A 111581-nucleotide genomic window follows, 5' to 3' on the forward strand; every position below is an offset into this window, starting at 1 on the left:
CGGGGCGGGCAGGCCGGGGCGGGGCGGGCGGGCGGCCCGGACGCAGACGACGGATGCCCCGTGCCGAACGAATCGGCACGGGGCATCCGTGTACTGCAGCGACGTTCGTCGCCTCAAGCCGGGTGCACTCGCAGGGAGTGCGCCGGATTACTTGAGGGTGACGGTGGCGCCGGCCTCCTCGAGGGCGGCCTTGGCCTTGTCGGCGGTCTCCTTGTTGGCGCCCTCGAGGACGGCCTTCGGAGCACCGTCGACGACGGCCTTCGCCTCACCGAGGCCGAGCGAGGTGAGCTCGCGGACGACCTTGATGACCTGGATCTTCTTGTCGCCGGCGGCCTCGAGGACGACGTCGAACGAGTCCTTCTCCTCCTCGGCGGCGGCGTCGCCACCACCGGCGGCGGGCGCACCGGCAGCCGCGACGGCGACCGGGGCGGCAGCGGTGACCTCGAAGGTCTCCTCGAACGCCTTGACGAACTCCGAGAGCTCGATGAGGGTGAGCTCCTTGAACGCCTCGAGCAGCTCTTCAGTCGAAAGCTTTGCCATTTTTCTCTCCTTGTTGTGTACTCACCGCAGCGTGGCTCGCGCCTTACGCAGCGGACTCCTGCTTCTCGCGCAGCGCGTCGACCGTGCGGACGGCCTTCGACAGCGGCGCGTTGAACAGATATGCGGCTCCGAACAGCGAGGCCTTGAAGGCACCGGCGAGCTTCGCCAGCAGCACTTCGCGGGACTCGAGGTCGGCGAGCTTGCCTACCTCTTCGGCGGTCAGGGGCTTGCCATCGAAATAGCCGCCCTTGACCACGAGGAGGGGGTTCGCCTTGGCGAAGTCACGCAGCGACTTCGCGACGGCGACGGGGTCGCCGTGCACGAACGCGATCGCCGACGGGCCCGCGAGGGCGTCGTCGAACGCCGAGATGCCGGCGTTGTTCGCGGCGATCTTGGTCAGCGTGTTCTTCACCACGGCGTAGCTCGCGTCCCCACTGATGGACTTGCGCAGCTCCTTGAGCTGGGCAACAGTGAGGCCGCGGTATTCGGTCAGCAGAACGGCGGTCGAGCTCTGGAACATCTCCTGGAGCTCGGCAACCGCGGCTTCCTTGTTCGCCATGGCCACTCCTTGTGTCTTCATCGCGCATCGCGGTGACGATGCACGGCCTGGGAGCGCCGGCATGAAAAAAGCTCCGGCGCAGACGCGCGGAGCTTCGGCCCGGAGAATTCCGGAAGAGACTTCGTCACACCTGCGCGGGCCCCTTGCTCTCGCAAGAACTTCGGTCGAACCCCTTCGGGCACGACAACCAGCGGTCTTTGGCTCGGATCAGCGTACCCGACGCCCGGGCATCCGCCAAATCGCCCCCGCGCAACTCAGGAACATGTGGCGGTTATGCACGGCGAGGCATCCAGCGGGCCCAGGGATGACGCGGATGCCGATTCGATTCTTCCTGAGTTGCGACAGGGGAAGGGAAGAAGAGGGGGGTCGGGAATAGTTGACCCAGGTCGATAGTTGACGTACATCAACGACAGAGTTATCGTTGACGCACATCAACTTTCTACGAAGGCTACTTCTTTGACGTCTCAGCTCACCGCCTCGACCACCGAGGCCCCCCGCTCCGCCCGCGAGGTGTTCACCGCACTCTCCGGGCTCATCATGGGCATGTTCGTGGCCGTGCTCTCCGGCACGGTCGTCTCGACCTCGATGCCCGTCATCATCGCCGACCTCGGCGGCGACCAGTCGGCCTACACCTGGGTCATCACCGCGAGCCTCCTCGCGACCGCCGTCTCCACCCCGATCTGGGGCAAGCTCGCCGACCTCGTCGACCGCAAGATGCTGCTCCAGCTCTCGCTCGGCCTCTTCGTCGTGGGCACGGCGATCGCCGGCTTCGCGCAGGACACCGGCATGCTCATCGCCGTCCGCGTCGTGCAGGGCCTCGGCGCCGGCGGTCTCATGTCGCTCGTCATGATCGCGGTCGCGCTCATCATCTCCCCGCGCGAGCGCGGCAAGTACATGGGCGTCGTCGGCGGCATCATGGCGCTCGCCACGATCGGCGGCCCGCTCCTCGGCGGCGTCATCACCGACGCCTTCGGCTGGCGCGCGAACTTCTTCATCGGCATCCCGTTCGCAGTCGCCGCGATCATCATGATCCAGCGCACCCTGCACCTGCCGAAGCCGAACCGCGACCGCGTCCGCATCGACTACCTCGGCGCGGTGCTCCTCACCGTCGGCGTCTCCGTGCTCCTCATCTGGGTGTCCATGGGCGGCAGCCAGTTCGAGTGGGACTCGATGCAGAGCTACCTGATGATCGGCGGCGCGGTGCTCGCGCTCATCGCCTTCATCGTGACCGAGTTCCTCGTGCCCGAGCCGATCGTGCCGATGTCGCTCTTCCGCAACCGCACCTTCACCCTCGCCGTGCTCGCCTCGATCTCGGTGGGCGTGGCGATGTTCGCGACGAGCGTCTTCCTCGCGCAGTACTTCCAGCTCGCGCGCGGCGCGACCCCGACCGAGTCGGGCCTCATGACGATCCCGATGATCATCGGCCAGATGGGCGCCTCGATCGGCATCGGCCAGCTCGTCTCCCGCTTCGGCAAGTGGAAGGGCTGGATGCTGCTCGGCTCCGCGCTCATCGTCGCCGGCGTGAGCCTCATGTCGACCCTCCGCTACGACACCGACTTCTTCTGGGTCTCCGTGTTCATGGTGGTGCTCGGCGCCGGCCTCGGCATGGTCATGCAGAACCTGACGCTCATCGTGCAGAACGACACCCCGGCCTCGCAGCTCGGTGCCGCGAGCTCGAACGTGAACTTCTTCCGCTCGATCGCCGGCACCATCGGCGTGACGGTCATGGGCTCGGTGCTCGCGAGCCAGGTCACGACGCACATCACCGACGGGCTCGCGAAGTTCACGCCGTCGTCGGCCGACGAGGTCGCAGCCCTCAAGGGGCTCGCCTCGGGCAACGTGCCGAAGGTCGGCGAGCTCCCCGACGCGATCCGCGTGATCGTCGAGGGCGCCTACGGCCACGGCATCGCCGACGTGTTCATCATCGCCATCCCGCTGGCCGTGCTGAGCCTCATCGCGATCGCGTTCCTGCCGAACAAGCCGCTGTCGACGAAGAACGCCGCCCAGTCGCTCGCCGAGGAGGCCGAGGAGGTCGCGATCGACCTCGCCGAGGCCGAGATCGGCTCGCCGGTGACCGCGTCGATCGCGATCGGCGAGGCGGACGCCTCCCGCGGCCGGGCGGATGCCGAGGCGTCCGCTGCCGCCTCCGAGGACGAGCCGGCACCGGCCCGCAAGTAGCATGAGTGCCATGACCGAGTCCCCCGTCGACGAGGCGATCGCGCGCGTGGAAGACCAGCTCTCCGTCGTGTTCGGCCGCGCCCGCACCGTGTGGAAGGAGGCGGCGCAGCAGATCCATCCGGAGCTCAATCCGGCCGGCTACAAGCTGCTGTCGACCGTCGTGCGACTCGGTTCCACGAACGCCCACGTGCTCGCGGAGCTCTTCGACATGGACAAGAGCGTCGTCAGCCGCCAGCTGCGGATGCTCGAGGAGGCGGGGCTCGTCGAGAGCCGCCCCGACGAGCGCGACGGGCGGGTGCGCGTGCTCGTGCCCACGGCCGAGGCGCTCGAGCGGGTCACCGCCGTGCGGGCGCGCAACCAGTCGCGCCTGCACGCCGCGCTCCGCGAGCGGACGCCCGAGGAGCTGCTGCTCTTCGCGGAGATGCTCGGCGTCCTCGCCGACGCGTAGACCCGGTCGGCACTCGACCCGAACGGCCCGCCCCCTCCCGGGGCGGGCCGTTCGTCGTGCTGCGCACGCCACAACTCAGGACGAATCGAACCGGCATCCGCGTCATCCTCGGCCTCGCCGGATACCTCGCCACGCAGAACTGCCGGATGTTCCTGAGTTGTGTGAGGGGGGTCAGGGGGCGGGGGCGAGCGGGAGCTCGACGGTGAAGACGGTGCGCCCGGGCTCGGACTCGACGGAGACCGTGCCGTGCTGCGCCTCGACCACGGCCCGCACGATCGCGAGACCGAGACCGGTCGAGCCGGCGCGGCGGGAGCGCGAGGCGTCCCCGCGGGCGAAGCGCTCGAACATCGTGGCGCGCACCGTCTCCTCGATGCCGGGGCCGTCGTCGGCGACCTCCACCCGGACGCGGCCGGGATCGTCGCCGTCGCCGGGTTCCGGTTTCACCGCGACGTGCACCGCGGTGCCGGCGGGCGTGTGCACCCGCGCGTTCGCGAGGAGGTTCGCGAGCACCTGCCGGAGCCGCGCGTCGTCGCCCGTGACCTCGACCGGTCCGTCGGGCACGTCGACCGACCACTCGTGGTCGGGGCCGGCCACCTGGGCATCGCCGACGGCGTCGACGACGACGGTGCGCAGGTCGAGCCGGCTGTGCACGAGCTCGCGGCCCTCGTCGAGCCGGGCGAGGAGGAGCAGGTCCTCCACGAGCTCGGTCATCCGGAGCGACTCGGACTCGATGCGGGAGATCGCGTGGGTGACGTCGTCGGGCAGCGTGCCGCCGTGCAGGCGGGTGAGCTCGGCGTAGCCGCGGATCGAGGCGAGCGGGGTGCGCAGCTCGTGCGAGGCATCCGCCACGAAGCGGCGCACCTTCCGCTCCGACTGCTCGCGCGCCGACAGCGAGCCCGCGACGTGCCCGAGCATCCGGTTGAACGCGGTGCCGAGCCGGCCCACCTCGGTGCGCGGGTCGTCGACCGGGACGCGTTCCTCGAGGTCGACGTCGCCGCGGTCGAGCGGGCGCTCGGACACGGCGAGCGCGGTGTCGGTCATCCTTGCGAGCGGCACGAGCGCGCGCCGCACGATGAGCGTGCCGAAGGCGATCGCGAAGAAGAGGCCGGCGAGCGCGACGAGGGCGATCGTGAGCGCGAGCTGCCCGGTCGCGCGGTTCACGCCGGCGAGCGGCAGGGCGACGACCACGTTCAGCTGCGGCAGCACGCTCGTCGACATCGCCCGGTACTCCCCCAGCTGCCCGTCGAAGGCGATGGTGTGCGGGCGTCCGTCGACCGGCACCTGCCCGAGCTCGGCGACGGCGTCGCTCTGGAACGCGAGCACCTGCCCGCCCTCGGCGATGTACCTGGCGTTCGAGACGACCCCGTCGGGGGTCGCGAACGCGGCGATCGTGCCGGCCGACTGGCCGGGCACGTCGAGCGCGAGCCCGACGTCGCCGCCGGGCGTCGGCACGGCGGCGATGCCCGTCGCGGCGCGCTGCAGCGAGGTGCGCAGATCGTCGTCGACGCTCTGCACCGAGGAGCCGTGGAAGACGGTGACGCTGACGACCCCGACGATGACGCTCACGGCGGCGAGGAGGGCCGCCATCGCGACGACGAGGCGGCGCTCGAGGGTCCAGCGGCGGCGCCCGGATGCCTCGGCGCCGGCGTGCGCCTCGGCATCCGCCGCCCCGTCCCGTGACGAGTCGGCGCCGCGCTCGGCCCGCGCCCGCGCCTCCGCCGCGTAGCCGGGGTCACCGGGCCTCGTCACTCCGCGGCCTTCAGCAGGTAGCCGGCACCGCGGACGGTGTGGATCATCGGGGTGCGGCCGGCGTCGATCTTCTTCCGCAGGTAGGAGATGTAGAGCTCGACGACGGACTCCTTGCCGCCGAAGTCGTACGACCAGACGCGGTCGAGGATCTGCGCCTTCGAGAGCACCCGGCGCGGGTTCCGCATCAGGTAGCGGAGGAGCTCGAACTCGGTCGCGGTGAGCTCGATCGGCTCACCCCCGCGGTGCACCTCGTAGGAGTCCTCGTCGAGGGTGAGGTCGCCGACGCGGAGCACCGGGTCCTTCGCCTGGGCGAGCGTCAGCGTGGAGCGGCGGATCAGCCCGCGGAGCCGGGCGACGACCTCCTCGAGGCTGAACGGCTTCGTGACGTAGTCGTCGCCGCCGGCGGTGAGCCCGGCGATGCGGTCGTCGAGGGCGTCCTTCGCGGTGAGGAAGAGCACGGGCGTCTCGGCACCGTCGGCGCGCACCCGCTGCAGCACCTCGAGCCCGTCGATGTCGGGGAGCATGATGTCGAGCACGATCGCGTCGGGCCGGAATTCGCGGGCGACCTTCACGGCGGTGAGCCCGTCGCCGGCGGTGCGCACGTCCCAGCCCTCGTACTTCAGGGCCATCTTCAGCAGCTCGGTGAGCGAGTGCTCGTCGTCGACGACGAGGACGCGCACCATCGAGCCGTCGGGCTTCGCGAGCTGCGGGGCGCGGGCGGGTGCGGGGGTGCTCATGGTTCCAGTATCCGCACGGGGCTATGCGTTGCCTATGACTCGGCTGTGCGGATCCGCCACTCCTGGCTCCCTGAGCTCGTCGAAGGGGAGGCGCGTCGCTTCGACAGGCTCAGCGAACCAGGCCCACCTCTTGCGAGTTAGGTTAGGCATACCTAAGCTTGGATCATGTTGTGCTTCCTCCCGAACCGCCGGCCGGATCTCGTCGACGAGGGGCCGCCGCCCCGCCGGCACCTCCTCATCATCGCGGGCGCCGCCGAGCTGCTCGAGGTGAGCCGGGTGCTCGCCGTCGCCCCGGTCGACGTCCGCGGCTTCGTGGCCCTCGAGAGCGACGGGCCCATCCCGGCGCAGCCGATGACCGCCCCGGAGGGGGTCGCCATCCGCTGGTTCCGCCGGACGGGCGCCGCGGGTGCGGCGTGCGTCCGCGCCGCCGACGCCTGGCTCGACGAGTGGATGCGCGCCGACGAGGACCCTCGGGCGGAGTACGCGATCTGGATCGGCTGCGAGGGCAGCGACCTCGTCAGCGGCTTCGTGCACGCCATCGGGCTCGAACTCGCCGCGAACCGCGCCGGCGAGGCCTGAGCGCCGGTGGTGGTGGTTCGCTGAGCCCGTCGAAGCGGGGCTCCCTTCGACACGCTCAGGGAACCACGGGATGGTTCGCTGAGCCCGTCGAAGCGGCGCTCCCTTCGACACGCTCAGGGAACCACAGGATGGTTCGCTGAGCCCGTCGAAGCGGGGCTCCCTTCGACAGGCCCAGGGAACCAGGGGGATGGTGCGGTGAGCCCGTCGAAGCGGCGCCCTTCGACACGCTCAGGGAACCAGGGGAACCGCGCTCCCTTCGACAGGCTCAGGGAACCACGGGCGCCAGGGGGAACGCATAGCCGGGCCAAAGCCGCGCCACAGTGCCGATCCCTAGCGTCTCGTCGACCCCATCGACGAGAGGATCCCCATGTTCTTCACCTACCTCCGGCGCGAGCTCGCCGGCAGGCGGAGGCAGACGGCGATCGTCGCGATCGGGATGGCCCTCGCCATCGCGCTCGTGATGATCGTGAACGCCGTCTCCACCGGCATGCGCGACGCCCAGGACGAGGTGCTGCAGTCCGTGTACGGCGTCGGCACCGACCTCACCGTCACCGCCGCCCCGGCCGCGCCCGGCGAGGGCGGCGGCCAGCGCTTCGAGTTCGGCACCGGCGACGGGCAGACGAGCGACGGCACGACGGAGATCAGCCAGTCGCGCCTCACCTCGGGGCCCGGCTCCCAGACCTTCGACGACACGGCGCTCGAGACGGTGCTGGGAGTCGACGGCGTCGACGCCGCGGCGGCCACCCTCTCGCTCGAGAACGTGACGTTCTCCGGCGAGGTCCCCTCGATGAGCCAGGACCAGGGCGGCACCGATGCCGGCGACACGCAGGTCGGCCCCGGCGACGGCCAGCAGCCACCCCAGGGCGGCTTCGACGGCGCGGGCGGCAGCGCGTTCGACATCGACCGGCTGACCGTCCTCGGGCTCGACCCCGCGGGGTCCGCCGTCGGGCCGCTCTCCGCGGCGGTACTCGCCGACGGGCGCGGGCTCGAGGCATCCGACTCCGGCCAGGCGGTCGCCGTGCTCGACGAGAGCTACGCGGAGAGCGCCGGGCTCGCCGTCGGCGACGCGATCGAGCTCGGCGGGACCTCGTTCGAGATCGTCGGCACCGTGGCGTCCGCCTCCGCCGACGCGACCACCGCGGCGAACGCCTACGTCCCGCTCGACCTCGCGCAGTCGCTCTCCGGGCAGGAGGGGAAGATCAGCGACGTGTACGTGCAGGCCGCCTCCGCCGACCGCATCGACGCCGTGCAGCGGGACCTCGAGGCGGCGCTGCCCGACGCCACCGTGTCGACGCAGTCCGAGCTCGCCGCGCAGGTCTCCGGCTCCCTCGGCAGCGCCTCGACGCTCATCTCCAACCTCGGCCTCTGGGTCTCGCTCGCGGTGCTCGTCGCCGCCTTCCTCATCGCCATCCTCTTCACGATCCAGGGCGTCACCCGCCGGACCCGCGAGTTCGGCACGCTGAAGGCGATCGGCTGGCGCAACGGCCGCATCGTCGGCCAGGTCGCCGGGGAGTCGCTCGTGCAGGGGCTCATCGGGGGCGCGGCCGGCCTCGCGCTCGGCCTCGCCGGCATCTGGGTCGTGAACCTCCTCGGACTCACTCTCGGCGGGAGCGCCGGCGGCGGCTTCACGGCGGGCGGGCCGGGTGCGCTCCAGGGGGCGGATGCCTCGGCCGGTGCGCCGCCGGGCGGCATGAGCGGAGGACCCTTCGGCGCCGACGCGGCGAGCCAGGCCACCACGGAGGTCGTGCTGAACGCCCCGGTGACGATCGGCGTCGTCGCGGTCGCGATCGGCCTCGCCCTCCTCGGCGGCCTCCTCGCCGGCGCGATCGGCGGCTGGCGCGCCGCCCGGCTCCGCCCCGCCGAGGCCCTGCGGAGCGTCGCATGAGCGCCGTCCCGACCGCGGCCTCGCCCGCCGCATCCGAGATCACCGCCGCACCCCCGACGAGAGGACCCGCCATGTACCGGCTCGAACATGTCACGAAGCAGTACCCCGGCGCGCGCACCGTCACCGCGCTGCGGGACGTCACCCTCGACATCCCGGCCGGACAGCACGTCGCGATCCAGGGACCGACCGGCGGCGGCAAGTCGACGCTGCTGCAGATGCTCGGCGCGCTCGACCGGCCGACGTCCGGCCGAGTGACGCTCGGCGAGGCCGAGCTGTCCCACCTGCCCGACGCGAAGCTCGCCGGGGTGCGGGCCGCCCAGATCGGCTTCGTGTTCCAGGGCTTCAACCTCATCCCGACCCTCACCGCCCAGGAGAACGTCGAGACCGCGCTCGCGCCGCTCGGCGCCTCCTCGGCCGAGCGCACCCGCCGGGCCGCCGAGGCGCTCGCCGCCGTCGGCCTCGCCGACCGGGCGTCGCACGTGCCCGGCGAGCTGTCGGGCGGGCAGCAGCAGCGCGTCGCGATCGCCCGGGCGCTCGTGAAGGAGCCCGAGGTGCTCCTCGCCGACGAGCCCACGGGTGCGCTCGACGAGGACACGCGCGACGAGATCCTGGCGCTCCTCGAGGGGATCCGGCGGGACCGGGGCCTCACCCTCGTGATCGTGACGCACGACTCGGCGGTCGCGCGGCGCGCGGAGCGGCGGCTGCACCTCAAGGACGGGGTCGTGACGGAGCGCTAGCCTCCGCCCCGCGCACACAACTCAGGAACATCTGGCAGTTATGCGTGATGAGCCGCTGGCCGATCCCCGAGTTCGCGGGGATCGGCCAGCGGGGTTCCTGAGTTGTCGAGGGGACGGGTGGGGGCTTCCTTCGACATACTCAGGGAACCAGGGGAACCGGGCTCCCTTCGACAAGCTCAGGGAACCAGGGGAACCGGGCTCCCTTCGACAAGCTCAGGGAACCAGGGGAACCGGGCTCCCTTCGACAGGCTCAGGGAACCAGCGCTACTGGTTCGAGAAGGCGGCGTCGAACGAGGTCGTGGGGCGCGGGAAGAGCTGCCGGCGGATGAACGCGAGCGCCTCCGGTGCGCCGTGCAGGCGGTCCATCCCGGCGTCCTCCCACTCGATCGAGATCGGCCCGGTGTAGCCGATCCGGTCGAGGGCGCGGAACGCGTCCTCCCACGGCACGTCGCCCCGCCCCGTCGAGACGAAGTCCCAGCCGCGGCGCGGGTCGCCCCAGGCGAGGTGCGAGCCGAGGATGCCCGAGCGGCCGGTCGGCGGACGGAGCCGGGTGTCCTTGCAGTCGACGTGGTAGATGCGGTCGGCGAAGTCGACGATGAAGCCGATCGGGTCGATCCCCTGCCACATCATGTGCGAGGGGTCCCAGTTGAAGCCGAAGGCCTCCCGGCGGCCGACCGCCTCGAGGGTGCGCACGCTCGTCCAGTAGTCGTAGGCGATCTCGGAGGGGTGCACCTCGTGCGCGAAGCGCACCCCCTCCGCGTCGAACACGTCGAGGATCGGGTTCCACCGCGTCGCGAAGTCCTCGTAGCCGGCGTCGATCACCGACTCCGGCACCGGCGGGAACATCGCCACGTACGGCCAGATCGCCGAGCCGGTGAAGCCGACGACGGTGTCGACGCCGAGCCGCCGGGCGACCCGCGCGGCCCGCTTCATGTCCTCGGCGGCCCGCTGCCGCACGCCCTCGGCGTCGCCGTCGCCCCAGGTGTACGGGCGCACGATCGCGCGGTGCCGGAAGTCGATGGGGTCGTCGCAGACGGCCTGCCCCGTCAGGTGGTTCGAGATGGCGTGCACCTCGAGGCCGTGCCGCTTCAGCAGTTCGACCCGCTCGGCGAGGTAGCCGGGCTCCTCCTCGGCGAGCTTCAGGTCGAGGTGGTCGCCGGAGCAGGCGAGCTCGAGCCCGTCGTAGCCCCAGCCGGCGGCGAGCCGGGCCACCTCCTCGAGCGGGAGGTCGGCCCACTGGCCGGTGAAGAGGGTGACGGGGTGGCCCCCGTCCGCCTCGCGCGCGGAAGCGGTCGTGCCGGTCATGCCGATGCCCTTTCGTCCTGGAGCGCCTGGAGGTAGCGGATGCTGCGGGCGGCGAGCTCGTCCTGCGAGGCCGCGAGCGGGCGCCACACCGAGGCGGCGACCGCGATGGTGGCGTTCTCGCCGGTGAAGCTCTCGAGCCCGAGCGGGCCGGCGTAGCCCGCGTCGTCGAGCGCGTCGAGGAACGCGGGCCAGTCGAGGTGGTCGTCCCCCACCGGCCCGCGGTCGTTGCCGCAGACCTGCACGTGGGCGAGGTGCTCGCCGGCCGCGCGGATGGCGTCGCCGATCGAGCGCTCCTCGATGTTCAGGTGGTAGCTGTCGAGCGCGAGGCCGAGCCCCGGTCCGAGCAGCGGGCCGAGCGCGTCGAGCGCCTGCTCGACGGTGTTCACGAGGCTCGTCTCGTAGCGGTTCAGCGGCTCGACGGCGAGGCGGAGGCCCCGGGCCTCCGCCTGGCGCACGAGCGGAGCGAGGTTTCGGCGGAGCTCCTCGATCCGCTCGCGGCGCTCCGCGGCATCCATCCGCCAGGCCCGGCCGGTGGCCGAGGTGAAGGGACCTGCGACGACCCGGGCGCCGAGCTGCTCCGCCACACCGAGGCAGTGCACCAGGTAGTTCTGCGTCGCGACGATCTCCGAGCCGGGCGCCGCGAGGAGGTTGCGGCCGGGGCCCATCGCCCCGACGACGATCGGCGCGAGGCCGTGCTCGGCGAGCACGTCGGCCGCCCGCTCGGGCGCCCAGTCCCCCGGCTGCTCGACGGGCAGTTCGATCGCGCCGAAGCCGAGCCCGGCCGCCTTCGCGGCGAGTTCGGGCAGGTTGTCGTCGGTGAGCGGCGACGCCCACACCCAGGTGTTCACGCCGATGATGCGGCGCATGCTGCCTCCTCGCGGCGCCGCGTCGTCGCGGTCGTCCGTGTCGATGGTGAGCGTATCGGGCCCCCGGCGCGCGCCCCGGCCCCGATCCGCGATCGGCGTGTTCCCCCAGCGCCGGTTTACGGGATGACCCGGTCCTCCCAGACCTGCGGGTAGCCGGGCAGGTCCTCGCCGCCGAACTTCGCGTAGTGGCCGTCGGGCATGCCCTCGTTCAGCGCGAGGTACTCGTCGACCTCCTCCGCGGTGATCGGCGACTGCGGCAGCACCCACTCGGACGGCACCTGCTCGCCCGCGAAGATCTTCTGCGCGGCGAGCAGCGGCGTGCGCCACTGGAAGTTGGAGTACACGGGGGCGAGCCCGGTGAGGCCCGTCTCCTTCCACTTGCGGAGGAAGCTCATCTCGTCCTCGCCGGTCATCACCGGGTAGTCGGCGCCGGCGTCCTCGAACGCCTCGATGGCGGCGACGGCGCCGTCACCGGCATCCATCCAGATGCCCTTGACGTCGCCCTTCGCGAGCTCGTCCGAGATGATCTTCTTGATCTCGGCCGGGTCCGCGCCGGTGAAGTAGTCGACCGCGTCGATGCCGGCCTCGTCGAAGAGCTTCTCGGCCGCGGCCCAGCGCTGCTCGAGCACGTCGACGCCGGGCAGGATGCGGAGCGCGACCACCTTGTCGCCCTGCTCGAGGTTGTCGATCAGGAACTCGGCCGTGTCGATGCCCCAGGCGAAGCCGCCGATCGGGTGGATGAACGTCACCGGGCAGTCGGTCTGCACGCCGCGGTCGAACACCACGACGGGCTTGCCGGTGTCGCAGGCCCGCTCGACCGCGGGCGTCATCGCCGCCGTCGAGTTCGGCGAGATCAGGAAGATGTCGCAGTCGCCCTCGTTGATGAAGTAGTCGATGTCGGCGATCTGGGTGTCGTCGGAGTCCTGCGCGTCGCGGGTCTCCATCTGGCTGATGACCCCCGCGTCCTGCAGCACCTTCAGCTGCTGGTTCATGGTGATCCAGCCGGTCTGCCGCCAGGGGTTCGAGATCGAGGCGTTCGCGAAGCAGGCCTTCTTCGCGCCCGTGCTCGCGTACTGCGCGGTGTCGACGAGCTCCGCGTTGATGGTCTGCAGCCAGGGCTGACCGTCGGGGCCCTCGGGAACGACCGTGCGCTCCGCGTTCTGCTTGTCGAAGAGGGCCTGGTCGAACCACTCGACCGATGCCTCCTCGCTGGACTCGGGCTCTGCGCTCGAGTCGGTCACGCTCGGATCGGTCGTGCAACCGGCGAGCGTCATCAGCGCCACGGCGCCGACCATGGCGGATGCCACGGTGAACCTGCGTCGCATCACGAACCTCCCTTGGTTTCGTTGTCTGCCCTCTGCGTCGAGGGAATGGGTGCAGGGGTGGCGGGCGTCTCCGGGGAGTCGTCCGTCTTCGCTCCGGATGCGGGCGAAGTCTCGGGGGCCGCCGCGGGCGGCGGGGCGCCGGGCGGCTGCCCGGCCGGGGCCTCGAGGGCCCGGCCGCGGCGCCTGGCGCGGAACGTGGTCGCCGAGTAGGCGACGGCGAGGATGATGATGGCGCCCTGCACCGCGTCGCGGTACGTCGAGGGGACGCCGGCGAAGTTCAGCAGGGTGAACAGGGCCTCGAGGGCGAACGCGCCGGCCGCCGCCGCGACGACCCAGCCGCGGCCGCCGCCGAGCACCACGCCGCCGAGCACCACGGCCGTGATCGCCGTGAACTCGTAGCCGCGGCCGACCGAGGGGTGCACGCCCGCGTAGCCGACGAGGAGCACGCCCGCGACCGTCGCGGAGAGCGAGGAGATGATGAAGGTCGAGGTCTTCACCCACCAGCTGCGGGTGCCCGAGAAGCGGGCGGTCGTCGGGTTGTCGCCGAGGGCGATGATGGTGCGGCCGAAGGGGCGCTTCGCGAACCAGACGGCGAGCGCGAGCACCACGACGAGGATGACGACCGACCACGGCAGGATGTCGATGACGGGGATGCCGCGGATGCCGCCGCGGCCGATCTCGCGGAAGCCGTCGGCCGGGTTGCCGGTCGCGGCTCCGCCGGTCCAGTAGAGCACCGCGCCGAGCAGGGCGAGCATCATGCCGAGCGTCACGATGAAGCTCGGCACCTTCAGGAACGAGACGATGAGCCCGTTCACGAGGCCGATGAGCGCGCCGAAGCCGAGCATGAGCGCGAGCACGGGGAGCGCCTTCGCCTCGTCCTGGCCGATCAGGTTGCCGGCGATCACCACCTGCGCGGTGACGACCGAGCCCATCGACAGGTCGAACTCGCCGCCGACGATGACGAAGTACTGCCCGATCGCGACGATCGCGACGGGCGCGACGCGCTGGATGAAGCGGATGAACTGGCTCGGCTCGGCGAAGGACGGGTTCAGCACCGCGATCGCGACGAGGAGCACGACGAGGAGCAGGAACACCGCCCCGCGCGGGCTGATCAGGGTGCGGGCGAGGCCGGCGAGGCGCTGCCCGGCGCTCGGCCGGAGCTCGGTGGCGGCGGTCATCGCGCGGCTCCTTCCCGGGCGGCGGTCGGCGCATCGCTCGATTCGGCGGCGGCGTCCGCTGCTGCGGCGGACGCGGGCGGCGCCCCGCCGGCGTCGAAGCGCGGCCGGCGGCGCTCGACCGAGCGGCTCGCGTACACCGCGACGGCGGCGACGATGACGATGCCGCGCACGACGTCCTTCAGGAACGGGTTCACCTGCATGACGCTCATCACGTTGTCGACGACGGCGAAGATCGCGACGCCGCCGATGGTGCCCCAGACGGAGCCGCGACCGCCGAGCAGGAGGGTGCCGCCGAGCACGACCGCGGCGATCGAGAGGAGGTCGTAGCCGCCCTGGGCGCCGAAGGTCGGGTTGCCGACGCCGGAGCGGCTCGCGAGGAGGAGCCCGGCGAGGGCCGCGCTCATCGAGCACAGCACGTGCGCGGCGATCACCGGACGCGCGGTGCGGATGCCGGAGAGCCGGGCCACCTGCTCGTTGCCGCCGACGGCGTAGATGTGGTGGCCGGTGCGCGTGCGGCTGAGGAAGAGCCAGACGAGCACGGCGACCGCGAGCATGAGGATCGTCGAGACCGGCACCGGGCCGAGGCCGGTGGCGCCGATGAGCCGGAACTCCATCGGGACGTCGCCGCTCGTGCCCTTGTAGTTCGAGTCGAGGAAGCCCTTGATGATGAGCCCGGTGCCGAGGGTGGCGATGAAGCCGTTCACCTTCAGCTTCGTCACGATGAGGCCGTTCGCGAGCCCGATGAGGGCCGCGACGCCGAGCGAGGCGGCGAGCGCGAGCGGGATGTTCGCCGGGTTCCCCGCCATCAGGTCGGCCGCGATGAGGCTCGAGAGGCTGATGACGTAGAGCACCGAGAGGTCGAGCGAGGCGCAGAGCACGACGAGGGTCTGCCCGATCGCGACGAAGCCGAGCACGCTCATGCCGGTGAGGATGTCGCGGATGTTGCCCGGGCTGAAGAAGTTGCGGCCGACGGTGGCGACGAGCACGGCGCCGATCGCGATCACCACGACGAGCGCGATGCCGACGATGAGCGAGGAGTCGAGGCGGCCGCGACGGCGGCGGGCTGGACTCGTCACGGCGCTCATGCCGCCCCTCCCCCGAGCTCGACGGCGGAGAGGGTGCCGGTGGCGGCGGCGAGGATCGTCGCCTCGTCGCTCCGCGCGGGGAGCTCGGCGGAGGCGCGGCCGTCGTGCATCACGATGATGCGGTCGGACATGCCGATCACCTCTGGCAGCTCTGAGGAGATCATGAGGATGGCGACTCCTTCTCGGGTGAGCCGGCGCATGAGCCGGTAGACGGCGACCTTCGCGCCGACGTCGATGCCCCGGGTGGGCTCGTCCATGAGCACGACGCGGGGCTCGGTGGCGAGCCACTTCGCGAGGACGACCTTTTGCTGGTTGCCGCCGGAGAGGTACTGCACCTCCTGGTCGACGCCGCGGGAGGCGACCTCGAGGCTCGAGAGCACCCCCGGCAGCTCGCGCCGCACGGCGGCGGTGCGCCGGGAGAAGACGGAGCGGATGACGAGCAGCGCGTTGTCGAGCACCGACTGGTTCAGGGCGAGCCCCTGGGCCTTGCGGTCCTCGGTGACGAGGGCGAGGCCCTCGCGCACGGCCTGGCGGGCGCCGGTGACGCGGATGGCCCGGCCGTCGAGCTCCATCGTGCCGCGGGTGAACGGGGCGATGCCGAAGACGGCCTCGGCGAGCTCGGTGCGGCCCGAGCCCTGGAGCCCGGCGACGCCGACGATCTCGCCGGCGCGGAGTTCGAGCTCGATGCCGTCGACGTAGCCGTTGCCCGCGCCGCGCAGCACGAGCCGGGGCTCGCCGAGCACCGTTCCGGGTTCGGCCTCCGGGAAGTAGGTCTCGATGGGCCGGCCGACCATGCGCCGCACGAGCTCGTCGGTGTCGAGCTCGCCGGCGGGGCCGGTGGAGACGAGCGCCCCGTCCTTCAGCACGGTGATCGTGTCGCAGAGGTCGAAGATCTCCTTCAGCCGGTGCGAGACGTAGAGGATGGCGACGCCCCTGGCCTTCAGCCGGGCGATGATCGCGTAGAGCAGCTCGACCTCGTGGTCGGCGAGCGCGGCGGTCGGCTCGTCCATCTGGATGACGCGCGCGTCGACGGAGAGCGCCTTCACGATCTCGACGATCTGCTGCTCGGCGACGCTCAGGCGCCGCACCGGGGCATCCGCGTCGATGAAGTCGATGCCGAGCTCGGCGAGCAGCTGCTCGGTCTGCCGCACCATCCGCCGCCGGTCGACGAGCCCGAAGCGGCGCGGCTCGCGCCCGACGAAGACGTTCTCGGCGACGGTGCGCTCGGGCAGCAGGTTGAACTCCTGGAACACGGTGGCGAGCCCGGCCTCGGCCGCCTGCACGGGGTGCTGGAAGTCGACCTCCGCCCCGGCGATGCGGACCGTGCCGCCGTCGCGCTGGTAGACCCCGGCGAGGATCTTCATGAACGTCGACTTGCCGGCGCCGTTCTCGCCGATGAGGCCGTGCACCTCCCCCGGGTGCAGGGTGAGGCCGACGCCGCGGAGCACCTGCACGCCGAAGAAGGACTTCTCGAGGCCCTCGGCGACGAGGATCGGCTCGCTCATGCCGCCACCTCCGCCCAGTCGCCGCTCCGGGCGGACGCGAGCACGGCCTCGGTCACGCGCGCGGAGCGGAGGCCGTCGCCGAAGTCGGGCAGGCCGTCGGGCCGGGCGCCGCCGATGGCGGCGTAGGCGTCGGCCACGAAGGCGTTGAAGGCGTCCTGATAGCCCATCGGATGCCCCGCCGGCACGAGGGAGAGCCGGGCCGCGTCGCTCGAGAGGCGGGCGGGGTCGCGGTCGACGAGCACCGAGCCCTCGACCCGGCCGAGCCAGAGCCGCTCGGGGCGCTCCTGCTCGAAGCGCACCGTCTCGCGGGCGCCGGAGAGCTCGACCACGAGCGCGTTCTTCCGGCCGGGCGCGACCTGCGAGATGAGCAGCGTGCCGATCGCGCCGCCGGCGAGCTCGACGACGACGGCGACGAGGTCCTCCGTCGCGATGGCGTCCCGGCCCGCCCGGTTCGGGTAGACGGTGCGGGTGCGGGCGTTCAGCCGCACGATGCGCTCGCCCGAGACGAACTCGAGGAGGTCGACGAGGTGGGAGCCGATGTCGGCGAAGGCGCGCGAGGGGCCGCCGAGCGCGGTGTCGACGCGCCAGTCGTCGGACTGCGGGTCGGCGAGCCAGTCCTGCAGGTACTCGCCGTGCACGCTGAGGAGCGGTCCCGCCGCGCCGCCCGCGAGGCGTGCCCGCGCCTCGCGGGCCATGGGGTGGAAGCGGTAGATGAACGGCACGGCGGCGACGAGTCCGCGCTCGGCCGCGAGCTCGGCGAGCTCGGCCGCGTCGGCGGCGGTCGTGGCGAGCGGCTTCTCGCAGATGACGTGCTTGCCGGCGAGGAGGGCGGCCCGGGCGTACCCCGCGTGCGTCGTGTTCGGGGTGCAGACGTGGACGACGTCGATCGCGGGATCCGCGAGCAGCTCCTCGGCGGAGTCGTACGCGGCGGCGATGCCGAGCCGCTCGGCGGCCTCGGCCGCGCGGCCGGCGGAGGAGGAGGCCGAGCCGGCGAGCGCGGCGTTCGCGGCGCGAGCCGCCCGCGAGTGCACTGCAGCCATGAAGCCGCCGCCGATGATGCCGGCGTGGACCGCACGGGCTGGAGCAATGACGTCCGTTGTCATGCTGCACATCGTGACACGCTTTCCCAACTTTTGCTAGTCAAAAATCAAAAGTTGATTTCTTCGTTGCTGATTTGTGTCGAGCGGATGCATCAAGGCGGTGTGCTTTACTCGATACATGGTCGACACGAGTCGGGTGTCCGCGCCCGGCACCTCCGGGGCGAGCGAGCTCTTCCAGCTGCTGCGCGACGGCGCGCCGCGCACCCGCGCCGCCCTCGCGCAGGCGACCGGCCTCGCCCGTTCCACGGTCGCCGCCCGGGTCGACGAGCTCATGCGCCTCGGCCTCGTGGCGCCCGTCGCCGACGCCGCCTCCACCGGCGGCCGACCGCCCTCCCAGTTCGCGCTGAACCCGAGCGCCCGGGTCGTGCTCGCCGCCGATCTCGGCGCTTCGCACGCCACCCTCGCGATCACCGACCTCACCGGCGCCGTGCTGCTCGAGCGCAGCGAGCCCATCGACATCGCCGAGGGCCCAGAGCCGGTCCTCGGCTGGCTCGTCGACACCGCCCTCGCCATGCTCCGCGAGCTCGGCCGCGAGCGCACCGAGCTCGTCGCGATCGGCATCGGCATCCCCGGCCCCGTCGAGCACTCCACGGGTCGCCCCGTGAACCCGCCGATCATGCCGGGCTGGAACCGCTTCGACGTGCCGGGCTGGGTGCAGCAGCACCTCGAGGTGCCCGTGCTCGTCGACAACGACGTGAACATCATGGCCCTCGGCGAGCGCCAGGCCGCCTGGCCGCAGACCGACCACCTCATGTTCGTGAAGGTCGCGACGGGCATCGGCGCGGGCATCATCTCGGGCGGGCTGCTGCAGCGCGGGGCGCAGGGCATCGCCGGGGACATCGGCCACGTCCGCGTCTCGCGCGGCGCCGGGGTGCCGTGCAGCTGCGGCAATCAGGACTGCCTGGAGGCCCTGGCCTCGGGCCCCGCGATCGCCCGTTCCCTGCGCGAGCGCGGGCTCGACGCGGCGAGCGGCCGCGACGTCGTCGCGCTCGTGCAGCGCGGCGACCTCGACGCGATCCAGGCCGTGCGCCAGGCGGGCCGCGACATCGGCGAGGTGCTCACCGCCTCGGTGAGTCTCATCAACCCCTCGGTCATCGCGATCGGCGGATCGATGGCGCGCGCCGGGGAGCATCTCATCGCCGGGGTCCGCGAGGCGGTCTACACCCGCTCGATGCCGCTCGCCACGGAGCACCTGCAGATCGTGCAGTCCGCGGCCGCGGAGAACGCCGCCGTGCTCGGCGCGAGCATGCTCGCCATCCAGCACGTGCTCTCGCCCGAGGGCGTCGACGAGCTCGCCGCGCGGTAGGCGACCCGCCTAGCGGCCGGGGACGAACGACTCGCGCACGACGAGCTCCGCCTCGAGCACCGGCGGCGGGCCCTCGCGTCCGGCGAGGGCGTCGACGAGGAGCCGCATGATGGCGCTGCCGTTGCGGTCGGCCCCCGCCGAGAGGGTCGTGATCGCCGGGCGCACCTGGGCGGCGAGCGGCACCTCCTCGCCGCTCATCACCACGAGGTCGCCGGGCACCCGGAGCCCGCGGGCCTCCGCCGCCCGGATCGCGCCGATCGCCATCGGCACCGTGGCCGCGAGGATGCCGCCGACGCTCGCCCGCTCGAGGAGCGCCGCCGCGGTGGCCTCGGCGCCGTCGAAGTCGTAGGGCGTCTCGACGACGAGCTCCGGCGCCCCCGGCGAGAGCGCCCGCAGGTAGCCCTCGACGAGCTGCCGTCCGAGCGGGCCGACGCCCTCGCCGACGAGCAGCGCGACGGGCCCGTGCCCCGAGCCCGCCATCGCGCTCGTCGCGGCGCGGGCGGGCTCCCGGTAGTCGAACCCGAGGGTGCGCGCGTGCCGCGCGTCGTCGCGGTCGACGGTCGTCACGACCGGGATGCCGTGCTCGTGCAGCAGGTCGAGCGCGCGCAGCGTCTCCGGCTCGACGAGGGCGTCGGCCGTCGCGAGGACGACGGCGTCGACGCCCTGCTTCGGCAGCTTCTCGAGCACGCGACGCAGGCGGGTCTCGCTGTGGGCGAGGTCGTAGAGCATCACGCTGTAGCCGAGGTCGTCGGCCTCGTGGGCGATCGTCTTCGCGAGGCCGCCGTGGAACGGCTGCGACACGTCGCCGACGAGGAGCGCGATCGTGCCGGTGCGACCGTTGCGGAGGCTCCGCGCGGCCGCGCTCGGCACGAAGCTCAACCGCTCGGCGGCGGCGCGCACCTTCGCGAGGGTATCGGGCGTCACCCGCTCCGGCTCGTTCAGCACCCGCGAGACCGTGGTCCGGGAGACGCCGGCGAGCCGCGCGACATCCAGGATGGTCGCCTGGCCGCGTTCGGGTGCCGTCACATCCGCGATCCTATCGAGCCGGCACCGCCGCACCCGGGTCGATCGCCGCGAGGAACAGCCCGGCGCAGCGCGCCCCGTCGAGGCCCGTGACGACCTCGACGTGACTGCCGGCATCCTTCGTCTCCGCCCCGCCCGCGCCGAGCCCGGTGCGGAGATCGACGACCGTGCAGCCGCGCGTGGGGCCCTCGGCGAGCGCGACCCGGACCGGCGCCCGGTGCAGCCGGAGCAGCGCGGGGTCGATCACCGCGGCGACGGTCCCGGCGTCGCCGATGGCCGCGGCGCCGGCGGAGCCGACCCGGTCCTCGTCCTCCGTCACGCCCGCGAGGTGCGCGAGGAGCGATCCCGCGGCCCGGGCGACGGGGTCCGCCGAGCGGCCGAGCTCCGCGATCCGATCGGCCCCCACGGTCGCCGTGTAGAACGGCTCGAGCCCGTACATGACGACGGGGACGCCGCTCGTCAGCACGATCTCGGCGGCCTCCGGGTCGTGCCAGACGTTGAACTCGGCCGCCGCCGTCGCGTTGCCCGCGCCGATCGCGCCGCCCATCATCACGATCCGCGCGATGCGCGGCGCCACCTCGGGGTGCATCCGGAGCAGCACCGCGACGTTCGTGAGCGGCGCGAGCGCGATCACGGTGACCGGCTCCGGCGCGGCGAGGAGCGTGCGCCGCAGCAGCTCGACGGCGTGCACCTCCTCGACCGGCCGCTCGCTCGGCGGCAGCTCCAGGGTGCCGAGCCCCGTGCGGCCGTGCACGTAGCTCGCGTCCTGCGGCGTCTCGACGAGCGGCCGGTGCATGCCCGCCGCGATCGGCACCGGCGGGGCGTCGGCGAGGTCGAGCACGCGCCGGGTGTTCTCGACGACCTGGGCGAGCGGCACGTTGCCGCCCGCGCAGCTGACGGCGAGGACGTCTAGGGCGGGATGCCGCACCGCGAGCAGCAGCGCGAGGGCGTCGTCGACCCCGGTGTCGACGTCGAGGACGACGGGGATCGGTCGACCGTTCGCGGCCGACGGCGTCGCGGCGCTCACTCGCTCGCCAGGATCAGCTCGGCGTACTCGGCGGCGTCGTCCGCCGCGGGGTGCACGTCGATCGCGACGAGTTCGAGCAGCGCGGGATCGATCGGCACCGCCTGCAACGGGCTGAACGCGCTCACCGGGGCGTGCCCGACGTCGAGGCCCCAGAACGAGAGGTGGGCACCGGTGCGCGGGAGTCGCGCCGCCGCGAGCTCGACGCCGTCGGCCTCGAGCACGAGCTCGCCCGTGAGGTCGGGCAGCGAGCGCAGGCGGAAGCCGGCCTCGCGCTCCCCCGCGGCGAGCCGTCGGGGGGCGCGCAGCTCGACCGTCTCGCCGAGCATCGAGTGGGCGAAGGCGAGCACGCCGTCCTGCAGCGCGAGCACGTAGCCGCCCTGGGCGTTGCCGCTCGAGAGGAGCACGCCGCTCGCGGCCGACGCGTCCGCGCGGAGCCGCGCCCGCACGTCGATGGAGCGGTTGGAGCCGGTGACCGCGCTCGGGAACGGCACGTGACTCTGCCCCGGCCGCAGCACGATGCGCCGCTCGGCGTAGAGGCCGATGGGCCCGCGCGCCTCGATCACCTCGTGCAGGGGCCGGTCGTCGAGCGGGAAGACGTCGTGGGCGCGGGCCTCCCGCCACCACAGCTCCTGCAGCTGCGCGAGCCGCTCGGGCTCGCTCGCCGCGACGTCGGTGGCCTCGGCGAAGTCGTTCCGGGTGTCGTAGAGCCGCCAGACGTCGTCGGCGTAGTCGGTGCCCGGCACGTGCGCGGTGACGGCGCGCCATCCCTCGTGCCAGATCGCCCGGTGGCCGAGCGTCTCCCAGTACTGGGTCGCGCGCCCCGCGCCGCTGCCGGCGTCGGCGAGGGTCGCGGCGATGCTGCGCCCGTCGAGCTCGGCGGGCGCGGCGATGCCGAGCAGCTCGTAGAGCGTCGGTGCGACGTCGATCGCGTGCACGAACTGGTGACGCACCCCGCCCGGGGTGCCCGGTCCGTTCGGCCAGGAGACGACGAGCGGCGAGCGCACGCCGCCGAGGTCGACGAACTGCTTGTACCGGCGGAACGGGGTGTTGCCCGCCATCGCCCAGCCCTCGGGGTAGTGCGAGCCGCCCGTGAGGGTGCCGATGCGGTCGAGCTCGCCGACGAGCTCGGCGGCGGGACGGCGGATGCCGCTGTACGGCGCGTTCGTGTCGACGTCGCCGCCGGGGCCGCCCTCGCGGCTCGCGCCGTTGTCGCTCGTGACGAGCACGATCGTGTCGTCGAGCTCGCCGAACTCGCGGAGGGCGGCGACGACGCGGCCGAGCTGGGCGTCGGCGTGCTCGAGGAAGCCGGCGAACGCGGCCTGGAGGGCGGCGTACACCCGGCGCTCGTCATCGTCAAGCTCGGCCCAGGGGCGCACCCCGTCGTTGCGCTCGGCGAGCGGCGTGCCCTCGGGCACGAGCCCGGCCTCGATCTGGCGGGCGAGGCGGGCGCGGCGGGTCTCGTCCCAGCCGACGGTGAAGGTGTCGAGGTACTGGGCGATGAACTCGCGCGGCGCCTGGAAGGGCGCGTGCGTGGCGCCGAAGGCGAGGTGCAGGTAGAACGGGTCGCCCGGGCGGAACGCGAGGTGGTCGCGCACGTAGCCGATGGCCCGGTCGGCGAGGTCCTCGCTCAGGTGGTACCCCTCGCGATCGGGCACCGGCACGGGGTGGTTGTCCTCGAAGAGCTCGGGCTCGTACTGGTCGGTGCAGCCGTCGAGGAACCCGTAGGAGCGGTCGAAGCCGCGGGCGAGCGGCCAGTTCCCGTAGGGCCCGGCCGGGGTGATCTCGTGGAGCGGCGCGAGGTGCCACTTGCCGACGAGGTAGGTGCCGTAGCCCTCGCCGCGGAGCACCTCGGGCAGCAGCGGCACGTCGCGGCGGATCGAACCGCGGGAGTTCGGGAACCCCGTGTCGGTGTCGGCGAGGAAGCGCATGCCGATGCTGTGGTGGTTGCGGCCGCTGAGGAGTGCCGCACGGGTCGGGGAGCAGAGCGGGGTGACGTGGAACCCGGTGTAGCGGAGACCGGCATCGGCCAGGGCGTCGATCGTGGGAGTCCGGACCTCGGAGCCGTAGCAGCCGAGGTCGCCCCAGCCCGTGTCGTCGAGGATGACGACGACGACGTTCGGCCGCTTCGGGCCGCCTCGTCGTTCGGGCCACCACGGGGTGGAGTCGGCGATCGTGGTGCCGATCCGTCCGGGGAAGTCGGGGTGCGCTGTCGACATGGTGGTGCCTTTCCGGGCCGGGGCGGTCGCCCCGGCCGATGCCTGGTCGCTGGTGGTGGGTCGGCGCTCAGCCGGCGCGGGCCGGGAGGGTGGCCTCCGGCAGCCGCGGCACGGCGTGGGAGCCGAAGCGCGGCTTCACGATCGCGGTGAAGACGAGCGCGACGAGCGCCACGAGCACGAGGTAGCTCGAGACGGTCCAGGTCGCCCCGCCGGCGGCGTTCGTGAGCGCCTGCGCGATGAGCGGCCCGAAGCCGCCGCCGAGCACGGTGCCGAGCTGGAAGCCGAGCGACATGCCGGAGTAGCGGACGCGCGGCTCGAAGAGGTCGGCGAAGAGCGTCGCCTGCTGGCTGAACAGGAGGCCGACGAGGATGCCGCTCACGCCGGTCGCGGCGAAGAGGCCGACGACGGTCTCCGTGCCGATGAGCCAGAACATCGGGAACGCCCAGATCACGAGGAGCACGAGTCCGACGGAGAGCACGCGGCGCTGGCCGAAGCGGTCGCCGAGGTGGCCGGCGATCGGGGTCGTGACGAGGTTCGTGAGCGAGGAGAACACGTTCGCGAGCAGCACGATCGTGGGGTCCATGCCGAGCGCGCCGGAGGCGTAGCCGAGCACGAAGACGCCCTGGATGAGCCCGAGCGTGGTGTCGCTCGTGTGGATGAAGATGGCGGCCGCGATCTCCTTCGGGTAGCGCCGGATGGCCTCCCAGACGGGCAGCTTCGCCTCCTCCTTCTTCTCCTGCACGGCGACGAACTCGGGGCTCTCGTCGACCTTCAGGCGGAGGAAGACGCCGACGACGAGGAGCAGCGCGCTCGCGAGGAAGGGGATCCGCCAGCCCCAGGCGACGAGCTCCTCGAGCCCGATCGTCGCGGTGAGCAGGGCGACGACGCCGCTCGAGAGGATGACGCCGATCGGCGCGCCGGCCTGCACGAGGCTGCCGAAGAAGCCGCGCCGGGCGGTCGGGGCGTGCTCGACGGCGAGCAGCGCCGCGCCGCCCCACTCGCCGCCGATGCCGATGCCCTGGAGCACCCGCAGCACGACGAGGAGCACCGGCGCCGCGACGCCGATCTGCGCGTACGTCGGCAGCACGCCGATGAGCACGGTGACGATGCCGGTGAGCATGAAGGTGAACAGCAGCACGCGCTTGCGGCCGATGCGGTCGCCGAAGTGGCCGAGGATGATGCCGCCGAGCGGCCGCGCGACGAAGCCGACGGCGAAGGTGGCGAGGGAGAGCAGGGTGGCGACGCCGGCGTCCCCGGTCGGGAAGAAGACCTGCCCGAAGACGAGGGCGGACAGGGTGCCGAAGACGAAGAAGTCGTAGTACTCGAGCACGGATCCGATGGTGCTCGCGGTGACGGCGCGCCAGGAGGCCGCTGGGGCCTTCGTGGGCGAGGGGGCGGTCGTGTCCATGTCACTCCTCATTGAACGTGCGGACTCGGGTGGATGCGGGATGGAATCGATTCCGGAATCGATTCCACAGCGTACGGCGCGAGCTCGCGGGCGTCAATCCCCAGCTTCGGCCGGGCTACCGGGATGCCCCGCAGCGGCCCCGTCCCGGCATCCGGATTCGGCATCTCGACCCGGCAACCCGACCCGGCATCCCGCCGCCGTCGCCCGCCGGAGGTACCCTCGGAGGGTGACCGAGCCCTTCGCCCTCTTCGACCTCGACGAGGTCGCCCCCAGGGTGTCGCAGGCGCTCCGCACCGAGCCCCACCCCCACGAGCGGCGCATCGTCGCCGATTCGGGCGACCGCGTCGCCTGGCTCCGCGCGCGCAGCCAGGGCATCACCGCGACGGATGCCGCGAAGCTCGCCACCCGGGAGTCGGTCCGCTCCGCGGCCTACGAGAAGCTCCACGGTTCGCGCCGGAGCTTCGGCGGCAGCCGCTTCACCGACCACGGCCGCGAGCGCGAGCCCGTCATCGCCGCCTGGGTGCGGCAGACCCACGGCATCCTGCCCTCGAGCCTGCTGTTCCACGCCGAGACCGAACGCCGCCACCTCGCCACCCCCGACGGCCTCGTCGCCGACGACGCCGGCCGGCTGACGCTCTGCGAGATCAAGACCACCTCGAAGCCCTGGCGCTCGATCCCCCGCTCCTACCTCCGGCAGGTCTGGTGGCAGCAGTACGTGCTCGGCGCCGAGCGCACCCTCGTGGTCTGGGAGCAGCACGACGACTTCGTCCCCGTCGACCCCGAGCCCCGCTGCCGCTGGGTCGACCGCGACGACGACGAGATCCAGCGCCTCGTCACCCTCGCCGGCGAGCTGCTCGAGGCGCTCGGACCGCGCCCGGCCGCTCCGCCGCCGCCGCGCTCGCACGACCGCTCCTTCTACCGGCCGGGCGCTCTCGCGTGACCGCGCTGCTCCTGCACGGGCTCGGCGCAGACCGTCGACAGCCGCTGGAGCTGCTCGCCCCGCCGCTCCTCGGCGTCGAGGGCCCGGGGCTTCGGATGGTCGCCACCGACGTCCGCGCGCACGGCGACTCGCCGCTCCTCGGCGAGGCGGCCGACTTCGCGCTCGACCGGCTCGCCGAGGAGGCCGTCGCCGACGCGCTCGCCGCCGAGCCGGGACTCGCCGACGCCCCGGTCACGATCCTCGGCATCTCGATGGGCGCCGCGCTCGCCCTCCGCATCGCGCTCCGCGGCCTGCTGCCGGTCGATCGCGCGGTCTTCGTGCGCCCGGCCTTCGACGACACGCCCTACCCGGAGCACCTCCGCCCCTTCCCGGTGATCGGGCAGCTGCTGCACGACCGCGGCCCGGCGGCCGTCGAGGACTTCCGGGAGAGCTGGCACTACCGCACGGTGCAGCACCGCTCCCCCGCCGGGGCGCGGGCGCTCCTCAGCCAGTTCGGTTCGCCGCGGGCCGCCGAACGCGCCGTCCGCCTCGTCGAGGTGCCGCGCAACCGCGCCTTCGCGGGCGACGCCGAGCTCGCGCGACTCCCCGAGGCCGGCATCCGCTCCCTCGTCGTCGCCGCCGAGCGCGACCCGGTGCACCCGATCGAGCTCGGCGAGCGCTGGGCCGCCGGGCTCGGCGCCGAACTCGTCGTGGCGCCGCCGCGGGAGGACGGCATCCCCGCCCTCAGCGCGCGGATTCGCGAGGGCGTGGCGCGCTGGCTCGAGGCGAATCCGGGCCGGAGGTGACCGCGGCGCCCGCCCGGTAGGGCCAGCTCGTCCGGCTGAGCGCGACGATGCCGGCCCCGACGAGCAGGATGAACGCGGCGATTGCGACGACGTAGACGAGCACGCCGTCGTAGCCGACCCCGGGGGCCACGTTCGGGTTCAGGAACGGATAGGGGTACCAGTCCGCGATCGGCCCGCGCACCATCGTGTAGGCGGCCCAGACGAGCGGGTACACGGCGACGAGCCAGAGCCGGTTCCAGCCGATCGGACGGCGCCCCGGCGCGAGCACCCAGTCGACGAGCACGTAGAGCGGCGCCCAGACGTGCAGGATCTCGTTCGACCACGGCACCGTCGCCGCCTGGTCGAGCGCCAGGTCGCGCAGCAGCAGGTTGAACACGACGAGGGTGGTCGCGAGATACGTCGTCGCGCACGCGCGCACGAGGGCGAACGTCGGCGAGTCGCCCCGGCCGCGGAACGCGAGCACCGCGCCGATCACGAGCACGACGGCGCCGATGAGGTTCGACTGGATGGTGAAGAAGCTGAAGAAGTTCACCAGGAACACGCCGGGTTCGGGCACGAGCGAGAGGCTCTTCACGAACTGGCCGACGACGGCGGCGACGATGGCCGCCGCGGCGAGGAGCCGCAGGACCGCGAAGGCGATGCGCATGGGCCAGAGCCTACTGGCTGGCGGGGCTACGCGCCGCGTCCGGCGAGGAGCGCCGTGCCGAGCTCGCTGCGCAGGTACAGCACGCTCCGGCCGGAGCGCGTGCCGACGAGGAGCCCGGCGTCGCGGAGCGCCCGGAGGTGCTGGTTCACGGCGCTCGTCGTGACGCCGAAGCGCACGCCCAGCTCGGTGGAGGAGGCGGGGTCGCCGAGAGCGGCGAGGAGCTTCGCCCGGGTCTCGCCGAGGATGCCGGCCACGGCGCCCGGGTTCGCCACCGGCTCGGTCTCCCAGAGCGCCCCCTGGCCGCGCGCCGGGTACATCAGCATGGGCGGGCCGTCGCCGACCGGCGCGGACGCGCGGCGGGTGAACATCGTGGGCACGAGGGTGAGGCCGTTGCCGTCGATCGGCTGCAGCCGGTCGGCGGGGTCGCGGAGCCGCACGGCGACGATCCCGTCGGCGTAGTCGACCGTCGAGGAGATGCCGTTCAGCATGGTCGACAGCCCGCTCTGCGCGATCTGCCGGCCGCGGTAGACGACGTCGGCCTCCAGCACGGTGCGCATGCGCGGCCAGTACGGCTCGAAGGTCGCCGTCCAGAGCTCCCGGAGGGCGCGGATGACCCGGCGGATCGCCGCCCGCGGCGGCCCCGACAGCGCCTCGGGCACCCGGCCGTGCACGGCGACGAGGTCGGCGAGGAAGACCTCGCTCGGCAGCGCCTCGAGCGCGGCGAACTCCTCGTCGATCCGGGTGAGCGGCGACGCCGGCCGCGGGTTCAGGAAGTCCGGCGTCCAGAGCCGCTCGTCGATGAGCGCCTGCAGCACCTCGAGGTCGAGCTCGGCGCGCGCCGCCTCGGTGCGGCGCAGCCAGGGCAGCTGCAGCGGGAACCGCGCGGGCTCGCTGGCGGCGCGCAGCGAGAGCCCGAGCTCGCAGAGCGGCGAGATGCCGAAGCGCACGGCGGCGACGTCGGACTCGTTCAGCACGTACTGCAGCATGAAGCACTACGCTACATCGATTTCGCCCGGCGTCCTCCGTCTGCGAGAACTGGAGCGTGACCAGCACTCCCCCAGCCGACACCGCGACCGAGCCGCCCGTGCGCCCGTCGCTCCGCGACCGCCTCGCCGCCTCCGTGAGCGATCCGGTGCTGCGCATCCTCGTCGGCTCGACGCTCATCTCCCGGGTGGGCCGGGGCATCTTCCTCACCGTCACCGTGCTCTACTTCACCCTCATCGTGGGGCTCACCCCCGGCGAGGTCGCGATCGTGCTCGCCGCCTCGAGCGCCGCCGGCGTGGTCGCCTCCTTCGCGGGCGGCTGGCTCGCCGACCGGGTGAGCGCCAGGCGGCTGCTGTTCTGGGCGACGGCGATCGAGGGCGTCGCGCTCATCACGTACGTGTTCGCGGGCGACTTCCTCACCGCGCTCGTGATCGCGATCGTCTGCGGCCTGTTCGAGCAGGGCGCGAACTCGACCCGCTCGGCGATCATCGCCCGCGCCTTCGAGGGCGAGGCGCGGGTCGGCGCCCGCGCGGTGCTCCGCACGGTGACGAACGCCTCGATCGCCGTCGGCTCGGGTCTCGGCGCGCTCGCCCTCGCGATCGGCACCGCCGAGGCCTACCGGGCGCTCATCGTCGGCGCCGGCGTGCTCTACCTGCTCGGGCTCATCCAGCTCGCGAAGCTCCCCGCCCGCGTCGACGCGCCCGCGCGCCCGCCCGTCGCGGACGTCGTCACCGAGACGGGATCGGTGGATGCCTCGGCCACCGCCGCGGCCGCCCTGACCGCCCGCCGAGACTGGCGCAGTCACTCGCCGTGGCGGAACCCGCGCTACCTCCTGCTCACCGCGCTCAGCGCGATCTTCGGCATGCAGTTCGGCGTCGCCGAGCTCGGCGTGCCGCTCTGGATCACCCGCGAGACCGCCGCCCCGGAGGTGCTCATCTCGGTGCTCCTGATCCTCAACACCCTGATCGTCATCGTGTTCCAGGTGCCGGCCTCGCGCGGCACCCACGACCTCCGCGTCGCCGGTCGGGTGTCGGGCATCGCCGCGTGGCTGATGGCGGCGGCCTGCCTCGTCTACGCCGCGGCCGCCGGGCTGCCCGTCGGTTTCGCGATCGCCGTGCTCGTGATCGCGGCCGTCGCGCACGCCTTCGCCGAGGTGCTGTCGCAGGCCGGCGGCTGGGGGCTCAGCTTCGAGCTCGCCGACCCGGTGCGCGCGGGCGCCTACCAGGGCGTGTTCGGCATGGGCTACTCGGTCGGCGCGCTCGCGGCGCCGCTCGTCGTGAACGCGACGGCGATCTCGCACGGCGTCGCCGGCTGGGCGGTGCTCGGCGCGGTGTTCCTCGCGGCGGGCCTCGGCATCCGCTGGATCGCCCGCCGGGCCGCGCGCACCGCGGCCGCGACGACCGTCTCGACCTAGCCGGCCGGAGCGCCGACGGCGCGCTCGAGCACGAGATCGTGCTCGAGCCGGCCGCCGAGCCGGAAGCGCTTCGCGCCGACCCGCGCGAAGCCCTGCTTCTCGTAGAAGCGGATGGCGCGCGCGTTCTCCGCGTTGACGCCGAGCCAGACGCTCGCCGTCCCGCTCGCGGCGGCGACCTCGAGGCTCGCGGCCATCAGCTCCGCGGCGACCCCGCGGCCGTGGGCGTCGGCCCGGGTGTAGAACTTGCTGAGCTCGACCGTGGGCCGGGCGGCGACGGCGGCCGCCGCGTCGGCGTCGCCCGGCTCGCCGCCGACGAGCATCGACCAGCCGAGGAGCCGCCCCGTCTCGTCGGCGGCCAGGAGCACGGCGCGCGCCGGGTCGGCGAGGTGCGCGGCGAAGCGCTCGGTGCCGAGCTCGGCCGCGATGTAGGCGGCGATGTCCTCCCGGCTCGCCCCGGGCGGGCAGGCGAGCGGGAACGTCTCGGCGGCGAGCTCGGCCAGCTCATCGAGGTCGGCGGGCGCGGCGGCGCGGATCGTCAGCACGGTCACCCCCCGATTCTGCCAGCGGCGCAGGACGCGCAGGATGCCCCGGCGGGTTCGTGGCCCGCCGGGGCATCCGTCGTCCGACCCCGTTCAGAGGAAGCGGGCGTACGCGCCGAGGGTGAGGAAGGTCGGGAACTCCGGCTCGAGCGCGACCGTGCGGAACACCTGGATGGCGTCGTCGAAGCGGTCGCCCTCGAAGCGGGGCAGCCCGCGCACCGCCTCGCCCATCGCCTGCACGATGTAGGTCTGATCGATGCGGGTGCCCTCGGCCGTGACCGTGTTGTCGTGCAGCCACTGCCAGATCTGCGAGCGCGAGATCTCCGCGGTCGCGGCATCCTCCATCAGGTGCTCGATCGCCGCGGCGCCGACGCCCCGCAGCCACGACTCCACGTAGCGGATGGCGATCTGGATGTTGTCGATGACGCCCGCCTCGGTGACCGACCCGCCGACCGACGGGATGTCGAGCAGCTGCGCCGCCGTCACCTCGACGTCCTCGCGGAGCCGCTCGAGCTGGTTCGGCCGCTCGCCGAGCACGCGGTCGAACTCGGCGCGCGCCGTCGGGATGAGGTCGGGGTGCGCCACCCAGGTGCCGTCGAAGCCGTCGCCCGCCTCGCGGCGCTTGTCGGCGGCGACCGCGGCGAGCGCGCGCTCCGTGATCTCCGGGTCGCGGCGATCGGGGATGAACGCGCTCATGCCGCCGATGGCGTGCGCCCCGCGCTGGTGCGCGGTCTGCACGAGGAGCTCGGTGTAGGCGCGCATGAACGGGACGGTCATCGTGATCTGCGCCCGGTCGGGCAGCACCCAGCGGCGGCCGCGGCTGCGGAAGGTCTTCACGATCGAGAAGATGTAGTCCCAGCGGCCGGCGTTCAGCCCCGCGCAGTGCTCGCGCAGTTCGTAGAGGATCTCCTCCATCTGGAAGGCGGCCTGGATCGTCTCGATCAGCACCGTCGCCCGGATCGTGCCCTGCGGCAGGCCGAGGGCGTTCTGCACGAAGACGAAGACGTCGTTCCAGAGGCGCGCCTCGAGGTGCGACTCGAGCTTCGGCAGGTAGAAGTACGGCCCGCGGCCGAGCTCGATCAGCCGGTGCGCGTTGTGGAACACGTAGAGGCCGAAGTCGACGAGCGAGCCGGAGGCGTGCATGGCGCGCCCGGTGCGGTCGTGGAAGCGCAGGTGCTTCTCGGTGAGGTGCCAGCCGCGCGGACGGAACACGATCGTCGGCGTCTCGGCGAGCGGGCGCTCGACGCGGTACTGCTTGCCCTCGGGGCTCGTGAACTCGAGCCGCCCGCGCAGGGCGTCGGCGAGGTTCAGCTGCCCCTCGACGACGTTCCGCCAGGTGGGGCTCGTCGCGTCCTCGTGGTCGGCGAGCCAGACCTTCGCGTCGCTGTTCAACGCGTTGATCGTCATCTTGCGGTCGGTGGGGCCGGTGATCTCGACCCGGCGGTCCTCGAGGCCGGGCCCGGCGCCCGCGACCCGCCAGCTGCGGTCGGCGCGGATGTCGACCGTCTCGGGGAGGAAGCGGGGGTCCCGCCCGTTCGCGGCGTCGACGCGGGTCTGCAGCCGGGCGGCGAGGAGGTCGTGCCTCGTGTGCGCGAAGCGGTCGTGCAGCGCGGCGAGGAAGTCGAGGGCGGCCGGGGTGAGGATCTCCTCGTACCGCTCGCCGAGCGGGGCGGTCACCTCGATCCAGGGCGCGACGGTCGCGAAGCCGCCGGTGCTCTGGCGGGGTTCGGTGCGTTCGAGGGTGGGCGTGCTGGTCATGATGTCGTCTCCGTGTCTCGGCCCGCGTGCGGGCCGGTCGGTGGGGTCAGTGGGAGAACTGCTCTTCCTCGGTCGATCCGACGAGCGCGAGCGTGGCGCTCTGCGGGTTCAGCGCGGTGGCGATCTGGTCGAAGTAGCCGGTGCCGACCTCGCGCTGGTGGCGCGTGGCGGTGTATCCGGATGCCTCCGAGGCGAATTCCGCCTCCTGGAGCTCGACGTAGGCGCTCATGTGCCGCTCGTTGTAGTCCTTCGCGAGCGTGAACATGCCGTGGTTCAGGGAGTGGAAGCCGGCGAGCGTGATGAACTGGAACGCGTAGCCCATCGCGGCGAGCTCGCGCTGGAACTTCGCGATCTGCTCGTCGTCGAGGTGGCGCTTCCAGTTGAACGAGGGCGAGCAGTTGTAGCTCAGGCGCTTGCCGGGGAACTTCGCGTGCACGGCCTCGGCGAAACGGCGGGCGAGGTCGAGGTCGGGCTCGGCCGACTCGACCCAGAGCAGGTCGGCGTACTCGGCGTAGGCGAGGCCGCGGGCGATGACCGGCTCGATGCCGTTCTGCACGTGGTAGAAGCCCTCGGCGGTGCGCTCGCCGGTGACGAACGGCCGGTCGCGCTCGTCGTGGTCGCTCGTGAGCAGGGTCGCGGCGAGCGCGTCGGTGCGGGCGATGATGATGGACGGCACGCCCGCGACGTCGGCCGCGAGCCGGGCCGCGTTGATCGTGCGGATGTGCTGGCTCGTGGGGATCAGCACCTTGCCGCCCATGTGGCCGCACTTCTTCTCGCTGGCGAGCTGGTCCTCCCAGTGCACGCCGGCCGCGCCCGCCTCGATCATCTGGTGCATGAGCTCGTAGGCGTTCAGCGGACCGCCGAAGCCGGCCTCGGCGTCAGCGACGATCGGGGCCATCCAGTCGCGGTCGCCGTCGGGTCCGGGCGCGCCCTGCTCGATCTGGCCGGCGCGCAGCAGCGCGTTGTTGATGCGGCGGACGACGGCGGGCACCGAGTTCGCCGGGTAGAGCGACTGGTCGGGGTAGGTCTGGCCGGAGAGGTTCGCGTCGGCGGCGACCTGCCAGCCCGAGAGGTAGATGGCCTTCAGGCCCGCGCGCACCTGCTGCACGGCCTGGTTGCCGGTCAGCGCGCCGAGCGCGGCCGACCACTCGGGCTGCTCCATCGGGGCGAAGGCGGTGCCGGTGTTCCGCTGGAGGTCGTCCCAGAGGCGCTCGGCGCCGCGCTTGGCGAGCGTGCGCTCCTCGCGCACCGGACCGCGCAGGGCGACGACGTCCTCGGCGCTGTAGTCGCGCTTGACGCCCTCCCAGCGCGGGTTCGCGTCCCACTCGAGCTGCAGCTCGGCAGCGGTCTGGGTCTGGTCGCCGGGGCGGAAGGGGGTGCTCATCGTCGTGCTCCGTTCGAGTTCGCCGCGGGGTGCGGTTCGCTGTGGTGCCATCCATGCTGCGTCCGCCGCGAGGGGCCCGGACGACGAATCGGGGGGTGAACTTTCCGGGAAGTTCTGCGCCTCGGAATTCCGGGCCCGTGCACGGCGCTCGCGGGGCGGATGCCTCGCGCATAGCGCGTCCGAACACGGTTCGGGTTTCGGCGCGATGACGAAGCATCGGACGGACTGTCGCCCTTCGCTCCGGATCGGCGATGGATCGTCCGGTTCTGCACCCGACCATTGCCCCCACCCGCTCCCGGCGGTTGAATGGCGGCACGCGAGTGAACGGCGGCAGGCACGGTGGCCTGCCGCGGACCCGGGAGGTACCACGAGGTGACGACGGCGACCGAGGCGAGAACGGCCTCCCAATCCAGTGTTCGGGCGGGCTCCGTCGAGATCGATCGGGTCACGAAGCGGTACGGCGACCAGCTCGCCGTCGACGGCGTCTCGCTCACGATCGAGCCGGGCGAGTTCCTCTCGCTCCTCGGGCCGTCGGGCTGCGGCAAGACCACGACGCTGCGGATGATCGCGGGCTTCGAGCAGCCGAACGAGGGCGACATCCGCGTCTCCGGCCGCTCGGTGCTCGGCCTCCCGCCCTACCGGCGCGACGTGAACACCGTGTTCCAGGCGTACGCGCTGTTCCCGCACATGTCGGTGGCCGAGAACGTCGCCTACGGCCTGCAGCAGCGGCGGACGCCGAAGTCCGAGCTCCGCGAACGCGTCGGCGAGGCGCTCGAGCTCGTGCAGATGCGCCGCTTCGCCGACCGCAAGCCGACCCAGCTCTCCGGCGGCCAGCAGCAGCGCATCGCGCTCGCCCGCGCCCTCGTGAACCGCCCGGCGGTGCTGCTCCTCGACGAGCCGCTCGGCGCCCTCGACCGGCAGCTGCGCGAGGAGATGCAGCTCGAGCTGAAGCTCCTGCAGTCGCGGCTCGGCATCACCTTCGTCTTCGTCACGCACGACCAGGGCGAGGCGCTCTCGATGAGCGACCGCATCGCGATCATGCGCGACGGCCGCATCGAGCAGCTCGCCGACGCCGACACCATCTACGCGCGCCCCGTCTCCGCCTACGTCGCCGCCTTCGTCGGCCAGCAGAACTTCTTCCGCGGCCCCGTGGTCGAGAGCGGCACGGCCGTCGAGTCCCCGCACGCGGTCGTGCAGGGCACGGATGCGGCGCTCGCGGGCGTCGCGAACGGCCAGGCCGCCGTGCGACCCGAGTTCGTGCGCATCGGCGCCGACGACCCCGCAGCCCCCTCCGCGCCGAACTCGGTGCGCGGCACGCTCCTCGGGGTCTCCCACCTCGGCGAGACGATGCAGTACCTCGTGCGCCTCGGCGAGGAGCAGAGCCTCATCGCCCGGCGCCCGACCCCCGAGGCGCCGACGCTCGAGCTCGGTCAGGAGGTGCGCTGCTCCTGGGATGCCGGGAGCGTGCTGCTCTTCCCGGCCGACGAGGCCGCGCAGGCCGGGGGCTACGTGGCCCCGCCGACCGCGTGACCGCCCCGGCATCCGCTCCGCCCCGCTGTCCCGCAGAACCACCCAGGAGGACCCCATGACCGAATCGACCCCCACCGTGCGGATCCTCGCGAGCACCGACGCCGCGAAGGTCATCAGCCGCGGGCTCACCCGCCGCGGATTCATCAGCGCCGCGGTCGCCGCCGGCGCGACCGGCGTCCTGGCCGCCTGCACCCCCGGCGGCGGCGCGCAGAACGCCCCCGTCGCGACGGGCGGGCCGCTCGAGTCGAAGCTCTCGATCTACACCTGGGGCGATTACGACGCCCCTGACGTGCTCGAGTCGTTCACGAAGGAGCTGGGGCCGAAGATCACGCTCAGCTCCTTCAACTCGAACGAGGAACTCATCTCGAAGCTCGTCGCGGCGAAGGGCACGAGCGGCTTCGACATCGTCGTGCCGACCGGCACCTTCATCCCGCAGATGATCGAGAACGGGCTGCTGCAGAAGTTCAACAAGGAACTGATCCCGAACATCGAGCACATGGACCCGGCGTTCCTCGGCCGGGCCTGGGACCCCGACAACGAGTACTCCATCTGCAAGGCGTGGGGCACCACCGGCTTCGTCTACGACAAGAACATCATCACGCGCGAGCTGAAGGACTGGAACGACTTCATCGACGCCGCGCAGAACGAGGCAAGCGGCAAGACGAGCGTCCTCGACGACCCCGCCGAGCTCACCGGCATCTACTTCTGGGCGAACGGCATCGACTGGACGACGACCGACCCGGCCGATCTCGACGCCGCCGAGGACTTCCTCGTGAACACCCTCGCGCCGCACGTCGCGGCCTTCGACTCGTACCCGGGCGGCTCGGCGATCCCGCAGGGCACCCAGGTGCTCATGCAGGCCTGGAACGGCGACGCCCGCCTCGGCATCCTGGAGAGCCCCGACCCCAGCCGCTGGCAGTGGGTGCTCGGCTCCCCCGCGACGGAACTGTGGATGGACAACTGGGCCATCCCGACCGGTGCGCCGAACCCGGAGGCCGCGCACGCGTTCATCAACTACGTGCTCACCCCGGAGAACTCGCTCGCCGAGCTCGACTACATCGGCTACCACACGGGCGCGACGGGCATCGAGCAGGCGGCGGCCGACGCCGAGCTGCCGATGCTCGACCTCGTCTTCTTCACCCCCGAGCAGGTCGAGACGATGCACGAGGGCGAGGTGAACGAGGCGCAGGAGCGCATCGTCGAGATCTGGAACACGATGAAGGCGGCGGCCGGTGCGTAAGAGCGCCGGCGTCGCCCTCGCCTTCCCGGCGTGGGTGTGGCTGCTGGTCTTCTTCGTCGCCCCGGTGGGGATGGTGATCTGGTTCAGCTTCGGCTACAAGCCGGGCATCTTCGGCACCCACGCGAACGACGTGCTGTCGTTCGACCGCTACGCCGAGGCGATGTCGCCGACGTTCTTCGCGACGTTCCAGAACACGCTCTGGGTGGGCATCGCGGGCACGGTGATCTGCCTGCTGGTCGGCCTGCCGGTCGCGTACTGGATGGCGGTGAAGGCCCCGCCGTCGCGGCGCGGGCTGCTCGTGGCGCTCGTGATGGTGCCGTTCTGGACGAACTTCCTCGTGCGCACGATCGGCTGGCAGGTGATCCTCGCGCCCGAGGGGTGGCTGTCGAGCGCGCTGCAGGCGATCGGCCTCATCAACGGGCCGCTCGATCTGCTGTACACCCGCGGCGCGGTGCTCCTCGGCGTCGTGTACAACTACCTGCCGCTCATGATCCTGCCGCTCTTCGTCGCGTTCGACCGGGTCAGCGGCCCGCTCCGCGAGGCCTCGAAGGACCTGGGCGCGGGCCGCTGGACGACGTTCTTCCGCGTCACGCTGCCGCTCGCGCGGCCCGGCGTCGTCGCGGGCGTGCTGCTCGTGTTCATCCCGCTCATGGGCGACTACATCACGGCGACCGTGCTCGGCGGCGCGAAGGGCAACATGGTCGGGCAGCTCGTCGCGAGCCAGTTCCAGACGGCGCAGAACTGGGCGCTCGGCTCGGCGATGGCGGTGCTGCTCATCATCGTGATCATGGCGACGGTCGCGGTCGGCGCGGGCATCGTCTGGCTCGTCACGCTGCCGTTCCGCAGCCGGAACCGGCTCGTGCTCGGCGATCCCGAGCCGGCCCCCGTGTCGAAGCCCGTCGAGGAGGTGGCCGCATGAAGCAGCGGTCGTGGTCGGATGTCGTCCTGAGCGTGTGGGGCGTCCTCGTCTTCGTGTTCCTCTTCGCGCCGATCCTCGTGATCATCGTGTCCTCGTTCAACGTGGGGCGCCTGCTCGTGTCGTGGCAGTCGTTCGGCTTCGACTCGTTCCTCGCGCTGTTCGAGAAGCCCGCGATCCGCGACGCCGTCTGGATCTCGGTGCAGACGGGCTTCATCGCGGCGATCGTCGCGACCCTGCTCGGCACCCTCGCCGGCATCGCGATGGCCCGCCACCCCGGCAAGTGGGTGTGGTGGTTCCTCGGCCTGCTGCTCCTCGTCTCGGTGACGCCGGAGATCGTCGACGCGGTGGCGCTCCTGCCGTGGCTCGTCTTCCTCGGCCAGGACCTCGGCATCGGGCTCTTCAACGACGGCATCATCCGACTCGTGATCGGCCACTCGCTGTTCTCGGTCGCCGTGGTCTCGTACCTCGTCCGGGCCCGGCTCGTCGGCCAGGAGGGACAGCTCGAGGAGGCCTCGGCCGACCTCTACGCGAAGCCGCCCGCCACCTTCCGCCGGGTCACGCTGCCCCTCGCGATGCCCGCCGTGCTCGCCGGCTTCCTCCTGTCGTTCACGCTCAGCCTCGACAACACCGTCATCGCGGCGTTCGTGCAGGTCTCGGGCACCACCCCGTGGCCGGTGTACGTGCTGAGCGCGCTCCGCAGCGGGCTCCGGCCGGAGATCGCCGCGGTGTCGACGATCATGCTCGTGCTGACCCTCCTGGCGCTCGGCCTCGTCGCGTACGTGCTGCGGCGCGCGGGCGACTCCGCGGCCGACATCGCCCGCACCATGGGCGGCGGCTGAGCCGCACGCCGCGCTCTTCGAAAGGACCCACACGGATGCCCCACGCCGACCTCGTCTTCACCGGCGGACCCGTCTTCACCGCGGACACGGTGCGCTCGCGCGCCTCGGCCGTCGCCGTCTCGGGCGGCCGGATCGTCGCTGTCGGCGCCGACCGCGACGTGCGGGAGCTCGTCGGCTCCGGCACGGAGGTCGTCGACCTCGCCGGGCGGCTCCTCGTGCCCGGCTTCCAGGACGCGCACGTGCACCCCGTCTGGGGCGGGCTCGACATGCTCCGCTGCGACCTCCGCGACGGCGAGGACCAGGACGCGTACCTCCGGACCATCGCGGCGTACGCGGCGGCGCATCCGGATGCCCCGTGGATCCTCGGCGGCGGTTGGGGCATGTCGGCGTTCCCCGGCGGCACGCCGACGGCCGCGGTGCTCGACCGGGTGCTGCCCGACCGGCCCGCGTTCCTGCCGAACCGCGACGGGCACGGCGCCTGGGTGAACAGCGCGGCGCTCCGGCTCGCCGGGATCGACCGGCGCACCCCCGACCCGGCCGACGGCCGCATCGAGCGCGACGCCGACGGCGAGCCGAGCGGCACCCTGCACGAGGGGGCGATGGACCTCGTGCGCCGGCACGTGCCCGCCACCACCCCGGCCGAGCTCGAGGCCGCGGTGCTCGAGGGCCAGCGCTACCTGCACTCCTTCGGCGTGACGGCCTGGCAGGACGCGATCGTCGGCGACTACGGCGTGGGCGACGACCCCGGCCGCGCGTACCTCGCGGCCGCGGCATCCGGGCGCCTCACCGGTCGCGTCGTCGGGGCGCTCTGGTGGGACCGGGCGAAGGGGCTCGAGCAGATCGACGCCCTCGTGGCGAAGCGCGAGGAGTACCGGGGCGGCCGCTTCGCCGCGACGAGCGTGAAGATCATGCAGGACGGCGTCGCCGAGAACTTCACCGCCTCGATGCTCGAGCCGTACTGCGACGGCCACGGGCATCCGACCGACAACTCGGGGATCTCCTTCGTCCCGCCCGAGATCCTGAACGAGGCCGCGCCGCGGCTCGACGCGCTCGGCTTCCAGCTGCACTTCCACGCGATCGGCGACCGGGCGGTGCGCGAATGCCTCGACGCCGTCGAGCACGCGATCGCGAGGAACGGCCGCACCGACCACCGGCACCACATCGCGCACCTGCAGGTGGTGCACCCCGAGGACGTGCCGCGCTTCCGCGAGCTCGAGGTCGCGGCGAACATGCAGTCGCTCTGGGCGGCGCTCGAACCGCAGATGGTGGAGCTGACGCTGCCGTTCCTCGGCTCGCCCCGCGACGCCTGGCAGTACCCGTTCGGCGACCTGCTGCGCTCGGGCGCGGTGCTCGCGGCCGGCAGCGACTGGTCGGTGTCGACGCCGAACCCGCTCTCGGCCATCCACGTCGCCGTGAACCGGGTGTCGGCGCCGGGCGAGGAGGAGGGCGAGTACCCGCCGTTCCTCCCGGAGCAGGCGATCGACCTCGCGACCTCGCTCACCGCGTACACGGCGGGCTCGGCGTTCGTGAACCACCTCGACGCGACCGGCAGCATCGCGGTCGGCAAGCTCGCCGACCTCGCCCTGCTCGACCGGGACCCCTTCGCGGGGCCGACGTCCGAGATCGGCGCGACGCGCGTGCTGCAGACCTTCGTCGAGGGCGAGCGGGTGCACGCCGCCGACGACGCCTGAGCCGGGGAACGCGCCACCGGGGGTGCGCTGTGCGCGCCGGGTGCGCCGCGCGCGTCGGGTGCGCCAGGTGCGCCAGGTGCGCGGTGCGCCGGGTGCCGTGCGTGCGTCGGGTGCCGTGCGTGCGCTGCGGGTGCCATGCGTGCGTCGGGTGCGCGGCGCGCCGGCGGTGCACGACGACGGCCCGCACCCTCATCGGGTGCGGGCCGTCGTGGTGCCGCTCAGGCGCAGGGTTCGCTGCGCCTCAGCGGATGCGCCGGGTCCGGCGTCGTGCGGTGCGGAACGCGCTCAGCTGGCGCAGACGGTGCCGAGCTCGGTGACCGACTCCTGCAGCGAGGTGATGTGCTCGCTCATGGCCGAGATGTCGGCGTTCGCCGGGTCGGCGACCATGCCGTCGAGGTAGACGACGTACTCGTCGAGCGCCGTGGCTGCCTGGTCGGCGGCGGCCTTGACCTCGGGGTTGCCGACCTTCGCGGCGGTCTCCGTGACGGTGGCCGAGGCATCCTTCAGGGCGGCGAGCGCGGCCGCGGGGTCGCTCGCGTCGACCGAGCTCAGGCCCGAGAGCTCCTGGAGCGCCGACTGGACGTCGGTGCACGCCTCCTGCTTGGTCTGCTCGGCCGCGGGTGCCTCCGCCTGCTTCTCCGCCTTCGCGGCGGTGCCCTCGGCGTTGCCGCCCGAGGCGCAGCCGGCGAGGAGCAGGGCCATCGCGGCGAACGAGACGGCGGCGATCTTACGGGTTGCGGTCATGATGGTTCTGGTTCCCTCCGGTTCCCGGGTCGGTCCCGGGCCCCCGCGGACCATCCAAGCAGGAGATGGGGTTCCCCCCAAATGGGGAGGGGTGCCCATCGTGGATTCGGCCCGATCACGGGGAATTCGGCGCACTCCGCGCGCGGATCGGCCACAGTCGGCCACCGCGGAGGCGCACGCCGTCCGGTCAGGCGAGCCACCGCCGTCGCAGCCGCAGCCGCCGTCGCCGTCGCCGTCGCGGTCGTCGTCGAGGGTCACCCCACGCTGCCGCTGCCGCTGCCGCCGCCGCCGCCGCCGAGCAGGATCACGCCGCCCCACCGCTGAACAGCAGTCACGCCGGCACGCTGCTGAGCAGGAACGGGCGCGCCTCGTCGATCCCGCTCACCTCGAGCGCCCACTCTGGACGCCGGAACTCGGCCGCCTCGAGTCGGAACCGCACCTCGTCCTCGACGACGCCGGGCCTGGGCGAGCGCCGCGCGACCCCGTTCTCCCGATAGCCGAGCTTCGTCGAGACGGCGCGGGATGCGGCGTTCCAGTCGTACGCCTCCGACTCCGCGACGGTCGCACCGAGGTGATCGAACGCGAACAGGAGGAGCGCGGCCCGCATCTCGGCGCCGAACCCGAGTCCCTGCCGAGCACGCGTCAGCCAGGAGCCGCTCGACACGGTGCGCAACTCGGCGAAGTTCGTCGCACGCAGATCCTGCACGCCGATCGGACGGCCGTCCTCGACGACCGCGAGGAGCAGGTTCCACTCGTTCGGGGCGACGGCCGCGCGCTCGCGCCAGACGAATCGCGCCAAGTTCGGCAGCAGCTCCTCACGCGGCGCGTCCGTCCAGGGAACACCGAACGGCGTACGCCCGGGCGGGTGCACGCCGTCGAGCGCGGCCTCGGCGAGGCCCGGGAGGTCGTCGTCCCGCACCGGTCGGAGCTCGAGCCGCGGCGAGCGCAGCCGGAGACGGAAGACGGGCCAGACGTCGACGAGATCCATTCGTCGACGATACCGATTCTGACGCTCGGCTCCCGGCTCACGCACCCCGCGCTCCGCCCACGCCGGACTTCACGCGGGACGACCCGTCCTCACGGCTCACACCCCCTGCGCCCCGCCCACGCCGACCCCCGGGGCGAGGCGCGGCGCGGCGAGGCGCGGTTCGCGCTCGTCAGATCATGCGGTCACAGCCGGGGCCAGGAGCGCGGTCAGGCGATCGTCTCGAGCAGGCTGCGATGGGCCGGCAACCACCCGAGCGAGCGAGCCTTCCGCCCCAGCGCTCGCTGGTCGAGCAGCAGTGCGTCGGCGAACGGCGTTCCGAGCCTCGCCCTCGAATCGTCCGCCGACTCCTCGGCCACGCCGCGCGCCCGGCCTGCGGCCACCGCCGCCTCCCCGATCGCCCGCACGGAGAGCGGCTCGCCGTCGACCGCGATCACCCGGCCCGACGGGTGCGGGTGCTCCACGGCCAGCCGGTAGAGGCGCGCGAGGTCGGTCCGGTGCACGAGACTCCAGTGCTGCCGGCCGTCGCCGACGAGCCGCACTCGCCCGTCTGCTTCCGGCGTCGTCACGAGGTCCGGAATCCCTCCGTCGCCGTAGACCACACCCGGCGCGATGATCGTCGCCGATACGGAACCGGCGAGGAGGCGCTCCTCCAGCGGAACTCGCCAGGCGACGATCTCGGGGGGATCGAGCGGGCCGTCGTCGTCCAGTTCGACGCCCGAGCCGAACTCCCAGATGCCGCTCGTGTGGACGAATCGGCGCTCCGTTCCGGCGAACGCGAGCTCGATGGCATCGACGATCACGGAATCGAACTCGGCGGCACCGGTCTGCGGAGCGGCAGTGTGGATCGCGGCATCCGCCTCGGAGAGCCGCGCCGTGAACCAGTCATGGTCCGTCACTTCGCCGAGCCGAGCGTTCGCACCGGCGGCGGCGACGCGCTCGGCGGACTGTTCGCTCCGCACGATCGCCGCAACCTCGTGGCCCGCCGCGACGAGTTCGGCGAGCACCGCCGATCCGATGGTTCCGGTTGCTCCGGTCAGTAGGATTCTCATGCCGGCAACGCTATGGAAGCGCGCCCGGTTACTTCAACGGAACTTCCCTCCGGGGAACCACGACGCCGGACGGGACACCGCCGATGCCTCAGCCGCACACCATCGCCGCGACCGCAGCGGACGACGCCCCGGACGTGCTCGCGCCCGACTGCCCGAGCCGGGTGGTGTTCGAACGGATCGGCGAACGCTGGACCATGTTCGTGCTCCTCGCCCTGGAGCGCGGCGGGACACTGCGCTTCGGCGAACTCCGCGAGCGCGTCGGCCGGGTCACGCCGAAGGTGCTCACGGAGACGCTGCGCGCGCTCGAGGCCGATGGCCTGATCCGACGACGCGCCTACCGGGACTCTCCGCCGCGGGTCGAGTACTCGCTGACGGAGCTCGGCACCTCGCTGCTCAAACCGATCCGAGCGATGCGGGAGTGGGCGGAGGCCCACGTGCCGGAAGTGCTGGCGGCTCGTGAACGCTCGCTCGACGACGCCCGAGTCTGACAGAGCACCACTCCTTCACCTCGTATACACGTTCGAATTTCACCGCTCCTCCTTCAGCTCACACCGTCATACCCGGTTACGATCGAATCTTCCGAGATCCTGCTCGTTCGCTTCTGAGACAAGGCTAGGACTACCAGCACTCGCCGACGGAAGTTATCCACAGGTCGAACACACCTTCGAATTTGGCGCCCAGGCGGGGCGACAATGGAGGCATGCACTCCGAACCAGCCACAGACGCCTTCGCTGCGGCAGCGGCCAGCGCCGTTGAAGCATGGGCGGGCGCGCTGACTGCGCCGGTGTTCGGCATCGATGCAGAAGTGCACGCGATGAGCGGACCGGGTCTGGTTCGCTCCATCGAGGCCCTTGCCGCGGCCGCCCGCGCGCTCGACGCCCTGCAGGCGCGTTGCGCCGCCGAACTCGCCGATCGTTCCTGCGGCGAGGTGGAGTCAGACCTCGCCAGGGAGCACGGCTTCCCGAACGCGGCCAGGCTCATCGCCACGGCGAGCGGGCGCCGGAACCTCGACGCCGTTCGCATGATCGAGGTGGGGCGGGCGATCGCGTCGCGACGGAGCTTCTTCGACGACGAACTCCCGGCCAGGCGCCCGCTCCTCGCGGCAGCGATGCACCGCGGCGCCATCTGCGTCGATGCAGCCGCAGTCGTCTCGCGATTCCTCGACCGCATCGAGATGCGCAGTTCCCCCGAGGCGATCAGCGCCGCCGAGGCTCTGCTGGTCGACCGTGCCCCGATCGTCGGCGTCGACGGCGTCCACGCACTCGTCAAGCGGCTCGAAGCCCATCTCGATCCCGACGGCGTCGAACCTCGAGAAGCGGAGCTCCGCGCCAGACGATCGCTCACCATCCGCGAGGACCGTTCCGGCATGATCGTCGTCCGAGGCGCGTTCGACCCCGAAAGCGGTGCGGCGGTGAAGTCGGCCGTCGAATCCCTGGTGGGCGCTGCACTCCGGGCTGCCCGCGGCCGCACTCTCCCGGGGCGCACCGACGGCGGCGTCCCGGAGCCCAACGGCGCGACACCCGCCGACCCGGTGTTCCGCGAAGACCGATCGATCGCCCAGCTCAACGCCGACGCGCTCGCGGACCTCGCCCGGCACGCACTGAGCTGTGGCGAGGCGCCGACCGCGCTTCGGCGGGTCACCGTGGTCGCGCGAGTCGATGCCGAGGCGCTCGTCTCCGGGAACGGGCATGCCACGATCGACGGCATCGACCAGCCGGTCTCGATCGCGACGGCACGCGCCCTGGCCCTGAGCGCCGGGATCAGCCCGCTCCTGCTCGGCGACGCTCGAGCTCGACTCGACCTCGGGCGCTCGGCACGACTCTTCAGCGCCGAGCAGAAGCTCGTGCTCGTCGATCGCGACGGCGGCTGCGCCTGGCCCGGATGCCTCAGGCCGCCCGGGTACGGCGAAGCGCACCACATCGCCTGGTGGCAGCGCGACGACGGGCGCACCGATACGGGCAACGGCATCATGCTGTGCAGCCACCACCACCATCGTGTCCACCGCGACGGCTGGCGGATTCAGGTGCGCGACGACCGCAGCTGGTTCATCCCGCCCGCGCATCTCGATCCGCAGCAGATCCCCCGCCCGGGCAACCTCGCGAGCGAACGCCTGCTCGCCGAGCGGTTCACGAAACGGCGAGGCCCGTTCCGCGGTTCTCGAAGCGCCCCCGACCGCGACCACCGCGGCACATCCCGAGATGCGCTCGGGAGGGCTCCCGCGAACCGGCCGCCTCCGGCTAGCGTGAGCGCATGACCCGCACGCTGCTCATCATCGATATCCAACAGGACTACTTCCCCGGTGGCCGGCACCCGCTCGTCGGCCCCGAAGCGGCAGCCGCGCGCGCCTCCGAGGTGCTCGGTGCCTGGCGCGCGCACGGCGAACCGGTCGTGCACATCCAGCACGTCTGGGATGCCCCGGACGCGGCATTCTTCCAGCCGGGCACGCCCGGCATCGAGATCCACCCGAGCGTCGCGCCCCGCGACGGCGAGACCCTGATCACGAAGACGCTGCCGAACGCCTTCCTCGGGACCGATCTCGAACGAGTGCTCCGAGACGGGGCAGTCCGGGTCGCAGCCGAGCCGGCTGGGGCCGCGCACTCCGACACCTCGCAGTCCGACACCGCACAAGCCGACGACACGCAAGCCGCCGCCGCCCAGCTCCAGGCCGCCGCCGCCGCTCCCGAGCTCGTCGTCATGGGCATGATGTCGAGCATGTGCGTCGACGCGACGGTCCGCGCCGCGGCGGACCTCGGCTTCGAGGTCACGGTCGTGCACGACGCCTGCGCAGCCCCCGATCTCGCGTTCGACGGCGTGACCGTACCGGCGGCGCAGGTGCACGCCGCGTTCATGGCGGCACTCGGAGACAGCTACGCCGCCGTCACGACCGCCGAGGAGCTGCTCGCCGGGCGCTGACCACATTTCGCACTTCTTCACTCCGCCGGCGGCGCGATCGCCGCGCATCACACCACAAGACCGACTCCGCGCCGCTCACGAGCAGAATTCTTGCGAAAGTTCCGTTTGCGGCATCCGTCCGCGCGTGTGACCATCGTTGACATGATCGCCGCCGATCGACCCTCGACCGACCCAGCCGGCCCCGAGCCCGGCGAGGTCGACGCGCTCACGCTCGGCCGCCGCATCCGCGAGCACCGCACCGCCCGGGGCATGACCCTCGGCGAGCTGGCCCGATCGATCGACCGCGCACCCAGCCAGGTGTCCGCGATCGAGAACGGCAAGCGCGAACCTCGCCTCTCGATGCTCCGCACGATCGCGCTCGCCCTCGGCACGACCGTCGACGAGCTCCTCCGCGCCGACGCCCCGAGCGAACGGGCTGCGCTCGAGATCGCCGTCGAGCGCGCCCAGCGCGGCCCCGTCTTCGCGGCGCTCGGCCTCGACCCGTTCCGCGTCGCGAAGACGATGAACGACCAGACCCTGCAGACGATCCTCGCCCTGCACAACGAGATCGACCGGCTGCACCGCGAGCGCGCCGCCACCCCGGAGGAGGCGCGCCGCGCCAACGCCGAGCTCCGCGCGGAGATGCGCGCGCGCGACAACTTCTACCCCGAGCTCGAACGGGTCGCCGCCGAGCTGCTCGAAGCGGTCGGGCACACCGGCGGCCCGGTCTCGCACCAGCTCGTCGCCGATATGGCGTCCCACCTCGGCTACTCGCTGCACTACGTCGGCGATCTCCCGCACTCGACCCGGTCCGTCACCGACAAGCGGCACGGTCGCATCTATCTGCCGACGCAGCAGTCCCCCTCGCGCGACTCGCGCTCGCCGATCCTGCAGGCGCTCGCGAGCCACCTCCTGCACCACGAGGAGCCCCGCGACTACGGCGAGTTCCTCCGCCAGCGGGTCGAGACGAACTACCTCACCGCGGCGATCCTCCTCCCCGAGCAGGCGGCCGTCCGCTACCTCGCCGAGGCGAAGAACCTGCGCCGCATCTCGATGGAGGAGCTGCGCGACCACTTCGCCGTCTCCTACGAGACCGCCGGTCACCGCTTCACGAACCTCGCGACCGCGCGCCTCGAGATCCCGGTGCACTTCATGAAGGTGCACGAGTCGGGCACGATCATCAAGGCGTACGAGAACGACCGCGTCCGCTTCCCCTCCGACGCGCTCGGCGCGGTCGAGGGCACGACGGTGTGCCGCAACTGGACGGCGCGCACCGTGTTCGACGTGGAGGACCGCTTCAGCCCCTGGTACCAGTACACGGACACTCCGTCCGGCACCTTCTGGTGCACCTCCCGCATCGAGAAGGCGAAGGAGGGCGAGTACTCGGTCTCGGTCGGCGTGCCCTTCGAGCATGTGAAGTGGTTCCGCGGGCGGGAGACCCCGCACCGCGCGGTCTCCCGCTGCCCCGACCCGAGCTGCTGTCAGGCCCCGGAGGGACTCGCCGACAAGTGGGCGGATGCCTCGTGGCCGGCCGCGCGCACACCGACGAGCCTCCTCGCGGCGCTGCCGACCGGGACCTTCCCGGGCGTCGACCAGACCGAGGTGTACGAGTTCCTCGAGCAGCACGCCCCCGCGGTCTGACCGCTCGACGGCCGGGTCCGTCCCGTCAATCTGTCCGGCGCCGCCGCGATTCCGCGACAACGGCGGGCTGGCGAGCCGGCCGCCGTCGCGTCAGGATGGTGGGAACCAAACACGCATCGGAGTGATCCCCGTGGGCACCACCGTCTTCGAACGACGTCGACCCTCTTCATCCGTCATCGAGCATGCGCTCGCCGACACCCGCCATTCGGTCTTCTGGCGGGACGACCTGCCCGAGGCGCTGAAGCCGTCGCGGCCGAAACTCACCGGCACGGTCGTCGCTGACCTCGTCATCGTCGGCGGCGGCTACACCGGCCTCTGGACCGCGCTCCTCGCGAAGGAGCGCGCCCCCGAATCGCACGTCGTCCTCGTCGAGGCGAAGCGCATCGGCTGGGCCGCGTCCGGTCGCAACGGCGGCTTCTGCGAGGCGAGCCTCACGCACGGCCATGAGAACGGCGTGTCCCGCTGGCCGAAGGAGATGCCGCTCCTCGACCGCCTCGGTCTCGAGAACCTCGACGCGATCGAGGCGAGCGAGCAGAAGTACGGCATGGACTTCCAGTTCGAGCGCACCGGGCAGCTCGCCCCCGCGATCGAGGAGCACCAGCTCGAGTGGCTCCGCGAGTGGGCCGACGAGGCCGCCGCCGCCGGCGAGGCCGACGACGTCGTGTATCTCGACGAGGCCGCCGTCCAGGCATCCGTCCACTCCCCGACCTACCTCGGCGGCGTGTGGGAGAAGCGCACCAACGCGATGGTGCACCCGGCCCGCCTCGCGGCCGAGCTCGCCCGGGTCGCCGAGGAGCGCGGCGTCGAGATCTTCGAGCAGTCGCCCGTCCGCCGCATCGACACCCCCGGGTCGACCGGCGCCGTCGGCGTCGTCACCGACGGCGGCCGCGTCGACGCGCGGCACGCGGTGCTCGCGACGAACGTGTTCCCCTCGCTGCTGAAGCGCAACCGGCTGATGACCGTGCCGGTCTACGACTACGTCCTCATGACGGAGCCGCTCTCGGCCGAACAGCTCGACTCGATCGGCTGGAAGGACCGCCAGGGCATCGGCGACATGGCGAACCAGTTCCACTACTACCGGCTCTCGAAGGACAACCGCATCCTGTTCGGCGGCTACGACGCCGTCTACCACTACGGCCGCAAGGTGCGCGATCAGTACGAGAACCGCCCGGAGTCGTGGCAGAAGCTCGCGAGCCACTTCTTCACGACGTTCCCGCAGCTGGAGGGCCTGCAGTTCAGCCACCAGTGGGCCGGCGCGATCGACACCTCGACGCAGTTCACGGCGTTCTTCGGCACGGCGCGCGAGCACCGCGTCGCCTACGCCGCGGGCTTCACCGGCCTCGGCGTCGGATCGACGCGCTTCGCCGCCGAGGTCATGCTGGACCTCCTCGAGCGGCGCGACAACGAGCGCACCCAGCTCGAGATGGTGCGCAAGCGCCCGCTGCCGTTCCCGCCCGAGCCGGCCGCCGCGATCGGCATCAACGCGACCCGCTGGTCGCTCGACCGCGCCGACCACAACCGGGGCAAGCGCAACGTGCTGCTGAAGACGCTCGACGCCCTCGGCCTCGGGTTCGACTCGTGAGCGCCGAGCAGCAGGGCGCCGAGCAGCAGGGCGCCGAGCGTCTCGTCCCCGGCGTGCTCGTCGACGGCCCCGCCGCCGCGCTCGAGCACGAGCCGGTGCCCGCCGAGCAGTCCGTCGCGGGCGAGCCGACGACCGCCTACCTCCCGCTCGACGTCTCGGATGCCGGTGAGATCGGCATCTGGGAGATGAGCCGCGGCACGATGCGCGACACCGAGGTCGACGAGGTGTTCGTCGTCCTCGCCGGCGACGCCACGGTCGAGTTCGTCGAGCCGGCGCGCGAGCCGATCGTGCTCGCGCCGGGCTCGGTGGTGCGGCTCGAGGCCGGCATGCAGACGATCTGGACCGTGCGGGAGCCCCTGCGCAAGGTGTTCATCGAGCGCTGAGCGCTCCGGCGCGGCGGCGAGCCGCGCACGCACCAGACCACGAAGACGAAGGAGAGAGCCAAGATGGCGAAGTACCGGGTGCAGAACCCCGCGACCGGCGAGATCGTCGAGACCTTCGAGGTCGCGACCGACGCCGAGATCGAGCAGACCCTCGCGGCGGCCGACGGCGCGTACCGCGAGTGGCGGGAGCGCAGCGTGCAGGAGCGCGCCGGCGCCGTGAAGCGCGTCGCCGAGCTGTTCGAGGAGCGCAAGGAGGAGCTCGCGCGCCTCATCGCGGTCGAGATGGGCAAGTCGTACGCCGAGTCGATCGACGAAGTCGAGTTCGCGACCGCGATCATCGACTACTACGCGGTGCACGGGCCGAGCCTCATCACCGACTACGAGATCCCCTCGACGATCCCCGGGAAGGCCGTCATCGAGCAGCTCCCGATCGGCACCCTGCTCGGCGTCATGCCGTGGAACTTCCCCTACTACCAGGTCGCCCGCTTCGCGGCCCCGAACCTGGTGCTCGGCAACACGATCATCCTGAAGCACGCCGACATCTGCGCCCGCTCGGCCCTCACGATCCAGGAGATCATGGAGGAGGCCGGCGTGCCGGTCGGCGGCTACCAGAACGTCTTCGCCTCGCACGAGCAGATCGCGACGATGATCGCCGACGACCGCGTGCAGGGCGTCTCCCTCACCGGCTCCGAGCGGGCCGGTGCGATCATCGGCGAGCAGGCGGGCCGCAATCTGAAGAAGTGCGTGCTCGAGCTCGGCGGCATCGACCCGATGGTCGTGCTCGACGCCGACGACGTCGCGAGCGTCGCGAAGGCGGCCTGGGACTTCCGCGTCTACAACGGCGGCCAGGTCTGCAACTCGAACAAGCGGCTGATCGTCATGGACGACATCTACGACGAGTTCGTCGCCGAGCTGAAGAAGCTCGCCGACGGCCTCGTCCCCGGCGACCAGCTCGACCTCGGCGAGGGCGAGTACGCCCCGCTGTCGACGCGGGTCGCCGCCGAGACGGTGCACGCCCAGGTGCAGCGCGCGGTCGCGGCGGGCGCGACGCTCGAGGCGGGCGGCGTGCTCTCGGACGGCCCCGGCGCGTACTACTCGCCGGCCGTGCTCACGGGCGTCCCGCGCGACTCGGAGTCGTACCGCGAGGAGATCTTCGGGCCGGTCGCGACCGTCTACCGGGTGCACAGCGACGAGGAGGCGCTCGAGCTCGCGAACGACTGCGACCTCGGCCTCGGCGGCTCCGTGTTCTCCACCGACGAGGCGCGCGCGGCACGGGTCGCCTCCCGGCTCGAGGTCGGCATGACCCACGTCAACACGATCGCGGCGGAGGCGGCCGAGCTGCCCTTCGGCGGCGTGAAGCGCTCCGGCTTCGGCCGCGAGATGGGCCCGATCGGCATCGGCGAGTTCGCGAACCGCCGCCTGTCCTTCGTCGCGAAGTAGCGCGAAGCAGGCCGGGAAGCAGCCGGGAAGCCGACAAGACGGGGACGCGGGCGACATGAGCCACGACGCGGGGACCACCGGGGAGCGCGAGCTCCGGGTGGTCCTCGCGCAGCTCGCGGCGACGCCCCGCGACCTCCGCGCCAACGCGGCGACGATCCGCGAGGTGCTGGCGGCGCATCCGGATGCCGAGCTCGCCGTCTTCCCGGAGCTGTTCCTCTGCGGCTACACCGGCCAGCGGGTCGCCGAACTCGCCGTGACCCACGACGATCCGATCCTCGCGGAGCTCGGGGCGGCCTGCCGCGCCGCCGGCACGGCGATCGCGTTCGGCTTCGCCGAGCGCGCCGAGGATGCCGCGCCGGCGGGCGACGGGGATGCCGCGGTGCACAACGCCCTCGCGATCATCGACGCCGAGGGCCGGCTCGCCGCGGTCTACCGCAAACGGCTCCTCTTCGGCGCCGAGGCCGAGGCGTTCGCCGCCGGGGACGCCGACGTGCTCGGCACGGCCGCGGGCGCCACGATCGGCGCGCTCATCTGCTTCGACATCGAGTTCCCCGAGCCCGCGCGCCGGCTCGCGCTCGCCGGCGCCGAGCTGCTCGTCTCGGTCGCCGCGAACATGGCGCCGTTCCTGCCCGACCACGAGCTCGCGTCCCGTGCCCGCGCGCTCGACAACCGGCTGCCGCACGTGTACGTCAACGCGGTCGGCGAGGCCGAGGGCTTCCGCTTCGTCGGCGGATCGCGGGCGGTCCGAGCCGACGGCTCCGTCGCCCTCGAGCTCGGCGGCGACGAGGAGATCGCCGAGGCGGTGCTGATGGTGGGCGCCCCGGTCGATCCCGCCGTGGACTACCTGCGCTTCCTGCGCTGACGACTGGAGAGGTTCAGCCCAGCGAGCAGTCCAGCGCGAGCTCCGCGTACTCGACGACCGCACGGCGGCACTCCGCCCGGTCGAGCTCGACCCCGATCAGCGGATAGAGGTCGTAGGCGTCCTCGAGCGCGACGAGGTTGCGGGCGATCGTGGCCTGCTCCTGCCGCGGCCGGAAGGCGCCGAGCGCGGCGCCCACCTCGATCGTCGAGCGGTAGAGCATCACCTGCCGCTCCACGATGGAGCGGTGCAGCGGCTTGTACTGCGGTTTCTCGCGCAGCAGGCCGATGCTCTCGTAGACGAGCCGCAGCTCGTCGCTGATCACGTCGGGCACGCCGGCCTCGATGAGCGCACGGAGTCGGAGCGCGGCATCGGGCTCCCGATCGGCGATGGCGCGCCGTCGTTCGTAGAACTCCTCGAGGACCCCCTCGACCGCCGCGAACTGCAGCTGCTCGAACGACTCGAAGTAGTAGAGCACGCTGCCGGCGCTCACCTCCGCCTCGGCCGCCACGGCCCGCACGTTCGCCTGCGCCATCCCCCGCTCGCTCGCGACGCGGCGCAGCGCCGCGACGAGGTCGTCGCGGCGCTGCGCGTGCTTCGCGGAACGCGTCACGCCTCGGCCCGTTCGTCGTCGAGGTTCTCGGCGAGGGCGGCGTAGCGGGCCGGGTCGCGTCGGCGGATGATCATGGCGATCACGATACCGACGATGAACAGCAGCGGCGTCGGCGCGAGCAGCACCCAGTTGATCGGCCCGGTCATCGTCGTCACGATCTCGAAGTTGAACGCGATGAGCAGGAAGCCGGTGATGAGCCCGGCCGCGCCGATCGCCGGGGCCACGAGCACGCGCCAGACGCTGTGCCCGCGCCGGTCCTTCGCGAAGAAGCCGACGACGGCGACCGCGGCCACCGCCTGGGCGAAGACGAGGCCGGCGACCCCCGTGGCGTAGGTCCAGATCGCGAACTGGAGGAACGGATCGGCGCCGAGCAGGAACGCGACGAGGATGGCTGCGACCGCGATGACGCTCATCACGCCGCTCGCGACGTACGGCGCCTTCGTCTTCGGATGCGTCCGGCCGAGCGCGGCGGGCAGCAGCCGTTCCCGCCCGAGCGAGTAGAGGTAGCGGCTCGAGGCGTTGTGGAAGGCGAGGAGGCAGGCGAAGAAGCTCGTCACGATGAGCACCTGCATCACGACCGCGGCCCAGTCGCCGAGGTACTCGGCCCCGGCGGCGAACACCATCGTCTCGAAGGCGTCGCCGCGGGCGATCCCGATGACCCCGTCCGCCCCGAACGCCACCGTCAGCATCCAGAAGGTGAAGGCGTAGAAGACGCCGAGGAAGCCGATGGCGAGGTAGGTGGCGATCGGCACCGTGCGCCGCGGGTTCTTCGCCTCCTCGGCGTAGATCGCGGTGCCCTCGAAGCCGAGGTACGCGCCGAAGCCGACGACGAAGAGGCTGCCGGCGCCGGCGGCGAAGAAGATCTCCTTCGGGTCGAAGGGGGCGGCGCTCCAGGGCTCCGGACCGCCCTGCACGAGCACGGCGACCGAGAGCACGAGGAGGATCGCGACCTCCGCGGTGAGCAGGACGCCGAGCACCTTCGCGCCGACGTCGATCTTGCGATAGCCGAGCAGCGCGACGATCGCGGCCGCGATGAGCGACCAGACGACCCAGGGCAGCTGGATGCCGAAGAGGCCGCCGAACGTCAGCTCGCCGAAGAATCCGATGAAGCCGTAGAAGCAGACGGTGAGGATGGCGTAGGCGAAGATCGTGACGAAGGAGACGCCGAGGCCGGCCGGCTTGCCGAGCCCGCGGGAGACGTAGGCGTAGAAGGCGCCGGTGTTGCGCACGTGCGTCGACATCGCGGTGAAGCCGAGCGCGAAAAGGATGAGCACGACGGCGCAGACGAGCATCGCGCCCGCCGCGCCGATGCCGCCCATGCGCATCGAGGTCGGCGCCGCGCTCGCGACGACGGTGAGCGGTGCGGCGGCCGAGACGACGAAGAAGACGACGTCGCCGACGCCCAGCCGTCCCGCGGCGAGCGCACCGCGACGCGTGGGCGGCGCGGGCTCGGCGGTGTTGATCGTTCGTTCAGACATCATCGTCTCCTCAGCGTGGCGGCGGCCGCAACGAGTGCGGCGGAATCTGAACGGTCATTCAACCGGCCTGCATTCCCGCTGTCAAGGGTGCTAGCGTGATCGTCACCCGAAAGTTGAACGGGTGTTCGAGAACGAGGAGCGTCGATGACGACCACCAGCCAGTCCCGTGCCGAGTCCCCGCGGGCCAGAGACCTCGGCGTGCCCTTCGACGGCGCGCCCGGCCCCGCGAACGCGATCACCGACGTCCCGGGCGTGCAGGTCGGCTACACGACGCTCGTGAGCGGGCCCGAGGAGACGGGCACGGCCCGCACCGGCGTCACCGCGATCCTCCCCCGGGGCCGTGACGGGGTCGGCGTGCCCTGCGCCGCCGGCACGTACTCGCTGAACGGCAACGGGGAGCTCACCGGGCGCACCTGGATCGACGAGGCGGGCGCCCTCGCCCTGCCCATCGCGATCACGAACTCGCACGCCGTCGGCGCCGTGCACCAGGGCGTCGACGAGTGGGTGCACGAGACGCATCCGGAGGTGTCGGCGCAGTGGATGCTGCCCGTCGTCGGCGAGACCTGGGACGGCTATCTGAACGAGATCAACGGCGGCCACGTGCGCCCCGAGCACGCGCGGGCCGCGCTCGACGCAGCGGCGGGCGGAGCGATCGCCGAGGGCAACGTCGGCGGCGGCACCGGCATGAACTGCTACGCCTTCAAGGGCGGCACGGGCACGGCGTCCCGCGTCGTCGCGACGGCGGGCGGCGAGTACACCGTCGGCGTGCTGCTGCAGGCGAACTTCGGCGACCGCGACGAGCTCCGTCTCGCCGGCCGGCCGCTCGGCCGCGAGTCGGCCGCGCCGAAGCCGATCGAGGACGACGACTGGTTCGTGCGCGACGGCGAGCGCATGAAGGCCGCCGCGGGCGCCGGTAGCGTGATCGTGATCGTCGCGACGGATGCCCCGCTCCTCCCCGGTCAGTGCGAGGCCCTCGCCCGGCGGGTGCCGCTCGGGCTCGCCCGCACCGGCACGGCCGGCAGCCACTTCTCGGGCGACATTTTCCTCGCCTTCTCGACGGCGAACCCGGGCGCGCTCACCTCGCAGCTCGGCCGCGGCGCGAACCCGGGCCTGGAGCGGCTCGACTTCGTCCCCTGGGGCGCGATCGATCCGCTCTACCGCGCCACCGTGGAGGCCGTCGAGGAGGCCGTGGCGAACGCCCTCGTCGCCGCCCGCGACCTCGAGGGCCGCGACGGGCACGCGAGCTACGCCCTCCCGCACGAGGAGGTGCGCCGGGCGTTCGCCGAGCACGCCGCGCGTTAGCCGCAGAACTCCTTGGGCGCACGGGGCTCGGCCGTGGAGCCGATGCTCGTGACCGCACCCTCCACGACGATGAAGTCGATCCAGCCGGCCTCGTCGTCGCCGACGGCGTAGCCGAAGCCCTCGGCGCTCAGCTGGGCGATCTGCTGGAGCCCGGGGTAGGCGGCGGTGAGCTCCTCGAGCGTCGAGCCGAGCCCGATGCCCTCGGCCGTTCGCGGCGCGACGGGCAGTGCACCGGAGGCGTCCGGTGAGCCGGACACCCAGACGTCCTCGACCTGGTCGCCGCCCTCGGGCACCATGAGGAGCAGCGATGCGGTGTCATCGCGTGACAGCGTGAACAGGCTCGGGCACGCCTCGTCGACGGGCGCGAGCTCGAAGGCCGTGAGCGGCGTCGCCACATCGGGGAAGGCCGCGCCGCGAGCGATCGGCCCGAAGCCCGCGGCGCTGATCACCCAGCTCGTGACGTCGGCGGGATCGGGCGCTGCGACGGTCGGCGTGGGCATCGAGGTCGGGGGCGGGGTCGGACCGGAGCTCGCGGACTGCGAGGGATTCGGGCTCGGCGTTGGCTCCGGATCGCTCGCGCAGCCCGCCAGCAGCAGGGCGGCGATCGCGAGGCATCCGGCGACCGCGACGGAGGTGCGGCTGGGACGGTTCACGCGCACAGCTCCTGCGGTGCGAACTTCGTATCCGCGGCGGCGATGCCGCCCACCACGCCGTCGACCGCGGTGAAGATGATCCAGCCGGATCCGTCGTCGCCGACCGCATACACGTCCGAGCTCGGTCGTTCGATGACCAGTTCGAGCTCGGGGTAGGCGGCCTGGAGTTCCTCCACGGTCGCCCCGAGTCCGATCCCGGCATCGGTCGCGCCGCCGTTGCGCAGACCTCCGGCGTCGCGCGCGGAACTGAACGCCCACACGCGGTACACGGACGCGCCATCCTCCGAGCGGATCACGAGCAACTCGGCCTTCTCGGGGTGCTTCAGGTACACGAGCTCCGGGCAGAGCCCCGACGGCTCGACCGAGTAGAGGTCCGTGAGCGAGGAGATGGCCTCGGGGTACGGCGCCCCGCGTTCGATCGGCCCGATGCCGTCGGCGCTGATCAGCCAGCCCGACGGGTCGGCCGGATCCGGCGCGGCCTCAGTCTCGGTGGGCGTCGGCGTGGGCGTCGAGCTGGGTGTCGGCGTGGGCGTCGCCGTCGGGCTCGGCGTGGGTTCCGGCTCGCTCGCGCACCCCGCCAGCAGCAGGGCGGCGATCGCCGCGACCGCTCCCGCGCGTCTGATGCGCCCGCCTGCGCCCGTTCCCGTCATCGTCTCCCCCAGCCGATCAGGTACTCCGTCGGCTCAGCGTACCGACCGGGGGCGCCTCGGCGGACGTCGCGGAGATATCGCTCCGGTAACGGCTATGCGACGGCCGCGCCCGCCGCGCCCGCGCGCCCGGACGGCGGCCCGACGGGCTCGATGCGGAAGGTGCGGGCGAACCGTTCGAGCAGCTCGCCGTCGCCGGCGAAGGCCCCCGCCACGGCCGCCGTTCCGTCGGCGAGCAGCGCCCGCAGCTCGGACGGAGTCAGCTCGAGCTCGAGCACCGCCTCCGGCACGGGTTCGAGCGCGGAGCGTCGCCGCGGCTGGGGCAGCGCTCCGGCACCGACGGGGGCGACATCGAGCGTGCCGGCGACCACGATCGCCGAGACCGACACCGGCGCCGACGGCTCGGCGCCGCGCACGGTCAACACGTACTCGGTCGGCGGGAGCGCCGCCGCGGCATCCGGCCGGAATGCCGCGGAGAGCGCGAAGCCGAGCGCGTCGGCGCTCATCGTCTCGCCCTCGCCGGGGTCGCCGAGCACCGACCAGCCCCAGCGCTCGAGCGCCAGGACCACGGGCTCGAGGCCGCGGCCGAGCGGGGTCAGCTCGTAGCCGCCGCGGACGCTCGGCACGCGCCGGACGATGCCGGCCTCCTGCAGCTCCTTCAAGCGGTCGCTCAGGATGTTCGTCGGGATCCTCGGCAACGAGGTCTTGAGGTCGCTGTACCGGCGCGCACCGCCGAGCAGGTCGCGGACGATGAGCAGGGCCCATCGTTCGCCGATCCGCTCGACGGCGCGCGCGACGCCGCTGTACTGGCCGAAGCCGCGCGCGGCGCGGGTGCCCACCGGGGCCTCGTCAGGCCTGGCCGGCGAGGTACGCGTCGGGGCCCTGCTCGGCGGCGGCCTGCTCCATGAAGAGGAACTCGAGCACGTTGCCGTCCGGGTCCTCGAGGTCGCGCGAGTACATGAAGCCGTAGTCCTGCGCGTCCCGCGGCTCGGTGCCGCCGGCGGCGAGCCCCTTCGCGAGCACCTGGTCGACGTCGTCGCGGGACTCGCGGCTCAGGGCGATGAGCGCCTGGGCGTGCGTCTTCGGGTCGATGATCTGCTTGTCGGTGAAGGTCGCGAGGTAGTCGCGGGTGAGCACCATGAAGTACACGTTCTCGCCGAGCACGACGCAGGCCGCGTTCTCGTCGGTGAAGAGCGGGTTGATGCTGAAGCCGAGCGCCTCGTAGAACGCCTTGGAGCGCTCGAGGTCGGTCGTGGGGAGGTTCACGAAGATGCTGGTGGCGGACATGGCGTGCTCCGATTCGTCGTCGAGATGGTGCCTGATGGGCACTAGCTTGCTCTTAACAAGCGAGCTTGTCAATAGCAAGTAAACGAGCTGCTCCCCCGAGGGCTCAGCGGCTCCCGCTGCGCCGGACGAGCAGCGCGAGGTGCAGCGCGGTGAGCGTCTCGCCGTCATCGAGATCGGCGTCGAGGAGCTCGGCGATGAGGGCGATGCGCTGATAGAACACCGAGCGCGAGAGGTGGGAGGCGGATGCCGCGGCCGTGCGGTTGCCCGGATGGGCGAGCATCGCGGCGAGCACGTCGAGGAGGTCGCCGCCGCGGGCGAGGTCGTACTCGATGAGCGGGGCGAGCATCCGCTCCCCGTGCTCCTGCAGGCGGTGGTCGTCGCGCAACGAGGTGACGAGCCGCACGAGCGGCCGGTCGTCGGCGCGGCGGACGATCGGGCCGCGCGCGCCGCGCGGCACCGGCACCCGGGCGAGATCGCGCGCCTGCTGGACCGAGGCGAGCAGCTCGGCGAGGCCGTGGGCGGCCTGTCCGATCGAGAGCACGAGGCGCTCCCTGGCCGCGGCCTCCTCGACGAGCGAGCGCCCGAACGCGAGCACCGCCGCCTCGTCGACCGCGAAGCGCGTCGACTCGGGCAGCGAGAGGAGGAGCACGGATGCCGGAGCGGCCCCCTCGGCGAGCGCCCCCGCGAGCGCGCGGCCGCCGAGCGCGCGCGCCGCGGCATCCACCCGCTCGCCCGGCACCTCGGCGCCGGTGACGACCACCCCGAACTGCACCCCGTGCTCGACGGGCAGCCCGGCCGCCTCGAGCCGGACGGCGGCGTTCGGCAGCGCGGCGAAGCGGCCCTCGAGCAGCGCGTCGACGAGGCGCTGGCGCCCGATCCGGGCCCACTCGTCGCCGCCCGAGTCCGCGAGCCGCCCGAACGCGAGGGCCGTGGCGGCCTGCTCGAGGACCGCGTTCCGCCCCGCGGCGTGCGCCGGCCCGGGCAGGGCGACGAGATGACCCCAGCGGAGGCCCCGCGCCTCGACCGGCACGATCAGCCAGCCCTCCGCGTCGCCGCGGTGGGCCCGGCGCGAACGGGCCTCCCACTCGCGCAGCAGCGACTCCTCCTCGCTCGGCGCCACCTCGGCGCTCACGACCTCGTGGGCGAGGTTCTCGAGCACCACGCCGGAGCCGAGCGTCGCGGCGAGCTGACGCACGATGAAGTCGGCCGGCGAACCCCGCAGCGCGAGCCCGGTGAAGCGCTCGCGCACCTCGTCCCGGGCGACGAGTGCGGCGGTCTGCGCCGAGATGATGCGCCCGTGCACGGCCTCGGTGAGCGCGACGAACTTCACCTCGCGGTGCAGGGCCACGAGCGCGAGCCCTCGCGCCTCCGCCGACTCGGCGACGACGGCGGGCACGTAGCGGTAGTGGGCGCCGAGCTCGAGGACGAGCCCGGCGAGCCCGGCGTCGACGAGACCGCCGATGAAGCCGGCGAGCTCCTCGGGCTCGGTCGGCCAGCCGGATCCGGTAGTCAGCAGCAGCTCGCCGCCGTCGAGGAGGCGCGCGACGCCGGCGCTGTCGGAGACGTGCGCCCAGCGCACCCGCGCCTCGAGCGCGTCGCCGCCGACGAGCACCTCGGGCACGCCGTCGGCGAGCGCCGGGAGGGCCAGGATCTCGCGCACCGTCGGGAGGCCCGCGCCCTCGGCGCCCGGGCTCGGACGTTCCGTTCGGATCGACTCATCTTCGCGACGATCTGCCACCGCTTCACTCACTTCGGCTCTGCAACACTGGGAATCACAAGCTTAGCCGAGCGCCGGGCAATCTGTCCGGCCGGCACCGTTCCACCCCGCGAAGGAGACCCAATGAGCACGACCGAGACCGCATCCGCCACGAGCTCGACGGCCTCGGTGCCGGTGATCGGCCACTGGGTCGACGGCGGCCACCGCGCCTCGAACTCGGGTCGCACCGCGCCCGTCTTCAACCCCGCCACCGGTGCCGTGCAGGCCGAGGTGGCGCTCGCCGACCAGGCCGAGATCGACGCGGCCATCGCTTCGGCCCAGGCCGGCTTCGAGGTGTGGAGCGGCTACTCGATCGCGAAGCGCCAGACCGTGCTCTTCGCCTTCCGCGAGCTGCTGAACGCGCGCCGCGGCGAGCTCGCCGCGATCATCACCGCCGAGCACGGCAAGGTGCTCTCCGACGCCATGGGCGAGATCCTCCGCGGCCAGGAGGTCGTCGAGCTCGCGACCGGCTTCCCCTCCCTCATCAAGGGCGCCTTCTCGGAGAGCGCCTCGACCGGCATCGACGTCTACTCGATCAAGCAGCCGCTCGGCGTCGTCGGCATCATCAGCCCCTTCAACTTCCCCGCGATGGTGCCGATGTGGTTCTTCCCCATCGCGATCGCCGCGGGCAACGCCGTCGTTCTGAAGCCGAGCGAGAAGGACCCGAGCGCCGCCCTCTGGCTCGCCGAGCTGTGGAAGGAGGCCGGCCTCCCCGACGGCGTCTTCACGGTGCTCCAGGGCGACAAGCTCGCCGTCGACGGCCTCCTCACCTCGCCGCTCGTCCAGTCGATCTCCTTCGTCGGCTCGACCCCGATCGCCCAGTACATCTACGAGACCGCCTCGAAGCACGGTAAGCGCGTGCAGGCCCTCGGCGGCGCGAAGAACCACATGCTGGTGCTCCCCGACGCCGACCTCGACCTCGTCGCCGACCAGGCCATCAACGCCGGATACGGCGCCGCGGGCGAGCGCTGCATGGCCATCTCGGTCGTCCTAGCCGTCGAGCCCGTCGCCGACGAGCTCATCGCCAAGATCACCGAGCGCATCGCGAAGCTGAAGATCGGCAACGGCGCGGGCACCGACGCCGGCGAGCCCGACATGGGCCCGCTCATCACCGCCGTGCACCGCGACAAGGTCTCCTCCTACGTCGACATCGCCGAGGCCGACGGCGCCGAGATCGTCGTCGACGGCCGCGGCTTCACCGTCGAGGGCCACGAGGACGGCTTCTTCTTCGGCCCGACGCTCCTCGACAAGGTGCCGACGACCTCGCGCGCCTACACCGAGGAGATCTTCGGCCCGGTGCTCTCGGTCGTCCGCGTCGCGAGCTACGACGAGGGCCTCGAGCTCATCAACTCCGGCCAGTTCGGCAACGGCACCGCGATCTTCACGAACGACGGCGGCGCCGCCCGCCGCTTCCAGAACGAGGTGCAGGTCGGCATGATCGGCATCAACGTGCCGATCCCGGTGCCCGTCGCCTACCACTCCTTCGGCGGCTGGAAGCAGTCGCTCTTCGGCGACGCGAAGGCCTACGGCGCGCACGGCTTCGACTTCTTCACCCGCGAGAAGGCGATCACGAGCCGCTGGCTCGACCCGGCCCAGCACGGCGGCATCAACCTCGGCTTCCCCCAGAACAACTGACCCGGCGCGCTGACCCCGCCTCGCTGAACCGGCAAGGAGAACCATGACCGACACGCTGACCGAGACCGCCAGCTACACCGACCGCCACGGCGCGACGCACGCCCTGCCCGACGCCGCCGGCGACGCGCAGGTGCGCGCCGACGACCGCGCGCACGTGTTCCACTCGTGGAGCGCGCAGGCCCTCATCGACCCGCTGCCCGTCGCCACGGGCGAGGGCTCGACGTTCTGGGACTACCAGGGCAACGCCTACCTCGACTTCTCGAGCCAGCTCGTGAACCTGAACCTGGGCCACCAGCACCCCGACCTCGTCGCCGCCATCCAGCAGCAGGCCGGTCGCCTCGCGACCATCCAGCCCTCGATGGCCTCCGACGTGCGCGGCGAGCTCGCCCGCCGCATCGCCGAGGTCGCCCCCGGCGACCTCGACAAGGTGTTCTTCACGAACGGCGGCGCCGACGCGAACGAGTACGCGGTGCGGATGGCGCGCCAGGTCACCGGCCGCCGCAAGGTGCTCTCGATGTACCGCAGCTACCACGGCTCCACCGCCACCGCGATCTCGCTCACGGGCGACCCGCGCCGCTGGGCGAACGAACCGAGCGACGGCAGCGTCGCGCACTTCTTCGGTCCCTACGAGTACCGCTCCGCGTGGGGCGCCACGACCCCCGAGGAGGAGACGGCGCGCGCCCTCGCCCACCTCGAGCAGGTCATCGTGCTCGAGGGCGCCTCGACGATCGCCGCGATCATCATCGAGACCGTCGTCGGCACGAACGGCGTGCTCGTGCCGCCGCCCGGCTACCTGCAGGGCGTGCGCGAGCTCGCCGACCGCTACGGCATCGTCTACATCGCCGACGAGGTCATGGTGGGCTTCGGCCGCATCGGCGAGTGGTTCGCGGTGAACCACTTCGGCGTGACGCCCGACCTGATCACCTTCGCGAAGGGCGTGAACTCGGGCTACGTGCCGCTCGGCGGCGTCGTCATCTCGCAGCGGATCGCCGCGCACTTCGACACGGTCGCCTTCCCGGGCGGGCTCACCTACTCGGGGCACCCGCTCGCCTGCGCCGCCGGCGTCGCGACCTTCGAGGTGTTCGAGCGCGACGGCATCCTGGAGCGCGTCCGCGATCTGGGCGAGCGCGTCGTCGCCCCGCGTCTCGCGGAGCTGCAGGCGAAGCACCCCTCGGTCGGCGACGTCCGCGGCCTCGGGCTCTTCTGGGCGATCGAGCTCGTGAAGGACCGCGAGACCCGCGAGCCGCTGGTGCCGTTCAACGCGAGCGGCGCCGCCGCCGCGCCGATGGCCGCGTTCGCCGCGGCGTGCAAGCAGAACGGCGTCTCGCCGTTCGTGCACTTCAACCGCACGCACGTGGCCCCGCCGCTCGTCATCACCGAGGACGAGCTGAACCGCGGCCTCGACGTCATCGACGAGGCGCTGACCGTGGCCGACGGGTACACCGTCTGAGCCGCAGCGCACGAGCCGTGATCGCCCGCGTCCCGCCGGACGCGGGCGATCCGTCGTTTCCGGCTAGCCTGAGAGGCATGCGGGAGCGGGCTGACGGGGGCGGCATGAGCCGCCGAGCGCTCCTCGCGGCCGGGCTCGCGGGCGCCGCCTCGCTCGCGCTCGCGAGCTGCACGACGGGTCCGAAGCCGAGCCCGAGCGGGCCGCCGTCGCCGACGCCGAGCCTCTCGCCGACGCCGACCCCGAGCGCCCCGGCCGGCGTGCCGCTGCCGAGCGCCATGCGGCGCTCCGCCTGGGCGGCCGATCCGTTCGCCCGCGGGGCGTTCGGCTACCGGGCCGTCGGCACCACCCCGGAGCTCCGCGAGGCGCTCGCCGAGCCGGTCGCCGATCGCGTGTGGTTCGCCGGCGAGGCGTGCTCGCCGGACGCCCCGGGAACGCTCCAGGGCGCGCTCTCCTCCGGCCGGCTCGCCGCGCGGGCGCTCGCGGAGCGCGCCGAGCCGGGCGAACGCGTCGCCGTCGTCGGGGCGGGCCTGGCCGGGCTCGCCGCCGCGCGGGTGCTGCAGGACGAGGGCTTCGAGGTCATCGTCGTCGAGGCGCGCTCGCGCATCGGCGGGCGCATCGACTCGGTCGAGGATGCCGCGTTCGACCGCACCGTCGAGCTCGGACCGCTCTTCGTGGGCGACGACGAGGAGCTCACCGCGCTGCTCTCCGCGACCGGCGTCGCGACCGAGCCCTTCGCCGGCACCGCGGAGACCCGGGATGCCGACGGCGCCGTGGTGACCGTGCCGCCCGTCGGCCAGGAGGCGATCGCCCGCGCCCACGACTGGGCCCTCGCCCAGCCCGACGACCGCTCCCTCGCCGACGCGCTCCGCGCGAGCGGCGCGAGCGCCCTCCCGGCCGAGGACCTCCCCTGGGTGCAGCACGCGCTCCGCACCGGCGTCGAGCCGCTCACGGGCGCCGGGGCGACGCTCGTCTCCGCCCGCACCGACCTCGCCGGGCTGTTCGAGGCGCCCCGGCGACTCGTCACCGGGCGGCTCGCCGACGTCGCCGACCGGCTCGCCGAGGGCATCGACATCGCGGCCGGCAGCGCGGTGACCCGGGTCACCGTCACCGATCGGCGGGTCGGCCTGCGCCTCGACTCCGGCGAGTCCGTGGCCGCCGACCGGGCGATCGTCGCCGTCCCGCTCGGGGTGCTGCAGTCCGACGCCTTCGCGTTCGAGCCGGCCCTGCCGGCCGCCCATCAGGAGGCGATCGCGACGCTCGAGACCGGTGCGGTCGACCTCGTCTGGCTGCGCTTCGCGGAGGCGTTCTGGCGCGCGCCCGTCCCCGACGACGGGGAGACGACCGCCGACGCCCGGGCGACGATGCCGCAGCTGCTCACCGTCGAGACGCCGGCGCATGTGGCCGGCTGGATCGATCTCGGCGGCGCGCCCGTGCTCGTCGGCGTCATCGCGGCGTCGCAGGCACGGCTGCTGGACGGGCTCGACGATCAGACGTTCCAGAACGCCGTGCTCGTCGATCTCGCGCCGTTCGCCACAGCCCGCGGTTGACGGCCACGAGCCCCGCCGTGACGGCGACGAAGATCACGAGCACGACCGCACAGTAGAGCGCCACGCCCCACGGGCCGCCGACCTGCGTCTCGTCGAGGAAGAAGTAGGGGTACCAGCCGACGTCGGCGCCGCGCACGAGGGTGTAGCCGAGCCAGATCACCGGATACCCGAGCACCCAGGCGATCGTCGACCACGGCACCCGGGGGTTCACCGCGAGGACGGCGTCCGTCGTCCAGGCGACGAGGGCGAGCGCGGGGACCACGAAGTGCAGGAGGGTGTCCGACCAGGGCACCTCGATGCGGTAGTCGCGGGTCGAGGCGTTCGCGACGATGAGCGCGAAGACGATGCCCGAGATGACGACGTACACGGTCACGACCGTGCGCAGCGTGCCGAGCCAGCGGGGGTCCCGCGGCGCGAGGAGCGCGTATCCGCCCGCGATGAGGAGCGTCACGACCGCGGCGAAGGCCGATTGCACGGTGAAGTAGCTGAAGAAGTTCGCCGTCGCGAAGGCGCGGAAGCCGAGCACGTAGACGAAGTTGCCGATGAGCGCGATCACCTCGAGCGCGGCGATCCCGAGGCGGAACCAGCCGAGCGCACGCCGCGGGCCGCCGGTGGCGAGCCGGCGCGCCCGGGTGAACGCCCGCGCCCGGGCCGGCGACGCGAGGCCGTCGGTGCGCGGGGTCATCCCTCAACGCTACCGCCGGGGCCGCGCGCCTCAGTCGAGCGGACGCAGGATGCGGTCGAGGAAGCGGCGCGTGCGCTCCTCCCGCGGGGCGGTGAAGAGCGTCGCGGGCGCCCCGCGCTCGACGACGACGCCGCCGTCGAGGAAGAGCACCTGGTCGGCCGCCTGCCGTGCGAAGGCGAGCTCGTGCGTGACGACGACCATCGTCCAGCCCTCCCGGGCGAGCTCGGAGATCACCTGGAGGACCTCCCCGACGAGCTCGGGGTCGAGCGCGCTCGTCGGCTCGTCGAAGAGCAGCAGGTCGGGCTTCAGTGCGAGGGCCCGCACGATGCCGACCCGCTGCTGCTGCCCGCCCGAGAGCTCGAAGGGGTAGGCGTCGCGCTTCTCGGCGAGCCCGACCCGTTCGAGGAGGGCCGTCGCCTCGGCGACCGCCTGCGGCTTCGGCACCCGCTGCACCTGCACGGGTCCCTCGATCACGTTCTCCAGCACCGTCATGTGCGGGAAGAGGTTGTGGTGCTGGAACACCATCGCCGAACGGTCCCGGAGCGCGAGCCGCTGCCGCTTCGCCGCCTTCGCGGGGCCCGCCGCCTGCGCGGCGAAGTCGATCACGGGGCCGCCGTCGACGTCGAGCACGCCCGCGTCGGGGGTCTCGAGCCCGTTCAGCGAACGCAGCACGGTCGTCTTGCCCGAGCCGCTCGGGCCGATGAGCACGACGACCTCGCCGCGGCGCACCTCGAAGTCGATGCCGCGCAGCACCTCGTTCTCGCCGAAGGCCTTGCGGAGCCCCGCGACCCGCAGCAGCGGCCGCGACGGGTCGGTTGGCACGGGAGCAGTGGGCACGGGATCAGTGGGCGACATAGCGATCGAGCCTCCGCTCCAGGGCGCTCTGCCCGCTCGACAGGGCGAGGCAGATGAGCCAGTAGACGAGTGCGGCCTCGAGGTAGAGGAGCATGAACTCCTGGCTGAAGGCCGCGATCTGCTGCGACACCTTGAACAGCTCGGTCACGAGGATGAGCGAGGCGAGCGAGGTGTCCTTCACGAGCGAGATGAACGAGTTCGACAGCGGCGGGACCGAGACCCGGGCGGCCTGCGGCAGGATGATCCGGCGCAGGGTCTTCGCGTGCGACATGCCGATCGTGTAGCCGGCCTCCCACTGCCCCTTCGGCACCGAGAGGATCGCCGCCCGGATGATCTCGGCCGCGTAGCCGCCGACGTTCAGGGAGAACGCCGCGATCGCGCTCGGCCACGGGTCGATGACGACGCCGATCGCCGGCAGCCCGTAGAAGATCACGAAGAGCTGCACGAGGAGCGGCGTGCCCCGGATGATCGAGATGTACACCCGGGCGATGCCCGAGACCACCGGGTTCCGGGAGAGCCGCATGAGCGCGACGCCCAGGGCGAGCACGAGTCCGATCGCGAAGGAGGCGAGGGCGAGCGGGATCGTCCCGCTCACCGCGCCCCAGACGATCGGCCAGAAGGAGTCGAGGAAGAGCTGCCAGCCGTCGGCCATAGTCAGGACGGTACTACTGGGAGACGTCCTGGCCGAAGTACTTCTCGCCGATCTTCGCGAGCGTGCCGTCGGCCTGCAGCTTCGCGAGCGCCTCGTCGACGGCCTTCACGAGCGCCGTCTTCTCCTTCGTGAACGCGAACGCGCTCTCGGCGGGGTCGGTCTCGGCCGCGACGGCGAGCTTCGCGTCGGGGTGCTCCTTGACGTAGTCGAGATAGGTCAGCTCGTCGTTCACGGTCGCGTCGACGCGCCCCTGCTCGAGGAGCGCGACGGCCTGCGCCCAGCCCTCGACGGACTGCACGTTCGCGCCGGCCTCCTGGGCGAGGGTGTAGAAGTTGCTCGTGAGCGACTGGGCGGTGGTCTTGCCCTTCAGGTCGGCGAAGCTCGTGATCGAGGTGTCGCCGTCCTTCACGACGACGACGCTCGGCGACACCGTGTACGGCGTCGAGAGGAGGTACTTCTCCTCGCGCTCCGGGTTGATCGAGACCTGGTTCGCGATGACGTCGAAGCGCCCGGCCTCGAGACCCGCGAAGATCGCGTCCCACTGGGTCTCCTGGAACTCGATCTTCAGCCCGAGCTCGTCGGCGACCGCTTCGGCGACCTCGACGTCGTAGCCGACGAGCTCGCCGGAGCCCTCCTCGTGGTACGTGAACGGGCGGTAGGTGCCCTCGGTCGCGACCGTGAGGGTGCCCGCCTTCAGCAGCCCGTACTCGTCGCCGGCGCCCGCGCTCTGGGATGCCGAGCCGGCACCGCCGCTCGAGCAGGCGGCGAGGGCGATCACGGCGACGGCGGACGCGGCGGCGCCGATGGCGGCGCGGAGACGGCGGGGACTGGGCATCGGTGGTGCTCCGTTCGGACTGGCTGTGGTGCAGCGCTGGTGGGACGCCCGGTATTCCAGCACAGGGCGCCGCCTTCCAGAAACCGCGTGACGCCCCGTTGCATTCCCGCCGCGGTCGGGCTACGCCTCGAGCACCCCGTCCACCCGCCGCGGCACGCCCGCCGGATTGCCGTCGCGGAGCTCGACCGGCAGCACGGCCTGCGGCGCGTCCTGGTACGCCACGGGCGTGAGGAAGCGCCGGATCGCGCTCGCCCCGACCGAGGTGTGCACGGACGCGGTCGAGGCGGGCCATCCGCCGCCGTGGTGCTGCGCCCACGCGATGGCGACGCCCGTCGGCCAGCCGTTGTAGAGCACGCGGCCGGCGATGCGGGCGAGCGCGGCGCTCGCCCGGGAGACGAGCTCCTCGTCATCGGATGCCGCGTGCCGCACGGTGCCGGTGAGGCTGCCCTCGAGCACGGCGAGCGCCCGGTCGAGCTCGCCGCCGGGCGATGCGTCGTCGTAGCGGACGAGGAGGGTGAGCGGGCCGAAGTGCTCCTCCTGGAACCCCGCCGGGTCGGCGAGGAACGCCGCGATGTCGGTCGCGACGACCGTCGGCCGGGACACGCCGGGCTCCACGGAACCGCCGCCGTCGACGAGCAGCTCGACGTCCGCGCGCGCCGCGATGCCGCTCGCCCCCTCTGCGAACGCCGCCGCCATGCCGTCGGTGAGGAGCCGCTGGCCGGGGGCCTCGGCGGCGGCGGCCGCGAGCGCGGCCTCGAAGCCGGTGCCGCGGGGCACGAACACGAGGCCCGGCTTCGTGCAGTACTGGCCGCCGTCGCGGGTGAACGAGCCCGCGAGCCCGGTGGCGAGCCCGGCCGCGTCCTCGGCGGCGGCCGCCGGGGTCACGACGACCGGGTTGATCGAACCGAGCTCGCCGTAGAACGGGATCGGCTCCGCTCGGGAGGCGGCGAGGTCGAACAGGGCCCGGCCGCCGCGGGTCGAGCCGGTGAAGCCGACGGCCCGGACGAGCGGATGGCGCACGAGCTCGATGCCGGCATCCATCCCCTCGACGAGCACGAGCGCGTCGACCGGGCCGCCGGCCGCGGTGAGCGCCTCGCGGGCGATCGCCGCCGTGCGGCGGGAGAGCTCCGGATGCCCCGGGTGCGCCTTCACGACGACGGGGTCGCCCGCGGCGAGCGCGGAGGCGGTGTCGTTGCCGAGCACTGAGAAGGCGAAGGGGAAGTTCGACGCCGCGAACACGGCGACGACCCCGAGCGGCCGCAGGATGCGACGCAGATCGGGGCGCGGCGGCAGCAGCGAGGCGTCCGGCCGGTCGAGGGTGGCCTCGAGATACGACCCCTCCTCGACGACGCCGGCGAAGAAGCGCAGCTGCGTCGCGGTGCGGGTGATCTCGCCGTCGAGCCGGGCCTCCGAGAGGTGCGTCTCGCGGTGCGCGATCCCGACGAGCTCCGCCCGGTGCGCCTCGAGCGCCTCGGCGATCGCGCGGAGCCAGCCCGCCCGCTCGGCACGGTCGCTCCGCTCGAGCCCGCTCGCGGCGGCGGCCCGGACGGCCGAGTCGACTGTCGTCATCCCGTCGCCTCCGCTCAGAACGCGTTCAGGCCGGTGAGCGCCCGGCCGAGGATCAGCTGGTGGATCTCGTCGGTGCCCTCGTAGGTGCGCACCGACTCGAGGTTCGCCGCGTGCCGCATGACGGGGAACGCGTTGGTGATGCCGTCGCCGCCGAGGATGGTGCGCGCCTCGTGGGCGATGGCGAGCGCCTCGCGCACGCTGTTCAGCTTGCCGACGGAGATCTGCGCGGGGGTGAGCCGGCCGGCCTCCTTGCGACGGCCGAGGTGCAGGGCGAGCAGCATGCCCTTCTCCACCTCGAGCAGCATGTCGGCGAGCTTCGCCTGGGTGAGCTGGTTGGCGCCGATGGGCTTGCCGAAGACCTCGCGGCTGATCGAGCGGTCGAGGGCGACCTCGAGGCAGGAGCGGGCGGCGCCCATCGCCCCCCACACGATGCCGTAGCGCGCCTCGTTCAGGCAGCCGAAGGGGCCCGAGAGCCCCTCGGCGCCCGGGAGGATCGCGTCGGCGGGCAGCCGCACGCCGTCGAGCTCGATGTCGCACTGCACGCTCGCCCGCATGGAGAGCTTGCCGTCGATCGGCGTCGCGGTGAAGCCGGGCGTCGACGTCGGCACGAGGAAGCCGCGCACCGCCTTGCCGCCCTGGTTCCCCGAGCCCGTCGAGGGGAGCGAGTCGTCCTCCACCCGCGCCCAGACGACGGCGACGTCGGCGAGCGAGGCGAGCCCGATCCAGCGCTTGGCGCCGTCGAGGACCCAGCCGTCCCCGTCGCGGCGGGCGACGGTCGTCATCGCCGCGGGGTCGCTGCCGCCCTGGGGCTCGGTGAGCGCGAAGCAGCCGATGAGCTCGCCCTTCGCCATGCCGGGCAGCCACTGCTGCTTCTGCTCCTCGGAGCCGTACTTGTGGATCGCGCTCATCGCGAGCGAGCCCTGCACCGAGACGAAGGTGCGCCAGCCGGAGTCGGCGGCCTCGAGCTCGAGGCAGACGAGGCCGTAGCTCACCGCGCCGGCGCCCGCGCAGCCGTAGCCCGTGAGGTGCATGCCGAGGAAGCCCGCGGCGCCGAGCTCGGGGATGAGCTCCTTCCGGAAGTGCTTCTGCTCGAAGTCGTCCTCGATGATCGGCAGGATGCGCTCCTGGGCGATGGCGCGCGCCCGCTGCTGCCAGTCGCGCTCCTCCTCGCTCAGCAGCTCGTCGAAGTCGAAGACCTGGTCGATCCGGGGTGCGGTGGTCATCGGGGTTCCTTTCCTTGGCCGGTCGGGGCGTCGTTCCAGTCGGCGCCCGCGTGCTGGTCGAGCGCGGGCGGCGGGGTGCGGTAGGCGGGCGCGGACTCGGAGAGCCCGATGGGGTTCGCGACGGTGCGGCTCTGCGCGATCTCGGCGACGGGTTCGAGCCCCAGGGACTCGGCGAAGGCGATGGCCTCGGCGACGTCGTTCACGAGGCCGGCGGGCACGCCGCGGGCGGCGAAGCGCTCGGCCCACGCTGCCGCGGGGGCGGCCGCGAGCGCGGCCTCGAGCTCGGCGCGGAGGTGGTCGCGGTGGGCGACGCGGGCCTCGTTCGTCGCGTAGCGCGCGTCGTCGGCGAGGGCGGGGATGCCGAGCTCGGCCGTGAGCGCACGGAACTGCTTGTCGTTGCCGACGGCGATGACGAGGTCGCGGTCGGCGGCGGGGAAGACGGCGTAGGGCGCGATGGAGGGGTGCTGGTTGCCGAGGCGCCGCGGCGCGCGACCCGTCACGAGCGTCGACGCCGCCTGGTTCGTGAGGGCCGCGAGGAGGCTCTGCAGCAGGTTCACCTCGACGAGCTGGCCGCGGCCGGTGCGCTCGCGCTCGCGGAGGGCGAGCAGGATGCCGGCGACCGCGTTCTGGCCGCAGAGCACGTCGACGAGCGCGACGCCCGCCTTCGCGGGCTCGCCCTCGGGCTCCCCCGTGATCGACATCAGGCCGCCGACGGCCTGCACGAGGAGGTCGTAGCCGGCGAGCGCGGCGCCCTCGCCCGTGCCGAAGCCGGTGATGGAGCAGTAGACCGCGCGGGGGTTCAGCGCCCGGACCGCGTCGTAGTCGAGACCGAAGCGGGCCATCACGCCGGGGCGGAAGTTCTCGATGACCACGTCGGCGCCCGCGGCGAGCCGGCGCGCCTCGGCGAGGCCCGCCTCGCTCGCGAGGTCGAGCGCGACCGAGCGCTTGTTGCGGTTCACGCTGCCGAAGTAGGTGGCGTTGCCCGCGGCGTCGACCGGCGGCTTCCAGTGCCGGGTGTCGTCACCGGCCGGCGACTCGATCTTGATCACGTCGGCGCCGAAGTCGGCGAGGGTCATGGTCGCGTAGGGGCCCGCGAGGACGCGGGAGAAGTCGGCGACGCGGAGTCCCGCGAGCACGCCCGGTCGCTCGGTCCCACTCGTCATCGCTCGCCTCCATCACCGTCGATCTTCATTCATCCTATAGTGAATCTTTAACTCCTGTGAAAAGCTGTGCGCTATGGGATCGAGGGTGGGCCCGGGAGCGCGCGAGGCCGTGTTCGCGCAGCTGTCGGACGCGGGGCGCGCCGAGCAGGTCGCGCAGCGGCTCACCGACGGCATCGTGCTCGGGGTGCTGCACCCCGGCGAGCGCCTGCCGAGCGAGCCCGAGCTCGCCCGCCGCTTCGGCGTCGCCCTCATCACCGTGCGCGAGGGCCTCGGCATCCTCCGCGACGCCGGGCTCGTCGAGACCCGGCGCGGCCGCGAGGGCGGCAGCTTCGTCGTCCACGACGACGCCGAGCACCGCGCCCTGCTCACCGCGAGGCTCCGAGCGCTCGCGCAGGTGGAGCTCAGCGACATGGCCGTCTACTTCGGCGCGATCCTCGCCGGGATCGCCGAACGCGCCGCCGAGCGCGCCGCCGATTCGGAGGCCCGCCGCCTCGCCGAGTGGCTCGACGCCGCCGACTTCGGTACCGCGGCATCCGCCCGCACGAACCAGGGCGGCTTCTTCCTCGAGCTCGCCGTGCTCAGCCAGTCGGCCCGGCTCGTGCGCGAGCAGATCCGCCTGCAGGCCGATGCCGGACCGCTCCTCCTCCTCGGCCTCGACGAGGAGGCCGAGCGCACGAGGGCCGCGGCGAGTGACCGGCGGATCGTGGCGGCCGTCGCCGCGCAGCGCCCCGCCGAGGCCCGCGCCGCCGCGGGCGAGCTCATCGCGAGCCTCGCCGAGCGGCTCCTCGCCGCGAAGGCCAGGGTCGAACGAGGAGGCGGGATCGATGACTGAGGCGATGCTCCCGGCCGGCACCGAGGCCGCCGCCGCGGCCGTGTCCCGGCTCTTCACCGGCGTGTTCGAGCAGCTCGCCGCCTGGCGCACCCCGATCGAGCGGGCCATCGCCCCCGGGGTGAAGCCGCTCGCCCTCGACCAGCTCGTCTCGGAGCTCGTCATCCCCCGCCTCGTCGAGCCCGAGGCGCTCCTCGTCGGCGCGGGCTTCATCGCCGACGGCGCGATCGTGCACGGCCGCGACGTGCACTTCGCGTGGTGGCTCGGCCCCCTTGACGACAACCCCGTGCTGGGCTCGACCGACGGCCCGACCCGGCTCGACCTCTCCACCCGCGGCTACACCGAGTACCTTCGCGACTTCCGCGCGCTCGAGTGGTACCGCATCCCCGCGACGACCAGGCACGCGCACGTCACCGGCCCCTTCGTCGACCACCTCTGCACGTGCGACTACATCCTGACCCTGACGATGCCCGTGCACGCCGCCGACGGCGAGCGCATGGTCGGGGTCGTCGGCGCCGATGTCGCGGTGCGGCGGCTCGAGCGCGAGCTGCTCGCCGGCTTCCTCGCGGTCGACGCGCCGCTCGCCCTCGTGAACGTCGACGGCCGGGTCGTGCTCTCGACCGAGCCGGCGCTCCAGGTCGGTCAGCTCGCCCGCACCTCCGCCGCCGCGCTCGACTGCGAGGCCACCCCGTTCCGCGTGCTCGTCGCCCCGGCCTGAGCGGGGCAGGATCAGGCCGGCACGAGGAACGTGGACTCGGGCCGATGCGGCCTCGATCGCGCCACTTCCAGCTGTGCATCCGCAGAGACATGTCCAGATCAATCATCCGCTGCTATATCTTTGATGGACGAGCGTATGCACCGCGGCAGACGGACTCTGGCGTGCGTGCACCCGAGAAGGAGAACCCCATGCCCTATGCCGTGACCAACCCCGCCACCGGCGAGGTCGTCAAGAGCTACGACACGATCACCGACGAGGCGCTGCAGGCCGCGATCGCGAAGGCCACCGAGGCGCACCGCACCTGGTCGAAGAACTCCACCGTCGCCGAGCGCGCCGCGCTCATCCGCCGCGTCGCCGAGCTGCACACCGAGCGCATCGACGAGCTCGCCGACATCATCGTCCGCGAGATGGGCAAGCCCCGCGAGCAGGCCGTCGGCGAGGTCGAGTTCTCGGCCGCGATCTACGAGTACTACGCCGACAACGCCGAGTCGCTCCTCGCCGACGAGGAGATCTCGCTGCTCGCCGGAGAGGGCTCGGCGCTCATCCGCCGCTCCTCGCTCGGGCCGCTCCTCGGCATCATGCCGTGGAACTTCCCGTACTACCAGGTCGCCCGCTTCGCCGGCCCGAACCTCATCATCGGCAACACGATCCTGCTGAAGCACGCCGAGCAGTGCCCCGAGTCGGCCGCCGCGATCGAGCGCATCTTCCTCGACGCCGGCTTCCCCGAGGGCGCCTACGTCAACATCTACGCCTCGCACGAGCAGATCGAGCAGGTCATCGCCGACCCGCGCGTGCAGGGCGTCTCGCTCACCGGCTCGGAGCGCGCCGGCGCGAAGGTCGCCGAGATCGCCGGCCGCTACCTGAAGAAGGTCGTGCTCGAGCTCGGCGGCTCCGACCCCTTCATCCTGCTCTCGACCGACGACCTCGACGCGACCGTCGAGGCGGCCGTCATGGCCCGCGTCGACAACAACGGCCAGGCCTGCAACGCGGCGAAGCGCTTCATCGTCGCCGACGAGCTCTACGAGCCGTTCCTCGAGAAGTTCACGGCCGCGATGAACGCCGTCGAGGAGGGCGACCCCGCCAAGGACGGCACCGCCCTCGGCCCGCTGTCCTCCGCGAAGGCCGCCGACACGCTCCAGGAGCAGGTCGACCGCGCCGTCGCCCAGGGCGCCACCCTGCACTCGGGCGGCACCCGCAGCGACAACTACTACTCGGCCACGATCCTCACCGACGTGAAGCCCGGTTCGGACGCCTTCCACGAGGAGTTCTTCGGCCCGGTCGCGCAGGTGTTCAAGGTCGCCGACGAGGACGCCGCCGTCGAGCTCGCGAACGACACCCCGTTCGGCCTCGGCTCCTACGTCTTCACCACCGACCGCGAGCAGGCCCTCCGCGTCGCCGACAAGATCGAGGCCGGCATGGTCTTCGTGAACGTCGTCGGCGCCGACGGCGCCGAGCTGCCCTTCGGCGGCATCAAGCGCTCGGGCTCGGGCCGCGAGCTCGGCCGCTTCGGCGCCGACGAGTTCGTCAACAAGAAGATGATCCGCATCGGCTGATCCCGCCGCTCGGACGCACGGATGCCGCAGGCGAACGCCTGCGGCATCCGTCGTCTCGGCGCCCGCGCGCTCAGCGGTCGAGTCGCGCGTCGATCTCGTCGATGCGGGCGGAGAGGATGCGCCGGAGCAGCTCGTCGGGCAGCTGGTGCTCGGCGCTGAACTGCACGGTGCCCTTCGACCAGCTGAAGCCCTCGAGCTCGTCGGCGAAGCCGGCGAGCACCGTGCCGCTGAACGGGTAGAAGCCGAGGTGCTGCTTCGCCTGCATCGCCGAGACGAAGCCCTTCCCGCGGTGGAGCAGGGCAGGCATCCCGTAGCTCTCCCCCTCGCTCGCGTCGGGCGAGAGTTCGCGCGCGATGCGGATGACCCGTTCGAGCGCCGCGCGATCGGCGCCGCTGCGCGCCTCGAGGTAGTCGGTGACGGTTCCCATGGCGGCATCCTGCCACCCGGGGGCGGGCGCTGTCAGCCCCCGACGCGGACCGCGAGCCGCTCGCCGAGCCGCAGCGCGACGCCCCGCCCGGCATCGTCGCGCACGTACGCGACGATCTCCTCCGGGAACTCCGACCCCGGGTCGCTCGACAGCACCCCCGGTCCGGCCGGCAGCAGCCGCGCCACCGACATCGGATCGATCGTGTAGCTGCCGTCGTCGCGGGCGGTCGGCAGCGAGACGAGCTCGAAGCCCGCGCCGTCGGCACGCACCCGGAGATCGGCCTGGCCGTAGAAGCCGCAGTCGTAGCGGCCCACGAGCCCGAGATAGGCGTCGACGGGCTCGACGGGCGCGTCGACCCGGGGCTCCGCGCCGAAGCAGGCGTCGAGGATGCGCCGCTCGACCGCGTTCTTGAACGGCTCGCCCTTCACCGAGTTCGTGAGGATCGCGTAGCCGAGCCGCGCCTCGGGCACGAGGACGAGCCGGGTCGAGTAGCCGATCGTGAGCCCGTCGTGCAGGTACGCGGCACGGCCGCGGCGGTGCTCCGCCATCCAGCCGTAGGCGATGTCCTGGCCCGGGACCCCGCGGTTCGCGAGCGTCCGGAAGTGGCCCGTGCCCGGCGCCGCCCGCTCGGCGAAGTCGGCGTAGCGCAGCAGCTCGTTCGGGGTGCTCAGCACCCCGCCCCCCGGAACGTCCCAGCCCGGCAGCTGCCAGTGCAGCTGCCAGCCCTCGTCGCGCGCCACCCGTGCGCGGCCGTCCGTGATGTCGTGCGGGGCCGCGACCCGGTGGGTGATCGCCTCGTCGGCGGTCGTGAACGTGCGGTCCATGCCCGCGGGGCGGAGCACCCGCTCGCGCAGCACGTCCGCCCAGCGCTGCCCGGTGACCTGCTCCACGACCGCGGCGGCGACCATGAAGCCCGGCCCGCTGTAGGAGAAGTCGCTCCCCGGCGCGAACATCGGCTCGTCGTCGGCGAACTTCGCGATCGACGCCGAGATGCTGTCGTCGGCGTGGTCGGCGAGCAGCTCGTGGGCGCGGCCGATCATGTACTGCGCGTCGATGCCCGAGCGGTGGGTGATGAGATGGGCGAGCGTGATCCGCGGGTCGAGCCGGCCGAGTCCGGCGAGGAGCGGCGCGACCGGCGCGTCGAGCTCGACGAGTCCCTCGGCCTCCAGCTGCGCGACGATCACGCCGAGGAGCGTCTTCGAGATCGAACCGATCTGGAACACCGTGTCGCCGTCGACCGGCAGCGGGTGCTCGAGGTTCGTGACGCCGAAGCCGAAGCCGAGCCGCTCGTCGCCGACCCGGAGCGCGATGCCGGCGCCCGGCACCTGGAACTCCTCGAGGAGCTCGGGCACCGCCTCCTCGAGCAGCGCGCGGAGCTCGGCGGCGGAAGTGGAGAGCACGGTCATCGGGAGACGCTCCTCGGGTCGAGTCGGTCGCGGAGGGCGTCCCCCGCGAGGTTGATGGCGAGAATGAGCACGACGAAGGCGACGGCGGGCGGCACGACCACCCAGGCGTCCGCCGTCAGGTACTGCAGCGAGTCGGCGATCATGCTGCCGAAGTCCGCGTCCGGCGGGCGGACGCCGAAGCCGAGGAAGCTGAGCGCGGCATAGGCGCCCGTCGCGGTCGAGAGGTTGATCGCGGTGATCACGACGAGCGGCGAGGCGATGTTGGGCAGCAGGTGCCGCGTCATGATCCAGGCGCCGCCGCGGCCGGACAGCCGGGCCGCGTCGATGTAGTTCCGCGACATGATCTCGAGCGTCGAGCCCCGGACGGTGCGGGCGAAGCGGGGGATGAACACGATCCCGATCGCGATCGCCGCGTTCAGCAGGCCGCTGCCGAGCACCGCGAGCACGAGGATCGCGAGGAGGTACTCCGGCACGGCGAAGAGGAAGTCGACGATGCGCGAGAGGATGCCGTCGACCGCGCCGCGCCAGTACCCGGCGGCGAGGCCGAACAGGGTGCCGACGACGAGGGCGATCGCCGTCGCCGTGGCGGCGGCGAGAAGCGCCGGCCGGATCGCGGCGATCACGCGTGAGAGCAGGTCGCGCCCGAGCGCGTCGGTGCCCATCCAGAACTCCGGCCCGGGCGGGGCGAGCCGCGGCCCGACGTTCAGCTGGTTCGGCGGGTAGGGCATGACGAGCGGGCCGATGATCGCGAGCAGCACGTACCCGGCGAGCACCGCGTACGCGACGGTGCCGACGACGGGGATCCGGCGGCGCTTCGACGGCTGCAGCAGCGAGGTCGAGGCGAGGGTCTCGGTGAGTTCGTTGGTCATCGCAGGGCGATCCTCCGGTCGACGACGGGGACGAGCAGGTCGACGACGAGGTTGCCGACGATGAACGCCGCGGCGAGCGCGAGCGCCTGCGCGGTGAGCTGGGTGAAGTCGCGGGTCGAGATCGACTGGAGCATGCCCCGGCCGAGCCCCGGCAGCCCGAAGATCTGCTCGACGATGAACAGCCCGCCGATGAGGGAGCCGAAGGTGAAGCCGATGAAGGTGAGGATCGGCGGCGTCGCCGCCTTCAGCGCGTAGCCGTAGGTCACCTTGCCCTCCGGCAGCCCGTTCGTGCGCGCGGAGGCGACGAAGGAGAGGCCGAGCACGTCGATCATCGCCGCCCGGGTGACCTGCATGATCAGCGGGGCCGTCGGGATGCCGACCGCGAGCGCGGGCAGCAGCATGATCTGGAGGTTCCCGAGCGGGTTGTCCTCGAAGCGGATGTACACCGGCGAGTAGAGGTTCGTCAGCACGTTCGTCGCGAGGAAGATCGCGATCGTGCCCGAGATGAAGCCGGGGATCGCGAAGATGAGGATCATCGGCGCGCGGAGCGCGGTGTCGAGCCAGCTGCCCGCGCGCTTCGCGGCGATGACGCCGAGGGGCACGCCGATGAGCACGGCGAAGAACAGGCTCATCAGGGCGAGCTCGAGCGAGACGGGCAGCTGCTGGCGCAGCACGTCGGTGTTCTCGATGCCGGAGAACGGCGAGACGCCGAAGTCGCCGGTGAGCGCGTGGCCGAGCCAGTCGAGGTACTGCACGATGATCGGCCGGTCGAGCCCGAGCGAGTGCTCGAGCGCGGCGATGGTCTCCGGCGAGGCCTTCGAGCCCGCGATGATCGTGGCCGGGTTCCCGGACACGAGGCCGCGGCCGGCGAAGAAGATGAGCACGCTCAGCAGGAGCAGCACGAGCACGGCGCCGGCGACGCGCTTCAGGATGTAGCCGATCATGCGAGCTGCTCCTCGGGCAGGACGGCGGGCGTGAGCGAGCCCGGGAAGTGGCAGCGCACGGCGTGCCCGTCGGGTCGTTCGACGAGCTCGGGCGCCTCGCTGCGGCAGCGGTCCTGCGCGACCGGGCAGCGGGAGGCGAAGCGGCATCCGGGCGGCGGGTCGATCGGGCTCGGCGGATCGCCCTGGAGCACGATGCGCTCGATGCGGTGCCCGTCGCCGGGCAGGTGCGGCTCCGCGGAGCGCAGTGCGACCGAGTAGGGGTGGAGCAGCTCGAGGTCGAACCGTTCGGCCGGCGCGAGCTCGACGATCTGGCCGAGGTACATCACGGCGATCCGGTCGCTGACGGCGCGCACCGCCCGCAGGTCGTGGGAGATGAAGACGTAGGCGGCGTGGGTGCGGTCCTGCAGCTGCAGCAGCAGCTCGACGACCTGCGCCTGGAGCGAGGCGTCGAGGGAGCTGACGGCTTCGTCGAGCAGGACGAGCGCGGGGTCCGAGGCGATCGCGCGGGCGATGCAGACGCGCTGCTGCTGGCCGCCGGAGAGCTGGTGCGGGAACCGCTCGGCGAGCTCCGGGTCGAGCCCGACGACGTCGAGGAGCTCGGCGATGCGCGCGCCGAGGGCGTCGCCGCGGAGCCCCGGCAGCGCCTCGCCGATCGCCGCGGCGACCGTCATCCGGGGGTCGAGGGCGCTCGCGGGGTCCTGGAAGACGGCCTGGACGCGGCCGCGGTGGGCGCCGGCCGGCTCGCCGGCCCACTCGATCCGGCCCTGGTCGGGGCGGTCGAGCCCGACCAGGAGCCGTCCGAGCGACGACTTCCCGCACCCGGACTCGCCGACGACGCCGAGCGTCGTGCCGGCCGGAACCAGCAGGGAGACGTCGTCGACGGCGTGCACGGCACGACGCCGACGCGGCCCCGGCGGGCGCTCGCCCTTGGGCGGGCGGCCCGAGACCGCGAAGTGCCGGACGAGGCCGGTCGCGGCGAGCGCCGGCGGGCGGCGCTCCTCGACGGCGGTCACGCCGCCCCCTCCCGGCGCCGGCCGACGGGCATCGCGGACGCCGCGGCGAAGAGGGACCTGGTGTACGGATGCTTCGGATCCCGCATGATGTCGGCGGTCCGCCCTTCCTCGATGATGCTGCCGCGGCGCATGACGACGATCCGTTCGCACAGCTCGACGACGACGCCGATGTCGTGGGTGATGAGGAGCATCGACATCCCCTCGTGGTCGAGGCGGTGGCGGAGCAGGTCGATGATCTGCGCCTGCACCGTCACGTCGAGCGCCGTCGTCGGCTCGTCCGCGATCAGCAGCCGGGGCTCGTTCACGAGCGCCATCGCGATGAGGACGCGCTGACGCATCCCGCCCGAGAGCTCGTGCGGGTAGCTCCGCAGCTTCGACGCCGGATCGGGGATGCCGACGGAGCCGAGCGCGGCGACGATGCGCCGCCGGCGCTCGGCCGCGGGCAGCCGCCGGTGCGCCCGGATCACGTCGTCGAGCTGGGCCCCGATGCGGATGACGGGGTTGAGGCTCGCGAGCGGGTCCTGGGGGATCCGCGCGATCTCCACGCTCCGCAGCCGGCGGAAGTCGGCCGCCGGGACGGCGGCGAGATCCCGTCCGTCGAGCGCGATGCGCCCGCTCACCGTCGCGCCGGCCGGGAGCGAGCGGAGCACGGCGGCCATGAGCGTGCTCTTCCCGGATCCGGATTCGCCGACGATCCCGACGCGCTCGCCGTGGTCGAGCGTCAGCGAGACGTCCCGGACCGCGGGGTCGGAGCCGGCGCCGTACCGGATGTCGACGTGCTCGAGTTCGAGGAGCGGCATCGCTCGTCCTTCCGTGCTGGGGTGGGGCCGCCGGGCGCGCCGGCGGCCCCGGAGATCAGTCCGCGCTCTTCGAGACGCCCGCGAGGAACGCGCGGCTCTGGCTCGACGGCACCGAGACGCCGGTGACGCCCTCGGGGTGCGCGACGAACGCGTCGGTGGCGAGCAGCGTCAGCGTCGGGTAGACGATCTCGGCCTCGTGCTTCTCGACCGCGATGAGCGCCTCCTGGTAGGCCTCCTGCGAGTCGGCGGCGAGCGCCGCGTCGAGGAGCTGCTGCAGCGAGTCCGGCACCGGGCCCTGACGCCCGGGGGCGGGGGCGATGTACTGGTAGGGGTTCGAGTAGTACGACTGGGCGTTCCAGCTCAGGTCGTAGTCGAGGGAGGTGAGCCGGTCGCCCCAGGTGGCGCCTTCGAGCGGCTCGAGCTCGATCTGGAACCCGGCCTGGGCGAGCTGGTCCTGCATGCTCGCGAGCAGGTCGTTGGTGCCGTAGTCGTAGGCGCCGATGTACATGAGCTTCGCGCTCACCCCGTCCGGGAACCCGGCCCCGGCGAGCAGCTCCTTCGACTTCGCGGCGTCCTGCGTGTAGTTCGGCAGCTCGGCGGGCGCGGGCGCCCACTCGAGACCCGGGGGCAGGTAGCCGCTCGCCCGCGCCGCGCCGCCGTAGGCCTGCTCGGCGAGCTGGTCGCGATCGAAGGCGAGTGCGAGCGCCTGCCGGACGGCCGGGTTGTCGAACGGCGCCTTCGTGTCGTTGATCTGGAGGAAGATCGTCGAGTCGGTCGGGGTGCTCTCGACGGAGAAGCCCTCCTTCTCGAGCGATCCCGCGGAGGTCTGGTCGGGGAAGATCAAGTCGACCTTGCCGGCCTTCAGGTTGCTGACCTGCGTGGCCATGCTCGGCATGTAGAGGATCGAGAGCTGCTCGGACGCGGTGGGCTCGCCCCAGTAGTCGTCGTTGCGCTGCAGGCTGAGGCTCGTGCCGGGCTCGTACGCGGACTGCGTCCACGGGCCGGTGCCGATCATCGCGGTGGCGAGGCCGTCGTCCGACTGGTCGCTGAGGATCGCGCAGCCCCAGACGAGCGGGTTCGCCATGTTGTTGACGAAGCCGGCGTCGGGGCTGGAGAGCGTGAAGCGCACGGTCTGCTCGTCGACCTTCTCGGCGCCGACGAGCGTGGGGAACAGTTCCTGGTCGATGCGCTCGGGGCTCGTGGTCAGGCGGTCGAAGGTGAAGACCACGTCGTCGGCGTCGAGCGTGTCGCCGTTCGAGAACGTGACGCCGTCGCGGAGGGTGAAGGTGTAGCTGAGGCCGTCCTCGGCCTTCTCGTAGCCGGTGGCGAGGGCGGGCTCGACGGTGCCGTCGTCGCTCGTCGTGAGGAGGCATTCGTAGCTCAGCTGCCAGACGAAGCGGTCGCTGAACATGCTCGAGCGCTGGGGGTCGAGGGAGGTCGGCGGAGTCGTCTCCGCGATCGTCAGCGCGTCGCCGCCGCCGTCACCGGCGAGGGACTGGGGTGCGGCGCACCCGGCGAGCAGCAGCGCGGCGGCGCCGATCGCGATCGCTGCGCCGAGCTTCGGTGCGTGCTGGTGAGTGGTGGACATGTGATGCCTTCCGTCGTTGGAAGCGGGGGTCGTTGCAGAGTATCCAGAAGGATTGTGCAAAGCAAAGTGCTGTATTGCAATGCAGAACGTATAGAGTCTTTCCTAATTCGGAGGAGACCCAGATGACCGTGCAGCCCGCCACCGCATCCACCCCGCGCAACAACTCGTCGTCGCTCCGTCGGGCGCTCGCGATCCTGCTCCAGCTGGGAGAGGACCGGAGCGGGGACGGCTACTCCCTCGCCGAGCTCGGCGAGCTGCTGCAGCTGAACAAGAGCACGATCCTCCGGCTCATGCAGCCGATGATCGAGGAGCACTTCATCGAGGTCGCCGACACGCAGGGGCACTACCGGCTGAGCTGGCGGAGCGCGCAGCTCGGCCAGAGCTACCTGAACGCCGTCAGCATCGATCGCGACATGCACGACGTCCTGGTCCGGCTCTCGCGCGCCTCGCAGGAGACCACGCACCTCGTGCGGGCGGCCCTCCCCCGCGTCGTCTACATCGACAAGGTCGACAGCCCGCTCGCCGTGCGGATGTTCTCGCGCGTCGGCAACACCCAGCCGATGTACTCGACGAGCGTGGGCAAGGCGATCCTCGCGCAGCTCGACGAGGCGGCGCTCCGCACCGTCGTCGAGGCCGGGATGCCGCGGCGGACCCCGCGGACCATCACCGACGAGGCGGCCCTCCGGCACGACCTCGCGCTCACCCGGGAGCGCGGCTGGGCGATCGACGACGTCGAGAACGAGGACGGGATCCGCTGCGTCGCCGCGCCGGTCTTCGACCAGCACGGGCAGTGCGCCCACGCGATCAGCCTGTCCGGCCCCGTCTCCCGGGTGACGAGCGAGCGCGTGCCCGAGCTCGCCGCCCTCGTCATCGCCTCGGCGAACGAGATCTCGCGCCGGCTCGGCGCCCGGCGCTAGCCGCGACCGCGGAGCAGCTCCGCGAGCCGCGGCAGCTGCGACTCGTCCTCGAGGGCCTGCCCCACCGCGACCGAACGCACCCCGGCCGCGAGGAAGCCGCCGGCGTTGTCGGCATCCATGCCGCCCGTCGCGACGAAGCGCACGCCGGGGAACGGTCCGCGCATCGCGCGAAACCAGCCCGGCCCGAGCGCGGACGCGGGGAACGCCTTCAGCCAGCTGAGGCCGAGCGCCGTCGCCCGCTGCACCTCGGTGGCCGTGGCGACCCCCGGCAGGGGCGGGAGGCCCGCCTCGGCCGAGGCCCGGACGACCGCCTCGTCGAAGCCGGGACTCACCGTGAAGGCGGCCCCGGCGCGGGCGGCGAGCTCCACCTGCTCGACCGTCACGACGGTGCCCGCGCCGACCACGCGGCCGCGCTCCCGGGCCGCCGCCGCGACGACGCGGAGCGCCTCCACGTCGTCGTCCGACTGGATCGGCAGCTCGACCGCGTCGATCCCGAGCCCCCAGGCCCGCTCGACGAGCTCCAGGCTGCGTCGGGCGCCGAGCCCCCGGAAGATCGCCATGACCGGCGCACCTCCGAGCAGCTCCTCGAACTCGGCGTTCTCGATCCGACTCATCCGTCGTTCCTCTCGTCGTCGATCCGCTGGTGACGCGGGATGTCGCTCGTGCCCGCGATCGTCAGCACGGCGCGCGCGTGGCCGGCGGAGAGCCTGGCCGCGGCATCCGCCCCGTCGAGCCAGGCGGCGATCCAGCCGGCGGCGAAGGCGTCGCCCGCCCCGACCACCTCGACCGCGGTCGTGGCGATCGCCGGCACGTGCAGCGTCCCGCCGGCCTCGAAGGCGGTCGCGCCGACCGCGCCGTCCTTCACGATGAGCCGGGCGGGCTCCGGCAGCAGCTCGCGCACGGCCTCGGGCGTCGCGGTCCCCCACAGCCCCTCGGCCTCGTCGAGCCCGACGAAGACGAGCTCGGCGCGGCGGGCGAGGGCGAGGAGGCGCTCGGCGGCGGCGGCCGTCGACGGCCAGAGCGCCGCCCGGTGGTTCACGTCGAAGCTCACCGGGACGCCCTCGGCGGCGGCGCGGTCGAACAGCGCATCGACGAGGGCGTCGCAGCTCGCGGAGAGCGCCGGGGTGATGCCGCTCAGGTGCAGGAGCCGCACGCCGGCGATCGGCAGCGCGGCGACGGCGGCGGGGCCGAGCCGGGATGCCGCGGAGCCGGCGCGGTAGTAGTGCACGCCGTCGCCCGGGTCCTTGAAGTAGACCCCGGTCGGCGCCCCGGGGTCGCGGCGGGCCCAGCCGATGTCGACGCCGAGGGCCGCGAGCTGGGCGAGCAGGCGCCGGCCGAGCGGGTCGTCGCCGACGGCCCCGGCCCATGCGGCGCGGCGGCCGAGGGCGGCGAGGTGGGCGGCGACGTTCGACTCGGCGCCGCCCGGTTCGACGTGGAAGTCGACGGCGTCCGCGAGCGGCTCGGCACGGGCGGGCACGACGAGGGCCATCGTCTCGCCGACGGTCAGGACTTCAGGGTTGGGCGGCACGGCCCTATGCTGACTGCTGTGCAGATGCCGCGCAAGCGCGTTGCAGTATATGCACACCCCACGCACGCCAGATCGAACCCCGAGGTGAGGAGACGGATGACGCTCGCGCTCGACCGACTGCACGACGAGGTCCTGACCCCGGCCGACACCGGGCTGCCCGCCCGCGCCGCCGGGCTCACCGCGCGCGAGTTCCTCGCGACGGAGCCCGCCCTCGGCGAGTTCTGGACGCCGCTCACCGTGCTCGACCAGGAGGCGCTCGAGCGCAACGCCGCCACGATGCAGCGCTGGACGAGCGCCGCCGGGCTCGAGCTCATGCCGCACGGCAAGACGACGATGGCCCCGCAGCTCTGGGCGCTCCAGCTCGCGCACGGTGCCGCCGGCCTCACCCTCGCGACCCCGGGCCAGCTCCGCACCGCCCGCGCCTTCGGCGTGCCGACCCTCATGCTCGCGAACGCGATCGTCGCCCCGGCCGCGCTCGCCTGGCTCGCCGGCGAGCTCGCCGATCCCGGGTTCCGGTTCTGGTGCTGGGCGGACTCCCTCGAGACCGTCGAGGCGATGGAACGCGGCCTCGCCGCGCACGGCCCGCTCCCCCGCCCCGTCGAGGTGCTCGTCGAGCTCGGCGGCGACGGCGGGCGCACCGGCGCGCGCACGCTCGAGGCCGCGGTCGCCGTCGCCCGGCGGATCGTCGCCTCGCCAGTGCTCCGGCTCGCGGGCGTCGCCGGCTACGAGGGCGCGCTCGCCCACGACCGCAGCGCCGCCGGCGTCGCGGCCGTCCGCGACTACCTCGCCGCGCTGCTGGAGCTCCGCAGCGAGGTCGCCCAGCTCGCCGACGACGACGCCCCACTCCTCGTCACGGCGGGCGGCAGCGCCTACCCCGAGCTCGTCGCCGAGGCTTTCGCGCCCGCGATCGCGGCGGATGCCTCGGCCGGGCGCCCCGGACGCTGGGTGCTCCGCTCGGGCGCCTCCCTCGTGCACGACGACGGCTTCTACCACGCCATCTCGCCGCTCGACGCGGAGCTGCGGCCCGCGATGCGCGGCTACGCCCGCGTCGTCTCGCACCCGGAGCCCGGGCTCGCCCTGCTCGACGGCGGTCGGCGCGACTTCCCCTTCGACGAGGGCCTGCCGCGACCGCTCGCGGTCTCCGCGGAGCTCGGCGACGCTGCGGCGCGGCCGCTGCGCGCGGCCGAGGTGACCGCCGTGAACGATCAGCACGCCTTCCTCCGCGGTGCGGAACTGCCCCTCGGCGTGGGCGACGTCGTCGCGCTCGGCCTCTCCCACCCGTGCACGGCCTTCGACAAGCGGCGCTGGCTGCCCGTCGTCGAGCGCGCCGGGAGCGCCCGCGTCGTCGACCTCGTCCGGACCTTCTTCTGAGCGGAGCGCGAGCATGACCGACCCCGGAGCCGCCTCGACGCGCACCGTCCTCCTGGACGTGCGGCTCGACCCCGCGGCCGCCCCCGTCGACCTCGTCGTCGACGGCGAACGGATCGCGGCGATCCTGCCCCGCGGCGAGGCAGACGGCGCCGCGCGCGACGTCGCCGCCGAGCGCCTGGTCTCGGGCGAGGGCCGGCTCGTCCTGCCCGGATTCGTCGACGCCCACTCGCACGCCGGCGGCCGGCTCTTCGATGCCGAGGTGCAGCTCGCCCTGCTCCGCCAGGGGGTCACGAGCATCATCGGCGGCCAGGACGGCGTCGGCCCGGCACCGGGCGACGGCGCGTACGCGGGCGAGTACTTCGCCGCCATCGACGGCCCCCAGCCGGGCTACCGGGGCGACGGGATCGGCGGGCTCCTCGCCTCCTACGACGGCACGACCCCGCTGAACGCCGGAGTCCTGGTGCCCGCGGGCACCGTGCGCCACGAGATCTGCGGCCGCTCCGCCGCCCCCGCGACGGCCGCGGAGCTCGATGAGATGCGCGCCCTCGTCCGCGCGGGGATGGCCGATGGCGCGCTCGGGCTCTCCAGCGGGCTCGACTATGTGCCCGGCATCTTCGCCGACGTCGACGAGCTCGCCGCGCTGGCCGCCGAGCTCGCACCCGCCTGCGGCGTGTACGTCTCCCACCTCCGCGGCGGTTACGAGGCGAACTCCGCCGCGGGCGTCGCCGAGCTCGCCGAGATCGGCCGGCGGGCGGGCGTCGCCGTGCACGTCTCGCACTTCCACGCCGAGCCGGGGATCGTGCAGGCGCTCATGACCGAGCTCGCCGACGCGGGGCTCGAGGCGAGCTTCGACGCCTACCCCTACGGCCGCGGCTGCTCGCTGCTCGGCATGCCGCTGCTGCCGCCCGAGCTCGGAGTTCGCCCCGTCGACGAACTCGTGGCCGAGCTCCGCGACGAGGGCGTGCGCGAGACGCTGCTGCGCGACTGGTTCCCCGGCATCGCCGACTACCCGAGCCTCGGCCCGGCCTGGCCGGAGATGCTCGTGTTCGGCCACCTCGCCGCGCCCGAGCTCGATTGGGCGCACGGGCTCACGCTCGCCGAGGCAGCCGCGCGCGCCGGGCGCACGCCGGCCGAGTTCGCCCTCGACGCCCTCGTCGCCTGCCGGCTGGAGGTGAACGTCGTGATGGCCGTGCAGCACGAGCGCAGCGCGGCGGAGCTCGCCGGCATCCTCGCGCATCCGCGGGCGATGGGCGGATCCGACGGCATCTTCGTCGGCCGGCATCCGCACCCCAGGGCGCGCGGCAGCTTCGCGCGCTATCCGCGGGAGCTCGTCGTCGAGCACGGCGTGCTCGACTGGGCGGTGCTCGCCGCCTTCGCCTCGACGCGGGCCGCCGAGCGCTTCGGCCTCGGCCGTCGCGGTCGGGTGCGCGAGGGCTGGCTCGCCGACCTCGTGCTCCTCGACCCCGCGACGGTGCGGGACACCGCCGACTACGGCACGCCGCTCGGCCTCGCCGAGGGCATCGACGACGTGCTCGTCGCGGGCGTCCCCGTGCTCGCGGGTGGGCGGCTCACCGGTGCGACGCCGGGCCGCGGGCTGCGTCGCGCCCCGGCGGTCGCCGTGGACCTCGAGGACCTCGCTGGCCTCGCGGAAGGGAGCCGCTGATGTCGCAGAGCGTGGAGCGGGCCGCCCGCATCATCGACGCCGTCGCGGAGTCGCCGCGCACGGTCGCCGAGCTCGCCGAGGCCTTCGAGCTGCACCGCTCGACGATGTTCCGCGAGCTGCAGTCGCTCGAACAGGTCGGCTGGGTGCGGCGGCGCGCCTCGGGCCGCTACGCCCTCGGGCCCCGGCTCGCGGCGCTGTCCCGCGAGGCCCTCGAGTCGCTCGACCTGCGGGAGGCCGGATCCGAGCACGTGCGCCGGCTGCACCGTCGGACGGGCAACACGGTGCACCTCGCCGCGCTCATCGACGGCTCGATCGTCTACGTCGACAAGGTCGAGGACGCCTCCGGGGTCCGCATGTACTCGCGGATCGGGAAGGCCGTCATCCCGTACTGCTCGGGCGTCGGCAAGGCGATCCTCGCGGAGCTGCCGGAGCTCGAGCGCGACGCCGTGCTCGCGGGGGTCGACTGGGCGCCGTTCACGGAGCGGACGATCACGAGCCGCGCCCGCTTCGACGCCGAGCTCGACCGGGTCGCCGCCGCGGGCTACGCCACCGACGACCGCGAGTTCGAGCCGTTCGTGAACTGCCTCGCCGTGCCGGTCGTGTCGAGCATGGGCATCGTCGGGGCGGTCTCGGTCACCGCCATCCGGATGGTGGCCGACCTCGACGCCCTGAAGCAGCACCTCCCGGCCCTCCGGAGCACGGCGGCGGCGATCGCCGCCGAGCTCGGCTGAGCCGTCCACCCATCCATCGCCCATCCATCACCGAACACAGGAGCACCCATGCCGAAGACCGCCGTCACCCTCTCGAACGCCCCGAAGCCCGCCGGTCCGTACAGCCACGGCGTCGTCGCGAACGGCTTCCTCTACACCGCGGGCTTCGGCCCGCAGGACCCGGCGACCGGCCTCGTCGTCGAGGGCGGGGTGCAGGAGCAGACCCGTCAGGTGCTCCGCAACATCGGCGCCGTCCTCGCCGAGTACGGCCTCGGCTTCGACGACGTCGTGAAGGTCACCGCCCATCTGGAGGACCTCGCCGACTTCGCCGAGTACAACGAGGCCTACGCGGAGTTCTTCACCGAGCCCTACCCGGTGCGCACCACGGTCGGCTCGCGCCTCGCGAACATCCTGGTCGAGATCGACGTCGTGGCGGCCGTCCCGCAGGGCTGAACGCGCGGGGTCCCATCGAATCATCCGGTTCTATAGCTTTAGGACCGCAGCTCTGGCTATGCTGGCGCTCGAACCGCTCGACCGGCCCTTCGCGACCGGCCCCGTGGCGGGAGATCAATGGAGATCGAAGGGACCCCCATGCCTGCAGAACCCGAGGTCAGCCACCTCGACGACGCCGAGCACCTCCAGGTGCTCGGCTACGACGACTCGTTCAACCGCTCGATGAGCCTCTGGGCGAACTTCGCCCTCGGCTTTACCTACCTCTCCCCGCTCGTCGGCGTCTACTCGCTCTTCGCGGTGGCGCTCACGATCGGTGGCCCGCCGTCGATCTGGTGGATCGTCATCGTCGGCTGCGGACAGCTGCTCGTCTCGCTCGTCTTCGGCGAGATCGTGTCGCAGTACCCGATCCACGGCGGCATCTACCCCTGGGCGAGACGACTCTGGGGCCGCCGCTACGCGTGGATGGCCGCCTGGGTCTACATCTGGGCGATGATCGTGACGATCACCGCGGTCGCCGAGTTCGGCTCCGGCTTCGTCGCCAGCCTCTTCGACCTCGAGCTCACCCCCGGGGTGAACCTCGCGATCACGCTCGGGCTGCTCCTCCTCGCCTTCGTCTTCAACTTCTCGGGCACGAAGACCCTCGCCCGCGTCGCGCAGATCGGCCTCGCCGCCGAGCTCATCGGCGTCATCGGGCTCGGCCTCTACCTGCTGATCTTCCAGCGCAAGCACGACTTCGGCATCTTCTTCAACACGATGGGCGTCGAGGGCGACGGCAGCTACGCGGTGGCGTTCCTCGGCGCCGCGCTCGCGGGCCTCTTCCTCTTCTACGGCTTCGAGGCCTGCGGCGACGTCGCCGAGGAGGTTTCGAACCCGGCCAGGCGCATCCCCCGGGCCATGATGATGACGATCCTCGTCGGCGGCGTCTCAGCCCTCTTCTCCTTCGGCGGCTACGTGCTCGCCGCGCCGAACCTCGAGGCGATCGTCTCCGGCGAGGACGCGGACCCGATCCCCGGCATCCTCGCCGACACCCTCGGACCGGTCGGCGCGAAGGTCTTCCTCGTCGTCGCGATCACGGCGTTCATCTCCTGCGTACTGAGCCTGCAGGCGGCCGCGAGCCGGCTGCTGTTCTCCTTCGCCCGCGACGGGATGATCCCGGGACACACCTGGCTCGCCAAGGTCTCGCCGCGCAACAAGGTGCCGACGAACGCCCTCATCGTCGCCTGCACGGTGCCCGCGATCATCAGCGTGCTGATCTTCCTGAACGGCAACCTGCTCGTGCCGATCACCTCCTTCGCGGTGCTCGGCATCTACGTCGCGTTCCAGATGGTCGTGCTCGCCTCGCTCCGGCAGCGGCTGAAGGGCTGGCGGCCCGCCGGACCGTTCTCGCTCCGCGGCGCCGGCATCGTCGTGAACATCCTCGCCCTCGCCTACGGGATCTTCGCGATCGTGCTGATCGCCCGCCCCGGCGAATCGGGCGACGTGTTCGCCGACTGGGTCGTGCTCATCGGCCTCGGCATCGTCCTCGTCACCGGGCTCGCGTACCTCTTCATCGCCCGGCCGGATCGCAAGTCGAGCGCCCCCGAGGGCGACGCCATCGCGGTGGCCGAGGCGATCCGGACCCGCACCGGGGCGACGCCCGTCAGGCGGTAGCCCGCCTTCCCGCCGCGAGGGGGTCGAATTCTGACGGATGCTGCGTCGCACACGCATGCGGATGTCGCAGAACGACCCCCTCGGTGGTGAGGGGCGGTGCCCGAGGGGTGGGATAGCGTGGCGGGGTGATCCGCCGCCATGTCCTCGTCTCCGGCCACGTCCAGGGAGTCGGCTACCGCTACCTCGCCCGGAAGCATGCCGATCGGCTCGGCATCGCCGGGTGGGTGCGGAACCTCCCCGACGGACGGGTCGAAGCGGAGATCGAGGGCGAGGAGGCGGCGGTCGCCACCATGCTGCGCCGGCTCGAGGCCGGTCCGCCCGGATCCCGGGTGACCGGCCTCGAGGTCGCGGAGCTCCCCGCCGCCGGTCCGGGCGAGCGGCCGGCGGAGTCCGCCGACGAGCGCGGCGGTCGCTTCCGGATCCTGCGCTGACGGCACGCTGACCGCAGGGCGCCCGCGGACGCAGAAAGGCCCGCCGGCGAACCGGCGGGCCTTTCGAACGTCCGAGCGGACTCAGATGGCGTTGACGTCCAGCGGGATGCCGGGGCCGAACGTGGTCGACACGGCGCCCTTCTGGATGTAGCGGCCCTTCGAGCTCGACGGCTTGAGACGGAGCACCTCTTCGAGGGCGGCCTTGGCGTTCTCCTCGAGCTGCTCGGTCGAGAACGACGCCTTGCCGACGACGAAGTGCACGTTGGCGTGCTTGTCGACGCGGAACTCGATCTTGCCGCCCTTGATGTCGGAGACGGCCTGGCCGACGTTCGGGGTCACGGTGCCGGTCTTCGGGTTCGGCATGAGGCCGCGCGGACCGAGAACCTTGCCGAGACGACCCACCTGGCCCATGAGCTCGGGCGTCGAGACGGCCGAGTCGAAGGCGGTGTAGCCGGCGGCGACCTTCTCGATGAGCTCGGCGCCGCCGACCTCGTCGGCGCCGGCGGCGATCGCGGCCTCGGCCGCGGGGCCGGTCGCGAAGACGATGACGCGGGCGGTCTTGCCGGTGCCGTGCGGGAGGATGACGGTGCCGCGCACCATCTGGTCGGCCTTGCGGGGGTCGACGCCGAGCTTCAGCGCGACCTCGACGGTCGAGTCGAACTTCGCCGAGCCGGTCTCCTTCGCGAGGGCGACGGCCTCGCTCGGGGTGTAGTACTTGCCGGCCTCGATCTTCTCGGCCGCGGCCCGGTAGGCCTTGGACTTCTGTGCCATGTTGCTTCTCCTTGCGAGAGTTGTGGTCATCGCGCCTGGCGGGCGCTGCCACGAATGAGCGTTCTGAAGGCGGATGCCTCGAGGCATCCATCCGACGGGCTCGTCGAGCGAGCCCGCGAGGCGATTACTCGACCGTGATGCCCATCGACCGGGCGGTGCCGGCGATGATCTTCGACGCGGCGTCGAGGTCGTTCGCGTTCAGGTCGGACATCTTCTGCTCGGCGATCGCACGGACCTGGTCGGGGCTGATCTTGCCGACCTTGGTGGTGTGCGGGACGCCGGAACCCTTGGCGACGCCGGCGGCCTTCTTGATGAGCTCGGCGGCGGGCGGGGTCTTCAGGATGAAGGTGAAGCTGCGGTCCTCGTAGACCGTGATCTCGACGGGGATCACGTTGCCGCGCTGCGACTCGGTGGCCGCGTTGTAGGCCTTGCAGAACTCCATGATGTTCACGCCGTGCTGACCCAGCGCCGGACCGATCGGCGGGGCGGGGTTGGCGGCGCCGGCGTTGATCTGAAGCTTGATCAGACCAGTGACCTTCTTCTTCGGTGCCATGATTTCTCTCTTTCTGTTCGAACGCCCCGGCGGGGCACTCTCCCGTCACTCCGGCGGTTCCGGGCGGCGGTGGATCGTGTGGTTCGGGCGGGCCGAACGCAGCACAACCCTCCGAGTATACCGGAGGGTCGGCTGGACGTGCGGTGGGAAGCCTGCTAGAGCTTCGTGACCTGGTCGAAGCTGAGCTCGACCGGGGTCTCGCGCTCGAAGAGCGAGACGAGGACCGTGAGCTTGCCGCTCTCGGGCTTGATCTCGCTGATCGTGCCGGGCAGGCCCGCGAACGAGCCGTCCTTGATGGTGATGGTCTCGCCGACCTCGAAGTCGACCTCGGCCTGCACCTGGCGGGCGGCGCCCGAGGCGGCGGCCGCCTTCGAGCCCTTCGCCGCGGGGACGTCGGCCGGCGCGACGAGGCTCTTCAGCATGCCGAAGGCCTCCTCGAAGCGGAGCGGCGTCGGGTTGTGGGCGTTGCCCACGAAGCCGGTGACGCCCGGGGTGTGGCGGATGACCGACCAGGAGTCCTCGTTCAGCTCCATGCGCACGAGCACGTAGCCGGGGATGCGCACGCGGGTGACCATCTTGCGCTGGCCGTTCTTGATCTCGACGACGTCTTCCATCGGCACTTCGACCTGGTAGATGTAGTCGGCCATCGCCATCGACTCGCGGCGCTGCTCGATGTTCGCCTTCACGCGGCGCTCGAAGCCGGCGTAGGAGTGGATGACGTACCACTTGCCCGGCAGGAAGCGGAGCTCCGCGCGGAACTCCTCGTAGGGGTCGAACTCGCTCTCGGCCTCTTCCTCGACGGCCTCGGCGGCCGCCTCGGCCTCGTCGGCGGAGTCGATGTCGAGGGCGTCGTCCACGACGGCGTCGGCCTCGGGGTCGCTCGCCTCGGCCAGGGAGTCGAGGACCGCATCGAGGTCGACCTCGTTGCCCTCGTCGTCCACCACGTGGACGGCGACGTGCTCGGCCGCCTCGGAGGAGTCCTCCTCGTGCTGGTTGACGTTGCCCGTCTGCGCCTCGTCGTCCTCGGCCGACTGCTCGGCAGCCGTGGCCCAGTCGACGTCGTCGCGCTCAGTCCTTGACACTTCTGATCCTTACTTCGTGAGTCCCGACCGGCACTCGGCGAGCCTCGATCGACGTGGGCCCGTCAGCCCGATCAGACTCCCGGTTGCCCGAAGACGTACACCACCAGCAGACCGAACAGCTGGTCGAGCCCCCACACGAGCGCCATCATGATGATGACGAAGACGAGCACGACGATCGTGAAATTGACGAGCTCCTTGCGGGTCGGGGTGACGACCTTCTTCAGTTCTGCGATGACCTGACGGATGAACAGCGCGATCCGGGCGAACGGATTCCGACGCGCCGCGCGGTCGCGCTTCGCGTTGGCGACGACGTCCTCGCTGGGTTCGTCGATGATCTTCCGGGCCACCTGTACACCTTTCGTGGGCCGGCATTCACTGCCGGCTCGCAGGGCGGACAGGACTCGAACCTGCAACCTGCGGTTTTGGAGACCGCTGCTCTACCAATTGAGCCACCGCCCTAAGCCCCCGTTGCCTGGGGCCTGGAGGTCGTCCGACCCGCCGCATCCCACCGCTTCCGAAACGGATTTCGGGCGCAGTGAAGCATTGCCGGATCGAGCAACCTCACCCAGTCTATGCGACGCGAGCGGCTCGCGCGAACCGACGCCTACATTGGGACCATGACCCCGGATCGCGCCGCCCGTCGCACGCCTGAGCCGAGCTCCAGCGTCGAGGTCACCGGCGAGCACTCCCAGTTCCGCCTCGACCTCGAGCGGATCCGCTTCTCGCCCTACTTCTCCCGGCTCTCCGCCGTGACCCAGGTGATCGCCCAGCCCGGGGCCGGCCCGCTCATCCACAACCGGCTCACCCACTCGATCAAGGTGACCGCCGTCGCCCGCGCGATCGCCGTCGGCTTCGCCGATCCCGCCTCCCCGGCGAACGCCCTCGCCCGCGAGCACGGCTGCGACGCCGTCGTCGTGCAGGCCGCCGCGAGCGCGCACGACCTCGGTCACCCGCCGTTCGGCCACCTCGGCGAGCGCGTGCTCGACCGGCTCGCCCGGGAGACGCTCGGCCTCGCCGACGGCTTCGAGGGCAACGCGCAGAGCTACCGCATCATCGCCACCCTCGACGTGAGCGCCGCGGCCCCGCACGGACTGAACCTCACCTCCGCGGTGCGCGCCGCCGTCGCGAAGTACCCGTGGACCCGCTTCGCGCGGCCGGTGCCGTTCCCCGACGGCGGCCTCCCCCGCGGGCTCCGCCTCGTCGACGGGGCGGTGGAGGCCGGCAAGTTCTCGGCCTACGACCTCGACGCCGCCGACCTCGCCGCCGCCCGCACCGGGCTGCCGCCCATGGCGCAGTCGCTCGAGTGCTCGATCATGGACACCGCCGACGACATCGCCTACTCGATCCACGACGTCGACGACTTCTACCGCGCGGGGCTGCTGAGCCAGGGCGCCGTGGCCCGCGAGTTCCGGGGCTGGACGCAGGGCGCGGCCGAGCTCCGCGGCCTCGCCGACGAGGAGCTCCTCGCCCGCACCGCGCCGCCCGGCTCCGCGCTCGAGGCGCTCCGGCGCAAGCTCCGCCGCTCCGACGACTGGATCGCCGACGACGACGCCTTCGCCGCGGCGGTCGACGTCGTCGCCGAGGACCTCGTCGACGGCCTGCTCGCCTCGCCGTTCGACGGCTCGATCGCCTCGGAGCGGGCGCTCTCCTCGTTCACGAACCGCTGGATCGGGCATCTGCAGACCTCCGTCGTGCCGGCGCCGGCCGGCGTCGCGCGCACCGGGCTCGTGACCCTCGACCGCGGCGCCTGGCACGAGGTCGAGATCCTGAAGTTCGTGCACCGGCACTTCATCCTCGACCGCGCCGACATCGCGATGTACCAGCGGGGACTCAGCCGAGTGCTGACGCGCGCCGTCAAGGGGCTCACCGCGTGGGCCACCGACGAGCACGACCGGCACCGGGTGCCGCAGCGCCTCCGCGAGCTCATCGAGATCGCGACCGACGGTTACGCGCTCCTCCGCCGCACCCGCCCCGAGGGCGTGCCGCTGCCCGAGGTGGGCGAGCTCGCCCGGCTCGGCGTCGGCCGCGGGGTCGTCGACTACGTCGCCTCCCTCTCCGACGACCAGGCGCTCGCCGTCTCCGAGGCGATCGACGGCCGGCCCGACCGGCTGTGGGACATCGGTCAGAATCTCTGAACCGGGGGCGGATGCCGGTCGGATCGACGGGTCGGCCGGGACATCCGCTCGGTAGACTCGCCCTGTGACCGAGAAGCCCCGCCTGTCCGCCCGCATCGCCGCCATCGCCGAGTCCGCGACCCTGAAGGTCGACGCGAAGGCGAAGGCCCTCCAGGCCGAGGGGCGCCCGGTCATCTCCTACGCGGCGGGCGAACCCGATTTCGCCACGCCCGAGCACATCGTCGAGGCCGCGCTCGCCGCCACGCACGACCCCAGGAACTACCGCTACACGCCCGCCGCAGGCCTGCCGGAGCTCCGCGAGGCGATCGCGGCGAAGACGCTCCGCGACTCGGGCCTCGAGGTGCCCGCCTCGCAGGTCGTCGTCACGAACGGCGGCAAGCAGGCCGTCTACCAGGCGTTCCAGGTGCTCCTCGACGACGGCGACGAGGTGCTCGTGCCGACGCCCTACTGGACCACGTACCCCGAGGCGATCAAGCTCGCCGGCGGGCGCCAGATCGACGTCTTCGCCGGGAGCGAGCAGGGCTACCTCGTCACCGTCGAGCAGCTCGAGGCCGCGCGCACCGAGCGCACCAAGGTGCTGCTGTTCGTCTCGCCGTCGAACCCGACGGGTGCGGTCTACGCCCCCGAGCAGGTGCGGGCGATCGGCGAGTGGGCGCTCGAGCACGGCATCTGGGTCGTCGCCGACGAGATCTACCAGAACCTCACGTACGCCGGGCTCGACACCGAGGTCGGCGCGCCCGCGCCGCGCGCCGTGTCGATCGTGGAGGCCGTGCCCGGGCTCGCCGAGCAGACGATCCTCGTGAACGGCGTCGCGAAGACCTACGCGATGACCGGCTGGCGCCTCGGCTGGATGGTCGGCCCCGCCGACGTCATGAAGGGCGCCGCGAACCTCCAGTCGCACCTCACCTCGAACGTGTCGAACATCTCCCAGCGGGCCGCGATCGCCGCCCTCACCGGCCCCCAGGAGCCGGTGGAGCAGATGCGCCGCGCCTTCGACCGCCGCCGCCGCACGATCGTCGCCGAGCTGTCGAAGATCGAGGGCATGCGGGTGCCGGTGCCCGAGGGCGCGTTCTACGTGTACCCCGACGTGACCGGCCTCCTCGGCCGCGAGTGGGGCGGCGTCACGCCGACGAGCTCGCTCGAGCTCGCCGACCTCATCCTCGAGCGGGCCGAGGTCGCGGCGGTCCCCGGCGAGGCCTTCGGACCCTCCGGCTTCCTGCGCTTCAGCTACGCGCTCGGCGACGAGCCGCTCCTCGAGGGCGTGCAGCGCCTCCAGCGGCTGTTCGGCTGAGCGGCAGTTCGGCTGGGCGCCTGTTCGACTGAGCGCCCCCTTCGGCTGAGAGCCCCTGCGGCGCCCCCGCGGCGCCGAGTCAGGCGCGCGCGGAGGAGATTCGCACCGGCGGAGGACGATCGCGCCCGGTGGAGCCTCCCTCCGCGACGATCTCCTCCGCTGCGGCAGCGGCCCTGGAGGACACCCGGGCACGCGGGCTCAGGCGCGCGGGCTCAGTTGAAGGCGCGGCGGGCCTCGGCGACCACGGCGTCGGCGATCGTGTCGAGGAGCGGCGAGCGCAGGTTCCACTGCTGCCAGTGCAGCGGCACGTCGATCGGCGGACCGCCGAGCGCCACCAACCGCCCGTCGGCGAGCTCCTCGTCGCTCTGAAAGCCGGGCAGCATGCCCCAGCCGAGCCCGAGCTTCACGGCGACGGCGAAGTCGTTCGACGCCGGCACGTAGTGCCGCGGCGGTGCGGTGTCGTCGGCGCCCACGAAGCGCAGGAAGCCCGTCTGCAGATCGTCGCGGCGGTCGAAGTCGACGAGCGGCGCGCTCGACAGCGTCGCGGGCGTCATGCCGCCGGGCAGCCAGCGCGCCAGGTACTCGGGCGTCGCGACGGCGCGGTAGCGCATCACGCCGAGCGGCCGGGCGACGCAGCCGGCCACCGGCGTCGCCTGCGAGGTGATCGCCGCCATCACGGTGCCCGACTCGAGGAGCTCGGCCGTGAAGTCCTGATCGTCGCGGTGCAGGTCGAAGACGACCGGATGCCGCGCCGCGAGCCCGGCGAGGGTCGGCAGGATCCACGTGCCGAGCGTGTCGGCGTTCACCGCGAGCGGCACCGCGATGGGGCGGCCCGCGGCCCCCTCGCCCAGCTCCGCGGCGAGCGCGAACCCGGCGAGGGCGTCGTGCTCGAGCAGGGCGAGCTGCCGGGCGTAGCGGACGACGGCCTGCCCGGCCTCGGTCGCCCGCACCGGCTTCTGCCGGACGAGCAGCACGCGCCCGAGGTGCTGTTCGAGCGCCTTGATGCGCTGCGAGACCGCCGAGGGCGTGATCTGCAGCACCCGCGAGGCCGCGTCGAAGGTGCCCTCGGCGACGACGGTCGCGAGGGTGCGGGCGAGTTCGGCGGGGATCTCCATCTGAAGCAATGCTAACGCTGATGAAGAATCCTGAACTGTACTTCAGACAGGTCCGCGCCTAGCGTCGAGGCGTGGATCTCAGCTCGACCCTCGCCGGCCTCGGCCTCGGCCTCTCGCTCATCGTCGCCATCGGCGCGCAGAACGTCTTCGTGCTGCGCCAGGGCATCCGGCGCGAGCACGTGTTCGCAGTGGCGGCGGTCTGCGCGATCTCCGACGCCGTGCTCATCGTCGTCGGGGTCTCGGGCATCGGCGCCGTGCTCACCGCAGTGCCTTGGCTCGTCGACGTCGTGCGCTGGGCCGGCGCGGCGTTCCTCGCGGGCTACGCCGTGCTCGCCGCGAAGCGCGCGATCCGCCCGAGCGGCGCGACGCTCGGCGCGGCTCCCCAGACTGCGGCGCCGTCCGACGGGACACCGGACGGCGCCGCCCTTCCGACCGCCACCCCCGCGAGCGTGGGGTCCGGCACGCTGACGGCCGCCGCGCCCGCGCGGACCGCCGCCCGCGCCGCGGGGCGCTCGACCCTGCTCGCGACCCTCGGCACCTGCCTCGCGCTCACCTGGCTGAACCCGCACGTCTACCTCGACACGGTGTTCCTGCTCGGCTCGGTCGCGAACGGCCACGGCGAGGGCCGCTGGTGGTTCGCGCTCGGCGCGGCACTCGGCTCGCTGCTCTGGTTCTTCGGCCTCGCCTACGGGGCGCGCCTCCTCGGCCGGGTGCTCTCGACGCCGCGCGCCTGGCGCATCCTCGACGGCGTCATCGCGGTCGTGATGCTCGCCCTCGCGGTGTCGCTCGTGCTGCCACGCTGAGCGCGGAGGCACGCCTCGCCCGGCTCAGCCGAGGTCGAGCACGAAGTCGACGGTGAGCGCCGGCGGGCTCGGAGCCCCGTCGTTCGGCGTGAGCACGCAGTCGACGAGGAACGACGCATACCCGCCCTGGCCGTCGATGTCTTTTCGCGCGTATGAGGTGACGAGGTGCGTCACCTCGTCCTCGACGTAGCTGCCGTCCAGTTGTGCGAACTCGAGCCTGGCGTCACCCTGCCAAGAGCCGAGGGCGAGCGCCCGGCTCGTGGTGGGCTGTTCCTCCGACACCGTGCCTCCGGGGTAGGAATGCGTCCGGGCGGAGAAGTGCGCGAGCATCATCGCCTCGGCCAGCGCGGTGCTGGCGCCGCGGCGGCCGCTCTCGAGGTCGGCATCGGTGACGACGCTGTCCCCGCGCGCCGACAGGTACACCTCGCAACCTGAGGAGTACGAGTAGTACGCGGCATCCCCCAGAATGCCATCGAACTCCTCCCAGCCACCCGGTGTCGCGAGCCGCCAGGCGGGCGCCGCGCCGAAGTCGATCGGGTCGTCGAGCCCGATCGTGCCGGGCGGGTACTCCCGCTGCGGCTCCGGCTCGGCTTCCGGCGCCGGCTCGGGTTCCGGCTCGAGCCATCCCTCCGTGCCGTACTCCTCCGCGCCCGCCCCGGCGCGGATCTCGCTCGCGCGGGCGCCGATCGTCGTCGCCGCGGCCGCGAGCGACAACGCCCCGACCACGCTCAGCAGCAGCGCGAGCGGCGCGGCGATGCAGAGCACGACCCAGCCCGCGGCGGGCAGGGCCGGATGCCGCGGGCGCGAGGCGACGGGGTCCTGCTGCGGCACGGTGCTCCGATCCGCGCGCGGATCCTGGAGGGGCTCCGGACGGGCCCCGGCGGCGCGCCGACCCAGACTAGCGGCCGGCATCCACCGATCGGGGGATGCCGGAATCGCCAGTTCGGGGGTGCCCGTGACCGCCTCCCGCGCGAGAGGCTCGCAGCATGGACCAGATTCAGAGCCCCGCCGTCCGGGTGCGCGGGCTGCGCAAGGCCTACGGCCAGGTGACCGCCGTCGACGGCATCGACCTCGACATCGCCCGCGGCGAGACGCTCGCCCTGCTCGGCCCGAACGGCGCGGGCAAGTCGACCACGATCGAGATCCTCGAGGGCTACCGCCGCCGCAGCTCCGGCGAGGTCTCGGTGCTCGGCACCGATCCGGCGACGGGCGGCCGCGCCTGGCGCGCGGAGCTCGGCATCGTGCTGCAGTCGGCCGCGGAGACGGGCCTCTACACGGTGCGCGAGCAGCTGCGGCAGTTCGCGGGCTACTACCCCGACCCCCGCGACGTCGACGAGGTCATCGCCGCGGTCGGCCTGGAGCAGAAGGCCGGCACCCGCATCTCGAAGCTGTCCGGCGGCCAGCGCCGCCGGGTCGACGTGGCCCTCGGCATCATCGGCCGGCCGCAGCTCCTCTTCCTCGACGAGCCGACGACGGGCTTCGACCCCGAGGCGCGACGCGAGTTCTGGGGGCTCATCGAGCGGCTGAAGGCGGAGGGGACGACCATCCTCCTCACGACCCACTACCTCGACGAGGCGGCGCGGCTCGGCGATCGCGCGGCGGTCATCCTCGGCGGCCGCATCGTCGCGGAGGGCGCGATCGACGCGCTCGGCGGCGCAGCAGCCAGGGTGCCGATCGTCCGCTGGCGGGATGCCGCGGGCGCACGGCGCGAGCAGCGCACCGAGCGTCCGGCGGAGCTCGTCGCCGCGCTCGCGGCCGAGGCCGCCGACCACGGCGGCGAGCCCGCCGAGCTCGAGGTCATCCGCCCGAGCCTCGAGGACGTCTACCTCGGTCTCGTTCGCGAGGCGTCCGGCGCGGAGGCATCCGCCTCGCTCGGCGCATCCGCCCCCACCCCCGCCACGACCCCCGAGGAGGCCCGCGCATGAGCGCCGTCACCGCACCGTCCACCGCCGGCCGCACCGGGGCCGGCCGCCTGCCCGGCGTCGTCGCCACCGGCGTCCGCCGCATCGGCTACGAGGTGCGCGGCTACTTCCGCAGCCCCGACACGGTGTTCTTCACCTTCCTCTTCCCGCTCATCATGCTCGGCATCTTCACCGCCGCCTTCAGTTCGTCCGGCGACATCGCCCCCGGCGCGGGCAGCGCGGGAGTGAGCGTCGGAGCGTACTACCTGCCGGGCATGCTCGCCGCCGGCGTGCTGCTCTCGGGCGTGCAGAACCTCGCGGTCGACATCGCCGGCGAGAAGGGCGACGGCACGCTGAAGCGGCTCGGCGGCACCCCGCTCTCGCCGGTGTCGTACTTCATCGGCAAGCTCGGCCAGGTGTTCACGACCGGCGTGCTGCAGGCGGGGCTGCTGCTGCTCGTCGCGGCGACCGTCTTCGGCGTCGAGCTGCCGACGAGCGGCGACGCCTGGCTCACCTTCGCCTGGGTGTTCGTGCTCGGCACGGTCGCCTCGGCGCTCCTCGGCATCGCGCTCTCTGCCGTGCCGCGCAGCGCCCGGTCGGCGACCGCGGTCGTCGTGCCGATCGTGCTCGTGCTGCAGTTCATCTCGGGCGTGTACCTGCAGTTCTCCGCACTGCCGGAGTGGATGCAGAACCTCGCGAGCCTCTTCCCGCTGAAGTGGATGGCGCAGGGCATGCGCGCCGCGTTCCTGCCGGAGGACTTCGCCGCGCTGGAGCAGCACGGCGCCTGGGACCTCGGCTGGGTCGCGCTCTGGCTCCTCGTCTGGCTCGTGATCGGGCTCGTCGCGAGCCGGATCACGTTCCGGTGGATCCGGCGCGACGCCTGAGCCGCCAGTGCAGGACGGCCCGTGAGAGCATGACGGAATGCTGAACCGCCGCTGGTGGGACCTCGCCGCGCTCGCGGTGTCCGCCGTCGTCGTCACCTTCGGCCTGGTGTTCCCGCCGTACGGTCCGCAGGACTGGGGCAGCTGGTCGGTCGTCGCGGTGTTCCTCCTCGCCTACGTCGTCTACCTCCGGGGGCGCATCGGCTCGGAGGACCCGCGGCACCACGTCGCGATCACCGTCATCCTCGTCGTGATCGTCTTCGCGGGCACCGCGTTCGACTCCGGGGCCGCGACGCTGCAGGCCTTCGCCTACCCCTTCATCTGGATCACCTCGCCGTCGACGAGGCGGTCCGTGGTCGGCAACGTGTTCCTCGCGATCGCCGTCGCGGCGGGCTACGCGATCGGGCTCGGCCCCTCGGGTGTGCTCGCCGGCATCGGGGTCGGCGCGCTCTCGCTGGCGTTCAGCCTCGCGCTCGGGCTCTGGATCACGCGGATCGCGGAGATCGGCGAGGAGCGCGCCCGGCTGCTCGAGGAGCTGCAGGCCGCGCAGGGGCAGCTCGCCGCGGTGCACCGCGAGAGCGGCGTGACCGAGGAGCGCGCCCGGCTCGCCCGCGAGATCCACGACACCATCGCGCAGAGTCTCACGGGACTCGTCATGCTCGCCCAGCGCGCGGAGCGGCGGCTGGATGCCTCGGCGCCCGACGTGCCCGCCGCCCGCGACGACCTCGCCCTGATCGAGGAGATGGCGCGGGAGGCGCTCACCGAGGCCCGCGGGCTCGTCGCCGCCGTCTCCCCCGTCGCGCTCGACACGAGCCTCGCGGACGCCCTCGGCCGGCTCGCCGTCGCGTTCGAGCGGGAGACCGGGGTCGCGGTCGCGCTCGACGCCCGGGCGCCCGGGCTCGGCCGGGAGCTGGAGGTGGTGCTCCTCCGCGCCTCGCAGGAGGGGCTCGCGAACGTGCGCAAGCACGCGAACGCCCGCTGCGCCGCCCTCACGGTCGAGACGGTCGCGGGCCTGGCCAGGCTCACGGTGCGCGACGACGGGGTCGGCCCCGGACCGGACGACGCCCCGGGCTTCGGCCTCGCCGGGCTCCGCGACCGCGTCGCCCTCGCCGGCGGCCGGGTGCGCTTCGGCCCGGCGTCCGGGGGCGGCGCCGAGCTCGTCGTCGAGCTGCCCGTCGCGGCCGACGACCCCGTTCCGAGCGAAGGGAGCACCGCGTGAGCGCGCCCATCCGCGTCGTCGTCGCCGACGACCACCCCATCGTCCGAGCCGGCATCGTCGCGCTCCTCGACAGCGCCGAGGGCATCGAGGTCGTCGGCGTCGCGGCCGACGGGCTCGAGGCGGTCGCCCTCGCGGCGGAGCGCTCCCCCGCGCTCGTGCTGATGGACCTCCGGATGCCCGGGCTCGACGGCGCCGCGGCGACCGCGCGGATCCTCGCGGCGGGCGGCGGCGTGCGGGTGCTCGTGCTCACCACCTACGACACCGACGAGCACATCGTCGAGGCCATCGAGGCGGGCGCGTCGGGCTACCTCCTGAAGGCGGCGCCGCAGGAGGAGATCCTCGCCGGCATCCGCGCCGTCGTCGCCGGCGAGACGGTGCTCGCGCCGTCGGTCGCCGCGCAGCTCGTGCGGCGGATGCGGGCGGATGCCGAGGGCGCGGCGGGCGCGCCCCAGGCCCTCTCGCCGCGGGAGCTCGAGGTGCTGCGCCTCGTCGCCGCCGGCCGCTCGAACCCCGAGATCGCGCGGGCGCTCATCATCGGCGAGGCGACGGTGAAGACCCACCTCACCCACGTGTTCGAGAAGCTCGGCGTGAACGACCGCACGCGGGCCGTGACGCGGGCGATGGAGCTCGGGCTGCTCTGAGCCCGGCGCCCGCCCGCGCCGCCCGCCCGCGCCGCCGCGCTCAGCCCGTGTTCTGGAGCCCCGCCGCGATGCCGTTCACGGCGAGGAGCAGCAGCCGCAGTTCGTGCTCGTCGGGCGTCGCGCCCGCGGACTGCTCCTCGCGCACCGCGCGGAGCGCCCGCAGCTGCAGCAGCGAGAGGGCGTCGACGTAGGGGCTCCGCAGGTGCACCGCCCGCTGCAGCACCGGCTGCTCGGCGAGGAGCTCGTCGTGCCCACTCGCGCGCAGCACCCACTCCCGCGTGAGCGCGAGCTCCTCGAGCACGAGGGCGGCGAGCTCCTCGCGGTCGCCGAGCGCGAGGTAGCGTTCCGCGAGCCGGTCGTCGGCCTTCGCGAGCGACATCTCGACGTTGTCGATCATCGAGGCGAAGAGCGGCCACTCGCGGTACGCCCGACGCAGCAGCGCCTCGTCGCCGACCGCGGCGAGCGCGGTGCCGAGGCCGAACCAGCCGGTGAGGTTGATCCGCGCCTGCGTCCAGGCGAAGACCCACGGGATGGCCCGCAGGTCCTCGAGCGAGGACACCGACAGGCCGCGCCGCGCGGGCCGGGAGCCGAGGGCGAGGAGGCCGACCTCCTCCATCGGCGTCACCCGCGCGAACCACGCGGCGAAGCCCTCCGCCTTCACGAGCGAGAAGAAGCGCGCCCGGGACGTCTCGTCGAGTCGCGCGGCGAGCTCCGCGAAGGCGGCCGCGGCGTCGCGGTTGCGTTCCTCGTTCTCCGGGCTCCCGGCGAGGAGGGTGGCCGCGGCCATCTGCTCGAGGTGGCGGGCGGCGATGTCGGCGTCGCCGTAGCGGGCGAAGATGACCTCGCCCTGCTCGGTCACCTTGAAGCGGCCGTCGACCGAGCCCGGCGGCTGGGCGAGCACCGCCTCGTTCGTGCGCCCGCCGCCGCGGCCGAGCGCGCCGCCGCGACCGTGGAAGAGGGTGAGCTCGATGTCGTTCCGCTCCGCCCACGCGGCGATACGCGCCTGGGCGGCGTCGAGGGCGAGGGTCGCGGCGACCGGGCCGACGTCCTTCGAGGAGTCCGAGTAGCCGAGCATGACCTCCACCGCCCGGCCCGTCTCGGCGAGCCGGCGCTGCACCTGGGGCAGCTGCAGCATCCCGTCGAGGATGTCGGTCGACGCCTCGAGGTCGGCGAAGGTCTCGAACAGCGGGATGACGTCGAGCACCGGAGCCTCGTCGCCGAGCGCGGCCTCGGCGAGCCGGTAGACGTTCGCGAGGTCGTCGGCGCTCTGCGTGAAGGAGACGATGTAGCGGCGCGCGGCGCGGAGCCCGTAGCGGCGCTGCAGCTCGGCGATCGTGCGGTACACCGCGAGCACCTCGGCGGCGAGCTCGCTGCGCTCGGCCCCGGGCTCGGCCGCGTCGAGCTCGGCGAGCACCCGCCGGTGCACCTCGGAGTGCTGGCGCACCTCGAGCTCGGCGAGGTGGAAGCCGTAGGTCTCCACCTGCCAGACGAGGCCCTGCAGCTCCCCGTTCGCGCTGCGCTGGGCGCCCGCGGCGGCGAGCGAGGCCTGCACCAGCCGGAGCTCGGCGAGGAGCTCCTCCGGTGCGGCGTAGGCGAGCGCCGCGTCGCCCTCGCGGGTCGCGCGGATGCGCGCGGCGATGACGAGTAGGACCCGGCGGTGCGGCTCGTCGGGCGCGCGGGTGCCGATGCCGGCCGTGATGGTCGGGGCGAGGCGCTGCTGGGCCGCCCAGAGCTCCTGCACCTCGGGCGAGGCGGGCGTGCCGTCCTCCGCGAGGGTGAGGCTCCGGCCGATGCGGGTCGCGGCACGTTCGAGGCCGAGCAGCACGTGCTCCGCGGCGATCGCGGCGGCGGCGGCCGTCGTCTCGGCGGTGACGAAGGGGTTGCCGTCGCGGTCGCCGGCGATCCAGCTGCCGAAGCGCACGAAGGCGGGGGCGACGGCGGGCTCGAGGCCGGCCCGGGCGCCCTGCAGCCGGTCGTCGAGCTGCCGGTAGACGCGCGGCACGACCTCGAACAGCGTCTGGTCGAACACGTTCATGGCGCTGCGCACCTCGTCGAGCGGCGTCGGGCGGGTTGTGCGGATCGGCGAGGTGCGCCAGAGCACGTCGATCTGCTCCGCGAGGCGGCGGTCGAGCTCGGCGGGATCGGCGGCCGGGGCGAGGCGCAGGAGCTCCTCGCGCTCGGCGAGCAGCTCGCCCACACGGCGGATGGCGGAGGCGACGGCGCGGCGGCGGGCTTCGGTGGGGTGCGCGGTGAGCACGGGGTGGAAGCGCAGCCGGCGCAGCCGTTCGGCCGCGGCATCCTCGCCGATCTCGGCGACGAGGTGCTCGTAGGCGGCGCCGAGCGATTCCGTCGGGGCGCTCGCGTGCGCGCCGTCGCGGGCGCGGAGCACGCGCACCCGGTGGTGCTCCTCGGCGAGGTTCGCGAGGTGGAAGTACACCGTGAACGCGCGGGCCACCTCCTCGGCGCGCGCGGGGGTGAACGCGGCCACGAGGGCCTCGGCGTCCTCCAGGGAGGCGCCCTCGCCCTCGTACGCGGCGATCGCGAGGGCGCGGAGACGCTCGACGTCGTCGAGGAGGGCGGGACCGCCGGCCTCGGCGAGCACGGTGCCGAGGAGGCTGCCGAGCAGGCGCACCTCGGCTCGGAGCTCGTGGTCGATGCGGTCGCTGACGGCCTCGCGGGCGCTCGGGTCGTGGGGCGGGACGGTGGGCTCTGAGGGGAAGGCGGAGCTGGTCACCCTGCGACCGTACCCGGATTCGCGTGACGGTCACATTTCGTCACGTCACATTCCGCGACCGACCGCCCACCCCTCCTCGAGTTGCCCGACTTTCATGGAAGTCGGGCAACTCGATGTGGGAGCCGGTCAGAGCAGGCGGCGGGCCGTCGCCCAGGCGGTGAGCTCGTGCCGGCTGGAGAGCTGCAGCTTCCGGAGCACCGCGGAGACGTGCGTCTCCACCGTCTTCACCGAGATGAACAGCTCGGCCGCGACCTCCTTGTAGGCGTAGCCGCGGGCGATGAGGCGCATCACCTCCTGCTCGCGCGCCGAGAGCCGGTCGAGCTCGTCGCCCGCGACCGCCGTCTCACCGACGGCGGCGCCGAAGGCGTCGAGCACGAAGCCCGCGAGCTTCGGCGAGAACACGGCGTCGCCGGTCGCGACGGCGTGCACCGCCCGGCTCACCTCGCCGCCGGAGGAGCCCTTCGTGATGTACCCCCGGGCGCCGGCGCGGATGACGCCGACGACGTCCTCGGCCTTGTCGGAGACGCTGAGCGCGAGGAAGCGCGTCGCCGGCAGCTCGGGCGCCGCCCGGCGGATCACCTCGGCGCCCCCGGTGCTGCCCGCCGGCACCGAGAGTCCCGGCAGGTGCACGTCGAGCAGGACCACGTCGGGCGCCGTCTCGGCCACGACGGCGAGCGCCGACTCGACGTCGTGCGCCTCGCCGACGACCTCGATCGTGGCGTCGAGGTCGGCCTTCAGCCCGGAGCGGAAGATCGAGTGGTCGTCGACGACGACGACCCGGACGGATGCCTCAGCCACGCGCTCCCCCTTCGCCGACGGCCGCAGCGGGCATCCGGAGCCGCACCTGCGTGCCCACCCCGCCGACGCCCGGTCCGACCTCGGCCTCGCCGCCCGCCCGGCGCATCCGGCCGACGATCGACTGGCGGACGCCGAGCCGGTCGGCCGGCACCTCCTCGAGCGAGAACCCGGCACCGCGGTCGCGGACGAAGACCTCGACCGCCTCGGGCCGGCCCTCCACGTACACGGAGACCTCGCCGCCCGCGTGCCGCGCCGCGTTCAGCATCGCCTCCCGGCTGGCGGCGGCGAGCTCGCCCGAGGCCCGTTCGCGCTGCTCGCCGACGACGACGACGTCGACGCTCACGGGGTACTCGATCTCGAGCACGGCGGCGACCTCGCGGAGCTCGGCGCCGAGGTCGCGGTCGGGCACGGCGTCGCCGGCGAAGAGCCACTCGCGCAGCTCCCGCTCCTGGGCCCGGGCGATGCGGGCGACCTCGCTCGTCGCCCCGGCGCGGTTCTGGATGAGGGCGAGCGTCTGCAGCACCGAGTCGTGCAGGTGGGCGGCGATCTCGCTGCGCTGCTCCTCGCGGATGCGCCGGGTGCGCTCCTCGGTGAGCTCGCGCCAGCGGGTCACGAGCGTGGGTGCGTAGACGAGGGCGATGCCCGCGACCGCGGCGAGCGCGGCCGCGAACGCCGGCTGCGGGGACTCGGACGCCGCCGCGCCGAACACGATCACGAGCGCGACGAGGGCGAGCGCCACGGTCGCCACCGCGCGCACCGCGTGCTCGTGCCTGGGACCGCGCTCGGCATCCGGCCGGTCGATGAAGCCGGCCCACGCCGCCGCCGCGACGATGAGACCGATGCCCGCGAGCGCGGGCCAGAACCAGACGGCCCCGCCGACGGGCGGCGCCCCGATCACCATGGCCCCGGCGAGCGGGACGGCGGCGGCCGCGAGCAGGATCCAGGCGACCGGCGCGCGGCGCTTCGGCGGCTCCTCCCCCGGCTGCCAGGGCGTCAGGGCCCACAGCCAGAGGTAGAGGAGGAGTCCGGCGCCGCCGACGGCGCTCGTCGCGGCGAAGCCGAGGCGCACGAGCACGACCGGCCAGCCGAGGTGGACGGCGAGCCCGGCGGAGACGCCCGTCGCCACGCAGTCGCGCGGGCGGGCGAGGCGCGGAACGACGTGATCGTCGCCCGTCGCGTGGGCGGTGCTCATGCCTGCCATCCAAGCAGACGGATGCCCCGGGCAGCCGTTCCCCTGGGCGTCGTTCAGGGTCGAATCAGGGGTTCACCCCATCGCGGGCCGCGGCCCGACTGCGCCACGATCGAGGCATGGAGACGAATCGCACCGCTCCCCCGGACGCCGAGGCGCCGCGGGACGAGCAGGGGGAACGCACGACCGACGGCCAGGGCGCCAGTGGCGGAGCGGGCGGTTCGGCTCCGACGGGCGGCCCGGGCAGCGGCTTCTTCGCCGATCTGCGCCGGCTCGGCCTGCCGCGCCGCGAGGGCTGGATCGGCGGCGTCTGCGCCGGCGTCGCCGCCCGGATCGGCATCGACCCGATCATCGTCCGCGGCATCGTGGTCGTGCTCGCGGTGCTCGGCGCGCCCTTCCTGCTCATCTACGCGGCGGCGTGGCTGCTGCTGCCCGACCTCGAGGGGCGGATCCACCTGGAGCAGCTCTTCCGCGGCGTCGTGGACCCGGCGCTCGCCGGCATCGCCGTGATGACCGTGGTCGGCATCATCCCGCTCGTGCAGGGCGGCTGGCTCGGCTGGCGCTGGTGGCCGGAGCTGCCCTCGCTGCCGGACCCGCTCTTCGGCATCGACCTCTCGGTGCCGTTCCGGCTCATCTGGGTGCTCCTCCTCCTCGGCGGGCTCGTCGCGCTCGTGGTCTGGCTCGTGCGCCGTTCGGCCGCCACGGGCGGGGCGCGCTCCGCCGCGTCCGCCGCACCCGCCGCGCAGACGATGCCCGCGGCGCCGACGTCTGCGGCGTCGACGTCCGCCGCGTCGGCTTCCGCCGCGGCGGCAACGCCGGCGACCGCGAGCGCTGCGGATGCCGGATCGGATGCCGCACCCGCCGCCGCCGCGGCATCCGCGGCCCTCGTCTCCGGCGAAGCGCCCCCGGCTCCCGCGCCGCCGCCCGCTCCGCCGATCGAGCCCGCGCCCGACGCCTCCGGCGAGGAGCTCGGCGCCTGGCGGCAGAGCCACGACGCCTGGCGCGCCGAGCACGCCGAGTGGCGCGCCGGGCAGGCCGAGGCCGAACGGCGGGCCCGCGCGCTCGCGGCCGAGGAGAACCGGGCCCAGGCCCGCGAGCTCATGGCCCGCGCCGACGCCGCCCGAGCCGCACGTCGGGCGAGCCGCCCCCGCGCGAGCGCCGCCTTCGTGTTCACCGCGCTCGGCCTCGCGATCGTCGGCGGTGCGATCACCGCGATCGCCGCCATGTCGTCCGCGCAGACCGACGGGTTCGCCGTGCCCCTCTCGCTCGCCGCCGCGGTCGGCGTCTTCGCGGTCGCGATGGTGATCGCCGCGCTCCGCCGCCGCCGCAGCGGCTGGCTCGCCTTCTTCGCCTCGGCGACGACGATCGTGATGCTCGTGGCGACCGCGATCGCCGCCGTGCTGCCGGAGGGGCGGCTGATCGGACCGGGCGCCTCCATCTCGCTCACGACGTCGCAGCGCCTCGTGCAGCCCGTCGGCGACGCCTACCTGAGCCTGTACGCGACGCCAGGCTCGACCGACGCGCCCGCGATCGTCGAGCTCTCGCAGGGGCTCGGCCAGGCCTGGATCTCGATCGATGAGGACGACCGTCTGCAGCTGGACGCCTCGGACGCCGGTGCTGTGACCATCTGGGTCGCGGACGAGAACGGCGGCCTGGCCGCGGTCGGGCCCGACACCCGGCGCCCGTTCGTCATCGGCGGCCCGGACGGGCTCGCCGGCGACGACGGCCCGGTCGACGCCCGGCTCGTGCTCACGCAGTGGACGGGCGACGTGTACGTCGACATCCGAACGGAGATGCAGTGATGGCCAAGCAGAACCCGGACCGCGAGGACGCGGCGAACGAGGCGCCGGAGGAGACTGGCGTGACGGAGGTGCTCCCGACCGAGGCGCTCCCGACCGAGGCGCTCCCGACCGAGGCGCTCGCCACCGAGGTGCTCGCCACCGAGGTGCTCGCCACCGAGGTGCTCGCCACCGAGGTGCTCGCGCCGGCGGCCGAGGCCGCACCCGCTCGCGCGCCCCTCGCCGAGCCGGCGCCCCTGGCGGCGCCCGCACCCTCCGCCGAGCCGCCGGCGCGCCCGACGATCCGCTGGGGCGCCCTGGTCTGGGCGCTGCTCTACGGCACCATCGCGGGCGTCACCGTGTGGCTCCTCGTCTCGCCCGAGCGGCGCGACGCCGCGGCCGACTGGATCGGCTCGGTGCATCCGCTCGTGATCGTGCTCTACGGAGTGATCGCGCTCGGCGCCGTGATCGCCCTGTTCGGCGTCGTCGGGCTCATCCGGCGCGGCGAGCGCGCGCGGCGCGGTCACCAGGCCGCGGGCAGCTCCCGGTCGCCGAGCGGCGTGAGCTCCGGCGGGATCGGCCAGGCGAGCTCGTAGCGGACGACCGGCGCGTCGATGGCGCCGAAGTCGTCCTTCTTCACGACGATCCCGCGAGTGCTCACCTCGGTGATGCGCACCCGCAGGGGGGCGGCGTCGGGCAGCTCGAGCACGTAGGGATCGGCGAGATACCGGATGCCGAGCTCCTCGAGCAGCTCCTCGCCCGCGAGCCAGTCGATCGCGCCGCCGTGCTCGCGCCCGAGCAGGTCGACGGGCACGAAGCCCTCGCCCTCCGGGCGGAGCCAGCCGACGAGCTCGCCGTCGGGTCGGCGGTGTTCGATGAAGTCGCTGCGGTCCACCCGGCGAGCCTAGCCGCGCCACTCCTCCACAGCACAGCCCGTGACGCCGCCGTCCACCGCCGCACGTCCGGCGCCGTCCGCTCGGCGAGTCGTCCTCTAGGGTCGAAACACCGGAGACCGATACACGAGGAGGGCGCGATGACCGAAGTGCAGAGCTGGGTGCTGATCGGAATGTTCGGGAGCATCGTCATCGGCATGATGAGCTGGCAGACGGTGCACCTGAGTTCGCTGTTCCGCGCCGAGATCGGGCGGGCGACGGCGGAGCTCCGCACCGAGCTGGCCACGATCGATCGAGACGTGCAGGCGCTCACGCGCCGCGCCTTCGGCGGAGAAAGCGGCTGAGCCGCTAGATCTCCACGCCGACGAGCACCGGCTCGGGGTGCAGCACGATGCCGAACTCCGCCTGCACCCGGTGGCGCACGTAGCGTGCGAGCTCCGTCAGCTCCGCGGCGGTCGCCCCGCCGCGGTTCGTCAGGGCAAGCGTGTGCTTCGAGGAGACGGCGGCGCGCGAGCCGGGCAGCGCGAAGCCGCGGCGGATGCCGGCGTGCTCGATGAGCCACGCGGCCGAGAGCTTCACGAGCGGCTCGGCGGCCTCCGCCTCGGCGGGCGGCGCGTCGTCGGCGGTCTCGAGCTCGGCCTGCAGCTCGAGGAAGGCGTCGAGGGGCGAGTGCGAGGCGAGCCGCGACAGCGGCACCACCTCGTCGGGCTCCTCGGGGTCGAGGTACCAGCGCGGCGCGTCGGCCGGCAGCGTGCGCGCCACCTTCTCGGTGACGATCGGGTTGGTGAAGAACGATCCGGCGCTCACGGAGTCGGGATCGGCCGGATCGAGCACCATGCCCTTCGAGCCGCGCAGTGCGAGCACCGTCTCGCGCACCTTCGCGACGGGCGCCCGGTCGCCCGGCTGCACGCCGAGCGCGGCGGCGAGCTGCGCGTAGGCGATCGGCCGTCCGATCGCCTCGCCGAGCACCGCGCGCTCCGCGGCGGTGTCGTGCAGCTCGACCTCGACGGCGACGACGACGCCCGCGAGGCCCTGCTTCAGCACCGAGGTGCGGTACCCGAGCTCGAGCTCGGGTACCGGCATCCAGCGCGGGGCGTCCGCCCCCTCGTCGAGGAACCAGACGCCGACGAGCGCCTCCGACAGCTCCTGCCCGTAGGCGCCGATGTTCTGCACCGGCGCGGCGCCGACGGAGCCCGGGATGCCCGAGAGCGCCTCGAGCCCCGAATAGCCGTGCGCGACGGTCCAGGCGATGAAGCCGTCCCAGTTCTCGCCGGCCTGCACCCGGAGCCGCACCGCACCCTCCGGGGCGCCCGGCATGACCTCGATGCCGCTCGTGGCGATGCGCACGACAGTGCCGTCGAAACCCTCGTCGCCCGCGACGAGGTTCGAGCCGCCGCCGAGTGCGAGCCACGGCTCGCCCGAGCCCCACACGCCGTGCAGGAGGTCGACGAGGTCGCGCTGCGTCGTCGCCGTCACGAGCCGGGCGATCGGGCCGCCGAGGCGGAGCGTCGTGAGCTCGGCGAAGCTCGCGCCGGTCATCGGCCGCCGCGGTCGCCGAGCTCGACGCGGACCTGCGCCTTGCCGAGCACCGTCTCCTCGCCGACCTTCACGGTGAGGTCGATGCGAGCGACGGCGGCCTCGGCATCCAGCTGCCCGACCTTCGCGACGACCTGCACGACGGCGCCGAGCTCCGGGTCGACGACGACGGGCCGGGTGAAGCGCACCTGGTAGTCGACGACGCGGCCGGGGTCGACGGCCCAGTCGACGACGGGCTGCACCGCGAAGCCCATGGTGAGCATGCCGTGGGCGAGCACGCCCGGCAGGCCGACCGACTTCGCGACGTCGTCGCGGTAGTGGATCGGGTTGAAATCGCCCGAGGCGCCGGCGTAGCGCACGAGCGTGTCGCGGGTGAGCGCGAAGCTCTGCTCCGCGACGACGTCGCCCACGGCGAGGGAGGCGAAGTCCGGGGTCTGCAGCGCGGCCATCAGTCTTCCCCTCGCACGACGAGCGTCGAGATCGCCGTGACGACGTGCGCGCCCTCGGCATCCGTGATCGTGGACTCGGCGGTGACCATCGCGTGCGCGCCGAGCGACTTCACGCTCGTGACCGCGAGCGTCGCGGTGAGCAGGTCGCCGGCGACGATCGGGCGGCTCTGCACGAAGCGCTGGTCGCCGTGCACGACGCGCGTGAAGTCGATGCCGGCGTCGGGCTCGGCGAGGAGCTGCGCGAGCGTCTGCTCCTGGATGACGACGGCGAAGGTCGGCGGGGCGACGACGTCGGCGTAGCCCGCGGCCTGCGCCGCTTCGGGGTCGAGCGAGATCGGCGTGGAGGCGAGCACGGCGCGGGCGAACTCGCGCACCTTCTCGCGGCCGACGAGGTACGGCGCGGTCGGCGGGAACTCCCGGCCGACGAGTTCGGGATTCACGGACACCCCGCCAGTCTAGACGGGCGGGGTGTCCGGCCGGTCAGCGCTTGCCGCCGCCGAGGAGTCCGCCGAGGCCGCCGAGGAGATCGCCGAGGCCGCCGCCCTGCGCCTGCGAGCCGCCGCCGGAGCCGCCGCCGAAGAGGCCGCCG

General features: G+C 72.9%; 106 protein-coding genes and 1 tRNA gene (1 of these 107 running past the window's edge). 46 read left to right on the forward strand and 61 right to left on the reverse strand.

Annotated elements, in window-relative coordinates:
* Positions 1-147 precede the first annotated feature (147 nt).
* Positions 148-540 carry a 50S ribosomal protein L7/L12 gene (gene rplL, locus ROT00_RS13205; RefSeq protein WP_404775494.1) on the reverse strand — a complete coding sequence of 131 codons (393 nt, stop codon included), beginning with the start codon at positions 538-540 and terminating at the stop codon, positions 148-150.
* Between the two features lie 43 nt (positions 541-583).
* Positions 584-1099, reverse strand: a complete 516-nt coding sequence (rplJ, locus tag ROT00_RS13210) for a 50S ribosomal protein L10 (protein WP_189085698.1) — start codon at positions 1097-1099, stop codon at positions 584-586.
* 456 nt (positions 1100-1555) lie between these two features.
* Between rplJ and ROT00_RS13215 the strand changes: the two genes are divergently transcribed.
* The gene (locus ROT00_RS13215) at positions 1556-3277 is read left to right on the forward strand and encodes an MDR family MFS transporter (protein ID WP_404775495.1); all 1722 of its coding nucleotides are present in this window, start codon (positions 1556-1558) and stop codon (positions 3275-3277) included.
* A gap of 10 nt (positions 3278-3287) precedes the next feature.
* The gene (locus ROT00_RS13220) at positions 3288-3725 is read left to right on the forward strand and encodes a MarR family winged helix-turn-helix transcriptional regulator (protein WP_404775496.1); all 438 of its coding nucleotides are present in this window, start codon (positions 3288-3290) and stop codon (positions 3723-3725) included.
* A 171-nt stretch (positions 3726-3896) separates the two neighbouring features.
* Here ROT00_RS13220 and ROT00_RS13225 read toward each other — a convergent pair whose 3' ends face one another.
* Positions 3897-5474, reverse strand: a complete 1578-nt coding sequence (locus ROT00_RS13225; RefSeq protein ID WP_404775497.1) for a sensor histidine kinase — start codon at positions 5472-5474, stop codon at positions 3897-3899.
* Entirely contained in the window at positions 5471-6211 is a 741-nt protein-coding gene (locus tag ROT00_RS13230) for a response regulator transcription factor (RefSeq protein WP_404775498.1), read from the reverse strand. The genes ROT00_RS13225 and ROT00_RS13230 overlap by 4 nt, the downstream gene beginning before the upstream one ends.
* A gap of 165 nt (positions 6212-6376) precedes the next feature.
* Between ROT00_RS13230 and ROT00_RS13235 the strand changes: the two genes are divergently transcribed.
* From ROT00_RS13235 to ROT00_RS13245, 3 genes are all read left to right on the forward strand, one after another.
* A complete protein-coding gene (locus ROT00_RS13235) occupies positions 6377-6790 on the forward strand; it encodes an SIP domain-containing protein (RefSeq protein ID WP_404775499.1) in 414 nt (137 codons plus the stop codon).
* Between the two features lie 367 nt (positions 6791-7157).
* Entirely contained in the window at positions 7158-8675 is a 1518-nt protein-coding gene (locus ROT00_RS13240) for an ABC transporter permease (RefSeq protein WP_404775500.1), read from the forward strand.
* A 71-nt stretch (positions 8676-8746) separates the two neighbouring features.
* Positions 8747-9412, forward strand: coding sequence for an ABC transporter ATP-binding protein (locus ROT00_RS13245; protein ID WP_404775649.1), 666 nt, complete (start codon positions 8747-8749; stop codon positions 9410-9412).
* 264 nt (positions 9413-9676) lie between these two features.
* On the opposite strand, the gene ROT00_RS13250 is transcribed toward ROT00_RS13245, so the two are convergent.
* From ROT00_RS13250 to ROT00_RS13280, 7 genes are all read right to left on the reverse strand, one after another.
* Complete coding sequence (locus ROT00_RS13250) at positions 9677-10717, reverse strand: sugar phosphate isomerase/epimerase family protein (RefSeq protein ID WP_404775501.1); 1041 nt, start codon at positions 10715-10717, stop codon at positions 9677-9679.
* A complete protein-coding gene (locus tag ROT00_RS13255; protein WP_404775502.1) occupies positions 10714-11583 on the reverse strand; it encodes a sugar phosphate isomerase/epimerase family protein in 870 nt (289 codons plus the stop codon). Before ROT00_RS13255 ends, ROT00_RS13250 begins: the two co-directional genes overlap by 4 nt.
* A 116-nt stretch (positions 11584-11699) precedes the next feature.
* Positions 11700-12908, reverse strand: coding sequence for a substrate-binding domain-containing protein (locus tag ROT00_RS13260; protein ID WP_404775503.1), 1209 nt, complete (start codon positions 12906-12908; stop codon positions 11700-11702).
* Entirely contained in the window at positions 12908-14086 is a 1179-nt protein-coding gene (locus tag ROT00_RS13265) for an ABC transporter permease (protein ID WP_404775504.1), read from the reverse strand. The genes ROT00_RS13260 and ROT00_RS13265 overlap by 1 nt, the downstream gene beginning before the upstream one ends.
* Positions 14083-15171, reverse strand: coding sequence for an ABC transporter permease (locus ROT00_RS13270; RefSeq protein ID WP_404775505.1), 1089 nt, complete (start codon positions 15169-15171; stop codon positions 14083-14085). The genes ROT00_RS13265 and ROT00_RS13270 overlap by 4 nt, the downstream gene beginning before the upstream one ends.
* On the reverse strand, positions 15168-16676 hold the full coding sequence (locus ROT00_RS13275; protein WP_404775506.1) for a sugar ABC transporter ATP-binding protein: 1509 nt from the start codon (positions 16674-16676) through the stop codon (positions 15168-15170). Before ROT00_RS13275 ends, ROT00_RS13270 begins: the two co-directional genes overlap by 4 nt.
* Positions 16673-17779, reverse strand: coding sequence for a Gfo/Idh/MocA family protein (locus tag ROT00_RS13280; protein ID WP_404775507.1), 1107 nt, complete (start codon positions 17777-17779; stop codon positions 16673-16675). The genes ROT00_RS13275 and ROT00_RS13280 overlap by 4 nt, the downstream gene beginning before the upstream one ends.
* A gap of 115 nt (positions 17780-17894) precedes the next feature.
* Between ROT00_RS13280 and ROT00_RS13285 the strand changes: the two genes are divergently transcribed.
* Complete coding sequence (locus ROT00_RS13285; protein WP_404775508.1) at positions 17895-19082, forward strand: ROK family transcriptional regulator; 1188 nt, start codon at positions 17895-17897, stop codon at positions 19080-19082.
* A 9-nt stretch (positions 19083-19091) separates the two neighbouring features.
* On the opposite strand, the gene ROT00_RS13290 is transcribed toward ROT00_RS13285, so the two are convergent.
* From ROT00_RS13290 to ROT00_RS13305, 4 genes are all read right to left on the reverse strand, one after another.
* Positions 19092-20108: a LacI family DNA-binding transcriptional regulator gene (locus ROT00_RS13290; protein WP_404775509.1), complete on the reverse strand. Its 1017-nt coding sequence runs from the start codon at positions 20106-20108 to the stop codon at positions 19092-19094.
* A gap of 10 nt (positions 20109-20118) precedes the next feature.
* The gene (locus tag ROT00_RS13295; RefSeq protein ID WP_404775510.1) at positions 20119-21132 is read right to left on the reverse strand and encodes a nucleoside hydrolase; all 1014 of its coding nucleotides are present in this window, start codon (positions 21130-21132) and stop codon (positions 20119-20121) included.
* Positions 21129-23348: an arylsulfatase gene (locus ROT00_RS13300; protein WP_404775511.1), complete on the reverse strand. Its 2220-nt coding sequence runs from the start codon at positions 23346-23348 to the stop codon at positions 21129-21131. Before ROT00_RS13300 ends, ROT00_RS13295 begins: the two co-directional genes overlap by 4 nt.
* 67 nt (positions 23349-23415) lie before the next feature.
* Positions 23416-24756: an MFS transporter gene (locus ROT00_RS13305; protein ID WP_404775512.1), complete on the reverse strand. Its 1341-nt coding sequence runs from the start codon at positions 24754-24756 to the stop codon at positions 23416-23418.
* Between the two features lie 274 nt (positions 24757-25030).
* On the opposite strand from ROT00_RS13305, the gene ROT00_RS13310 reads away from it, so the two are divergent.
* On the forward strand, positions 25031-25696 hold the full coding sequence (locus tag ROT00_RS13310; protein ID WP_404775650.1) for a YqaJ viral recombinase family protein: 666 nt from the start codon (positions 25031-25033) through the stop codon (positions 25694-25696).
* Positions 25693-26481, forward strand: coding sequence for an alpha/beta fold hydrolase (locus ROT00_RS13315; RefSeq protein ID WP_404775513.1), 789 nt, complete (start codon positions 25693-25695; stop codon positions 26479-26481). The genes ROT00_RS13310 and ROT00_RS13315 overlap by 4 nt, the downstream gene beginning before the upstream one ends.
* Here ROT00_RS13315 and ROT00_RS13320 read toward each other — a convergent pair.
* On the reverse strand, positions 26420-27127 hold the full coding sequence (locus ROT00_RS13320; RefSeq protein ID WP_404775514.1) for a Pr6Pr family membrane protein: 708 nt from the start codon (positions 27125-27127) through the stop codon (positions 26420-26422). The genes ROT00_RS13315 and ROT00_RS13320 overlap by 62 nt on opposite strands.
* A gap of 26 nt (positions 27128-27153) precedes the next feature.
* Positions 27154-28113, reverse strand: a complete 960-nt coding sequence (locus ROT00_RS13325) for an ArsR/SmtB family transcription factor (RefSeq protein WP_404775515.1) — start codon at positions 28111-28113, stop codon at positions 27154-27156.
* 56 nt (positions 28114-28169) lie between these two features.
* Here ROT00_RS13325 and ROT00_RS13330 point away from each other — a divergent pair, with 56 nt between their 5' ends.
* Entirely contained in the window at positions 28170-29525 is a 1356-nt protein-coding gene (locus tag ROT00_RS13330) for an MFS transporter (protein WP_404775516.1), read from the forward strand.
* On the opposite strand, the gene ROT00_RS13335 is transcribed toward ROT00_RS13330, so the two are convergent.
* The 3 genes from ROT00_RS13335 to aceA form a co-directional block, all read right to left on the reverse strand.
* Positions 29522-30073, reverse strand: coding sequence for a GNAT family N-acetyltransferase (locus ROT00_RS13335; protein ID WP_404775517.1), 552 nt, complete (start codon positions 30071-30073; stop codon positions 29522-29524). The genes ROT00_RS13330 and ROT00_RS13335 overlap by 4 nt on opposite strands.
* 84 nt (positions 30074-30157) lie before the next feature.
* Positions 30158-31822 (reverse strand): malate synthase A, encoded by a 1665-nt coding sequence (gene aceB, locus ROT00_RS13340; RefSeq protein WP_404775518.1) that lies wholly within the window; start codon positions 31820-31822, stop codon positions 30158-30160.
* Between the two features lie 46 nt (positions 31823-31868).
* On the reverse strand, positions 31869-33206 hold the full coding sequence (aceA, locus tag ROT00_RS13345) for an isocitrate lyase (RefSeq protein WP_404775519.1): 1338 nt from the start codon (positions 33204-33206) through the stop codon (positions 31869-31871).
* Between the two features lie 372 nt (positions 33207-33578).
* Between aceA and ROT00_RS13350 the strand changes: the two genes are divergently transcribed.
* The 5 genes from ROT00_RS13350 to ROT00_RS13370 are packed head-to-tail and all read left to right on the forward strand — an operon-like array spanning position 33579 to position 39425.
* On the forward strand, positions 33579-34736 hold the full coding sequence (locus ROT00_RS13350; RefSeq protein ID WP_404775520.1) for an ABC transporter ATP-binding protein: 1158 nt from the start codon (positions 33579-33581) through the stop codon (positions 34734-34736).
* A 55-nt stretch (positions 34737-34791) separates the two neighbouring features.
* Positions 34792-35976 (forward strand): polyamine ABC transporter substrate-binding protein, encoded by a 1185-nt coding sequence (locus tag ROT00_RS13355; RefSeq protein ID WP_404775521.1) that lies wholly within the window; start codon positions 34792-34794, stop codon positions 35974-35976.
* Positions 35969-36895, forward strand: coding sequence for an ABC transporter permease (locus ROT00_RS13360; RefSeq protein WP_404775522.1), 927 nt, complete (start codon positions 35969-35971; stop codon positions 36893-36895). The genes ROT00_RS13355 and ROT00_RS13360 overlap by 8 nt, the downstream gene beginning before the upstream one ends.
* On the forward strand, positions 36892-37734 hold the full coding sequence (locus ROT00_RS13365; RefSeq protein ID WP_376934221.1) for an ABC transporter permease: 843 nt from the start codon (positions 36892-36894) through the stop codon (positions 37732-37734). Before ROT00_RS13360 ends, ROT00_RS13365 begins: the two co-directional genes overlap by 4 nt.
* Before the next feature lie 35 nt (positions 37735-37769).
* Positions 37770-39425, forward strand: a complete 1656-nt coding sequence (locus ROT00_RS13370; protein WP_404775523.1) for an amidohydrolase — start codon at positions 37770-37772, stop codon at positions 39423-39425.
* A gap of 285 nt (positions 39426-39710) precedes the next feature.
* On the opposite strand, the gene ROT00_RS13375 is transcribed toward ROT00_RS13370, so the two are convergent.
* The 3 genes from ROT00_RS13375 to ROT00_RS13385 all read right to left on the reverse strand — a co-directional run bounded on the left by ROT00_RS13375 (position 39711) and on the right by ROT00_RS13385 (position 42206).
* The gene (locus tag ROT00_RS13375; protein WP_404775524.1) at positions 39711-40169 is read right to left on the reverse strand and encodes a hypothetical protein; all 459 of its coding nucleotides are present in this window, start codon (positions 40167-40169) and stop codon (positions 39711-39713) included.
* Positions 40170-40500: 331 nt separating this feature from the next.
* Positions 40501-41157: a GNAT family N-acetyltransferase gene (locus ROT00_RS13380; protein ID WP_404775525.1), complete on the reverse strand. Its 657-nt coding sequence runs from the start codon at positions 41155-41157 to the stop codon at positions 40501-40503.
* A 206-nt stretch (positions 41158-41363) separates the two neighbouring features.
* Positions 41364-42206, reverse strand: coding sequence for an NAD-dependent epimerase/dehydratase family protein (locus tag ROT00_RS13385; protein ID WP_404775526.1), 843 nt, complete (start codon positions 42204-42206; stop codon positions 41364-41366).
* An 83-nt stretch (positions 42207-42289) separates the two neighbouring features.
* Here ROT00_RS13385 and ROT00_RS13390 point away from each other — a divergent pair, with 83 nt between their 5' ends.
* From ROT00_RS13390 to ROT00_RS13425, 8 genes are all read left to right on the forward strand, one after another.
* Positions 42290-42694: a winged helix-turn-helix transcriptional regulator gene (locus ROT00_RS13390; RefSeq protein WP_404775527.1), complete on the forward strand. Its 405-nt coding sequence runs from the start codon at positions 42290-42292 to the stop codon at positions 42692-42694.
* A 326-nt stretch (positions 42695-43020) separates the two neighbouring features.
* Positions 43021-44460: a DUF222 domain-containing protein gene (locus ROT00_RS13395; RefSeq protein ID WP_404775528.1), complete on the forward strand. Its 1440-nt coding sequence runs from the start codon at positions 43021-43023 to the stop codon at positions 44458-44460.
* A complete protein-coding gene (locus ROT00_RS13400) occupies positions 44457-45119 on the forward strand; it encodes a cysteine hydrolase family protein (protein ID WP_404775529.1) in 663 nt (220 codons plus the stop codon). The genes ROT00_RS13395 and ROT00_RS13400 overlap by 4 nt, the downstream gene beginning before the upstream one ends.
* Before the next feature lie 141 nt (positions 45120-45260).
* A complete protein-coding gene (locus ROT00_RS13405; protein ID WP_404775530.1) occupies positions 45261-46739 on the forward strand; it encodes a helix-turn-helix domain-containing protein in 1479 nt (492 codons plus the stop codon).
* Positions 46740-46869: 130 nt separating this feature from the next.
* A complete protein-coding gene (locus ROT00_RS13410; RefSeq protein WP_404775531.1) occupies positions 46870-48321 on the forward strand; it encodes an NAD(P)/FAD-dependent oxidoreductase in 1452 nt (483 codons plus the stop codon).
* Positions 48318-48704, forward strand: coding sequence for a cupin domain-containing protein (locus ROT00_RS13415; RefSeq protein WP_404775532.1), 387 nt, complete (start codon positions 48318-48320; stop codon positions 48702-48704). The genes ROT00_RS13410 and ROT00_RS13415 overlap by 4 nt, the downstream gene beginning before the upstream one ends.
* A gap of 63 nt (positions 48705-48767) precedes the next feature.
* Positions 48768-50144 carry an NAD-dependent succinate-semialdehyde dehydrogenase gene (locus tag ROT00_RS13420; protein ID WP_404775533.1) on the forward strand — a complete coding sequence of 459 codons (1377 nt, stop codon included), beginning with the start codon at positions 48768-48770 and terminating at the stop codon, positions 50142-50144.
* Positions 50145-50199: 55 nt separating this feature from the next.
* Positions 50200-51006 carry a nitrilase-related carbon-nitrogen hydrolase gene (locus tag ROT00_RS13425; RefSeq protein ID WP_404775534.1) on the forward strand — a complete coding sequence of 269 codons (807 nt, stop codon included), beginning with the start codon at positions 50200-50202 and terminating at the stop codon, positions 51004-51006.
* 13 nt (positions 51007-51019) lie between these two features.
* Here the strand turns inward: ROT00_RS13425 and ROT00_RS13430 are convergent, their stop codons facing one another.
* Both ROT00_RS13430 and ROT00_RS13435 read right to left on the reverse strand, forming a co-directional pair.
* On the reverse strand, positions 51020-51616 hold the full coding sequence (locus tag ROT00_RS13430) for a TetR family transcriptional regulator (RefSeq protein ID WP_404775535.1): 597 nt from the start codon (positions 51614-51616) through the stop codon (positions 51020-51022).
* Positions 51613-53094 carry an APC family permease gene (locus ROT00_RS13435; RefSeq protein WP_404775536.1) on the reverse strand — a complete coding sequence of 494 codons (1482 nt, stop codon included), beginning with the start codon at positions 53092-53094 and terminating at the stop codon, positions 51613-51615. The genes ROT00_RS13430 and ROT00_RS13435 overlap by 4 nt, the downstream gene beginning before the upstream one ends.
* A 144-nt stretch (positions 53095-53238) precedes the next feature.
* On the opposite strand from ROT00_RS13435, the gene ROT00_RS13440 reads away from it, so the two are divergent.
* A complete protein-coding gene (locus ROT00_RS13440) occupies positions 53239-54396 on the forward strand; it encodes a DmpA family aminopeptidase (protein WP_404775537.1) in 1158 nt (385 codons plus the stop codon).
* On the opposite strand, the gene ROT00_RS13445 is transcribed toward ROT00_RS13440, so the two are convergent.
* The 5 genes from ROT00_RS13445 to ROT00_RS13465 form a co-directional block, all read right to left on the reverse strand.
* Positions 54393-55049, reverse strand: a complete 657-nt coding sequence (locus tag ROT00_RS13445; RefSeq protein ID WP_404775538.1) for a hypothetical protein — start codon at positions 55047-55049, stop codon at positions 54393-54395. The genes ROT00_RS13440 and ROT00_RS13445 overlap by 4 nt on opposite strands.
* Positions 55046-55699: a hypothetical protein gene (locus ROT00_RS13450; protein WP_404775539.1), complete on the reverse strand. Its 654-nt coding sequence runs from the start codon at positions 55697-55699 to the stop codon at positions 55046-55048. Before ROT00_RS13450 ends, ROT00_RS13445 begins: the two co-directional genes overlap by 4 nt.
* Positions 55700-55791: 92 nt before the next feature.
* Positions 55792-56535: a winged helix-turn-helix transcriptional regulator gene (locus ROT00_RS13455; protein ID WP_404775540.1), complete on the reverse strand. Its 744-nt coding sequence runs from the start codon at positions 56533-56535 to the stop codon at positions 55792-55794.
* Positions 56536-56545: 10 nt separating this feature from the next.
* On the reverse strand, positions 56546-56983 hold the full coding sequence (locus tag ROT00_RS13460; RefSeq protein ID WP_404775541.1) for a VOC family protein: 438 nt from the start codon (positions 56981-56983) through the stop codon (positions 56546-56548).
* 103 nt (positions 56984-57086) lie between these two features.
* Complete coding sequence (locus ROT00_RS13465; RefSeq protein WP_404775542.1) at positions 57087-58643, reverse strand: PucR family transcriptional regulator; 1557 nt, start codon at positions 58641-58643, stop codon at positions 57087-57089.
* A 180-nt stretch (positions 58644-58823) separates the two neighbouring features.
* Between ROT00_RS13465 and ROT00_RS13470 the strand changes: the two genes are divergently transcribed.
* The 3 genes from ROT00_RS13470 to ROT00_RS13480 all read left to right on the forward strand — a co-directional run bounded on the left by ROT00_RS13470 (position 58824) and on the right by ROT00_RS13480 (position 63371).
* Entirely contained in the window at positions 58824-60374 is a 1551-nt protein-coding gene (locus tag ROT00_RS13470) for a CoA-acylating methylmalonate-semialdehyde dehydrogenase (RefSeq protein ID WP_404775543.1), read from the forward strand.
* A gap of 43 nt (positions 60375-60417) precedes the next feature.
* A complete protein-coding gene (locus tag ROT00_RS13475; protein ID WP_404775544.1) occupies positions 60418-61824 on the forward strand; it encodes an aspartate aminotransferase family protein in 1407 nt (468 codons plus the stop codon).
* Positions 61825-61901: 77 nt separating this feature from the next.
* Entirely contained in the window at positions 61902-63371 is a 1470-nt protein-coding gene (locus ROT00_RS13480; RefSeq protein WP_404775545.1) for a flavin monoamine oxidase family protein, read from the forward strand.
* On the opposite strand, the gene ROT00_RS13485 is transcribed toward ROT00_RS13480, so the two are convergent.
* The 7 genes from ROT00_RS13485 to ROT00_RS13515 form a co-directional block, all read right to left on the reverse strand.
* Positions 63268-64056, reverse strand: a complete 789-nt coding sequence (locus ROT00_RS13485; protein ID WP_404775546.1) for a Pr6Pr family membrane protein — start codon at positions 64054-64056, stop codon at positions 63268-63270. The two genes, ROT00_RS13480 and ROT00_RS13485, sit on opposite strands and share 104 nt — an antisense overlap.
* 30 nt (positions 64057-64086) lie before the next feature.
* Entirely contained in the window at positions 64087-64911 is an 825-nt protein-coding gene (locus tag ROT00_RS13490) for an amino acid ABC transporter ATP-binding protein (protein WP_404775547.1), read from the reverse strand.
* Positions 64898-65563 (reverse strand): amino acid ABC transporter permease, encoded by a 666-nt coding sequence (locus ROT00_RS13495; protein ID WP_404775548.1) that lies wholly within the window; start codon positions 65561-65563, stop codon positions 64898-64900. The genes ROT00_RS13490 and ROT00_RS13495 overlap by 14 nt, the downstream gene beginning before the upstream one ends.
* A 13-nt stretch (positions 65564-65576) precedes the next feature.
* A complete protein-coding gene (locus ROT00_RS13500) occupies positions 65577-66398 on the reverse strand; it encodes an amino acid ABC transporter substrate-binding protein (RefSeq protein WP_404775549.1) in 822 nt (273 codons plus the stop codon).
* 120 nt (positions 66399-66518) lie between these two features.
* The gene (locus ROT00_RS13505; protein WP_404775550.1) at positions 66519-67967 is read right to left on the reverse strand and encodes an aldehyde dehydrogenase (NADP(+)); all 1449 of its coding nucleotides are present in this window, start codon (positions 67965-67967) and stop codon (positions 66519-66521) included.
* 14 nt (positions 67968-67981) lie between these two features.
* Complete coding sequence (locus ROT00_RS13510) at positions 67982-69190, reverse strand: acyl-CoA dehydrogenase family protein (protein ID WP_404775551.1); 1209 nt, start codon at positions 69188-69190, stop codon at positions 67982-67984.
* A complete protein-coding gene (locus tag ROT00_RS13515) occupies positions 69187-70353 on the reverse strand; it encodes a CaiB/BaiF CoA transferase family protein (protein WP_404775552.1) in 1167 nt (388 codons plus the stop codon). The genes ROT00_RS13510 and ROT00_RS13515 overlap by 4 nt, the downstream gene beginning before the upstream one ends.
* Before the next feature lie 73 nt (positions 70354-70426).
* On the opposite strand from ROT00_RS13515, the gene ROT00_RS13520 reads away from it, so the two are divergent.
* From ROT00_RS13520 to ROT00_RS13530, 3 genes are all read left to right on the forward strand, one after another.
* Positions 70427-71185, forward strand: coding sequence for a FadR/GntR family transcriptional regulator (locus ROT00_RS13520; RefSeq protein WP_404775553.1), 759 nt, complete (start codon positions 70427-70429; stop codon positions 71183-71185).
* Positions 71178-71900, forward strand: a complete 723-nt coding sequence (locus tag ROT00_RS13525) for a PDC sensor domain-containing protein (RefSeq protein ID WP_404775554.1) — start codon at positions 71178-71180, stop codon at positions 71898-71900. The genes ROT00_RS13520 and ROT00_RS13525 overlap by 8 nt, the downstream gene beginning before the upstream one ends.
* A gap of 188 nt (positions 71901-72088) precedes the next feature.
* Complete coding sequence (locus ROT00_RS13530; RefSeq protein WP_404775555.1) at positions 72089-73453, forward strand: NAD-dependent succinate-semialdehyde dehydrogenase; 1365 nt, start codon at positions 72089-72091, stop codon at positions 73451-73453.
* Between the two features lie 70 nt (positions 73454-73523).
* On the opposite strand, the gene ROT00_RS13535 is transcribed toward ROT00_RS13530, so the two are convergent.
* Genes ROT00_RS13535 through ROT00_RS13565 form a run of 7 tightly spaced genes read right to left on the reverse strand, consistent with a single transcriptional unit; the run spans position 73524 to position 80500 of the window.
* Complete coding sequence (locus ROT00_RS13535; RefSeq protein WP_404775556.1) at positions 73524-73880, reverse strand: iron chaperone; 357 nt, start codon at positions 73878-73880, stop codon at positions 73524-73526.
* A 32-nt stretch (positions 73881-73912) separates the two neighbouring features.
* Positions 73913-75286 (reverse strand): serine hydrolase domain-containing protein, encoded by a 1374-nt coding sequence (locus tag ROT00_RS13540; protein ID WP_404775557.1) that lies wholly within the window; start codon positions 75284-75286, stop codon positions 73913-73915.
* Positions 75283-76155: an ABC transporter permease gene (locus tag ROT00_RS13545; RefSeq protein ID WP_404775558.1), complete on the reverse strand. Its 873-nt coding sequence runs from the start codon at positions 76153-76155 to the stop codon at positions 75283-75285. Before ROT00_RS13545 ends, ROT00_RS13540 begins: the two co-directional genes overlap by 4 nt.
* Complete coding sequence (locus ROT00_RS13550; protein WP_404775559.1) at positions 76152-77099, reverse strand: ABC transporter permease; 948 nt, start codon at positions 77097-77099, stop codon at positions 76152-76154. The genes ROT00_RS13545 and ROT00_RS13550 overlap by 4 nt, the downstream gene beginning before the upstream one ends.
* On the reverse strand, positions 77096-78112 hold the full coding sequence (locus ROT00_RS13555; RefSeq protein WP_404775560.1) for an oligopeptide/dipeptide ABC transporter ATP-binding protein: 1017 nt from the start codon (positions 78110-78112) through the stop codon (positions 77096-77098). The genes ROT00_RS13550 and ROT00_RS13555 overlap by 4 nt, the downstream gene beginning before the upstream one ends.
* The gene (locus tag ROT00_RS13560) at positions 78109-78912 is read right to left on the reverse strand and encodes an ABC transporter ATP-binding protein (protein ID WP_404775561.1); all 804 of its coding nucleotides are present in this window, start codon (positions 78910-78912) and stop codon (positions 78109-78111) included. Before ROT00_RS13560 ends, ROT00_RS13555 begins: the two co-directional genes overlap by 4 nt.
* A 55-nt stretch (positions 78913-78967) precedes the next feature.
* Positions 78968-80500, reverse strand: coding sequence for an ABC transporter substrate-binding protein (locus ROT00_RS13565; RefSeq protein WP_404775562.1), 1533 nt, complete (start codon positions 80498-80500; stop codon positions 78968-78970).
* A gap of 122 nt (positions 80501-80622) precedes the next feature.
* On the opposite strand from ROT00_RS13565, the gene ROT00_RS13570 reads away from it, so the two are divergent.
* Positions 80623-81417, forward strand: a complete 795-nt coding sequence (locus ROT00_RS13570; RefSeq protein WP_404775563.1) for an IclR family transcriptional regulator — start codon at positions 80623-80625, stop codon at positions 81415-81417.
* Here ROT00_RS13570 and ROT00_RS13575 read toward each other — a convergent pair.
* Together ROT00_RS13575 and ROT00_RS13580 are read right to left on the reverse strand one after the other, a co-directional pair.
* Positions 81414-82031, reverse strand: coding sequence for a bifunctional 4-hydroxy-2-oxoglutarate aldolase/2-dehydro-3-deoxy-phosphogluconate aldolase (locus ROT00_RS13575; protein WP_404775564.1), 618 nt, complete (start codon positions 82029-82031; stop codon positions 81414-81416). The two genes, ROT00_RS13570 and ROT00_RS13575, sit on opposite strands and share 4 nt — an antisense overlap.
* Positions 82028-82945 carry a sugar kinase gene (locus tag ROT00_RS13580; RefSeq protein WP_404775565.1) on the reverse strand — a complete coding sequence of 306 codons (918 nt, stop codon included), beginning with the start codon at positions 82943-82945 and terminating at the stop codon, positions 82028-82030. Before ROT00_RS13580 ends, ROT00_RS13575 begins: the two co-directional genes overlap by 4 nt.
* A gap of 96 nt (positions 82946-83041) precedes the next feature.
* Here ROT00_RS13580 and ROT00_RS13585 point away from each other — a divergent pair, with 96 nt between their 5' ends.
* The 6 genes from ROT00_RS13585 (at position 83042) to ROT00_RS13610 (ending at position 89223) form a co-directional block, all read left to right on the forward strand.
* The gene (locus ROT00_RS13585) at positions 83042-84316 is read left to right on the forward strand and encodes an alanine racemase (RefSeq protein ID WP_404775566.1); all 1275 of its coding nucleotides are present in this window, start codon (positions 83042-83044) and stop codon (positions 84314-84316) included.
* A 13-nt stretch (positions 84317-84329) separates the two neighbouring features.
* Positions 84330-85979 (forward strand): N-acyl-D-amino-acid deacylase family protein, encoded by a 1650-nt coding sequence (locus ROT00_RS13590; protein WP_404775567.1) that lies wholly within the window; start codon positions 84330-84332, stop codon positions 85977-85979.
* Entirely contained in the window at positions 85979-86710 is a 732-nt protein-coding gene (locus ROT00_RS13595) for an IclR family transcriptional regulator (RefSeq protein ID WP_404775568.1), read from the forward strand. Before ROT00_RS13590 ends, ROT00_RS13595 begins: the two co-directional genes overlap by 1 nt.
* A 48-nt stretch (positions 86711-86758) precedes the next feature.
* Complete coding sequence (locus tag ROT00_RS13600) at positions 86759-87142, forward strand: RidA family protein (RefSeq protein ID WP_404775569.1); 384 nt, start codon at positions 86759-86761, stop codon at positions 87140-87142.
* Between the two features lie 138 nt (positions 87143-87280).
* The gene (locus ROT00_RS13605; protein WP_404775570.1) at positions 87281-88792 is read left to right on the forward strand and encodes an APC family permease; all 1512 of its coding nucleotides are present in this window, start codon (positions 87281-87283) and stop codon (positions 88790-88792) included.
* Between the two features lie 125 nt (positions 88793-88917).
* Positions 88918-89223, forward strand: a complete 306-nt coding sequence (locus tag ROT00_RS13610; protein WP_404775571.1) for an acylphosphatase — start codon at positions 88918-88920, stop codon at positions 89221-89223.
* An 81-nt stretch (positions 89224-89304) separates the two neighbouring features.
* Here the strand turns inward: ROT00_RS13610 and rplA are convergent, their stop codons facing one another.
* From rplA to ROT00_RS13635, 5 genes are all read right to left on the reverse strand, one after another.
* The gene (gene rplA, locus ROT00_RS13615; protein ID WP_189085630.1) at positions 89305-89994 is read right to left on the reverse strand and encodes a 50S ribosomal protein L1; all 690 of its coding nucleotides are present in this window, start codon (positions 89992-89994) and stop codon (positions 89305-89307) included.
* Between the two features lie 124 nt (positions 89995-90118).
* Positions 90119-90547 carry a 50S ribosomal protein L11 gene (rplK, locus tag ROT00_RS13620; protein ID WP_189085629.1) on the reverse strand — a complete coding sequence of 143 codons (429 nt, stop codon included), beginning with the start codon at positions 90545-90547 and terminating at the stop codon, positions 90119-90121.
* Between the two features lie 155 nt (positions 90548-90702).
* Positions 90703-91629 carry a transcription termination/antitermination protein NusG gene (nusG, locus tag ROT00_RS13625; protein ID WP_404775572.1) on the reverse strand — a complete coding sequence of 309 codons (927 nt, stop codon included), beginning with the start codon at positions 91627-91629 and terminating at the stop codon, positions 90703-90705.
* 71 nt (positions 91630-91700) lie between these two features.
* Positions 91701-91976 (reverse strand): preprotein translocase subunit SecE, encoded by a 276-nt coding sequence (secE, locus tag ROT00_RS13630; RefSeq protein ID WP_230768106.1) that lies wholly within the window; start codon positions 91974-91976, stop codon positions 91701-91703.
* 39 nt (positions 91977-92015) lie between these two features.
* Positions 92016-92088: transfer RNA gene (locus ROT00_RS13635), tRNA-Trp, on the reverse strand.
* A gap of 158 nt (positions 92089-92246) precedes the next feature.
* On the opposite strand from ROT00_RS13635, the gene ROT00_RS13640 reads away from it, so the two are divergent.
* Together ROT00_RS13640 and ROT00_RS13645 are read left to right on the forward strand one after the other, a co-directional pair.
* Positions 92247-93764, forward strand: a complete 1518-nt coding sequence (locus ROT00_RS13640; protein ID WP_404775573.1) for a deoxyguanosinetriphosphate triphosphohydrolase family protein — start codon at positions 92247-92249, stop codon at positions 93762-93764.
* 64 nt (positions 93765-93828) lie between these two features.
* Positions 93829-95055, forward strand: a complete 1227-nt coding sequence (locus tag ROT00_RS13645) for a pyridoxal phosphate-dependent aminotransferase (RefSeq protein ID WP_404775574.1) — start codon at positions 93829-93831, stop codon at positions 95053-95055.
* Between the two features lie 212 nt (positions 95056-95267).
* Here ROT00_RS13645 and ROT00_RS13650 read toward each other — a convergent pair whose 3' ends face one another.
* The gene (locus ROT00_RS13650) at positions 95268-96170 is read right to left on the reverse strand and encodes a LysR family transcriptional regulator ArgP (protein ID WP_404775575.1); all 903 of its coding nucleotides are present in this window, start codon (positions 96168-96170) and stop codon (positions 95268-95270) included.
* 71 nt (positions 96171-96241) lie between these two features.
* Between ROT00_RS13650 and ROT00_RS13655 the strand changes: the two genes are divergently transcribed.
* Positions 96242-96973: a LysE/ArgO family amino acid transporter gene (locus ROT00_RS13655; RefSeq protein ID WP_404775576.1), complete on the forward strand. Its 732-nt coding sequence runs from the start codon at positions 96242-96244 to the stop codon at positions 96971-96973.
* Between the two features lie 24 nt (positions 96974-96997).
* Here the strand turns inward: ROT00_RS13655 and ROT00_RS13660 are convergent, their stop codons facing one another.
* Entirely contained in the window at positions 96998-97804 is an 807-nt protein-coding gene (locus ROT00_RS13660) for a hypothetical protein (protein ID WP_404775577.1), read from the reverse strand.
* 155 nt (positions 97805-97959) lie between these two features.
* Here ROT00_RS13660 and ROT00_RS13665 point away from each other — a divergent pair, with 155 nt between their 5' ends.
* From ROT00_RS13665 to ROT00_RS13680, 4 genes are read left to right on the forward strand one after another with little or no spacing between them, the layout of a single operon-like run.
* Positions 97960-98898, forward strand: coding sequence for an ABC transporter ATP-binding protein (locus ROT00_RS13665; RefSeq protein ID WP_404775578.1), 939 nt, complete (start codon positions 97960-97962; stop codon positions 98896-98898).
* Positions 98895-99758: an ABC transporter permease gene (locus ROT00_RS13670; RefSeq protein ID WP_404775579.1), complete on the forward strand. Its 864-nt coding sequence runs from the start codon at positions 98895-98897 to the stop codon at positions 99756-99758. Before ROT00_RS13665 ends, ROT00_RS13670 begins: the two co-directional genes overlap by 4 nt.
* Before the next feature lie 37 nt (positions 99759-99795).
* A complete protein-coding gene (locus ROT00_RS13675; protein WP_404775580.1) occupies positions 99796-100974 on the forward strand; it encodes a sensor histidine kinase in 1179 nt (392 codons plus the stop codon).
* The gene (locus ROT00_RS13680; RefSeq protein ID WP_404775581.1) at positions 100971-101615 is read left to right on the forward strand and encodes a response regulator; all 645 of its coding nucleotides are present in this window, start codon (positions 100971-100973) and stop codon (positions 101613-101615) included. The genes ROT00_RS13675 and ROT00_RS13680 overlap by 4 nt, the downstream gene beginning before the upstream one ends.
* Before the next feature lie 40 nt (positions 101616-101655).
* Here the strand turns inward: ROT00_RS13680 and ROT00_RS13685 are convergent, their stop codons facing one another.
* The 3 genes from ROT00_RS13685 to ROT00_RS13695 form a co-directional block, all read right to left on the reverse strand.
* Entirely contained in the window at positions 101656-104349 is a 2694-nt protein-coding gene (locus ROT00_RS13685; RefSeq protein WP_404775582.1) for a phosphoenolpyruvate carboxylase, read from the reverse strand.
* Between the two features lie 126 nt (positions 104350-104475).
* Entirely contained in the window at positions 104476-105147 is a 672-nt protein-coding gene (locus ROT00_RS13690; RefSeq protein WP_404775583.1) for a LuxR C-terminal-related transcriptional regulator, read from the reverse strand.
* Positions 105140-106339 (reverse strand): PspC domain-containing protein, encoded by a 1200-nt coding sequence (locus ROT00_RS13695; RefSeq protein WP_404775584.1) that lies wholly within the window; start codon positions 106337-106339, stop codon positions 105140-105142. The genes ROT00_RS13690 and ROT00_RS13695 overlap by 8 nt, the downstream gene beginning before the upstream one ends.
* Positions 106340-106455: 116 nt before the next feature.
* Here ROT00_RS13695 and ROT00_RS13700 point away from each other — a divergent pair, with 116 nt between their 5' ends.
* Both ROT00_RS13700 and ROT00_RS13705 read left to right on the forward strand, forming a co-directional pair.
* Complete coding sequence (locus ROT00_RS13700; protein WP_404775585.1) at positions 106456-108138, forward strand: PspC domain-containing protein; 1683 nt, start codon at positions 106456-106458, stop codon at positions 108136-108138.
* On the forward strand, positions 108138-108710 hold the full coding sequence (locus tag ROT00_RS13705; protein ID WP_404775586.1) for a hypothetical protein: 573 nt from the start codon (positions 108138-108140) through the stop codon (positions 108708-108710). Before ROT00_RS13700 ends, ROT00_RS13705 begins: the two co-directional genes overlap by 1 nt.
* Here the strand turns inward: ROT00_RS13705 and ROT00_RS13710 are convergent.
* Entirely contained in the window at positions 108638-109009 is a 372-nt protein-coding gene (locus ROT00_RS13710; RefSeq protein ID WP_404775587.1) for a hypothetical protein, read from the reverse strand. The two genes, ROT00_RS13705 and ROT00_RS13710, sit on opposite strands and share 73 nt — an antisense overlap.
* 138 nt (positions 109010-109147) lie before the next feature.
* On the opposite strand from ROT00_RS13710, the gene ROT00_RS13715 reads away from it, so the two are divergent.
* Complete coding sequence (locus ROT00_RS13715) at positions 109148-109351, forward strand: hypothetical protein (RefSeq protein WP_404775588.1); 204 nt, start codon at positions 109148-109150, stop codon at positions 109349-109351.
* 4 nt (positions 109352-109355) lie between these two features.
* On the opposite strand, the gene ROT00_RS13720 is transcribed toward ROT00_RS13715, so the two are convergent.
* The 4 genes in view from ROT00_RS13720 to ROT00_RS13735 are tightly spaced (at most 34 nt apart) and all read right to left on the reverse strand, a layout consistent with a single transcriptional unit that may run on beyond the window.
* Positions 109356-110546, reverse strand: a complete 1191-nt coding sequence (locus tag ROT00_RS13720) for a UDP-N-acetylmuramate dehydrogenase (protein ID WP_404775589.1) — start codon at positions 110544-110546, stop codon at positions 109356-109358.
* Positions 110543-110992 (reverse strand): MaoC family dehydratase, encoded by a 450-nt coding sequence (locus ROT00_RS13725; protein ID WP_404775590.1) that lies wholly within the window; start codon positions 110990-110992, stop codon positions 110543-110545. The genes ROT00_RS13720 and ROT00_RS13725 overlap by 4 nt, the downstream gene beginning before the upstream one ends.
* Complete coding sequence (locus ROT00_RS13730) at positions 110992-111438, reverse strand: FAS1-like dehydratase domain-containing protein (RefSeq protein ID WP_404775591.1); 447 nt, start codon at positions 111436-111438, stop codon at positions 110992-110994. Before ROT00_RS13730 ends, ROT00_RS13725 begins: the two co-directional genes overlap by 1 nt.
* Before the next feature lie 34 nt (positions 111439-111472).
* A protein-coding gene (locus ROT00_RS13735; RefSeq protein WP_404775592.1) for a DUF937 domain-containing protein crosses the window boundary here: on the reverse strand, positions 111473-111581 show its 3' end. 518 nt of this gene lie beyond the right edge of the window; the window shows 109 of its 627 coding nt (coding positions 519-627); the start codon falls outside the window, past its right edge — the gene reads right to left on this strand; it ends in the stop codon at positions 111473-111475.

Source organism: Agromyces mediolanus (assembly GCF_044917495.1).
Lineage (GTDB): Bacteria > Actinomycetota > Actinomycetes > Actinomycetales > Microbacteriaceae > Agromyces > Agromyces mediolanus_B.

Bases quoted from the DNA above. Each gene is read 5' to 3' on its own strand.
- ROT00_RS13480 (WP_404775545.1), top strand. From the start codon at position 61,902: ATGCGGGAGCGGGCTGACGGGGGCGGCATGAGCCGCCGAGCGCTCCTC.
- ROT00_RS13305 (WP_404775512.1), bottom strand. From the start codon at position 24,756: ATGGACACGACCGCCCCCTCGCCCACGAAGGCCCCAGCGGCCTCCTGG.
- ROT00_RS13380 (WP_404775525.1), bottom strand. From the start codon at position 41,157: ATGGATCTCGTCGACGTCTGGCCCGTCTTCCGTCTCCGGCTGCGCTCG.
- ROT00_RS13565 (WP_404775562.1), bottom strand. From the start codon at position 80,500: ATGTCCACCACTCACCAGCACGCACCGAAGCTCGGCGCAGCGATCGCG.
- ROT00_RS13460 (WP_404775541.1), bottom strand. From the start codon at position 56,983: ATGTCCGCCACCAGCATCTTCGTGAACCTCCCCACGACCGACCTCGAG.
- ROT00_RS13570 (WP_404775563.1), top strand. From the start codon at position 80,623: ATGACCGTGCAGCCCGCCACCGCATCCACCCCGCGCAACAACTCGTCG.
- ROT00_RS13300 (WP_404775511.1), bottom strand. From the start codon at position 23,348: ATGTCGACAGCGCACCCCGACTTCCCCGGACGGATCGGCACCACGATC.
- ROT00_RS13540 (WP_404775557.1), bottom strand. From the start codon at position 75,286: ATGACCGTGCTCTCCACTTCCGCCGCCGAGCTCCGCGCGCTGCTCGAG.
- aceB (WP_404775518.1), bottom strand. From the start codon at position 31,822: ATGACCAGCACGCCCACCCTCGAACGCACCGAACCCCGCCAGAGCACC.
- ROT00_RS13535 (WP_404775556.1), bottom strand. From the start codon at position 73,880: ATGGGAACCGTCACCGACTACCTCGAGGCGCGCAGCGGCGCCGATCGC.
- ROT00_RS13280 (WP_404775507.1), bottom strand. From the start codon at position 17,779: ATGACAACGGACGTCATTGCTCCAGCCCGTGCGGTCCACGCCGGCATC.
- aceA (WP_404775519.1), bottom strand. From the start codon at position 33,206: ATGAGCACCCCCTTCCGCCCCGGCGACCAGACCCAGACCGCTGCCGAG.
- ROT00_RS13485 (WP_404775546.1), bottom strand. From the start codon at position 64,056: ATGACCCCGCGCACCGACGGCCTCGCGTCGCCGGCCCGGGCGCGGGCG.
- ROT00_RS13605 (WP_404775570.1), top strand. From the start codon at position 87,281: ATGCCTGCAGAACCCGAGGTCAGCCACCTCGACGACGCCGAGCACCTC.
- ROT00_RS13385 (WP_404775526.1), bottom strand. From the start codon at position 42,206: ATGAGAATCCTACTGACCGGAGCAACCGGAACCATCGGATCGGCGGTG.
- ROT00_RS13435 (WP_404775536.1), bottom strand. From the start codon at position 53,094: ATGTCTGAACGAACGATCAACACCGCCGAGCCCGCGCCGCCCACGCGT.
- ROT00_RS13265 (WP_404775504.1), bottom strand. From the start codon at position 14,086: ATGACCGCCGCCACCGAGCTCCGGCCGAGCGCCGGGCAGCGCCTCGCC.
- ROT00_RS13515 (WP_404775552.1), bottom strand. From the start codon at position 70,353: ATGACGAGTGGGACCGAGCGACCGGGCGTGCTCGCGGGACTCCGCGTC.
- rplL (WP_404775494.1), bottom strand. From the start codon at position 540: ATGGCAAAGCTTTCGACTGAAGAGCTGCTCGAGGCGTTCAAGGAGCTC.
- ROT00_RS13405 (WP_404775530.1), top strand. From the start codon at position 45,261: ATGATCGCCGCCGATCGACCCTCGACCGACCCAGCCGGCCCCGAGCCC.
- ROT00_RS13505 (WP_404775550.1), bottom strand. From the start codon at position 67,967: ATGACGACAGTCGACTCGGCCGTCCGGGCCGCCGCCGCGAGCGGGCTC.
- ROT00_RS13700 (WP_404775585.1), top strand. From the start codon at position 106,456: ATGGAGACGAATCGCACCGCTCCCCCGGACGCCGAGGCGCCGCGGGAC.
- rplK (WP_189085629.1), bottom strand. From the start codon at position 90,547: ATGGCACCGAAGAAGAAGGTCACTGGTCTGATCAAGCTTCAGATCAAC.
- ROT00_RS13400 (WP_404775529.1), top strand. From the start codon at position 44,457: ATGACCCGCACGCTGCTCATCATCGATATCCAACAGGACTACTTCCCC.
- ROT00_RS13230 (WP_404775498.1), bottom strand. From the start codon at position 6,211: ATGAGCACCCCCGCACCCGCCCGCGCCCCGCAGCTCGCGAAGCCCGAC.
- ROT00_RS13575 (WP_404775564.1), bottom strand. From the start codon at position 82,031: ATGAGTCGGATCGAGAACGCCGAGTTCGAGGAGCTGCTCGGAGGTGCG.
- ROT00_RS13365 (WP_376934221.1), top strand. From the start codon at position 36,892: ATGAAGCAGCGGTCGTGGTCGGATGTCGTCCTGAGCGTGTGGGGCGTC.
- ROT00_RS13270 (WP_404775505.1), bottom strand. From the start codon at position 15,171: ATGAGCGCCGTGACGAGTCCAGCCCGCCGCCGTCGCGGCCGCCTCGAC.
- ROT00_RS13240 (WP_404775500.1), top strand. From the start codon at position 7,158: ATGTTCTTCACCTACCTCCGGCGCGAGCTCGCCGGCAGGCGGAGGCAG.
- ROT00_RS13375 (WP_404775524.1), bottom strand. From the start codon at position 40,169: ATGACCGCAACCCGTAAGATCGCCGCCGTCTCGTTCGCCGCGATGGCC.
- ROT00_RS13245 (WP_404775649.1), top strand. From the start codon at position 8,747: ATGTACCGGCTCGAACATGTCACGAAGCAGTACCCCGGCGCGCGCACC.
- ROT00_RS13500 (WP_404775549.1), bottom strand. From the start codon at position 66,398: ATGCCCAGTCCCCGCCGTCTCCGCGCCGCCATCGGCGCCGCCGCGTCC.
- ROT00_RS13325 (WP_404775515.1), bottom strand. From the start codon at position 28,113: ATGCTGCAGTACGTGCTGAACGAGTCCGACGTCGCCGCCGTGCGCTTC.
- ROT00_RS13715 (WP_404775588.1), top strand. From the start codon at position 109,148: ATGACCGAAGTGCAGAGCTGGGTGCTGATCGGAATGTTCGGGAGCATC.
- ROT00_RS13590 (WP_404775567.1), top strand. From the start codon at position 84,330: ATGACCGACCCCGGAGCCGCCTCGACGCGCACCGTCCTCCTGGACGTG.
- ROT00_RS13220 (WP_404775496.1), top strand. From the start codon at position 3,288: ATGACCGAGTCCCCCGTCGACGAGGCGATCGCGCGCGTGGAAGACCAG.
- ROT00_RS13255 (WP_404775502.1), bottom strand. From the start codon at position 11,583: ATGCGCCGCATCATCGGCGTGAACACCTGGGTGTGGGCGTCGCCGCTC.
- ROT00_RS13650 (WP_404775575.1), bottom strand. From the start codon at position 96,170: ATGGAGATCCCCGCCGAACTCGCCCGCACCCTCGCGACCGTCGTCGCC.
- ROT00_RS13395 (WP_404775528.1), top strand. From the start codon at position 43,021: ATGAGCGGACCGGGTCTGGTTCGCTCCATCGAGGCCCTTGCCGCGGCC.
- ROT00_RS13640 (WP_404775573.1), top strand. From the start codon at position 92,247: ATGACCCCGGATCGCGCCGCCCGTCGCACGCCTGAGCCGAGCTCCAGC.
- ROT00_RS13475 (WP_404775544.1), top strand. From the start codon at position 60,418: ATGACCGACACGCTGACCGAGACCGCCAGCTACACCGACCGCCACGGC.
- ROT00_RS13600 (WP_404775569.1), top strand. From the start codon at position 86,759: ATGCCGAAGACCGCCGTCACCCTCTCGAACGCCCCGAAGCCCGCCGGT.
- rplJ (WP_189085698.1), bottom strand. From the start codon at position 1,099: ATGGCGAACAAGGAAGCCGCGGTTGCCGAGCTCCAGGAGATGTTCCAG.
- ROT00_RS13530 (WP_404775555.1), top strand. From the start codon at position 72,089: ATGCCCTATGCCGTGACCAACCCCGCCACCGGCGAGGTCGTCAAGAGC.
- ROT00_RS13665 (WP_404775578.1), top strand. From the start codon at position 97,960: ATGGACCAGATTCAGAGCCCCGCCGTCCGGGTGCGCGGGCTGCGCAAG.
- ROT00_RS13525 (WP_404775554.1), top strand. From the start codon at position 71,178: ATGACTGAGGCGATGCTCCCGGCCGGCACCGAGGCCGCCGCCGCGGCC.
- ROT00_RS13705 (WP_404775586.1), top strand. From the start codon at position 108,138: ATGGCCAAGCAGAACCCGGACCGCGAGGACGCGGCGAACGAGGCGCCG.
- rplA (WP_189085630.1), bottom strand. From the start codon at position 89,994: ATGGCACAGAAGTCCAAGGCCTACCGGGCCGCGGCCGAGAAGATCGAG.
- ROT00_RS13490 (WP_404775547.1), bottom strand. From the start codon at position 64,911: ATGTCGCCCACTGATCCCGTGCCCACTGCTCCCGTGCCAACCGACCCG.
- ROT00_RS13520 (WP_404775553.1), top strand. From the start codon at position 70,427: ATGGGATCGAGGGTGGGCCCGGGAGCGCGCGAGGCCGTGTTCGCGCAG.
- ROT00_RS13585 (WP_404775566.1), top strand. From the start codon at position 83,042: ATGACGCTCGCGCTCGACCGACTGCACGACGAGGTCCTGACCCCGGCC.
- ROT00_RS13470 (WP_404775543.1), top strand. From the start codon at position 58,824: ATGAGCACGACCGAGACCGCATCCGCCACGAGCTCGACGGCCTCGGTG.
- ROT00_RS13425 (WP_404775534.1), top strand. From the start codon at position 50,200: ATGAGCCACGACGCGGGGACCACCGGGGAGCGCGAGCTCCGGGTGGTC.
- ROT00_RS13250 (WP_404775501.1), bottom strand. From the start codon at position 10,717: ATGACCGGCACGACCGCTTCCGCGCGCGAGGCGGACGGGGGCCACCCC.
- ROT00_RS13390 (WP_404775527.1), top strand. From the start codon at position 42,290: ATGCCTCAGCCGCACACCATCGCCGCGACCGCAGCGGACGACGCCCCG.
- ROT00_RS13320 (WP_404775514.1), bottom strand. From the start codon at position 27,127: ATGCGCATCGCCTTCGCGGTCCTGCGGCTCCTCGCCGCGGCGGCCATC.
- ROT00_RS13275 (WP_404775506.1), bottom strand. From the start codon at position 16,676: ATGAGCGAGCCGATCCTCGTCGCCGAGGGCCTCGAGAAGTCCTTCTTC.
- ROT00_RS13235 (WP_404775499.1), top strand. From the start codon at position 6,377: ATGTTGTGCTTCCTCCCGAACCGCCGGCCGGATCTCGTCGACGAGGGG.
- ROT00_RS13260 (WP_404775503.1), bottom strand. From the start codon at position 12,908: ATGCGACGCAGGTTCACCGTGGCATCCGCCATGGTCGGCGCCGTGGCG.
- ROT00_RS13560 (WP_404775561.1), bottom strand. From the start codon at position 78,912: ATGCCGCTCCTCGAACTCGAGCACGTCGACATCCGGTACGGCGCCGGC.
- ROT00_RS13595 (WP_404775568.1), top strand. From the start codon at position 85,979: ATGTCGCAGAGCGTGGAGCGGGCCGCCCGCATCATCGACGCCGTCGCG.
- ROT00_RS13670 (WP_404775579.1), top strand. From the start codon at position 98,895: ATGAGCGCCGTCACCGCACCGTCCACCGCCGGCCGCACCGGGGCCGGC.
- ROT00_RS13370 (WP_404775523.1), top strand. From the start codon at position 37,770: ATGCCCCACGCCGACCTCGTCTTCACCGGCGGACCCGTCTTCACCGCG.
- ROT00_RS13450 (WP_404775539.1), bottom strand. From the start codon at position 55,699: ATGACGGGAACGGGCGCAGGCGGGCGCATCAGACGCGCGGGAGCGGTC.
- ROT00_RS13355 (WP_404775521.1), top strand. From the start codon at position 34,792: ATGACCGAATCGACCCCCACCGTGCGGATCCTCGCGAGCACCGACGCC.
- ROT00_RS13510 (WP_404775551.1), bottom strand. From the start codon at position 69,190: ATGACCACCGCACCCCGGATCGACCAGGTCTTCGACTTCGACGAGCTG.
- ROT00_RS13545 (WP_404775558.1), bottom strand. From the start codon at position 76,155: ATGACCAACGAACTCACCGAGACCCTCGCCTCGACCTCGCTGCTGCAG.
- ROT00_RS13285 (WP_404775508.1), top strand. From the start codon at position 17,895: ATGGTCGACACGAGTCGGGTGTCCGCGCCCGGCACCTCCGGGGCGAGC.
- ROT00_RS13420 (WP_404775533.1), top strand. From the start codon at position 48,768: ATGGCGAAGTACCGGGTGCAGAACCCCGCGACCGGCGAGATCGTCGAG.
- ROT00_RS13550 (WP_404775559.1), bottom strand. From the start codon at position 77,099: ATGATCGGCTACATCCTGAAGCGCGTCGCCGGCGCCGTGCTCGTGCTG.
- ROT00_RS13440 (WP_404775537.1), top strand. From the start codon at position 53,239: ATGACGACCACCAGCCAGTCCCGTGCCGAGTCCCCGCGGGCCAGAGAC.
- ROT00_RS13495 (WP_404775548.1), bottom strand. From the start codon at position 65,563: ATGGCCGACGGCTGGCAGCTCTTCCTCGACTCCTTCTGGCCGATCGTC.
- ROT00_RS13695 (WP_404775584.1), bottom strand. From the start codon at position 106,339: ATGAGCACCGCCCACGCGACGGGCGACGATCACGTCGTTCCGCGCCTC.
- ROT00_RS13720 (WP_404775589.1), bottom strand. From the start codon at position 110,546: ATGACCGGCGCGAGCTTCGCCGAGCTCACGACGCTCCGCCTCGGCGGC.
- ROT00_RS13675 (WP_404775580.1), top strand. From the start codon at position 99,796: ATGCTGAACCGCCGCTGGTGGGACCTCGCCGCGCTCGCGGTGTCCGCC.
- ROT00_RS13725 (WP_404775590.1), bottom strand. From the start codon at position 110,992: ATGGCCGCGCTGCAGACCCCGGACTTCGCCTCCCTCGCCGTGGGCGAC.